Annotated in this window: 82 protein-coding genes and 2 tRNA genes; 54 read left to right on the forward strand and 30 right to left on the reverse strand. The window is 73.5% G+C overall.

The window, feature by feature from the left end; genetic code table 11:
• The first annotated feature begins 197 nt into the window (after positions 1-197).
• The 4 genes from QWJ41_RS02470 to QWJ41_RS02485 all read left to right on the forward strand — a co-directional run bounded on the left by QWJ41_RS02470 (position 198) and on the right by QWJ41_RS02485 (position 6,508).
• Positions 198-4,082 (forward strand): DNA-directed RNA polymerase subunit beta', encoded by a 3,885-nt coding sequence (locus QWJ41_RS02470; RefSeq protein ID WP_302705581.1) that lies wholly within the window; start codon positions 198-200, stop codon positions 4,080-4,082.
• A gap of 111 nt (positions 4,083-4,193) precedes the next feature.
• Positions 4,194-4,397: a hypothetical protein gene (locus QWJ41_RS02475; RefSeq protein ID WP_302705582.1), complete on the forward strand. Its 204-nt coding sequence runs from the start codon at positions 4,194-4,196 to the stop codon at positions 4,395-4,397.
• 48 nt (positions 4,398-4,445) lie between these two features.
• Positions 4,446-5,714, forward strand: coding sequence for a geranylgeranyl reductase family protein (locus QWJ41_RS02480; RefSeq protein ID WP_302705583.1), 1,269 nt, complete (start codon positions 4,446-4,448; stop codon positions 5,712-5,714).
• The gene (locus QWJ41_RS02485) at positions 5,657-6,508 is read left to right on the forward strand and encodes a lysophospholipid acyltransferase family protein (protein ID WP_302705584.1); all 852 of its coding nucleotides are present in this window, start codon (positions 5,657-5,659) and stop codon (positions 6,506-6,508) included. Before QWJ41_RS02480 ends, QWJ41_RS02485 begins: the two co-directional genes overlap by 58 nt.
• On the opposite strand, the gene QWJ41_RS02490 is transcribed toward QWJ41_RS02485, so the two are convergent.
• On the reverse strand, positions 6,505-6,708 hold the full coding sequence (locus QWJ41_RS02490) for a hypothetical protein (RefSeq protein WP_302705585.1): 204 nt from the start codon (positions 6,706-6,708) through the stop codon (positions 6,505-6,507). The genes QWJ41_RS02485 and QWJ41_RS02490 overlap by 4 nt on opposite strands.
• A 151-nt stretch (positions 6,709-6,859) precedes the next feature.
• On the opposite strand from QWJ41_RS02490, the gene QWJ41_RS02495 reads away from it, so the two are divergent.
• The 6 genes from QWJ41_RS02495 to QWJ41_RS02520 all read left to right on the forward strand — a co-directional run bounded on the left by QWJ41_RS02495 (position 6,860) and on the right by QWJ41_RS02520 (position 14,992).
• Positions 6,860-8,128 (forward strand): hydroxyacid-oxoacid transhydrogenase, encoded by a 1,269-nt coding sequence (locus QWJ41_RS02495; protein ID WP_302705586.1) that lies wholly within the window; start codon positions 6,860-6,862, stop codon positions 8,126-8,128.
• A gap of 65 nt (positions 8,129-8,193) precedes the next feature.
• Positions 8,194-11,052, forward strand: coding sequence for an FAD-binding and (Fe-S)-binding domain-containing protein (locus tag QWJ41_RS02500; RefSeq protein ID WP_302705587.1), 2,859 nt, complete (start codon positions 8,194-8,196; stop codon positions 11,050-11,052).
• Between the two features lie 99 nt (positions 11,053-11,151).
• Complete coding sequence (locus QWJ41_RS02505) at positions 11,152-12,414, forward strand: class I SAM-dependent methyltransferase (RefSeq protein ID WP_302705588.1); 1,263 nt, start codon at positions 11,152-11,154, stop codon at positions 12,412-12,414.
• Positions 12,407-13,426 (forward strand): NHL repeat-containing protein, encoded by a 1,020-nt coding sequence (locus QWJ41_RS02510; protein ID WP_302705589.1) that lies wholly within the window; start codon positions 12,407-12,409, stop codon positions 13,424-13,426. The genes QWJ41_RS02505 and QWJ41_RS02510 overlap by 8 nt, the downstream gene beginning before the upstream one ends.
• Positions 13,427-13,487: 61 nt before the next feature.
• On the forward strand, positions 13,488-14,492 hold the full coding sequence (locus QWJ41_RS02515; protein ID WP_302705590.1) for a DNA topoisomerase IB: 1,005 nt from the start codon (positions 13,488-13,490) through the stop codon (positions 14,490-14,492).
• Positions 14,493-14,500: 8 nt separating this feature from the next.
• Complete coding sequence (locus QWJ41_RS02520) at positions 14,501-14,992, forward strand: macro domain-containing protein (protein WP_302705591.1); 492 nt, start codon at positions 14,501-14,503, stop codon at positions 14,990-14,992.
• Here the strand turns inward: QWJ41_RS02520 and QWJ41_RS02525 are convergent.
• Positions 14,976-15,905, reverse strand: coding sequence for a formylglycine-generating enzyme family protein (locus tag QWJ41_RS02525; RefSeq protein ID WP_500684571.1), 930 nt, complete (start codon positions 15,903-15,905; stop codon positions 14,976-14,978). The genes QWJ41_RS02520 and QWJ41_RS02525 overlap by 17 nt on opposite strands.
• Positions 15,906-15,961: 56 nt before the next feature.
• Between QWJ41_RS02525 and QWJ41_RS02530 the strand changes: the two genes are divergently transcribed.
• Complete coding sequence (locus tag QWJ41_RS02530) at positions 15,962-16,321, forward strand: YidH family protein (protein ID WP_302705592.1); 360 nt, start codon at positions 15,962-15,964, stop codon at positions 16,319-16,321.
• The gene (locus QWJ41_RS02535) at positions 16,318-16,647 is read left to right on the forward strand and encodes a DUF202 domain-containing protein (RefSeq protein ID WP_302705593.1); all 330 of its coding nucleotides are present in this window, start codon (positions 16,318-16,320) and stop codon (positions 16,645-16,647) included. Before QWJ41_RS02530 ends, QWJ41_RS02535 begins: the two co-directional genes overlap by 4 nt.
• A gap of 28 nt (positions 16,648-16,675) precedes the next feature.
• On the opposite strand, the gene serC is transcribed toward QWJ41_RS02535, so the two are convergent.
• Complete coding sequence (serC, locus tag QWJ41_RS02540) at positions 16,676-17,815, reverse strand: phosphoserine transaminase (protein ID WP_439117299.1); 1,140 nt, start codon at positions 17,813-17,815, stop codon at positions 16,676-16,678.
• Between the two features lie 65 nt (positions 17,816-17,880).
• On the opposite strand from serC, the gene QWJ41_RS02545 reads away from it, so the two are divergent.
• From QWJ41_RS02545 to QWJ41_RS02555, 3 genes are all read left to right on the forward strand, one after another.
• Positions 17,881-18,318, forward strand: a complete 438-nt coding sequence (locus tag QWJ41_RS02545) for a zinc-ribbon domain-containing protein (protein WP_302705595.1) — start codon at positions 17,881-17,883, stop codon at positions 18,316-18,318.
• Complete coding sequence (locus QWJ41_RS02550) at positions 18,299-18,793, forward strand: GNAT family N-acetyltransferase (protein ID WP_302705596.1); 495 nt, start codon at positions 18,299-18,301, stop codon at positions 18,791-18,793. The genes QWJ41_RS02545 and QWJ41_RS02550 overlap by 20 nt, the downstream gene beginning before the upstream one ends.
• 64 nt (positions 18,794-18,857) lie before the next feature.
• The gene (locus QWJ41_RS02555) at positions 18,858-19,325 is read left to right on the forward strand and encodes a YybH family protein (RefSeq protein WP_302705597.1); all 468 of its coding nucleotides are present in this window, start codon (positions 18,858-18,860) and stop codon (positions 19,323-19,325) included.
• Here QWJ41_RS02555 and QWJ41_RS02560 read toward each other — a convergent pair.
• Positions 19,312-19,932 carry a class I SAM-dependent methyltransferase gene (locus QWJ41_RS02560; RefSeq protein ID WP_302705598.1) on the reverse strand — a complete coding sequence of 207 codons (621 nt, stop codon included), beginning with the start codon at positions 19,930-19,932 and terminating at the stop codon, positions 19,312-19,314. The two genes, QWJ41_RS02555 and QWJ41_RS02560, sit on opposite strands and share 14 nt — an antisense overlap.
• A gap of 87 nt (positions 19,933-20,019) precedes the next feature.
• Here QWJ41_RS02560 and QWJ41_RS02565 point away from each other — a divergent pair, with 87 nt between their 5' ends.
• Positions 20,020-21,498, forward strand: coding sequence for a DUF2252 domain-containing protein (locus tag QWJ41_RS02565; RefSeq protein ID WP_302705599.1), 1,479 nt, complete (start codon positions 20,020-20,022; stop codon positions 21,496-21,498).
• Positions 21,499-21,547: 49 nt separating this feature from the next.
• Here the strand turns inward: QWJ41_RS02565 and QWJ41_RS02570 are convergent, their stop codons facing one another.
• The gene (locus QWJ41_RS02570) at positions 21,548-22,651 is read right to left on the reverse strand and encodes a citrate synthase 2 (RefSeq protein ID WP_302705600.1); all 1,104 of its coding nucleotides are present in this window, start codon (positions 22,649-22,651) and stop codon (positions 21,548-21,550) included.
• 125 nt (positions 22,652-22,776) lie between these two features.
• Between QWJ41_RS02570 and pdxH the strand changes: the two genes are divergently transcribed.
• The 6 genes from pdxH (at position 22,777) to QWJ41_RS02600 (ending at position 27,344) form a co-directional block, all read left to right on the forward strand.
• On the forward strand, positions 22,777-23,451 hold the full coding sequence (gene pdxH, locus QWJ41_RS02575; protein WP_302705601.1) for a pyridoxamine 5'-phosphate oxidase: 675 nt from the start codon (positions 22,777-22,779) through the stop codon (positions 23,449-23,451).
• 44 nt (positions 23,452-23,495) lie between these two features.
• On the forward strand, positions 23,496-24,182 hold the full coding sequence (locus QWJ41_RS02580; protein WP_302705602.1) for a hypothetical protein: 687 nt from the start codon (positions 23,496-23,498) through the stop codon (positions 24,180-24,182).
• A 50-nt stretch (positions 24,183-24,232) separates the two neighbouring features.
• Positions 24,233-24,568: a hypothetical protein gene (locus QWJ41_RS02585; protein ID WP_302705603.1), complete on the forward strand. Its 336-nt coding sequence runs from the start codon at positions 24,233-24,235 to the stop codon at positions 24,566-24,568.
• A 4-nt stretch (positions 24,569-24,572) separates the two neighbouring features.
• Positions 24,573-25,169, forward strand: coding sequence for a GNAT family N-acetyltransferase (locus tag QWJ41_RS02590; RefSeq protein WP_302705604.1), 597 nt, complete (start codon positions 24,573-24,575; stop codon positions 25,167-25,169).
• An 85-nt stretch (positions 25,170-25,254) separates the two neighbouring features.
• The gene (locus tag QWJ41_RS02595) at positions 25,255-25,857 is read left to right on the forward strand and encodes a hypothetical protein (protein ID WP_302705605.1); all 603 of its coding nucleotides are present in this window, start codon (positions 25,255-25,257) and stop codon (positions 25,855-25,857) included.
• 77 nt (positions 25,858-25,934) lie between these two features.
• On the forward strand, positions 25,935-27,344 hold the full coding sequence (locus QWJ41_RS02600; protein ID WP_302705606.1) for an HNH endonuclease signature motif containing protein: 1,410 nt from the start codon (positions 25,935-25,937) through the stop codon (positions 27,342-27,344).
• On the opposite strand, the gene soxR is transcribed toward QWJ41_RS02600, so the two are convergent.
• The gene (soxR, locus tag QWJ41_RS02605) at positions 27,345-27,806 is read right to left on the reverse strand and encodes a redox-sensitive transcriptional activator SoxR (protein ID WP_302705607.1); all 462 of its coding nucleotides are present in this window, start codon (positions 27,804-27,806) and stop codon (positions 27,345-27,347) included.
• Between the two features lie 629 nt (positions 27,807-28,435).
• Between soxR and QWJ41_RS02610 the strand changes: the two genes are divergently transcribed.
• Together QWJ41_RS02610 and QWJ41_RS02615 are read left to right on the forward strand one after the other, a co-directional pair.
• Positions 28,436-30,040, forward strand: coding sequence for an MDR family MFS transporter (locus tag QWJ41_RS02610; RefSeq protein WP_302705608.1), 1,605 nt, complete (start codon positions 28,436-28,438; stop codon positions 30,038-30,040).
• A 23-nt stretch (positions 30,041-30,063) separates the two neighbouring features.
• Positions 30,064-30,483, forward strand: a complete 420-nt coding sequence (locus tag QWJ41_RS02615; RefSeq protein WP_302705609.1) for a MarR family winged helix-turn-helix transcriptional regulator — start codon at positions 30,064-30,066, stop codon at positions 30,481-30,483.
• Between the two features lie 18 nt (positions 30,484-30,501).
• Here the strand turns inward: QWJ41_RS02615 and QWJ41_RS02620 are convergent, their stop codons facing one another.
• The 3 genes from QWJ41_RS02620 to QWJ41_RS02630 are packed head-to-tail and all read right to left on the reverse strand — an operon-like array spanning position 30,502 to position 34,246.
• Positions 30,502-32,136, reverse strand: a complete 1,635-nt coding sequence (locus QWJ41_RS02620) for a glycoside hydrolase family 13 protein (protein ID WP_302705610.1) — start codon at positions 32,134-32,136, stop codon at positions 30,502-30,504.
• A gap of 38 nt (positions 32,137-32,174) precedes the next feature.
• Positions 32,175-32,897 (reverse strand): hypothetical protein, encoded by a 723-nt coding sequence (locus tag QWJ41_RS02625; protein ID WP_302705611.1) that lies wholly within the window; start codon positions 32,895-32,897, stop codon positions 32,175-32,177.
• On the reverse strand, positions 32,894-34,246 hold the full coding sequence (locus QWJ41_RS02630) for a cryptochrome/photolyase family protein (RefSeq protein ID WP_336623271.1): 1,353 nt from the start codon (positions 34,244-34,246) through the stop codon (positions 32,894-32,896). The genes QWJ41_RS02625 and QWJ41_RS02630 overlap by 4 nt, the downstream gene beginning before the upstream one ends.
• 108 nt (positions 34,247-34,354) lie before the next feature.
• Between QWJ41_RS02630 and QWJ41_RS02635 the strand changes: the two genes are divergently transcribed.
• A complete protein-coding gene (locus QWJ41_RS02635; protein WP_302705612.1) occupies positions 34,355-35,041 on the forward strand; it encodes an iron-dependent transcriptional repressor DtxR in 687 nt (228 codons plus the stop codon).
• On the opposite strand, the gene QWJ41_RS02640 is transcribed toward QWJ41_RS02635, so the two are convergent.
• Both QWJ41_RS02640 and QWJ41_RS02645 read right to left on the reverse strand, forming a co-directional pair.
• On the reverse strand, positions 35,038-35,925 hold the full coding sequence (locus tag QWJ41_RS02640; RefSeq protein WP_302705613.1) for a Sir2 family NAD-dependent protein deacetylase: 888 nt from the start codon (positions 35,923-35,925) through the stop codon (positions 35,038-35,040). The genes QWJ41_RS02635 and QWJ41_RS02640 overlap by 4 nt on opposite strands.
• On the reverse strand, positions 35,922-36,191 hold the full coding sequence (locus QWJ41_RS02645; RefSeq protein ID WP_193668607.1) for a DUF2277 domain-containing protein: 270 nt from the start codon (positions 36,189-36,191) through the stop codon (positions 35,922-35,924). Before QWJ41_RS02645 ends, QWJ41_RS02640 begins: the two co-directional genes overlap by 4 nt.
• 72 nt (positions 36,192-36,263) lie before the next feature.
• On the opposite strand from QWJ41_RS02645, the gene QWJ41_RS02650 reads away from it, so the two are divergent.
• The 3 genes from QWJ41_RS02650 to QWJ41_RS02660 all read left to right on the forward strand — a co-directional run bounded on the left by QWJ41_RS02650 (position 36,264) and on the right by QWJ41_RS02660 (position 39,560).
• Entirely contained in the window at positions 36,264-37,475 is a 1,212-nt protein-coding gene (locus QWJ41_RS02650; RefSeq protein WP_302705614.1) for a saccharopine dehydrogenase family protein, read from the forward strand.
• Between the two features lie 61 nt (positions 37,476-37,536).
• Entirely contained in the window at positions 37,537-38,622 is a 1,086-nt protein-coding gene (locus QWJ41_RS02655; RefSeq protein WP_302705615.1) for a DNA adenine methylase, read from the forward strand.
• A complete protein-coding gene (locus QWJ41_RS02660) occupies positions 38,619-39,560 on the forward strand; it encodes a hypothetical protein (protein ID WP_302705616.1) in 942 nt (313 codons plus the stop codon). Before QWJ41_RS02655 ends, QWJ41_RS02660 begins: the two co-directional genes overlap by 4 nt.
• A gap of 16 nt (positions 39,561-39,576) precedes the next feature.
• On the opposite strand, the gene QWJ41_RS02665 is transcribed toward QWJ41_RS02660, so the two are convergent.
• A complete protein-coding gene (locus QWJ41_RS02665) occupies positions 39,577-40,050 on the reverse strand; it encodes an MSMEG_6728 family protein (protein ID WP_302705617.1) in 474 nt (157 codons plus the stop codon).
• A gap of 75 nt (positions 40,051-40,125) precedes the next feature.
• Between QWJ41_RS02665 and QWJ41_RS02670 the strand changes: the two genes are divergently transcribed.
• The gene (locus QWJ41_RS02670) at positions 40,126-40,539 is read left to right on the forward strand and encodes a Fur family transcriptional regulator (protein ID WP_302705618.1); all 414 of its coding nucleotides are present in this window, start codon (positions 40,126-40,128) and stop codon (positions 40,537-40,539) included.
• Between the two features lie 93 nt (positions 40,540-40,632).
• Here QWJ41_RS02670 and QWJ41_RS02675 read toward each other — a convergent pair.
• A tRNA-Arg gene (locus QWJ41_RS02675) sits at positions 40,633-40,705 on the reverse strand.
• A 97-nt stretch (positions 40,706-40,802) separates the two neighbouring features.
• On the opposite strand from QWJ41_RS02675, the gene QWJ41_RS02680 reads away from it, so the two are divergent.
• From QWJ41_RS02680 to QWJ41_RS02690, 3 genes are all read left to right on the forward strand, one after another.
• The gene (locus QWJ41_RS02680; protein ID WP_302705619.1) at positions 40,803-41,774 is read left to right on the forward strand and encodes an exonuclease/endonuclease/phosphatase family protein; all 972 of its coding nucleotides are present in this window, start codon (positions 40,803-40,805) and stop codon (positions 41,772-41,774) included.
• 69 nt (positions 41,775-41,843) lie between these two features.
• Positions 41,844-43,064, forward strand: coding sequence for an LCP family protein (locus tag QWJ41_RS02685; RefSeq protein WP_302705620.1), 1,221 nt, complete (start codon positions 41,844-41,846; stop codon positions 43,062-43,064).
• Complete coding sequence (locus QWJ41_RS02690; protein WP_302705621.1) at positions 43,061-43,246, forward strand: hypothetical protein; 186 nt, start codon at positions 43,061-43,063, stop codon at positions 43,244-43,246. The genes QWJ41_RS02685 and QWJ41_RS02690 overlap by 4 nt, the downstream gene beginning before the upstream one ends.
• Positions 43,247-43,268: 22 nt before the next feature.
• Here QWJ41_RS02690 and QWJ41_RS02695 read toward each other — a convergent pair whose 3' ends face one another.
• From QWJ41_RS02695 to QWJ41_RS02705, 3 genes are all read right to left on the reverse strand, one after another.
• Entirely contained in the window at positions 43,269-43,628 is a 360-nt protein-coding gene (locus tag QWJ41_RS02695; protein ID WP_302705622.1) for a large conductance mechanosensitive channel protein MscL, read from the reverse strand.
• A 47-nt stretch (positions 43,629-43,675) separates the two neighbouring features.
• The gene (locus QWJ41_RS02700; protein WP_302705623.1) at positions 43,676-44,341 is read right to left on the reverse strand and encodes an SAF domain-containing protein; all 666 of its coding nucleotides are present in this window, start codon (positions 44,339-44,341) and stop codon (positions 43,676-43,678) included.
• A gap of 65 nt (positions 44,342-44,406) precedes the next feature.
• Positions 44,407-44,736, reverse strand: a complete 330-nt coding sequence (locus tag QWJ41_RS02705; RefSeq protein ID WP_302705624.1) for an FmdB family zinc ribbon protein — start codon at positions 44,734-44,736, stop codon at positions 44,407-44,409.
• A 120-nt stretch (positions 44,737-44,856) separates the two neighbouring features.
• Here QWJ41_RS02705 and QWJ41_RS02710 point away from each other — a divergent pair, with 120 nt between their 5' ends.
• Positions 44,857-47,580, forward strand: coding sequence for a penicillin acylase family protein (locus tag QWJ41_RS02710; RefSeq protein ID WP_302705625.1), 2,724 nt, complete (start codon positions 44,857-44,859; stop codon positions 47,578-47,580).
• Between the two features lie 498 nt (positions 47,581-48,078).
• On the opposite strand, the gene QWJ41_RS02715 is transcribed toward QWJ41_RS02710, so the two are convergent.
• From QWJ41_RS02715 to QWJ41_RS02725, 3 genes are all read right to left on the reverse strand, one after another.
• Entirely contained in the window at positions 48,079-49,989 is a 1,911-nt protein-coding gene (locus QWJ41_RS02715) for an MFS transporter (protein ID WP_302705626.1), read from the reverse strand.
• The gene (locus tag QWJ41_RS02720; protein WP_302705627.1) at positions 49,986-50,288 is read right to left on the reverse strand and encodes a hypothetical protein; all 303 of its coding nucleotides are present in this window, start codon (positions 50,286-50,288) and stop codon (positions 49,986-49,988) included. The genes QWJ41_RS02715 and QWJ41_RS02720 overlap by 4 nt, the downstream gene beginning before the upstream one ends.
• A 105-nt stretch (positions 50,289-50,393) precedes the next feature.
• Complete coding sequence (locus QWJ41_RS02725) at positions 50,394-51,008, reverse strand: 5-formyltetrahydrofolate cyclo-ligase (protein ID WP_302705628.1); 615 nt, start codon at positions 51,006-51,008, stop codon at positions 50,394-50,396.
• A gap of 23 nt (positions 51,009-51,031) precedes the next feature.
• On the opposite strand from QWJ41_RS02725, the gene QWJ41_RS02730 reads away from it, so the two are divergent.
• The 13 genes from QWJ41_RS02730 (at position 51,032) to QWJ41_RS02790 (ending at position 62,289) form a co-directional block, all read left to right on the forward strand.
• The gene (locus QWJ41_RS02730; RefSeq protein ID WP_302705629.1) at positions 51,032-52,420 is read left to right on the forward strand and encodes a UTP--glucose-1-phosphate uridylyltransferase; all 1,389 of its coding nucleotides are present in this window, start codon (positions 51,032-51,034) and stop codon (positions 52,418-52,420) included.
• The gene (gene glp / locus QWJ41_RS02735) at positions 52,413-53,657 is read left to right on the forward strand and encodes a molybdotransferase-like divisome protein Glp (RefSeq protein ID WP_302705630.1); all 1,245 of its coding nucleotides are present in this window, start codon (positions 52,413-52,415) and stop codon (positions 53,655-53,657) included. Before QWJ41_RS02730 ends, glp begins: the two co-directional genes overlap by 8 nt.
• Entirely contained in the window at positions 53,657-54,163 is a 507-nt protein-coding gene (gene moaC, locus QWJ41_RS02740; RefSeq protein ID WP_302705631.1) for a cyclic pyranopterin monophosphate synthase MoaC, read from the forward strand. The genes glp and moaC overlap by 1 nt, the downstream gene beginning before the upstream one ends.
• Positions 54,160-54,636 carry a MogA/MoaB family molybdenum cofactor biosynthesis protein gene (locus QWJ41_RS02745; protein ID WP_302705632.1) on the forward strand — a complete coding sequence of 159 codons (477 nt, stop codon included), beginning with the start codon at positions 54,160-54,162 and terminating at the stop codon, positions 54,634-54,636. The genes moaC and QWJ41_RS02745 overlap by 4 nt, the downstream gene beginning before the upstream one ends.
• Before the next feature lie 35 nt (positions 54,637-54,671).
• The gene (locus QWJ41_RS02750) at positions 54,672-55,247 is read left to right on the forward strand and encodes a GNAT family N-acetyltransferase (RefSeq protein ID WP_302705633.1); all 576 of its coding nucleotides are present in this window, start codon (positions 54,672-54,674) and stop codon (positions 55,245-55,247) included.
• An 82-nt stretch (positions 55,248-55,329) separates the two neighbouring features.
• The gene (sepX, locus tag QWJ41_RS02755; protein ID WP_302705634.1) at positions 55,330-56,259 is read left to right on the forward strand and encodes a divisome protein SepX/GlpR; all 930 of its coding nucleotides are present in this window, start codon (positions 55,330-55,332) and stop codon (positions 56,257-56,259) included.
• A 77-nt stretch (positions 56,260-56,336) separates the two neighbouring features.
• Positions 56,337-56,412 (forward strand) — tRNA-Ala (locus tag QWJ41_RS02760).
• Positions 56,413-56,588: 176 nt separating this feature from the next.
• On the forward strand, positions 56,589-59,471 hold the full coding sequence (locus QWJ41_RS02765) for a DUF4040 family protein (protein WP_302705635.1): 2,883 nt from the start codon (positions 56,589-56,591) through the stop codon (positions 59,469-59,471).
• On the forward strand, positions 59,468-59,803 hold the full coding sequence (locus QWJ41_RS02770; RefSeq protein ID WP_302705636.1) for a sodium:proton antiporter: 336 nt from the start codon (positions 59,468-59,470) through the stop codon (positions 59,801-59,803). The genes QWJ41_RS02765 and QWJ41_RS02770 overlap by 4 nt, the downstream gene beginning before the upstream one ends.
• On the forward strand, positions 59,800-61,308 hold the full coding sequence (locus QWJ41_RS02775) for a monovalent cation/H+ antiporter subunit D family protein (protein ID WP_302705637.1): 1,509 nt from the start codon (positions 59,800-59,802) through the stop codon (positions 61,306-61,308). Before QWJ41_RS02770 ends, QWJ41_RS02775 begins: the two co-directional genes overlap by 4 nt.
• Positions 61,305-61,655, forward strand: a complete 351-nt coding sequence (locus QWJ41_RS02780; RefSeq protein WP_302705638.1) for a Na+/H+ antiporter subunit E — start codon at positions 61,305-61,307, stop codon at positions 61,653-61,655. The genes QWJ41_RS02775 and QWJ41_RS02780 overlap by 4 nt, the downstream gene beginning before the upstream one ends.
• Positions 61,652-61,912, forward strand: coding sequence for an MrpF/PhaF family protein (locus QWJ41_RS02785; protein WP_302705639.1), 261 nt, complete (start codon positions 61,652-61,654; stop codon positions 61,910-61,912). Before QWJ41_RS02780 ends, QWJ41_RS02785 begins: the two co-directional genes overlap by 4 nt.
• Entirely contained in the window at positions 61,909-62,289 is a 381-nt protein-coding gene (locus QWJ41_RS02790) for a monovalent cation/H(+) antiporter subunit G (protein ID WP_302705640.1), read from the forward strand. The genes QWJ41_RS02785 and QWJ41_RS02790 overlap by 4 nt, the downstream gene beginning before the upstream one ends.
• A gap of 91 nt (positions 62,290-62,380) precedes the next feature.
• Here QWJ41_RS02790 and QWJ41_RS02795 read toward each other — a convergent pair whose 3' ends face one another.
• From QWJ41_RS02795 to QWJ41_RS02805, 3 genes are read right to left on the reverse strand one after another with little or no spacing between them, the layout of a single operon-like run.
• Positions 62,381-62,878, reverse strand: coding sequence for a hypothetical protein (locus QWJ41_RS02795; protein ID WP_302705641.1), 498 nt, complete (start codon positions 62,876-62,878; stop codon positions 62,381-62,383).
• 55 nt (positions 62,879-62,933) lie between these two features.
• Positions 62,934-63,725 carry a cytochrome c oxidase assembly protein gene (locus QWJ41_RS02800; protein ID WP_302705642.1) on the reverse strand — a complete coding sequence of 264 codons (792 nt, stop codon included), beginning with the start codon at positions 63,723-63,725 and terminating at the stop codon, positions 62,934-62,936.
• Positions 63,722-64,273 carry a DUF2243 domain-containing protein gene (locus QWJ41_RS02805; RefSeq protein ID WP_302705643.1) on the reverse strand — a complete coding sequence of 184 codons (552 nt, stop codon included), beginning with the start codon at positions 64,271-64,273 and terminating at the stop codon, positions 63,722-63,724. Before QWJ41_RS02805 ends, QWJ41_RS02800 begins: the two co-directional genes overlap by 4 nt.
• A 158-nt stretch (positions 64,274-64,431) precedes the next feature.
• On the opposite strand from QWJ41_RS02805, the gene hutH reads away from it, so the two are divergent.
• Together hutH and hutU are read left to right on the forward strand one after the other, a co-directional pair.
• On the forward strand, positions 64,432-66,030 hold the full coding sequence (hutH, locus tag QWJ41_RS02810; protein WP_302705644.1) for a histidine ammonia-lyase: 1,599 nt from the start codon (positions 64,432-64,434) through the stop codon (positions 66,028-66,030).
• Positions 66,027-67,703 (forward strand): urocanate hydratase, encoded by a 1,677-nt coding sequence (gene hutU, locus QWJ41_RS02815; protein WP_302705645.1) that lies wholly within the window; start codon positions 66,027-66,029, stop codon positions 67,701-67,703. The genes hutH and hutU overlap by 4 nt, the downstream gene beginning before the upstream one ends.
• A gap of 109 nt (positions 67,704-67,812) precedes the next feature.
• On the opposite strand, the gene QWJ41_RS02820 is transcribed toward hutU, so the two are convergent.
• The 4 genes from QWJ41_RS02820 to QWJ41_RS02835 are packed head-to-tail and all read right to left on the reverse strand — an operon-like array spanning position 67,813 to position 72,666.
• A complete protein-coding gene (locus QWJ41_RS02820) occupies positions 67,813-68,895 on the reverse strand; it encodes an acyl-CoA dehydrogenase family protein (protein ID WP_302705646.1) in 1,083 nt (360 codons plus the stop codon).
• Positions 68,895-69,899 (reverse strand): acyl-CoA dehydrogenase family protein, encoded by a 1,005-nt coding sequence (locus QWJ41_RS02825; RefSeq protein ID WP_302705647.1) that lies wholly within the window; start codon positions 69,897-69,899, stop codon positions 68,895-68,897. Before QWJ41_RS02825 ends, QWJ41_RS02820 begins: the two co-directional genes overlap by 1 nt.
• Positions 69,896-71,050: an acyl-CoA dehydrogenase family protein gene (locus tag QWJ41_RS02830; RefSeq protein WP_302705648.1), complete on the reverse strand. Its 1,155-nt coding sequence runs from the start codon at positions 71,048-71,050 to the stop codon at positions 69,896-69,898. Before QWJ41_RS02830 ends, QWJ41_RS02825 begins: the two co-directional genes overlap by 4 nt.
• On the reverse strand, positions 71,050-72,666 hold the full coding sequence (locus QWJ41_RS02835; RefSeq protein ID WP_302705649.1) for an AMP-binding protein: 1,617 nt from the start codon (positions 72,664-72,666) through the stop codon (positions 71,050-71,052). Before QWJ41_RS02835 ends, QWJ41_RS02830 begins: the two co-directional genes overlap by 1 nt.
• A 74-nt stretch (positions 72,667-72,740) precedes the next feature.
• Between QWJ41_RS02835 and QWJ41_RS02840 the strand changes: the two genes are divergently transcribed.
• The 4 genes from QWJ41_RS02840 to QWJ41_RS02855 are packed head-to-tail and all read left to right on the forward strand — an operon-like array spanning position 72,741 to position 76,553.
• On the forward strand, positions 72,741-73,952 hold the full coding sequence (locus QWJ41_RS02840) for an acyl-CoA dehydrogenase family protein (protein ID WP_302705650.1): 1,212 nt from the start codon (positions 72,741-72,743) through the stop codon (positions 73,950-73,952).
• Positions 73,949-74,752, forward strand: coding sequence for an SDR family oxidoreductase (locus tag QWJ41_RS02845; protein ID WP_302705651.1), 804 nt, complete (start codon positions 73,949-73,951; stop codon positions 74,750-74,752). The genes QWJ41_RS02840 and QWJ41_RS02845 overlap by 4 nt, the downstream gene beginning before the upstream one ends.
• Positions 74,753-74,764: 12 nt before the next feature.
• A complete protein-coding gene (locus QWJ41_RS02850; protein ID WP_302705652.1) occupies positions 74,765-75,388 on the forward strand; it encodes a TetR/AcrR family transcriptional regulator in 624 nt (207 codons plus the stop codon).
• A 1-nt stretch (position 75,389) separates the two neighbouring features.
• Complete coding sequence (locus QWJ41_RS02855; protein WP_302705653.1) at positions 75,390-76,553, forward strand: acetyl-CoA C-acetyltransferase; 1,164 nt, start codon at positions 75,390-75,392, stop codon at positions 76,551-76,553.
• Between the two features lie 60 nt (positions 76,554-76,613).
• Here QWJ41_RS02855 and QWJ41_RS02860 read toward each other — a convergent pair whose 3' ends face one another.
• From QWJ41_RS02860 to QWJ41_RS02875, 4 genes are read right to left on the reverse strand one after another with little or no spacing between them, the layout of a single operon-like run.
• Positions 76,614-77,681 (reverse strand): NAD(P)H-dependent flavin oxidoreductase, encoded by a 1,068-nt coding sequence (locus QWJ41_RS02860; RefSeq protein WP_302705654.1) that lies wholly within the window; start codon positions 77,679-77,681, stop codon positions 76,614-76,616.
• Positions 77,678-78,454, reverse strand: a complete 777-nt coding sequence (locus QWJ41_RS02865; RefSeq protein WP_302705655.1) for a CoA-transferase subunit beta — start codon at positions 78,452-78,454, stop codon at positions 77,678-77,680. Before QWJ41_RS02865 ends, QWJ41_RS02860 begins: the two co-directional genes overlap by 4 nt.
• On the reverse strand, positions 78,451-79,320 hold the full coding sequence (locus QWJ41_RS02870) for a CoA transferase subunit A (RefSeq protein WP_302705656.1): 870 nt from the start codon (positions 79,318-79,320) through the stop codon (positions 78,451-78,453). The genes QWJ41_RS02865 and QWJ41_RS02870 overlap by 4 nt, the downstream gene beginning before the upstream one ends.
• 32 nt (positions 79,321-79,352) lie before the next feature.
• A complete protein-coding gene (locus QWJ41_RS02875; RefSeq protein ID WP_302705657.1) occupies positions 79,353-80,117 on the reverse strand; it encodes an enoyl-CoA hydratase family protein in 765 nt (254 codons plus the stop codon).
• Between the two features lie 85 nt (positions 80,118-80,202).
• Here QWJ41_RS02875 and QWJ41_RS02880 point away from each other — a divergent pair, with 85 nt between their 5' ends.
• Positions 80,203-80,961, forward strand: a complete 759-nt coding sequence (locus tag QWJ41_RS02880; RefSeq protein ID WP_302705658.1) for an SDR family oxidoreductase — start codon at positions 80,203-80,205, stop codon at positions 80,959-80,961.
• 42 nt (positions 80,962-81,003) lie between these two features.
• The gene (locus tag QWJ41_RS02885) at positions 81,004-81,885 is read left to right on the forward strand and encodes an SDR family oxidoreductase (protein ID WP_302705659.1); all 882 of its coding nucleotides are present in this window, start codon (positions 81,004-81,006) and stop codon (positions 81,883-81,885) included.
• The last annotated feature ends 124 nt before the right edge of the window (positions 81,886-82,009 follow it).

Here is an 82,009-nt window from a genome sequence, read left to right on the forward strand (position 1 = left end):
AGCAGCGAGGGCCGAAGGCTCGAGCGTCGCCGAAACCCGGTGACCCCATGGCGTACGCCGCGTGGTCACCGTGGTGGGCAGCTCGCGGGGTCTCGGCGTGGGGGGGGGGGGGGGGGGGGGCCCCCGGCCGCCCCCCCCACCCCTCCCGCCCCCCACGTCTGACTTTTTTCAAGAACCAATGAAGGGTTGCAGCCAAGGTGCTCGACGTTAACTTCTTCGACCAGCTTCAGATCGGCCTGGCCACCGCGGACGACATCCGCACCTGGAGCCACGGCGAGGTCAAGAAGCCGGAAACCATCAACTACCGCACGCTCAAGCCCGAGCGCGACGGTCTCTTCTGCGAGAAGATCTTCGGTCCCACCCGGGACTGGGAGTGCTACTGCGGCAAGTACAAGCGCGTGCGCTTCAAGGGCATCATCTGCGAGCGCTGCGGCGTCGAGGTGACCCGTTCCAAGGTGCGCCGCGAGCGGATGGGCCACATCGAGCTCGCCGCGCCGGTCACGCACATCTGGTACTTCAAGGGCGTGCCCAGCCGGCTGGGCTACCTGCTCGACCTGGCCCCGAAGGACCTCGAGAAGGTCATCTACTTCGCGGCCTACATGATCACCTCGGTCGACGAGGACGCCCGCCACCGCGACCTGTCCTCGCTGGAGGGCAAGGTCGGTCTCGAGCGCGAGCGCCTCGAGAAGCGTCGCGACCAGTCGCTGGAGGACCGCACCCGCAAGCTGGAGGAGGACCTCGCAGCCCTCGAGGCCGAGGGCGCCAAGGCCGACGCGCGCCGCAAGGTGCGTGACGGTGCGGAGCGGGAGATGAAGCAGCTGCGCGACCGCGCGCAGCGCGAGATCGACCGCCTCGACGAGGTGTGGAACACCTTCAAGTCCCTCAAGGTCCAGGACCTGATGGGCGACGAGATGCTCTACCGCGAGATGAAGGCGTGGTTCGGCAAGTACTTCGAGGGCCACATGGGTGCTGCGGCGATCCAGAAGCGCCTGCAGGACTTCGACATCCCGGCCGAGGTGGAGTCGCTGCGCGACACCATCGCCAACGGCAAGGGCCAGAAGAAGGTCCGTGCCCTCAAGCGGCTCAAGGTCGTCGACGCCTTCCGTAAGACCGGCAACGAGCCGCGCGGCATGGTCCTCGACGCCGTCCCGGTCATCCCGCCGGACCTGCGTCCGATGGTGCAGCTCGACGGTGGTCGCTTCGCGACCTCCGACCTCAACGACCTGTACCGCCGCGTGATCAACCGGAACAACCGGCTCAAGCGCCTGCTCGACCTCGGCGCGCCCGAGATCATCGTCAACAACGAGAAGCGGATGCTCCAGGAGGCCGTCGACTCGCTGTTCGACAACGGCCGCCGTGGGCGTCCGGTGACCGGGCCGGGCAACCGTCCGCTGAAGTCGCTGTCCGACATGCTCAAGGGCAAGCAGGGTCGCTTCCGCCAGAACCTGCTGGGCAAGCGCGTGGACTACTCGGGTCGTTCGGTCATCGTGTCGGGTCCGCAGCTCAAGCTGCACCAGTGCGGTCTGCCCAAGCAGATGGCGCTCGAGCTCTTCAAGCCCTTCGTGATGAAGCGTCTGGTCGACCTCTCGCACGCGCAGAACATCAAGTCCGCCAAGCGGATGGTCGAGCGCGCGCGTCCGGTCGTGTGGGACGTGCTCGAGGAGGTCATCACCGAGCACCCGGTGCTGCTGAACCGTGCACCCACGCTGCACCGCCTGGGCATCCAGGCCTTCGAGCCGCAGCTGATCGAGGGCAAGGCCATCCAGATCCACCCGCTCGTCTGCGGCGCGTTCAACGCCGACTTCGACGGTGACCAGATGGCGGTGCACCTGCCGCTGTCGGCCGAGGCCCAGGCCGAGGCGCGGATCCTGATGCTGTCGACGAACAACATCCTCAAGCCCTCGGACGGCCGTCCGGTGACCATGCCCTCGCAGGACATGATCATCGGCCTGTTCTGGCTGACCACCGACCGCGTGGGCGAGCCCGGCGAGGGCCGGGCGTTCTCCAGCGTGTCCGAGGCGATCATGGCCTTCGACCGCCAGGAGATCACCCTGCAGTCGAAGGTGAAGATCCGCCTCGACGACGTGGTGCCGATGGTGGACCCCGACCTCGCGGAGCAGCCGGTCCCGGCCGCGACCACGACCACGGTCGAGACCACCCTGGGTCGCGCGCTCTTCAACGAGACGCTCCCGGCCGACTACCCGTTCGTGAACTACGAGGTCGGCAAGAAGCAGCTCGGCGCGATCGTCAACGACCTCGCGGAGCGCTACACCAAGGTCGAGGTCGCCGCCTCGCTCGACGCCCTCAAGGACGCCGGCTTCCGCTGGGCGACCTTCTCGGGCGTCACCGTCTCGATCGACGACGTCACGACCCCGGCCGACAAGCTGGAGATCCTGGCGCCGTACGAGAAGCAGGCCGCGAAGGTCCAGAAGGACTTCGAGCGCGGTCTGATGACCGACGACGAGCGCCGCCAGGAGCTCGTCGAGATCTGGACCGACGCCAGCCGCAAGGTCGGCGACGCGATGGAGGAGGCGTTCGACCACGCCAACCCCATCCACATGATGGTCGCCTCGGGTGCGTCCGGAAACATGAACCAGATCCGTCAGGTCGGCGCCATGCGTGGCCTGGTGGCCAACCCGAAGGGCGAGATCATCCCGCGCCCGATCAAGGCGAACTTCCGTGAGGGCCTCTCGGTCCTGGAGTACTTCATCTCCACCCACGGTGCTCGCAAGGGTCTGGCCGACACCGCGCTGCGTACCGCCGACTCGGGCTACCTGACCCGTCGTCTTGTCGACGTCTCGCAGGACGTGATCATCCGCGAGGACGACTGCGGCACCGAGCGCGGCCTGCCCAAGCGGATCGGTGACCGTCGCGAGGACGGCACCGTGGTCAAGGCGGAGAACGCCGAGACCGCGGCGTACGCCCGTGCGGCCGCCACCGAGGTCACCCACCCGGAGTCCGGCGAGACCCTCGCCGCCGCCGGCGAGGACCTCGGCGACGTCAAGATCGACGAGCTCGTGGCTGCCGGCATCGAGGAGGTCAAGGTCCGCTCCGTGCTGACCTGCGACGCCAAGACCGGTACCTGCGCCAAGTGCTACGGCCGCTCGCTGGCCACCGGCAAGCTCGTCGACATCGGTGAGGCGGTCGGCATCATCGCCGCCCAGTCGATCGGTGAGCCCGGCACGCAGCTGACGATGCGTACCTTCCACACCGGTGGTGTGGCCTCCGCGGACGACATCACGCAGGGTCTGCCCCGCGTGGTCGAGCTCTTCGAGGCCCGCTCGCCCAAGGGCCGCACGCCGATCGTCGAGGCGGCCGGCCGGATCGAGATCGAGGACACCGACAAGGCCCGCAAGGTCCTGGTCACCCCCGACGACGGTTCGGAGGTCCAGGAGTACCCGGTCTCGAAGCGCTCGCGACTCAACGTCGAGGACGGCCAGCACGTCGAGGTCGGCCACCACCTGACCTCGGGCACCCCCGACCCGCAGGACGTCCTGCGGATCCTGGGTGTGCGTCGGGCGCAGGAGCACCTCGTCGACGAGGTCCAGCAGGTCTACCGCTCGCAGGGCGTGTCGATCCACGACAAGCACATCGAGATCATCGTGCGCCAGATGCTGCGGCGCGTGACCGTGATCGAGTCGGGCGACACCAACCTGCTGCCCTCCGACCTCGTGGACCGCGTGATCTTCGAGACCGAGAACCGGCGCGTGGTCTCCGAGGGCGGCAAGCCGGCCTCGGGCCGTCCGGTGCTCATGGGCATCACCAAGGCCTCGCTGGCGACCGAGTCGTGGCTCTCGGCGGCCTCCTTCCAGGAGACCACCCGAGTGCTCACCGACGCGGCGATCCACGGGCGCAGCGACTCGCTGCGCGGCCTGAAGGAGAACGTGATCATCGGAAAGCTGATCCCGGCGGGTACCGGCCTCGAGCGGTACCGCAGCATCCGGGTGGAGCCGACCGAGGAGGCCCGCGCCGCGGCGTACTCCGTGACCGGTTACGACTCCTACGACTACGAGTTCGGCGGCAACGCCGGCGGCCAGGCCGTGGCCCTGGACGACTTCGACTTCGGGTCGTACCAGAGCTGACCGCTCGCCCAGCACGACGCAGCACGTAGCCAGGGCCCCTCCCCCGTCCGGGGGAGGGGCCCTGTGCCGTCCCGTGGTGCCGTGGAGGCCACTTACCGGGAGGGACACGTCATGGACCAGCAGCCCAGCGAGGCCGACGTCGAGCAGGTCGAGTGCGAGCGCGCCGAGCGCCTGGCCGAGGAGAACCGGCCCGAGGGGGCCGAGGTCGACAACACCGGGCGCGACTTCGACCCCGAGAAGGGCATGTTCACCGACCGGGAGGAGCACGCGTCGACCGGGCGGCTCTACCCGCCCCTGGAGGAGCAGGACTCCTAGCGCACGGCCGGACTTGGGGGGTGCGGGCCCACCTGGGAGGATCGGTGCGTGAGCCTCCCGACCCAGACCGACGTCCTCGTCGTCGGCGCCGGACCGGCCGGGTCGGCGGCCGCCGCCTGGGCCGCACGCGCCGGCCTCGACGTGCTGCTGCTCGACGCGGCCGTCTTCCCCCGCGACAAGACCTGCGGCGACGGGCTGACCCCGCGTGCGGTGCACGAGCTTTCGCGCCTGGGCCTGGAGGACTGGCTGCGCGCGCACACGGTCAACCAGGGCCTGCGGGCCCACGGCTTCGGCCAGACGCTGCTGCTGCCCTGGCCCGGTGGCACCCTGCCCTCATGGGGCAGCGCCGTGCCGCGCACCGAGCTCGACGACCACCTGCGCACCACCGCGATCAAGGAGGGCGCCCAGGCGCTCGACGGAGTGCGTGCCGTCGACGTCGTGCGCGAGGGCGACCGGGTGCGGGCCGTCGTCGTGGAGCGTCGCGGGCCGGGCGGGCGCGACGACGTGGAGCGCTTCGAGATCGGCTGCCGCCGCCTCGTGGTCGCCGACGGGGTGCGCTCGCCGCTGGGCAAGGTGCTGGGCCGCGAGTGGCACCGTGACACCGTCTACGGCGTCGCCGGGCGCTCCTACGTCGCCTCCACCGAGTCCGACGACCCGTGGATCAGCTCGCACCTCGAGCTGCGCGGCGAGGACGGGGAGATCCTCTCCGGCTACGGCTGGATCTTCCCTCTCGGTGACGGCGAGGTGAACCTGGGCGTGGGCACGCTGGCCACCGCCAAGCGACCCGCCAACATCGCGGTCAAGCCGCTGATGCAGTTCTACGCCGACCAGCGTCGCGAGGGGTTCGGGCTCTCGGGCGAGCTGCGGGCCCCGACCTCGGCGCTGCTGCCGATGGGTGGCGCGGTCTCCGGCGTGGCCGGCCCCAACTGGGCGCTGATCGGCGACGCCGCGGGCTGCGTGAACCCGCTCAACGGCGAGGGCATCGACTACGGCCTCGAGACCGGCCGGATGGTCGCGGAGCTGATGGCCGACCTGGCCCCCGACCGCGACCGGCTGGCGACCGAGTGGCCGGCGCTGCTCTCGGCGCACTACGGCGAGGCGTTCTCGGTGGCCCGGCGGCTCGCGGGGCTGGTCACGGTGCCCCGGCTGCTGCCCGCGCTCGGCCCGGCCGGGATGCGCTCGGACTGGCTGATGACGCTGGCGCTGCGCTGGATGGGCAACCTGGTCACCGACGAGGACCGCGACCGTGCCGCCCGCGTGTGGCGCTGGGCCGGCCGCCGTTCGCTGGCCCTCGACGCCCGTCCTCCGTTCTCCTGAGCGGCGAGCGCGCCTACGGCGCGACCGTCGGCCTGGGCCGGCTGGCGCTGCGCGCCCTGCAGGTGACCAGCCGGTGGTCGGGGGAGGAGCACCTCCCCGAGCGCGGACCGGTGCTGCTGGCCAGCAACCACGTCGCCTACCCCGACTTCCTCTTCGTCGGCCAGGCCGGCCTGGCGCGGGGGCGGCACGTGCGCTTCCTGGCCCGCCACGACGTCTGGGACCCGCCGGTGGTGGCACGCGCGATGACCGCGATGCGCCACGTCCCCGTCGACCGCCGCGCACCCGCGGCGGCCTACCTGGGCGCCCGGGCGCTGCTGCGCGAGGGCGAGGCGGTGTGCGCCTTCCCCGAGGCCGGCGTCTCGCACTCCTACACCGTGCGCGCGCTGATGCCCGGCGTGGCCGCGCTGGCCCGGGAGCTCGGCCTGCCGGTCGTGCCGGTGGCGGTGTGGGGCACCCAGCGGCTCTGGCCGCTGCGTCGTGAGGTCGGGGAGGTCTCGCCACGCCCCGCGCTGACCCGGGGCCGGACCATCGACGTCCGCTTCGGCCCGCCGCTGCCGGTCGCCCCCGACGCCGACCTGGCCGCGACCACGACCGAGCTGGGGGAGCGGCTGACCGGGCTGCTCGAGGAGCTGCAGCGCCTGCCCGAGCACCGGCCGCGGCCGGGCGAGCAGGCCCGCTGGTACCCCCGGCACCTGGGTGGGACCGCGCCGACGCGGGAGCAGGCCCGGGCCCTGGACGAGGTCCCGCGCTCGGCGGTGCGGCCGACCTGGGGCCCGGTCCGGCCGATCGCCTAGCGGCGCTCGTCCGACCCGTCGGTGTCGAGCCGGCCGCCGGGGCCCTGGTGGAACAACCAGCCCAGCGGCCGTCGTCCGTGCGAGCACGCCGGCTCGCCGGCGCCGTCCGGCGTCTGGTCCTCCACCAGGTGCAGCGCGACGGTCGTCGCGCGCTCGCGCGCCCGGACCGAGCGCGCACCGTGGGTCTGTTGCACCGACATGGTTCCCCCCTGCTGCGACGGCTCCCCCTGAGCCTCGGCGCCAGTCTGGGCGGGCGCCGTGAAAGGTTCGGCAACACCCGCACCACGGATCGCACGACGGGCGACGCAGGGCTGTGAGCCCCACCACGTGGTGTTGCCTAGGGTGTGGCTCATGACTGAGACCGTCTTCACCTACGCCGCCCCCGCGCTGAAGTTCGGCACCGGCGCCTCCGCCGAGATCGGCCACGACCTGCTGGGCCACGGAGCCCGCCGGGTGCTCCTGGTCACCGACCCGGGCGTGGCCGCGACCGGGGCGCCCGCACGCATCGCCGAGCAGGTCACCGCCCGCGGCCTCGAGGTGACGACGTACGACGGCGTGCACGTCGAGCCCACCGACGAGTCGATGGCGCACGCGATCGCCTTCGCGCGCGACGCCGGACCCTTCGACGCGATCCTGGCCGTCGGCGGCGGCTCGGCCATCGACACCGCGAAGGCGGTCAACCTGCTCACCACCAACCCCGGCGAGCTGATGGACTACATCAACGCGCCGGTCGGGAAGGCGCAGGCGCCGGTCAACCGGCTGCTGCCGCTGGTGGCGGTGCCGACCACCACCGGCACCGGCTCGGAGAGCACCACCATCTGCGTGCTCGACGTGCTGTCGCTGCACGTCAAGACCGGCATCAGCCACCCGGCGCTGCGTCCGACGATGGCGGTGGTCGACCCGGCCCTGACCATGGGCCAGCCGACGATGGTGACCGCAGCGGCGGGCATGGACATCCTGTGCCACGCCCTGGAGAGCTGGACCGCGAAGTGGTTCGCCGACTTCGACGCCAAGACCCCCGAGCAGCGGGTGCCCTACTGCGGCGCCAACCCGATCGCCGACCTGTGGTCGGAGAAGGCGATGTCGCTGCTGGCGACGTCGTTCCGCGCCGCGGTCGCCGACGGCAGCGACGTCGTGGCGCGCGAGCAGATGGCGCTGGCCGCCACCTTCGCAGGCCTGGGCTTCGGCAACGCCGGCGTGCACATCCCGCACGCCAACGCCTATCCCGTCGCCGGCCGGGTGCGCGACTACCGGCCCGAGGGCTACCCGCAGGACGAGGCGATGGTGCCGCACGGGATGGCGGTCACGCTGACCGCACCCGAGGCGTTCCGCTTCACCTACTCGGCCTCCCCGGAGCGGCACCTCGCCGCGGCCCGGCTGCTCGACCCGACGCTGGGCTCCTCGGCCACCGGCCCCGACGTGCTGCCCGACGTGCTGGCCACCCTGATGCGCGACATCGGCATCCCCAACGGGCTCGCCGAGGTCGGCTACGGCGAGGCCGACGTCGACGACCTGGTCGACGGGGCGCTCAAGCAGCAGCGGCTGCTGGCCACCGCCCCCCGCGAGGTGCACGCCGAGGACCTCGCCGCGATCTTCCGCAGCTCGATGCAGCACTGGTGAGCCACTGGTGAGCCACTGGTGAGACCGGGCGCCGGGGCTCACCGGTCCTCCGCGACAATGGGCGCGTGAGCCAGACGCTGAGCAGCACCGACGTCGTCGCCGAGCTTCGCCGCCGGGGCGTGGCCGACGTCGACGACTCGACGCTGGCGCGGGCGCTCTACTCCACCGACGCCTCGCTCTACCGGGTGCCGCCCCGCGTCGTCGTACGACCGCGGCACCGCGACGAGCTGCTCGCCACCCTCGACGCCTCGCGGGCCACCGGGGTGCCGCTGACGATGCGCGGCGCCGGCACCTCGATCGCCGGCAACGCCGTCGGGCCCGGCATCGTGGTCGACACCTCCCGCTACCTCAACCGGGTGCTGGCCATCGACGCCGAGGCCGGCACGGCCGTGGTCGAGCCGGGCACCGTGCACGCCACCCTGCAGCGCGCCGCCCTGGCCCAGGGGCTGCGCTTCGGGCCCGACCCCTCGACGCACCCGCGCTGCACCATCGGCGGGATGATCGGCAACAACGCCTGCGGCTCGCGCGCGCTCGGCTACGGCCGCACCGCCGACAACGTGGTGGGCCTCGACGTCGCCTTCGGCACCGGCGAGGTGTGGACCGGCGGCGGGCCGTCGGCGGCCGGCGACGCGCTGGCCGCGATCACCGACGCCTCGCTGGCCCACGTGCGCACCGAGTTCGGGCGCTTCACCCGGCAGGTCAGCGGCTACTCCTACGAGCACCTGCTGCCCGAGAACGGCCGGCGCCTCGAGCGCTTCCTCGCCGGCTCCGAGGGCACCCTCGGCGTCGTGCTGGGCGCGACCGTGCGCCTGGTGCCCGACGAGCCGGTGCGCCAGATGCTGGTGCTGGGCTACCCCTCGATGGTCGAGGCCGCCGACGCGGTGCCGGCCATCTTGACCGCGGCGCGCACACCCGGCGGACCCGACTCCCACGGCAGCCCGAGCGGGTCGCCACTGGTGGCCTGCGAGGGCCTCGACGCCCGCATCGTCGACCTGGTGCGGGGGCGCGGCAGCAGCGTGCCCGACCTGCCGCGCGGCGGCGGCTGGCTCTTCGTCGAGCTCACCGACCCCGGCCTGGTCGCGCCCGTGCTGGCGGCCGCCGAGCCGCTCGAGCACCGCCTGGTCACCGACGCCCGCGAGTCCGCCGCGCTGTGGCGGATCCGCGAGGACGGCGCCGGCCTGGCCGCCCGCTCGCTCGAGCGCCAGGCGCTCTCGGGCTGGGAGGACGCCGCGGTGCCGCCCGAGCGCCTCGGGGCCTGGCTGCGCGACTTCGACGAGCTGCTCGAGGGCCACCAGCTGCAGGGCGTGCCCTACGGGCACTTCGGTGACGGCTGCGTGCACGTGCGCATCGACTTCGACTTCACCGACCGCGACAGCGACCCCGACGCCGGGCGCCGTCGCTTCCGCGAGTTCCTGACCGCCTGCGCCCACAAGCTGCGCGAGCACGGCGGCTCGCTCTCGGGCGAGCACGGCGACGGCCGGGCCCGCTCCGAGCTGCTGTCGGTGATGTACGACGAGAAGTCGCTGCGGCTCTTCGGCGCGGCGAAGGCGGCGTGCGACCCCGACGACCTGCTCAACCCCGGGGTGCTGGTCGACCCGGACCCGTTCGACGCGCACCTGCGCCCGGCCCGCCCGCGCCACGAGCCGCGCACGGTGCTGCGGCTGCTGCACGACGAGGGCTCGCTGGGCACGGCCGTGCACCGCTGCACCGGCGTGGGCAAGTGCGTGGCCCCGCACACCGCGACCAGCGGCGTGATGTGCCCGTCGTGGCAGGCCACCCGCAACGAGAAGGACTCCACCCGTGGCCGCGCCCGGGTGCTGCAGGAGGCCCTCGACGGCGAGCTCGTGCAGGGCCTGGGCGACCCGGCGGTGGCCGAGGCGCTCGACCTGTGCCTGGCCTGCAAGGGCTGCGCCTCCGACTGCCCCACCGGCGTCGACATGGCCAGCTACAAGGCCGAGGCGCTGCACCAGCGCCACGACGGCGAGGGCGCCACCGAGCGCCGCCCGCGCAGCCACCTGACCCTGGGCCGGCTGCCGATGTGGGCGCGCCTGGCCGCCCCGCTCGCGCCGGTCGTCAACCGCAGCCTGCGGGTGCGGCCGCTGGCGCGCCTGGCCAAGGCCACCGGTGGCATCGACCAGCGCCGCTCCATCCCCGACTTCGCCCCGCGCACGCTGCGCCGCGGCGCCAGCACCGCCCGGCTGCGCGACACCCGGCCCGACGAGGCCCCCGACGTGTGGGTCTGGGCCGACTCCTTCACCGACCACTTCCTGCCGGGCTCGGGCCACGCCGCGATCGAGGTGCTCGAAGCCGCCGGGCTGCGGGTGCGCGTCATCGACGAGACCGCCTGCTGCGGGCTGACCTGGATCACCACCGGCCAGCTCACCAAGGCCCGGGCGATCGCGGCGCGCACCGCGGCGACCCTGGCGGCGTACGTCGCCACCGGCACCCCGGTCGTGGGCCTCGAGCCGTCGTGCCTGGCGACGCTGCGCAGCGACCTCGTCGAGCTCAGCGACGACCCGCGCGCCCAGCAGGTCGCCGAGGGCGTGCTGACCTTCGCCGAGCTCGCCACCCGCCTCGACCTGCCCCTGCCCGACCTGGCGGGGGTGCAGGTCGTGGCCCAGCCGCACTGCCACCAGCACGCCGTGCTCGGCTGGGATGCCGACCAGGCGCTGCTCGAGCGCGCCGGCGCCACCGTCACGCGGGTCGCCGGCTGCTGCGGGCTGGCCGGCAACTTCGGCATGGAGAAGGGCCACTACGACGTCTCGGTCGCGGTCGCCGAGACGCACCTGCTCCCGGCGGTGCGCTCGCAGCCCGACGCGGTGGTGCTCGCCGACGGCATGTCGTGCCGGGTGCAGCTCGACGACCTCGCGGGCGTGCCCACGATGCACCTGGCCGAGCTGTGGGCTTCTAGGCTGGGGCGGTGATGTGCCCGTGAACCCCCGCCAGCGACGCCTCGTCATCCCCGTGGCCCTCGGGGCGCTGCTGCTGATCGTCGTCATCGCCTCGCTGGTCTGAGGAGCACCATGAGCGAGCCCCTGCTCCGCGGCCTGGCCCGGATGCGCAGCCACCTGCTCGACCCCGACGCGCTCGTGCGCGCGGTCGCCTCCGGGCGACAGAGGAGCGGTGCGCCGCAGTGGCGCCGCGTCGAGCTGCGCTACGTAGACCTCAAGGCCGGTCGTCACCTGCAGGTCACGTCGTACGACGAGCAGCAGGCGCACACCGCCAACCACGCCGTCGGCGAACCGAGACAGCCCAGCCCCGCCCGGGACGCCGTCGACGCGCTGCTCGACGAGCCGTTCGGCAACTGGCACGTCGAGACCACCACGCAGAGCCACCAGCTGCGGGTGACCAAGAAGGGCGAGGCGCTGGTGCACACCAGCGACCGCAAGGAGGCGCTCGAGGCCAGCCGCGGGCACGACCGCGGCAAGGAGCGGCTGCTGCCCGAGGACGACCCGCTCTTCCGCGAGCTCGGCCTCACCGATGCCCAGGGCCGGCTCAAGCCGAGCCGCCAGGCGAAGTACCGCCAGGTCGAGGAGTTCCTGCGCCTGCTCGACACCACGGTCGTCGAGGCCGTCGAGAAGGGCCACCTGCGCCGGCCCACCGAGGCCGAGCCGCTGCGCGTGGTCGACCTGGGCTGCGGCAACGCCTACCTGACCTTCGCCGCGCACCGCTACCTCTCCCACGTGCGCTCGCTGCCGGTGGCGATCACTGGCGTCGACGTCAAGGAGCAGTCGCGCGAGCACAACAGCGCCGTGGCCGGCCGCCTCGGTGCCGATGCCAGCTTCGTGGTCGGCACCATCGCCGACGCGCAGGTCGACCCCGCCCCCGAGGTGGTGCTGGCGCTGCACGCCTGCGACACCGCCACCGACGAGGCGCTGGCCCGCGCCGTGGCCTGGGGCGCGCCCGTCGTGCTCGCGGCGCCCTGCTGCCACCACGACGTCGCCGCCCAGCTGCGCCGCGCGCCCACGCCGTCGCCGTACGCCGCGCTGACCCGCCACGGCATCCTGCGCGAGCGCTTCGCCGACACCCTCACCGACGCGCTGCGCGCCTCGCTGATGCGCCTGGCCGGCTACAAGGTCGACGTGGTGCAGTTCGTGGAGAGCCAGCACACCCCGCGCAACACGCTGCTGCGCGCCACCCGCACCGGCTCGCCGGTGCGCGGCGGCACGCTGCGCACGGAGTACGACGACCTGGTCGCCACCTGGGGCCTCACGCCGAGGCTCGCCGTGCTCCTCGACGAGCAGCAGCGGGACCAGCGGCGGGACCAGCAGGATGCGGGTGCCTGACCGGCTGCGGGGCCCCCTGGTGGCCCTCGCCCTGGCCGCCCCCTTCGCCGTGGGGCTGGCCGCGCACGCCGCCGGCGGCGACGACGCCGAGGTCGTGCTCACCTTCGCCGACCCCGAGATCCTGGAGTCGAGCGGGCTGGTGGCCGCCGACGGGCTGCTCCTGACCACCAACGACTCCGGCGACAGCGGCCGGGTCTTCGCCGTCGGTCCCGAGGGGCGCACCGTCGGGGTCACCACGTGGGCCGACGAGCCCACCGACGTCGAGGCCCTGGCCCCGGCCGGCCCCGGGCAGGTCTGGGTCGGCGACATCGGCGACAACCCGGGCTCGCGCGACTCGGTCAGCGTGGCCCGGGTGCCCGTGGGGCGCGGTGCGATCGACGCCCGCACCGACGCCGCGGGTGCGACGTACGAGCTGGTCTACCCGGGTGGCGCCCGCGACGCCGAGACGCTGCTGAGCCACCCGCGCACCGGGCGGCTCTACGTGGCCTCCAAGAGCTTCTTCGGCGGCGCCCTCTACGAGGCGCCGGCACGGCTCGACCCCGCCGCGCCTAACGAGCTGCGCGAGGTCGGCGGGGTGCTGCCGATCGCCACCGACGGCGCGTTCTGGCCCGACGGGCGCCACCTCGTGGTCCGTGGCTACGCCGACGCCGTGGTCTACGCGTGGCCCTCCCTGGCCGAGGTCGGCGACCTCGAGCTGCCCGACCAGCAGCAGGGCGAGGGCATCGCCGTGACCGACGACGGACGGGTGCTGGTGAGCACCGAGGGCCAGTTCACCGACGTGCTCGAGGTGGCGCTGCCCGACGACGTGGCACGGGCGGTGGCGCCCGAGCCCTCGCCCGAGCCGTCCGCCGCGGCAGCGCCGCCGGGGCAGCCGGAGCAGCCGGAGGCCGAGCCGGTCGACCGGGCCCAGGACGAGAGCCTGCGCACGGTCCCGCTGGCCTGGCTGCTGGGTGCGCTGACCGCCGTGGTGCTGGCCACGCTGCTGCTCGCCCGCGCCGTACGCCGCCGCTGACGCGGGCCGTCACACGTGCGGGTGGTACGGCGCGGCCCTCCCGCTGGCTACCTTCTGGCCCATGGTGCGGCTGCGCAGGACCTCTCCCGACCAGCCGGGCTGGACCCGGCGGCGTGCCGGGCGCGGGTTCGTCTACCTCGACGCGGGCGGTGAGCGCCTGCCCGACGAGGACGCGCAACGGGTCCGCGACCTCGTCATCCCGCCGGCGTGGAAGGACGTGTGGATCACCCCGCACGACAACGGACACCTGCAGGCCGTCGGCACCGACGACGCCGGTCGGCGCCAGTACCTCTACCACCCGGCGTGGCGCGAGAAGCGCGACGCCGAGAAGTTCGACCGGATGCTGGAGTTCGGCAAGGGGCTGACCCGGGCGCGCGAGCTGGTGCTCAAGGACCTGGGCACGCAGGGGATGCCGCTGGAGCGCGCCTGTGCGGCGGCCGTGCGGCTGCTCGACCTGGGCTACTTTCGCATCGGCAACGACGTCTACGCCGACGAGAACGGCTCCTTCGGCCTGACCACGCTCGAGCGCCGCCACGTGCGCCGGCGCCAGGACCGGCTGGTCTTCACCTTCACCGGCAAGTCGGGGGTCGACCACCGCATCGAGATCGACGACGCCACGGTCATCGAGGCGCTCGAGGTGATGCGCCGACGCCGCGGCGGCGACCTGCGGCTGCTGTCCTACAAGCAGGGCCAGTCGTGGCGCAGCGTCCTGCCCGACCTGGTCAACGAGTACGTGCGCGCCTCGACCGGGCTCGAGGCGACCGCCAAGGACTTCCGCACCTGGCACGCGACGGTGCTGGCCGCCGCGGCCCTCGCCGAGACCAGCGAGCACGGCGAGTCGGCGGCCTCGCGCAAGCGGGCGGTGGCCGGGGCGATGAAGGAGGTCTCCGGCTTCCTGGGCAACACCCCCACCCTGGCCCGCTCCTCCTACGTCGACCCGCGCGTCGTCGAGGCCTACGAGCAGGGCCGCACCATCGCAGGCACCACCCGCCGCCACCACGACACCCCCGACCAGCGGCAGGCCGCGCTCGAGCGCGCGACCCTGCGGCTGATCCGCGACTCCTGAGGAACAGCATGCAGATCACCGTCGTGCGCGACGACATCACCACCCAGGCCGTCGACGCGGTCGTCAACGCCGCCAACCGCCGGATGCGAGGCGGGGGAGGGGTCGACGGCGCGATCCACGCCGCTGGCGGTCCTGCGGTGCTCGAGGACTGCCGGCGCCGCTTCCCGCAGGGCCTGGCCACCGGCGACGCCGGCTGGACGACGGCGGGCGAGCTGCCCGCGCGCTGGGTGGTGCACGTGGTCGGGCCCGACCGCACCGCGGGCGAGACGGACCGCCGGCTGCTGGTCTCGTGCTACGCCCGGGCGCTGGAGGTGGCCGACGAGCTGGGCGCCCGCAGCCTGGCGCTGCCCCTGGTCGGTGCGGGCGTCTACGGATGGTCGGCCTCCGACTCGGTGACGGCCGCGCTCGAGGTGCTGCGCACCGCCGACTCCGGGCTCGAGGAGGCCCGCTTCGTGGCGTTCGGGCAGGCGGCCTACGACGTGGTCAGCGCGGCCCTCTAGGGCTCGCGGCGATCCGGAAGCCCTGGTTGCCGCTGGCGCTGTCGGGGGTGTTCGAGGTCCGCGCGCCCACCCGGTAGCGGTCGCAGTACGACGCGTGGCACAGGTAGGAGCCGCCGCGCATGACCCGCTGCCCCGGGGCGCCCGGGCGGTCCCAGACCTCGTCGACCCACTCCCACACGTTGCCGGCCATGTCGTGCAGCCCGTGGCCGTTGGGCGCGAACGCGGTCACCGGGGAGGTGCCGCGGTAGCCGTCGTCGGCGGTGTTGCGGGTCGGGAAGGTGCCCTGCCAGATGTTGCAGCGGTGCTCGCCGCCGGGTGTCAGCTCGTCACCCCAGGGGTAGCGCGCCCGCTCCAGCCCGCCGCGGGCGGCGTACTCCCACTCGGCCTCGGTGGGTAGGCGCGCGCCGGCCCACGCGGCGTACGCCGCCGCGTCGTGGAAGGACACGTGCACGACGGGGTGGTCACCGCGCCCGGCCAGGTCGCTGCCGGGCCCCTCGGGGGAGCGCCAGGTCGCGCCGTCGACGCCGCACCACCACGGGGTGCCCGGCACCCGCGGTGAGACCTTGCGCAGCGGACCGGGCAGGAACCCCGCGAAGACGAACGACCAGCCCAGCCGTTCTGACTCGGTGACCCAGCCGGTGGCGTCGACGAAGGCGGCGTACTCGTCGTTGGTGACGCTGGTGCGCCCGATCGCGAACGGCGCCACCTCGACGGGGCGCACCGGGCCCTCGAGGTCGAGGGGGTTGGCCTCGGGGTCCTCGCTGCCCATCGCGAAGGTGCCGCCGGGCAGGTCGACGAGCGCCATCAGCACGGACGAGGTCTCGGCGCCGGGTGGCGTGGGAGTCGCGGGCGGCGGGGGACCGGCGGTCCCGGTGGGACCTCCGGGCCGGCCGGGGCTGCAGCAGGACGACATGACGGGTCACAATCTACCGGGGCCGCAGTGGCCCGGGCCGTGGCGGAGGAGGACACGTGGGGCAGGCAGAGGACCGCTGGCCGCGGTGGGTCTACGACGAGGGCGACGAGCCCGACCCGCGGTTCAGCTTCGCCAACGAGCGCACCTTCCTGGCCTGGATCCGCACCGCGCTGGCGCTGGTGGCCGCCGGGGTGGCGGTCGACGTGATCGACCTCGATGCGTCGCCCGCGCTGCAGCGCGCGCTGGCGAGCGTGCTCGTCGTCGCCGGCCTCGCCTGCGCGGTGCTGGCGTGGGTGCGCTGGGCGCGCTCGGAGCGGGCGATGCGCCGCGGGATCCCGCTGCCGTCGGGCGGTGCCGCAGCGGCGCTGGCGGGCGCGGTCGTGGTGGCCGCCGGCGTGCTGGTCCTGGTGCTGTGAGCCCGGTCGCCGGGCGGCCGGAGCCACCCGGGCTGGCCAACGAGCGCACCGCCCTGGCCTGGCAGCGCACCGCCCTCTCCGTCGTGGTGGCGGCGCTGGTGGTGGCTCGTCTGACCATCGGCCGGGTCGGTCTGGGCGTGGTGCTGCTGGCCGCCGCCGGTGCCGTGCTGGGCGGGTGGGTGGCGCTGGAGGGGCTGGCGCGCTACCGCGCACGCCACGGCGAGCCGAGGCCCGGCCCCGGGCGCGGCGGCAGGGCGACGCTGCTGCTGACCGGCACCGTCGTGCTGCTGGCGCTCACCGAGCTCGCCGCGCTGCTGCTGGGCTGACCCGGGGCTGACCTGGGCTGACCGGGGCCTAGAGGCGCTCGACGACCCAGTCGACGCAGCGGGTGAGCGCGACGACGTCGTCGGGGTCGACCGCGGGGAACATGCCCACGCGCAGCTGGTTGCGGCCCAGGCTGCGGTAGGGCTCGACGTCGACGACGCCGTTGGCGCGCAGCACCGAGCGGACGGTGGCGCCGGGCACCGCGTCGTCGAGGTCGACGGTGCCGACCACCAGCGAGCGGTGGGCCGGGTCGGTGACGAACGGGCTGGCCCAGGCACGCTGCTCCGCCCAGGCGTAGAGGTGCCTCGACGATCGGGTGGTGCGCTCGACGGCCGCGGGGAGCCCGCCCAGGCCGTTGAGCCGGTCGAGCTGCTCGGCGAGCAGGAAGAGGGTGGCCACGGCCGGGGTGTTGTAGGTCTGCTGCTTGCGCGAGTTGTCGATCGCGGTCGGCAGGTCGAGGAAGGCCGGCACGTAGCGCCCGGAGGCCGCGATCCGCCAGGCCCGCTCGATCGCGGCCGGCGACATGACGGCGACCCACAGCCCGCCGTCGGAGGCCAGGCCCTTCTGGGGAGCGAAGTAGTAGACGTCGGTGGCTCGCAGGTCGACGGGCAGCCCGCCGGCCCCCGACGTCGCATCGACCAGCACCAGGGCGTCGGGGTCGGCCCCCTCGGGCCGCACGACCGGCGCCATCACGCCCGTGGAGGTCTCGTTGTGCGCCCACGCGTAGGCGTCGACGCCAGCCTCGGCGAGCGGCTCGGCAAGCGAGCCCGCGGGGGCGCTGCGCACCGACGGCGCCTCGAGCCAGGGGGCGCCGGCGACCGCGGTGGCGAACTTCGAGGTGAACTCGCCGTAGGTCAGGTGCTGGCTGCGCCGCTCGACGAGCCCGTGGGTGGCGACGTCCCAGAAGGCGGTCGAGCCGCCGTTGCCGAGCACCACCTCGTGGTCGTCGGGCACGTCGAGCAGGTCGCGCACGCCCTCGACGACCCGGCCCACCAGCGAGCGCACCGGCGCCTGCCGGTGCGAGGTGCCCATCAGCGTCGCGCCGGTCGCGGCGAGCGCGTCGAGGTGGGCTGCCGGCACCTTCGAGGGCCCGGAGCCGAAGCGGCCGTCGCGGGGCAGCAGGTCGTCGGGGATGCGCAGGTCCACCACGGGGTCGCTCACAGCACCTATTGTCGCCGGTGGCCGGGCTGGGCCCACAACGGGTGGTGGCAGCCGGGGCCCGACAGGGAGCAGCCATGACCAGCAACGAACTGCCCGAGACCGCGCGGACCCGGCTCGGGCTGCGCCTGGTCGGTCTGCTGCTGCTCGTGGGCGGTGGCGCGGTCTTCGCCTGGGGCATCACCACCGTCTTCGGCCACGACGGCTTCGACTCGCCACCGGGGCTGGCCATCGCGGCCTTCCTCGGCGGCATGCCCGTGGCCGTGGTCGGGCTCGGGATGCTGAACGCGAGCACCATCGGCGCGCAGTCGCGCTACGTCGCGGGCGAGACGATGCCCACGCTCAAGCAGTCGGCGGCCTACCTCTCCGACGGGGAGGGCATCATGGGAGTCGGTCGCACGGTCGACGACCAGCAGCGCGGCACGGCCGCGAACGGCCCGTACTGCCGCTCGTGCGGGGTGCGCAACGACGAGGACGCGAGGTTCTGTGACGGGTGTGGTTCGTCCCTCGCCTGAGGGCATCTTCGAGCTGGAGCGGGTCGGCTTCGCCCACCCCGACGTGATCCGGCTGGTCACGGAGGTCCAGGCGTTCTACACCGAGCGCTACGGCGGACCCGACGAGACGCCGCTCGACCCCGCGATGTTCGAGCCGCCCACCGGCAGCTTCTACGTCGGCCGGCTCGACGGCGAGCCGGTGGCGACCGGGGCGTGGCGGCGCAGCGACGTGGGCACCTACCCCGGCCTGGTCACCGTCGAGGTCAAGCGCATGTACGTCGCCCCGCCCGCGCAGCGGCGCGGGCTCGCGCGGCGGATCCTCGCCCACCTCGAGCGCAGCGCCGCCGAGAGCGGCGCCCGGGCCGTGGTGCTGGAGACCGGCACCATGCAGCCGGAGGCGATCGCGCTCTACACGTCCTCGGGCTACGAGCCGGTGCCCGGCTTCGGCTACTACAAGGACGCGCCGCTCTCACGGTGCTTCGGCAAGCGGCTCTGACGCGTCGGACCAGACCTCACCCCGCGGGGGCGTACCCCGGCGGCAGGCGTGTCGTTGAGGGTGCATGAGCAGCACCACCGACCTCCCCCAGCAGCCCGACCAGATCGTGGCGGGCGCCCTCGAGCGCCTCTCCGCGGCGTTCCGGGCCCGCGACGTCGAGGCGGCGGTCGACTGCTTCTCGCCGGACGGTGCGGTCTACGGCGACGACCTCGGCGAGCACGCGCACGGCGCCGAGGAGCTGCGGCCCTTCCTCGCGGAGCTCTTCGAGGAGGCCTTCACGATCACCTGGGAGACCGGGACGCCGGGGGAGAGCGGCGCGAGCGGGGAGACCTGGTCGCGGCGCCGCGGCGACGTGCTGTGGTTCGTCTCCGAGACCGAGGCCGTCCTCGACTACCCCGACGGGCTCTCCGAGCGGGTGCGCTTCCAGCTCTCCGGCATCCTCAGCGCCACGCGGGGCCGCTGGCGCTTCGAGCTGTTCAACGGTGCGCAGCCGGTCTCGCCGAGCCGCGAGCTGCTGGTCAGGGCCGGCTGATCGGGCCGGTGCTGACGACGGCGTACCGCTCGTCGTCGATGCGCTTGCCCCACAGCTGCGGGTCGGGCAGCGGGTACACGGTGCCGCTGCGCCCGATGGCGCCGAGCGCCGTCACGACCTCCTGCGCGGTCAGCCCGCCGCGGGTGCCGTCGCCCTGCGACCAGTAGCCCTCCACCAGCACCAGCCGGCCCTCGGGGGCCAGCAGCGCCGACCAGCGACGCAGCGCCTCGACCGGGTCGGGCATCGCCCACAGCACGTGGCGCGAGAGCACGACGTCGTAGTCGCCGGGGGTCAGGGGCGGGTCGTAGGCGTCGGCCTCGGTGACGGTGACGTCGGGCTCGTGGGCGGTCTTGGTCAGCGCGCGCTCCACCATCTCGGGGGAGAAGTCGATCCCGTCGACCGCGTGGCCGTGCTCGGCGAGCAGCAGCGCCAGGGTGCCGGTGCCGCAGCCGAGGTCGGCGACCCGGCTCGCCGGCGGGGGCAGCAGGTCGTGCATGAGGCGCGACCAGGCGGCGCGCACCGCAGGGTCGAGCAGGCCGTGGTCGGCGGCGAGGTCGAAGCCGGGGGCCTCGGCGTCCCATAGTCGGACAGCATCGCGGCTGGTCATGGCCGACGACCCTAGGCCATCACCACCCCTTCGGGCGAGTGGTGGCGATGAGTGGGCTTGAGGGGTGCGGACGGGTAGGAAGGGACGATGAGTGATGACGTCGATGCCCTGACGCGTGCCGAGCTGATGCAGCGGGCCCGTGATGCCGACGTGGCCGGCCGGTCCACGATGACCAAGGAGGAGCTGGCCCAGGCGGTGGGGGCCGGGACGCAGACGGGCTCGCGGGTCGAGGCCTTCCGCTCCCTGGCGCTGCAGCGGGCGCGCGGCGAGATGGTCTTCCTGCCGCGCCACCTCACCGGGCTGGAGCGGCGCCGCCACGTGCGCCAGACGATCCGTGAGGACCACGAGACCCGGATCTCGACCCGCAGCCAGGACGCGGAGGAGAAGTTCGAGAAGCTGCACGACTCGCTGTTCTCGTTCTTCCGCGGCACCTGCCTGCTGTTCTACCGCGACCTGGCGGGCGAGGACGCCTGGATGCCGACGGTGCTGACCCTCGGCGACGTGCACCCCGAGAACTTCGGGGTGATGCCCAGCGCCGACGACGTGCCGATCTTCGGCGTCAACGACTTCGACGAGGCCTACTACGCGCCGTTCACCTGGGACCTCAAGCGCGGCGCCACCGGCTTCGTCATCGCCGCGCAGGAGGAGGGCGGGCACGGGCGCAAGCAGCAGCGCAGGATCGCCGCCGCCTTCGTGCGCGGCTACGTCGAGGCGATGCGCGACTACGCCACCGACGCCACCGAGCAGCAGGGCCAGATGCGCGAGGACAACGCGCCCAAGATCATCCGCCGGCTCTTCGAGTCGGCCAAGGAGGACCGCGACCACTGGCTGGCGCGCAAGTACCACGACGAGTACCGGCGCGGCTTCCGCGCCGACGACGAGCACGTGCCGGTGTCCTCGCGGGTGCCGGAGTTCCAGGAGGCGCTCGAGCGCTTCGTGCGCGAGAACGACATCGAGGTGCCGGAGCGGGCCGGCTCGATGCGGGTCAAGGACGTGTGCCAGCGCCTCGGCCAGGGCACCGCCTCCCTGGGCCTGCCGCGCTACTACCTGATGGTCGAGGGCCCCCACGCCGACGGCAGCGACGACCTGCTGCTCGAGCTCAAGCAGGCGCGGCGCTCGGCGCTGGCCGGGCTGGTGCCGCCCTCGGAGTACGTCGTCGACGGCAACGCCGACCGGATCTCGCACGCGCAGGGCGTGCACCTGGTGCGCGGCGACCGGTTCTACGGCGCCGTCGAGATGGACGGGCTGAGCTTCATGGTGCGCGAGCGCTCGCCGTACCGCGACGACATCGACCTCGACGAGCTCTCCGACAAGCAGTGGCGCAGGTACGCCGCCATCTGCGGCGCCTCGCTGGCCCAGTCGCACGCGCTCTCGGACGAGGCGGGTCTGGTCGACCACGACATCGAGCCGGACGTCCTCGAGGCCATCGGCCCCGAGGAGCTCTTCGTGCAGGACATCGTCGAGTACGCCGCCGAGGCGGCCGACCGGGTCCGGGCCGACCACCGGCACTTCCGCTCCGACCAGGAGCTGGGCGCCTTCGCGATGGTCGACCGGGTCTTCCGCTGAGCGGTGCGCCGGGCCGGTCCGCGGTGGCGGAGCGGCCCGGCGCGGGGGCTCACTTGCCCCAGGCCTCCTGCCAGCCCTCGATCTCCGAGGCCGGGCGCGAGCCCGGGCCGGTGTAGACCGCGGAGGGGCGGATCAGGCGACCGGTGCGCTTCTGCTCCAGGATGTGCGCCGACCAGCCGCCGGTGCGGGCGCAGGTGAACATCGAGGTGAACATGTTGGCCGGCACCTCGGCGAAGTCGAGGACGATGGCGGCCCAGAACTCGACGTTGGTCTCGAGGACCCGGTCGGGGCGGCGCTCGCGCAGCTCCTTGAGGGCCGCCTGCTCGAGGGCCTCGGCGACCGCGTAGCGCGGCGCGTCGAGCTCCTTGGCGGTGCGGCGCAGCACCCGGGCGCGGGGGTCCTCGGCACGGTAGACGCGGTGGCCGAAGCCCATCAGCCGCTCGCCGCGGTCGAGCAGGCCCTTGACGTAGGCCTCGGCGTCGCCGGACTCCTCGACGTCGGAGATCATGCCGAGCACCCGGCTAGGCGCGCCGCCGTGCAGCGGGCCCGACATCGCGCCGATGGCGCCCGAGAAGGCGGCGGCCACGTCGGCGCCGGTGGAGGTGATGACGCGGGCGGTGAAGGTGGAGGCGTTCATGCCGTGCTCGGCCGCGCTGCTCCAGTAGGCGTCGATCGCCTTGACGTGCTTGGGGTCGGCCTCGCCCTTCCAGCGGATCAGGAACTTCTCGGCGAGGGTCGCACCCTCGTCGACCTCCTTCTGCGGGACGATGGCCTTGTTCAGCCCGCGCGCCGACTGGGCGGCGTACGAGAGCACCATGACGGCCAGGCGCCCGATGTCGTCGCGGGCCTGCTCGTCGGAGATGTCGTAGGTCTGGCCGAAGCCGAAGGCCGGCGCGAGCATCGCGACCGCCGCCTGCACGTCGACGCGGACGTCACCGGTGTGCACCGGCAGGTTGAAGGGCTCGGCCGGGGCCAGGCCGGGGGTGTAGGCACCGTCGATCAGCAGGCCCCAGACGTTCTCGAAGGGGACCCGGCCGACGATGTCCTCGATGTCGACGCCGCGGTAGCGGAGCGCGGACCCCTCCTTGTCGGGCTCGGCGATCTCCGTCTCGAAGGCGACGACGCCCTCCAGCCCGTGGTGTACCTCGGTCATCGCATGACTCCTGTGTCGTGTGCGGCTGCGTCCAAACCGTCGCATTGTGTCAGTGATGCTGCCCGTGCGGCACGCGGCGGTCCATGAGCCCTCGGGATGGTCGCGCGCTGGCTACCGTGAGGACCATGCCCGAGCCCACCGACGTGACGTCCCCGCAGCTGCGCGCCCTGCGCCAGGAGTACGCCGCCAACGGCCTCACCGAGGCCGAGCTCGCCCCCGACCCGTGGACGATGTTCGGGCGCTGGTTCGACGAGGCGCGGGCGGCCGGGCTGCACGAGCCCAACGCGGTCGTGGTGGCCACCGCCTCCGCCGACGGGGCGCCCTCGGCGCGCACGGTGCTGCTCAAGGGCCTCGACGACGGCGCCGGGCGCCGGGGCTTCGTCTTCTACACCAACCACGGCTCGCGCAAGGGCTCCGACCTCGAGGCCAACCCCCGCGCCGCGCTGCTCTTCCCCTGGCACCCGCTCGAGCGGCAGGTGCGCGTCGACGGTGTCGTCGAGCGGCTCTCGCGCGAGCTGGTCGCCGCCTACTTCGCCGAGCGCCCGCGCGGCTCGCAGCTCGGCGCCTGGGCCTCGGCCCAGTCCTCGCCGGTCGCCGGCCGCGAGGAGCTCGAGGCGGCGTACGCCGCGGCCGAGCAGCGCTTCGCCGGCGGGCCCGTGCCGGTGCCCGACGGGTGGGGCGGCTACGTCGTGCTGCCCGAGGCCGTGGAGTTCTGGCAGGGCCGGCCCAGCCGCCTGCACGACCGGCTGGTCTACCGCCGCTCGGGTGGCTCGTGGTCGGTGGAGCGGCTGGCGCCCTGATGGGTCGAGGGGAACCGGCCGGCCCGCTCGGCCGTCCATCCGGCATGAGCCTGCCGACGTCCCGCCTCGCTGCGACCGGTGCCGCTGTGGTGCTGGCCCTGCTGCTGGGCGGGTGCGGCGGGGGCGACGATGCGACTCCGGTCGCCGAGGAACCACCGCCGACCGGGTCGAGTCCCAGTGAGCCGAGCCCCGACGAGCCGACCGGGGCGCCGGGCCGGCCGTGCCCGCGGGTGCTGCCCACGGCGGGCGAGCGAGCCGGTGCCGACGAGGCTGCCGAGGAGCTGCCCGAGCTGCCGCCGGTACGCCGGGCCTGGGTGTGCCGCTACCACCCGGCTCAACTGGGCGAGGGCGAGGGCGAGGGCGATGGCGACGGCGATGGCGACGGCGAGGGCTCGCCGTCCGGGTGGGAGCGACAGGGGCGGGCCGCGCCGGTCGCCGACGCCGACCTCGCTCCGCTCGCCGACGCCCTCGACGGGCTCGCGCTCCTCGACCTCGACACCTCGCAGCGCGTCTGCACCGCCGACCTCGGCCCGCGCTTCATGGTCGTGCTCGCCGACGCCGGTGACCTGACCGGCGTGGTCGTCGACGACTTCGGCTGCCACGACACCCGGCTGACCGCCGACCCGCGCTCCCGGCCCGCCGGTGCCGACGGCCCCGGTGGGGCAGTGGACGGCGTCCTGCAGGGAGGGCCCCGGGTCCTCGAGGCGCTGGGCGTCGGCCGCGGCGCCTGACCCGGTCGCGGTGCTGGCCCGGGCCCCGACCCGGCTGGCACCCTGGGCCCATGGTCTCGGATCTGCGCCACTGCCGGAACGGTCACGAGGTGCCCGGCACCGCCTCCCTCTGCCCCACCTGCGGCGACGGAGGCTCCCTGCGCGACGCGGAGGGCTCCGGCGACAGGCCCATCAGGGGCTGGGTCTGGGTGGTGGTCGGGCTGCTCGTCACCGGCCTCGGCCGGTTGATGTGGTCCGGGGCCGGGCCGGAGGACGGCGGGGAGGCGCTCGTCGGTGGTCTGCTCTGGATCCTCGGGATCGTCGTGGCCGGTGTCGGCGTCGTCGCCGAGGGCGTGCTGGTGGGGATGCGCCGCTGGCAGCACGAGAGCGGTCGCCCGGTGCGGTGACGTGGTGACCTGGCAGACGCACCCGGTCACCCCCGACCGGTTCGAGGACTTCGCCGACGTCGTCAACCCGAACCGGCGCGCCTCGCACTGCTGGTGCCTGTCGCACCGGCTCCCCGCCTCCCAGGTCGAGGAGCTGGGTCGGGGCAGCCGTGAGCGGGCGATGCGGTCGCTGTGCGAGCGCGAGCACCCGCCGGGCGTGGTCACCTACCGCGACGGCGTGCCGGTGGGGTGGTGCAGCATCGGTCCCCGCGCCGACAACCCCAAGCTCGCCGCGTCGAGGCTGATCAGGCCCGTCGACGACCTGCCCGTGTGGAGCATCATCTGCGTCGTCGTACGAGGTGGCCACCGCAGGCAGGGGGTGACGACGCCGCTGCTCGAGGGGGCGGTGGCCTGGGCGGCGTCCGAGGGGGCGCCGGCCGTCGAGGCCTACCCGGTCGATCCGGCGGGGGAGCGGATGGACCTGACGATGGCCTTCGTCGGCACCCGGGCGATGTTCGAGAAGGTGGGCTTCGAGGTCGTCGGCACGACCGCCGCCGTGGCCAGCCGGATGCCGCGGCTGGTGATGCGTCGCGACCTGTCCGCATCATCGATCTGCGGGTAGCGCCGGGACTGCTGCAGCCCGGACCATCGAGGTGGCGGTGACTGTGACGAGCGCTGTCGTCGCCCCCCCCAGACCGGAGACCGCCATGCTTCGAGGACACCCCATCCGTGCCGTGGCCGGTGGGTTCATCACCGCCGCGCTGATCATCGGCCACCCCGTCGTCGCGCACGCCGAGAAGGCCGTGACTCCGAGGATCTCGTCCCCGAGCGCGGTTCCCGCTCCCAAGGACGAGCAGGGGGGCGTGATGAGCCCCTACGTCAGCTGCTCCAAGGCTCAGGTGGCACCACGTGTGAAGTGGGTGCTGACCAGTCGTGCGACCGGCGAGTCGCAGACCTACCGCTGGCGTGGCGCCTATCCGGGCATGCACTTCCCCCGGGTCGACGCCGGGCGGTACCGCTCACGGACCACGGCGTGGTGCCGCGGCAGCAGGACCAGCCGGGTCCACCGGATCCGGGTGGCCCAGAAGACCCACAAGAGGACCGTCTCGCGGCCCGAGTTCAACAGGGTGGAGCGCGGCATGACCCGGCTCGAGGTGCGCGAGGCGGTCGGCTTCGGCGGTAGGGACTGCTCGGCCTACGAAGGGCGTCGCACCTGCGTCTACGACATGATGCCGTTCTGGCGCTGGTCCTTCATCACGTTCAAGGACGGCGGGGTCGTCTCGAAGCTCTGGGACGTCGCCCACGACTGACCCACACACCCTGGCTGCCTCTCCACAGGTCGCGGGAGACCCATTTACTCGAACTCCAGTTCGAGTAAAATAGGGGCATGCAGACGCCGCTGGACGACCTGAGCGAGGCCGAGGTCCTCGACCGGGCCGGAGCCTGCGCGCGCTCCGCCCGCGAGGCCGAGGTCGAGCTGCTGGTCCTCGCCCACCACTGGGCGGTCATGCACTCCGCGGACCGGCTCGACCCCCACCAGCAGCGACTGCCCGGCCGTGAGCGGGCGCGCCGCTACGGCGGTGAGGGGGTCGCGGAGGTCACCGAGTTCGCCGCCGCCGAGCTCGGCGCCCGTATCGGGGTCACCACCTGGGCCGCGGCCCGCCTGATCGGCGACGCCCAGGACCTCCACCACCGCCACCCGGCGCTGTGGGCACGGGTGCAGGCCCTCGAGGTGCGCGCCTCCTACGCCCGCCACGTGGTCACCAAGACCCGCGAGCTCTCCCGCGCCGAGGCCGCACACGTCGACGCCGAGGTCGCCGAGTCGGCCGACGGTCGCATCCCCTGGAGCCGCTTCGAGGCACTCGTGGCCGGCAAGGTCGCCACCGCCGCCCCCGCGATCGCCCGCGAGAAGGAAGAGCGCGCCAGGAAGGCCTGCTTCGCCAAGATCATCGGCCGCCCCGAGCACGGCATGGCCTCCTTCCTCATCCGCGCCGACATCGCCACCATCACGCGCATCGACCACGCCATCACCCAGCGCGCCACGGCGCTCCAGGCGGCACTGCCCGACGAGCCCGGCGCCCTGCGCGAGGACAACGAGACCCGCACCGACGAACGCACCGTCACCATCGACGACCGCCGCGTCCTGGCCGCCCTCCAGCTCACCACCGGCACCGCCGAGCCCGGAGCTGCGGACGCGGGACCGCGGGTCGACCTCGTGGTCCACCTCGACGGCCGCGACCAGGTAGAGCTCGACGAGCACGGCCAGCCCCTCGAGCCCGTCGCCCGCCTCGAGGGCCACGGCCCGGTCACTCGCTCCTGGGTCCGTGAGACCCTCGGCCCCCACGCCCGCTTCACCATCCGCCCCGTCCTCGACCTGGCCCACCAGAGCCCCGTCGACGCCTACGAGATCCCCGCCCGCCACCGCCGAGCCGTGCGCCTGCTCTCCCCGGCCGACACCTTCCCCTACGGCTCCTGCACCAGCGACGCCATGCAGATCGACCACACCCGACCCCACGCCCGGGGCGGGCCCAGCAAGCTCGGCAACTACACCCCTCTCACCACCAGCCACCACCGCCTCAAGACCCACGGCACCTGGCAGGTGCGACAACCACTGCCCGGCATCGCGCTCTGGCAGGACCCCCACGGCGCCACCTACCTCGTCGACCACACCGGCACCCGCCCCCTCGGCCAGCAGCCAGGGGCTCCGCCGCCACCGCTGCCGTCACGAGGTCGGCCCGCCAGCACCTTCGAGATCTACCGACCCGACAGCCAGCTGGTCCTCGACTCCGCCGCCTGATCAGGGCTGCGGGTCGGAGTCGTCGGGGAAGAGGCGGCGTGAGCCGGCGCCCTCGTCGGCGAGCACGTCGTCGGGGTTGTAGAGCCGGCAGTGCTGCAGGGACAGGCATCCGCACCCGATGCACCCGTCCAGCTCGTCGCGGACCTTCTCCAGGTCGGCGATGCGCTGGTCGATGACCGGACGCCACCGCGCCGACATCCGGGCCCACTGGGCCCGGGTCGGGGCGGCCTCGACCGGTACGTCGGCGAAGGCCGCACCGATGTCGTCGAGGCTCAGGCCCACCCGCTGCGCGGCCCTGATCACGGCGACGCGACGCAGGACCGCCCGCTGGTAGCGCCGTCGGTCGCCGGCGGTACGTGTGCTCGTGATCAGAGCTCGGGCCTCGTAGTAGCGCAGGGCGGACGGAGTGAGGCCCGAGCGTCGAGCCACCTCGCCGATGGTGAGCAGGTCGCGCCGATCCACTCTTGACCTCAAGTCCACTTGACGTTGTCCGATCGACGGCATGGTAACCATCCAGAACAGCGACGACGACGCGTTCGAGCGCGTCCAGCAGTCCGGCCCCAGGCGGAGGAGATGGCCGTCCCGGCGCCGTCCGACGGTCCTCCAGGGTGTCCCGCACGGAACCGGTCGGGCCGACTCGCGCGCCTGGCGCGATCCGCTCGGCGAGCTGCGGTGAGCGCCCACCCCTCGTCGACAAAACCTCTTGTCCGGCCCGGAGGCCCGGCGTACGGTTTTCGCACACGGGAAAGGAGGTGGTCCGGAGAATGAGTTCTTCCAGGACGCGTGAGGTGGCTGCCCGCTAGCAGCCCCAGCAGGACGACGGGGCAGGAGTGCCCCTGACGCTGCTGGCGAATCCCAAGCAGCTGCCCGACCCGCAGGTGGCCCGGCTCCGTCCGCCGGGCACGGCCCTCGTCTCGAGGGTCACGCCTGCGGGTCGCTGCATGTCCGGGGTTGGTGCGGGTTGCTCGAGGAGGACCGCGGGAATAAGGTTGCGCAAGTCAACTGTTAGTCCCAGCGTGAATCGAGAGTCCGTGAGCCAGGCCGTCCCACCCGCCCCCGTCGCTACCGCGCCGGCAGGTGCGGAGGCGCAGATGACGCACCGCCAGGTGCTCGAGGCGCTGAGCGGGCTGCTGCTGGCGATGTTCGTGGCCATGCTCTCGAGCACCGTGGTCACCAACGCGCTGCCGCGCATCGTGGCCGACCTCGACGGCACCCAGACCGGCTACACCTGGGTCGTGGTGGCCACCCTGCTGGCGATGACCGCCACCACGCCGGTGTGGGGCAAGCTCGCCGACCTCTTCAGCAAGAAGATGCTCGTGCAGACGGCGCTGGTGGTCTTCGCGGTCGGCTCGCTCATCGCGGCCCTCGCGCCCAGCATGGAGGTGCTGATCGGCGCCCGCGTCGTGCAGGGCCTCGGCGTCGGCGGCCTGACCGCGCTGGTGCAGGTCGTGATCGCCAGCATGATCCCGCCGCGCGAGCGCGGTCGCTACTCCGGCTACATCGGCGCCACGTTCGCCCTCGCTACGGTCTCGGGTCCGCTCATCGGCGGCCTGATCGTCGACTCCCCGCTCGGCTGGCGGGGCACCTTCTTCGTCGGCCTGCCCTTCGCGGCGGTGGCCTTCGTGCTGCTGCAGAAGACGCTGCGCCTGCCGGTGGTCAAGCGCGACGTCCACATCGACTACACCGGCGCCACGCTCATCGTCGCCGGCGTCAGCCTGCTGCTCGTGTGGGTCAGCCTGGCCGGCAGCCAGTTCGACTGGGTCTCGCCCGTCTCGGCGCTCCTGGTCGTCGCCGGCCTCGTGGTCGTGGCCGCCGCGGTGTACGTCGAGGCGTGCGTGGCGGTCGAGCCGGTGGTGCCGCTGCGCCTCTTCCGCGACCGCACCATCGCCCTGGCCACGACGGCCTCGGTGCTGATCGGTGTCGCCATGTTCGGCTCCACGGTCTACCTGTCGCAGTACTTCCAGACCGCCCGCGGGATGAGCCCCACGGCCGCGGGCCTGATGTCGATCTGCATGGTCGGCGGGCTGCTGGTCTCGAGCATCGTCTCGGGTCGCCGGATCACCACGACCGGACGCTGGAAGCGGTGGCTGGTCTCGGGCATGGTGCTGACCGTCGTGGGCCTGGGCCTGCTCGGCACGATCGACGAGACCACCGACCTGCGGGTGATCGGCCTGTTCATGGCCGTGCTGGGCGTCGGTCTGGGCGCGACCATGCAGAACCTGGTGCTCGCGGTGCAGAACAACGTGCCCCTCAGCGAGCTCGGCGCGGCCAGCTCGGTCGTCGCGTTCTTCCGCTCGCTGGGCGGCTCGGTGGGCGTCTCGGCCCTCGGTGCGCTGCTCAGCACCCAGGTCGCGGCCGGCGTCAGGGACGGGCTGAGCGGCCTCGGCGGCGGGGCAGGGGCCTACGACAGCGGCGAGATCCCCGACCTGACCAGCCTGCCGGCACCGGTGCGGGCGGTCTTCGAGCAGGCCTACGGCGAGTCCTTCGGCCACCTGTTCCTGGTCGCCACCCCGCTGGCGGTGCTGGCCCTGGTCTGCGTCGTGGCCATCCGCGAGGTCCCGCTGCGCACCACCCACGACGTCGTCCCAGTGGCGCCGGCCGACTCCGCGCCCGAGGCCACCGCCGACCTGGTCGAGGACGCGGAGGCCCGGGAGGCCCGGGAGGCTGCCCCGGCCACTACGCTGCCCTCACGATGACCGCGTCACGAGCAGAGTCCCTCATGCGCCTGGAGCAGGAGGTGGGCGTGATGATCCGCCGCGTGAAGCGGGTGATCGGGGAGCGTGCCCACGCCGTGCACCCCGACCTGCAGCCGGCGTCGTACCTGATGCTGGCCTACCTGGGCCAGCACGGCCCGATGCGGGCCTCGGTGGCGGCTGAGATGTTCAACATCGACAAGGGCGCCATCAGCCGCCAGGTCGCGCACCTGGTCGACCTCGGCCTCGTCGAGCGCACCCAGGACCCCGACGACGGCCGGGCCTCGCTGATCTCGGCCACCGCGTCGGCGGTCGAGCGGCTGACCGCGGTCGCCGAGCACCGGCGGCGCTGGCTCGACGAGAGGCTCGGCGACTGGGACGCCGAGGAGCTCGAGGACTTCGCCCGGGTGCTGGGCCGCTACAACGAGGCCCTCAACCGAAGCTGAGGGCCTCGCCGGGCAGCGTCAGGAGCGCACCCAGACCGCGGTGTCGCCGGGCAGCAGGTCGGAGACCGGCCCGCTGCTGGCCACGACCTCGCCCTGGGGGCGGCTGACCGGGGTGGTGCCGCAGTTGAGCACCACGGTCACCGGCCCGCGCCGGAAGGCCAGCACGTCGCGGCCCAGGTCGAGCATCTCGACCTCGCCGGGGACGCCGGCCAGCGCCCGGCGCGCCGCGAGCGCGCGCTGGTAGAACGCCAGCGTCGAGTCGGGGTCGACCCGCTGGGCCTCGACGGTCACGTCGGTCCAGCTCTCGGGCTGCGGGATCCACGGCTGGCCCTCGCCGGGGCCGAAGCCGAACGGCGGCTTCTCGCCCGACCACGGCATCGGCACCCGGCAGCCGTCGCGGCCGACCTCGCCGGTGCGCAGGTAGGAGGGGTCCTGGCGGTGCTCGGGAGCCACGTCGACCTGCTCGAGCCCCAGCTCCTCGCCCTGGTAGACGTACGACGAGCCGGGCAGCGCCAGCATCGTCAGCGTGGCGGCGCGCGCCCGGGCCAGGCCCTGCTCGCCCCCGCCGTAGCGGGTCACGTGGCGCACGACGTCGTGGTTGCTCAGCACCCACGTCGGGCTGGCCTGCACGTCAGCCAGCGCGGCGAAGGTGCCGGTGATGACGCCCTCGAACGCCTCGGCCGACCACGGGGCCAGCAGCCAGGAGAAGTTGAAGGCCTGGCTCATCTCGTCGTGGCGCACGAACTGCGCCATCGACTCGGGGGTCTGGGTCCAGGCCTCGGCCACCAGCATCCGGTCGCCGTCGTACTCGGCGAGCACGTCGTGCCAGCGCCGGTAGACCTCGTGCACCTCGGGCTGGTCCCACATCGGCTCGTCGCGCAGAATGCGCTCGACCATCGAGCGCTCCTCGTTGATCGGCGCCGCGCTGTCGGGCTGCTCGCCGTCGGCGACCAGCTGGTCGCGCAGCGACTCCTCCTTGAGCAGGCCGTGCGCCACGTCGACGCGGAAGCCGTCGATGCCGCGGTCGAGCCAGAAGCGCAGCACGTCGACGAACATGTCGCCGACCTCGGGGTTGCGCCAGTCGAAGTCGGGCTGGGTGGAGTCGAAGAGGTGCAGGTACCACTGCGGGTCGTCGTCGCGCCCGTCCGGGTGCTCGGCCACGCGGGTCCAGGCGGCGCCGCCGAAGACCGAGTGCCAGTTGTTGGGCGGCTCCTGGCCCTGGGGGCCGCGGCCGTCGCGGAAGAGGTAGCGGGCGCGCTCGGGGCTGCCGGGCTCGGCGGCCAGCGCGGCCTGGAACCACACGTGCTGGTCGGAGGAGTGGTTGGGCACCAGGTCGGCGATGATCTTCAGGCCCAGCTCGTGGGCGGTCGCCACGAGGGTGTCGGCGTCCTCGAGCGTGCCGAAGAGCGGGTCGATGTCGCAGTAGTCGCTGACGTCGTACCCGTGGTCCTTCTGCGGGGAGCGGTAGAACGGCGAGATCCACACCGCGTCGACGCCCAGGTCGCGCAGGTAGGGCAGCCGGGCGGTGATGCCGGGCAGGTCGCCCACGCCGTCACCGTCGGCGTCGGCGAAGGAGCGCGGGTAGACCTGGTAGATGACGGCGTGGCGCCACCACTCGGCGCCGGCACCCTGGTTTGGATCGTTCAAAGCCATGGCGCCAAGTGTTCCACACGGTTCCCGACGAGGCACGCTCAGGCGAACGCCTCGGGGGAGACCTCGATCCAGACCTGCTCGGCGCGACCGAGCACCGCCCCGCGCGGGTCCACGACGGTGGTGGCCGTGCGGTGCTTGCGGCCCTCGCTGCCGCGGGCCAGGCCGACGACCACGTGCTCCTCGCCGGCGACGGGGGTGCCGAGCACCTCGGCGGTCATCCGGCCCAGCACCATCATCCGGTCCTCCATGTCGGCCGCCCAGGCGCCGGCGCAGTCGAGCGCCGCCCAGACCACGCGCAGGTCGGCCTCCCCGGTCACCCACGGGGCGGCCACCCGCGGGCGTCCATCGAGGTCGTCGACGCGCCCCGGGAAGATCCGCAGCCCGTCGCCCGGCTCGCGCTCGGTGCCGCAGGTGAAGCAGGTCGGGAAGGGGTGCTGCTCGAGCCCCGGGTAGCGGGTCGCCGCCTCGCGGGCCAGCGCCATCGACACCGCGGGAACACCCTCGGGCGCGAGCGCCGCCCGGCGGGCCACCAGCGCCGGGGCGCCCTCGTGCATCGCGGTCATGACGCCGTCGTCCTCCACGACCTCCATCGGGGTGTCCAGCGGCGGCGGCTGGCGCAGCGTCACCTCGACCGCCCCGCCGTCGGCGTCGACGTACGCCGCCAGGGCGCCGGCCGACCAGCCGCCGTTGCCGGAGCCGGCCGGGCCGTTGAAGCGGGCGGGGACGACGAGGGGGTCGAGGGCCGAGGAGAAGGTGCTCATCCCTTGATCCTCTCGTACCTGTCGAGGGCCTCCTGGCGCTCCTCCTTGTGGTCGAGCATCGGCGCCGGGTAGCCGACCAGGTCACGGGTGTCGGCGTCGGGCTCGTGCGGGTCGGGCACCTGGTCGGGGTCGGCGAGCTCGCTGACCCACCGGCGCACGTAGGCGCCGTCGGGGTCGAAGCGCCGGCCCTGCGTGGTGGGGTTGAAGACCCGGAAGAACGGCGAGGCGTCGGTGCCGCTGCCGGCCGTCCACTGCCAGCCGTGGTTGTTGCTGGCCAGGTCGCCGTCGACGAGCCAGTGCAGGAAGTGCCGGGCGCCGTGCTGCCACTCCACGTGCAGGTCCTTGACCAGGAAGCTGGCCACGATCATCCGCAGCCGGTTGTGCATCCAGCCGGTGGCGCGCAGCTGGCGCATCCCGGCATCGACGATCGGGAAGCCGGTGCGCCCCTCCTGCCAGGTGCTCAGCTGGTCGCCGGGCCGGTCGTAGTCGAGCCGGGCGTACTCGGGCTTGTAGTAGTCGCGGGCCGAGTCGGGACGCCGGTAGAGCACGTCGGCGTAGAACTCGCGCCACGCCAGCTCGGTGCGGTAGGTCTGCGCGCCCCTGCTGCGCCTCGCGCCCAGGTCGGCCAGCAGCGTGCGCGGGTGCACCTCGCCGTACTTCAGGTGCACCGACATCCGGCTGGTGCCGTCGCGGTCGGGCCGGTCGCGGTCGGTGTCGTAGTCGTCGACGCGGTCGAGGAACTCCTCCCACTGCCGCCGGGCCGAGGCCTCCCCGGGCTCGGGCAGCTCGAGGCCCTCGGGGACGCGCGGCTCGGGGATCTCGGTGGTGTCCTCGTCGAGCCGCAGCCACGAGACCCCGGTCGGGGCGTCGGCGGGCGCGTCCCAGCCCACGTCGTTCCAGGCCCGCGAGAACGGGGTGAAGACCTTGTAGGGCTCGCCCGAGCCGTTGCGCACCCGGCCCGGGTCGACGGCGTACGGCGAGCCCGTGCGCACCAGCTCGACGCCGGCGTCGGCGAGCGCCTGCTCGACCGCCTCGTCGCGTTCGCGGCCGTAGGGACCGAAGTCGGCGCTGACGTGCACCCGCTCGGCGCCGACCGCCCGCGCGGCCTGCACCACCCGGCGCACCGGGTCGCCGCGCACCACCGACAGCCCGCCCTGCCGCTCGCGCAGCGAGGCGTCGAGCGAGCGCAGCGAGCCGGCCAGGTAGGCCCGGCGGCTCGGGCCGGCCGGGCCCCACAGGCGTGGGTCGAGCACGAAGAGCGGCAGCACCTCCCCGTCGGCGCCTGCCTCGACGAGGGCCGGGTTGTCGGAGAGCCGCAGGTCGCGGCGGAACCACATCAGGCTGACCACCACCCGAGCGTGCCAGCGAGCCGGTGCCGCCAGCACACCCGCGCAGCACACCCGAGCGGCCGCGGCCCGCGGGACGGGGGTGTGCACCCCGTGGTGGACAATGGCCGGGTGAGCGACCTGATCGACACCACCGAGATGTACCTCCGCACGATCTACGAGCTCGTGGAGGAGGGGATCGTGCCCCTGCGTGCCCGGATCGCCGAGCGCCTGCACCAGAGCGGGCCGACGGTGTCGCAGACGGTGGCGCGCATGGAGCGCGACGGCCTGCTCACAGTCGAGGGCGACCGCCACCTCGAGCTGACCGAGGACGGGCTGCGCCTGGCGACCCGGGTGATGCGCAAGCACCGCCTGGCCGAGCGCCTGCTCATCGACGTCATCGGCCTGGAGTGGGAGCTGGTGCACGAGGAGGCGTGCCGTTGGGAGCACGTGATGTCCGAGACCGTCGAGCGCCGCCTGCTCGAGCTGCTCGACCACCCGACCGAGTCGCCGTACGGCAACCCGATCCCGGGTCTCGACGAGCTCGGCCAGACCAGCACCGTCGAGACCTTCATGAGCGGCGTCGAGTCGCTGACCAGCGCCGCGAGCCCCGAGGAGGGCCGGGTGCTGGTGCGCCGGATCTCGGAGGAGATGCAGAAGGACGAGCAGCTGATGAGCGCGCTGCGCCGCGTGGGTGCGCTGCCCGACAAGACCGTGACGATCGTGGCCACCGAGGCCGGGGTGCTGGTCGGCGCGGCCGGCGAGAGCGCCGAGATCGTGCCCGAGGCCGCCGACCACATCTTCGTGCGCAAGCTCTAGGCCGAGGCCGCCTCGGCGCGCAGGTCGGCCAGGGCGGTGAGGAACTCGCTGCACCCCGCGTGCACCGTGTGCGTGGCCAGGTCGTCGCCGCGGGTCGCGCCGCGGTTGAGCACCACGACTGGGGTGCCGGCCTTGGCGGCGCGCTTGACGAAGCGCAGCCCGCTCATCACCGTCAGGCTGGAGCCGGCCACCAGCAGCGCGCCGCCGCTCGGCTCGAGCGCCTCGACGGCCTCGTAGCAGCGCGCCACCCGCGCCGGCGGCACGTTCTCGCCGAAGAAGACCACGTCGGGCTTGAGCAGCCCACCGCACTCGCAGTCGGGCACGACGAAGCCGTCGGTCTCCTCGAGGGCCACGTCGCCGTCGGGGTTGCTGGTCACGTCGGCGTGCTGCTCGGCGAAGCCGGGGTTGAGCGCGGTCAGGCGCTGGTGCAGCTCGGCGCGTGAGCTGGTGGCGCGGCACGAGAGGCACACCACGTCGGCGATCCGGCCGTGCAGGGCGACCAGGCTGGGGGTGCCGACCCGCTCGTGGAGGCCGTCGACGTTCTGGGTGATCACCAGGTCGGCGCCCAGCCGGGCGACCGCGCCGTGGCCCGGGTTGGGCTCGGCGTGCCGCATCCGTCCCCAGCCGAGGTGGCTGCGGGCCCAGTAGCGACGCCGCGGGCCCGGCCCGGAGACGAACTCCTGGTAGGTCATCGGGGTGCGCCGCGGGGCGCCCGGTCCGCGGTAGTCGGGGATGCCCGAGTCGGTGGACAGCCCGGCCCCGGTGAGCACCACCAGCGGCCGGTCGACCAGCAGCGCCAGCGGCGCGTCGTACGCCGTCGCGGGCATGGTCGCGGGCATGGTCGCGGGCGTGGCCGTGGTCGTGGTGGCGGGGGCGAGGCTCACCGGGCGTACCGCTCCGCGGCCCGGGCCCGCGCCTTGGCGGCCTCGACCTCGCGGTCCTTGGGCGGCGCGGTGGTGACCAGCGCGTCGAGCAGGTGGCGGGTGGCCTCAGCGACCTCGGCGACGGCCCGGTCGAAGGCGGCCTGGTTGGCCTGCGACGGCTTGGTGGACCCGCTGACCTTGCGCACGTACTGCAGCGCCGCGGCCTCGACCTCGTCGGTGCTCGCCGGCGGCTCGAAGTTGTGGAGCTGGCGGATGTTGCGGCACATGCCCACGAGAGTACGTCGCCGTCACGTGGACCGGTGCTGACGCGAGGCGGGTGCTGCTGGTTCGATGGGCCCATGGCTGCCACCCCTGATCCCGCCTCCCGATCCGAGCGCGAGCACGACCTGGTGCTGCTCGGCGCCACCGGCTTCACCGGTCGGCTGACCGCGGAGTACCTGGCGCGCAACGCCCCCGCCGGCCTGCGCTGGGCCCTGGCCGGGCGCAACCCGGAGAAGCTGGCCGGCGTGCGCGACGACCTGGCCGCCATCGACCCGGCGCTGGCCGAGCTGCCGCTGGTGACCGCCGACTCGGGCGACGCCGCGTCGCTGGCCGCCCTGGCCGGCAGCACCCGCGTCGTGATCACCACCGTCGGGCCCTACCTCGAGCACGGCGAGCCGCTGGTGGCCGCCTGTGCCGCGGCGGGCACCGACTACGTCGACCTCACCGGCGAGCCCGAGTTCGTCGACCGGATGTTCCTGGCCCACCACGAGAGCGCCGAGCGCACCGGCGCTCGCATCGTGCACGCCTGCGGCTTCGACTCGATCCCCCACGACCTGGGGGCCTGGTACACCGTCCAGCAGCTCCAGGCCAGCGGCCCGGTCACGGTGCGCGGCGTGGTGCGCGCCTCGGGCACCTTCTCGGGCGGCACCTTCCACTCCGCGATGGGGGCGACCTCGCGGATGAAGCAGACCCGCGAGGCCGCCAAGCAGCGCCGCGAGGTCGAGGCGCGCCCCGAGGGCCGGCGCAGCCGCGCGGTCGCGGGCAAGCCGCACCGCGACGGCGAGCTGGGCTACTACCTGCTGCCACTGCCCACGCTCGACCCGATGGTGGTCGCGCGCAGCGGGGCCGCGATCGACTCCTACGGCCCCGACTTCCGCTACTCCCACTACATCGGCACCAAGACGCTGCGCTACGCGCTGGGCGGGATGGCCGGCCTGGTCGGGATCGGCGTGGCCGCGCAGGTCCCGCCCGTGCGCAACCTGCTCAAGAGCCGCATCAAGCAGGGCGAGGGGCCCTCGCCGGCGCGCCGGGAGAAGAGCTGGTTCACCGTCGACTTCATCGGCGAGGGCGACGGGCGCACCATCCACACCCGGGTCTCCGGCGGCGACCCCGGCTACGGCGAGACCTCCAAGATGCTCGCGGAGTCGGCGCGGTGCCTGCTCCACGACGACAACCCGACCACCGCCGGCTGCGTGACCACCGCGCAGGCGATGGGGGAGAACCTGACCGCCCGGCTGATGGCGGCCGGCATCCGCTTCGAGACGGTCGAGGCCCAGCGCGAGGGCTGAGCGGACCGCGCGGGGCGCGGCCTGGCCGGGACTGTCGGTGCGCTGCGGCAAGATGGTCCTCGTGCCTCCCCGCCTGTCCACCGCCCCGCTCACCACGCCGGCGGCCGCCGACGCGGCGGCCCGGGCGGCGGTGTTCCCGCGGGTGCGCTGGATGGGCTCGAAGCACAAGCTGCTGCCGCACCTGGCCCAGGCCTTCGCCGACATCGCGCCGGCCGCGGGCCCGGGGTCGGCCCTCGACGCCTTCAGCGGCTCGGGCGTGGTCTCCTACCTGCTCAAGCACCAGGGCTGGTCGGTGCACAGCAACGACTACCTCGGCTTCCCCGGCGTGGTGGCCAGCGCCGGTGTGGTCAACCACGACACCGTGCTCTCCGGCGACGACGTGGAGCGCATCCTGGGCCCGGCCGCCGACGAGCGCGACTTCGTGCGGCGCACCTTCACCGGCGTCTACTTCACCCCCGACGACCTGGCCTTCCTCGACTCGGCCTGGAGCCACATCGACACGATGAGCGGCGGGGGGCGCGCGGTCGCGATCGCCGCGCTGTGCCTGGCCGCCGCCCGCAAGCAGCCCCGCGGGGTCTTCACGCTCACCGGCGACCTGAGCCGCTACGACGACGGCCGGCGTGACCTGCGGCTGAGCCTGCGCGAGCACTTCGTCGAGCGGGTCGCCGACTACAACGCCGCCGTCTTCGCCGGGCCGCGCGAGTGCACTGTCTCCTCGCTCGAGGTCGGCGAGCTGCCGCAGCGTCGCCACGACCTGGTCTACCTCGACCCGCCGTACGCGCCGCCGGCCGACGACAACGACTACACCAAGCGCTTCCACTTCCTCGAGGGGCTCTCGCGCTACTGGGTCGGCGACACGATCATGTGGGACACCAAGAGCCGCAAGCTGCCCAAGCGGGTCACCAAGTACTCCTCGCGACGCACCATCGAGGAGGCCTTCCGCGAGGTCTTCAAGCAGTTCCACGACTCGCCGCTGGTGCTGTCCTACTCCTCCAACGCGCTGCCCGACCTCGAGACGCTGGTGCGGCTGCTGCGCGAGGTCAAGGACGAGGTGGAGGTGCGCCGGGTGCCGCACACCTACCACTACGGCACCCACCGCGCCGCCGTGCGCCGCTCGGTCGACGAGTACCTCTTCCTCGCCCGATGACGGGCCCCGACACGGGCGCGATGCAGGCCTACCTGGGTCGGCTGCGGCGCCTGACCACCCACGTCGCGGTCGACGAGTCCTCCGAGCAGGCCGACGCGATCGTGGCCGCCGGGGCCAGCCTCGGCGAGCTCGACGAGATCTCGGTCGAGTCGCTGACCCGGTGGGTGCGGGACCGCCCGGCCGACGTCTACGCGCTCGGGCTGAGCGTGGGCTTGTCGCAGGAGAAGCTGAAGAACCTGCTGCGCGTCGCCTTCGGCACCACGTCGTGGGTCAAGGCGGTCGCCGCCGACGCCCGAGGGGTCGTGGTCTGGCTCGACGAGGAGTTCGGGCTGCTGGAGACCCTCGAGGCCCAGCGGCACCGCACCTACACCTTCGGCGACGTGCTGGCCGCGCGCGGCACCAGCCGCCAGACCGCGAGCCGGGCCGGGGTGGCCGGCAAGCTGATCGAGGACGCCGTCGAGCAGATCGTGCGCGACCTGGGCCTGCCCTACGAGATGCGCGGGCGCTTCGTCGGGCGCAACGGCGACACCGGCCCGGCCGACCTCGCGGTGCCCGGCTTCGACGACGCGCTGATCGCGGTGGCCTGCAAGGGCTTCGACTCCACCGGCTCCAAGCTCACCGCGGCCGTCACCGAGGTGATGGACATGGCGAACGTGTCCTTCGCCCACCAGTACGTGCTGGCCGTCGTCGACGGCATCGGCTGGCTCAGCCGCCAGGGCGACTTCCGGCGGATGCACGCCCTGCTCGAGCAGCACCGCATCGACGGCCTCTACGCCCTGGCCGACCTCGACGCCTTCCGCGCCGACCTGCACGCGGCCGCTGTGCGCCACGGGCTGCTGGAGGGTCCGCTGCCCGACGGCCCGGGGGTCAGCGTGCCCGGGGAGGCGCTGGCGGCCCGGGTCGAGAAGCCCGACGCCCAGCTGCACCTCGACCTCTGAGACCTGGCGAGCGGGCTCATCCGGTGGTTGCGGCCCCCGGCGGCCCGGGCCACACGTAGGGCAGGTCGTCCGGCACGTCGGGGAACTGCGGGCGGTAGTGCTCCGGGTCCTTGCGCACCAGCGCCGAGCGGTGGCTGAGGTGGAAGTCGTCGTCGCCGAGCCACGGCGGCAGGGCCCCGGCCGCCGCCAGCGCGGCCTGGTCGCGGACCTCGTGCACCCCGGCCGCCGCGAGGTCGCTGACCAGCGAGGCGGCACAGGTGTCGGCGCGCCCCTCCTCGACCCACACCGCGCAGCACGTCAACGAGTAGCGTCCCAGCGCCTCGAGGTGGCCCCGCCACATGAGCACCGCCGGGTGCCGTCGCCACCCGTAGCCCTCCACGGTCAGGCCACGCACCACCTGGAGACACTCCACCCGCTGCTTGCCCAGGCGGCGGGCGTCGAGCGAGCGTGCCGAGCGCTCGAAGTCGGCGTACGGGAGGAACGTCTGCATGCCCACCACGCTGCCGCGACGGGGCGCTCGCCCGCTTCACCCGGGGCTGCCCGGGCACGTCCTAGACTCCACGCCATGGCCGAGCGCACCGGGACCGACGTACGCCGCTCGACCCGCCAGCGCACCCTCGTGCGTGACCTGGTCGGTGAGCTCGACTCGTTGCGCAGCGCCCAGGAGATCCATGCCCTGCTGCGCGAGCGGGGCGAGAGCGTGGGGCTCTCGACGGTCTACCGGGCCCTGCAGGCGCTCGCCGAGGACGACGAGGTCGACGTGGTGCGCAACGAGCAGGGCGAGGTGCTCTACCGCCAGTGCAGCGTCAAGCACCACCACCACCTCGTGTGCCGCTCGTGCGGGCGAGCGGTCGAGCTGGTCGGCCCGACCGTCGAGCGGTGGGCCGACCAGGCCGCGTCCGAGCACGGCTTCACCGACGTCACCCACACCGTCGAGCTCTTCGGGGTCTGCCCGCGCTGCGCGGCCGCCGCCCAGTAGCCCGCGCCCTCGACCGAGTACGCCTCGCCGGTTCGTCGATCGTTCGATCAACGGACCGGCGGATTGATCGACCGGTCGACGAACGGAGAAGGGTGCCCCAGGCAGGAGTCGAACCTGCGACCTTTCGCTTAGGAGGCGGCTGCTCTATCCGCTGAGCTACTGGGGCCGCGTCGCCATTTTGGCAGCACGGCGCGCTCCGCACGAAAGCAGGGCCCGCGCGGGGCGGCCGTGCTGCAGGTAAAGAGATCGGCGATGATGGGGCGGTGGGCGTGCGCGGAGGAGCGACAGCGACCTCGGCGCGGCCGGGGGCCGTGCTGATCGCCATGCTCGCTGCGGTGGTGCTCATCGGTGGGCTCGTCGCCGTCGCGGTGGCCGGACTGGTGCCGGCGGGCGAGGCGGAGCCGGAGCCCGAGGCGCGCCAGCGGGTCGCCCGGCTCGAGGGTCGCGAGCTGGCCGCGACCATCCGGGTCGTGTCGCAGAACGTCTTCCACGACCTCGACCGCGCCGACACCGAGCACGACATGAGCCGCATCCTCGGGCGCGGCGGCGTCGACGTCGTGGGCTGGCAGGAGGCGCACACCGAGCACTTCGTGGCCCTGCACCCGCGCTACCGCGCCCAGGGCTGGCGCACGGCGTACTTCGACCAGGCCAAGGGCAGCCAGGGCGACGCCATCTCGTGGCGCAGCGACCGGTTCGTGCTCGTCTCGCGCGACGCCTGGGCGATGCACCCGGGGGCGGGCCCGCGCGCCACCCAGCGGCCCTTCGCCGCTCGCTGGGTCACCACGGTGCTGCTGCGCCACCGCGAGAGCGGGCTCACCGTCCGGGTCGTCAACACCCACGTCAACCACTTCATCGAGACCGGCCAGCGCTTCCGCCGCAACATCAACGCCCGCTACGCCAAGGCGCACATCGCGTGGCTGGCCGAGCGCTGGGACACCTGGTCCGGCGACGTGGTGATCGGCACCGGCGACTACAACTTCGACCACGCCGACGACCGGGACGCCCGGCCCCGGGGCGGGATCTCGCGGCAGTTCGAGGACCGCGCGGTCTCGTCGTACGAGGCGCTCGGCCTCGACGGCGTGCAGCCGACCCTGGCCGGGCGGTGGGTCGACTACGTGCTGCTGGCCCGTCGCACCCTCGACGAGCAGCGCGCGCAGCTGTCCGCCCACCGCAGCCTCGGCGGGTTCCGCTCCGACCACCGGCCGCTGCAGGCGACGGTGCGGCTCTACCGCTGACCTGTGGCGCTCCTGAGAGAGCGCTGAGCGGAGTTGGAGCAGAAGCGGGCCTCGCCGCACAATCGAGACGTGACCGACCCCGACCCGACGCCGCACGCCGAGGTGGCGACCCCCGTCGCCGCCGGCGCACGCGCCGGTCGCCGGCGGGCCAAGCCGCGTCGCTCGCACACGGTGGGCCGGGTGCTGGTGGCCACCCTGGTCGTCCTCGGCATGGTCTCCGGGCTCTCGGTGACCTACCTCTACCGCCACTACAGCGACAACCTGACCGTCCTCGACATCGAGGACCAGCTGGTCGGCGAGCGTCCCGACAAGGTCGAGGTCGCCGGGCCGCAGGAGCCGCTCAACGTCCTCGTGATGGGCTCCGACAGCCGTGAGGGCGAGGGCAACAACATCGACGGCCTCACCGGCGGCGGTGAGCGCTCCGACACCACGCTGCTGCTGCACCTCTCCGCCGACCGCGAGCGCGCGTACGGCGTCAGCATCCCGCGCGACTCGATGGTCGACCGACCCGCCTGCCGCACCGAGGGCGGCACCGAGGTGCCGGCCGAGTCCTACACGATGTGGAACGAGGCCTTCCAGCTCGCCGGGCCCGCCTGCACGATCCAGCAGTTCGAGGAGCTCACCGGCATCCGCCTCGACCACTTCGTCGTCGTCGACTTCGAGGGCTTCCAGGGCATGGTCGACGCCGTCGGTGGGGTCGAGGTGTGCATCCCCGAGACCATCGACGACCGGGCGCACGGCATCTACCTCGAGGCCGGCACCCGCAAGCTCGAGGGCATCCAGGCGCTCAACTACGTGCGCGAGCGCTACGCCCTCTCGGGCGGCTCCGACATCGGCCGGATGAAGCGCCAGCAGGCGTTCATCGCCTCGATGGCCAGCACCGTGCTCTCCTCCGACACCCTCGCGCGCCCCGACCGTCTGCTGGCCTTCCTCGAGGCCGCCACCGAGTCGCTCACCCTCGACGAGGGCCTGGGCAACCTGGTCAGGATCGCCCAGCTCGGCTACGAGTTCCGCGGCATCGGGGCCGACAAGGTCCAGTTCATGACCATCCCCAACACTGTGGACCCCAGCGACCCCAACAAGCTGGTGTGGACCGAGGACGCCGCCGGGATCTGGAACGCGCTGGCCGAGGACGAGCCGTTGCCCAAGAAGCTGCGCAGCGACGTCATCAGCGCCGGCAAGGTGCCCGGCTCGTCGTCGGGCGACGACTCCGGCGACTCGAGCGGCTCCGGCGGCGGCAAGGGCCTGGCCAGCGACGAGGCGCTCGAGGCCGCGGGGCTGTGCACATGACGGCCGGGCACGAGAGCGCATCCGGTCGCGAGAGCGACTGGGAGCGTCGCAAGCGGCTGGCCGAGGTGTTCGGCGACGCGCTGCCCGAGACGACCAGCGACGAGCGCTCCGACGACGAGCGCGAGCGCCGCGACGGCGACGCCTGGCTGCGGGCGCAGGTGCCGCCGCACCACGGCGACTAGGTCGACCGGCTCGCGACCGGGTTCAGACGGTCGGGGTGCCGCGCCCGGTGACCAGCGCGTCGCGGATCTCGCGCAGCAGCACGGTGTCCTCGGGGGTGCCCGGGGCCGGGCTGGGGAAGTACTTCTCCTTGGCCTTGGTGTAGGGCAGCACGACGAGGAAGTAGACGATCGCGGCCAGCATCAGGAACGCGATCACCGCGTTCATGAAGGCGCCGAACGAGTTCTCCTCGTTGGTGAAGTAGTCGCTGGCGGCCGGCGGGAGCTGCGCGGTGAGCCAGTTGGTGAACGTGGTGACCACGAGACCGAACGATGTGGCGATGATGACCGCGACCGCGAGGTCGACCAGGTTGCCGCGCAGGACGAAGCTCTTGAAACCACCCATGAGGAAGCCTTTCTCTAGGCGAACAGCCCGTTCGGGCCGTCTCGACCCTAGTGCGACCACGCGTAGGACAGGAAGGACCGGGCCGCGGCCTCACTGATCGTGGGGACGCCCGCCGGGTCGACTCCCAGCACCACCACCCGCCCGCCCAGCCCGGTCGCGGCGCTGCCGGGCGCCGCCGACGGCTCCGGCAGCGCGAGCACCCGCACCCCGAGCGCGACAACTCCCGAGCCGCCCTCCGCCGGGTCGGTGGCGACCAGGTCGATGCGGTCGCCCACCGCCAGCAGCGCGGCGGCCTCGGGGTCGGGCAGGCGCACCGGCAGCGCGACCACGCCTGCGCCCGCGTGCTCGCCCAGCCCGGCCCCGACCAGCCGTGCGCGGCTCACCGGCTCGCCACGGGTCAGGGGCGAGGCGAGCACCTCGCCGACCGGCGCCGGCGCCAGGTCGTCGGGCACGGTGTCCGGCGCGAAGTCGACGGTCGCCAGGTCGCCGGCCGCGATCACCGCGCCGCCCGGCAGGTCGTGGGCGGCGACCTGCACCGCCACGCCGGGCGGGGGAGGCTGGGTGGCGGCCTGCAGCCCGGCCAGCACCGCGACCGCGCCGAGCAGGGCCGCGAGCGGGCGGCGCCGGGCCAGCAGCGAGCGGCGTACGCCGAGGGCGGCGCGACGCAGCCTGGTCAGCGGCGGGTCGGGGTGGCGGGGGTCGGCGGAGAGCACCCGGCGACGCTAGGCCGCGGGCGCCGAGGCTGCAGCGCTCCTCCACAGGCCCCCAGCGGGGAGGCTCAGGAGGAGGCGGCGGGGGTGCTGCTCGAGGTGCTGCTGCCCGACGTGCCCGACGTGCTGCTGGTCGACGAGGTCGACTCCTTGGCCGGCGACGCCGACGAGCCGCTCGAGCCGTTGCTGGAGGACGAGGTGCTGCTGCCCGCGCCCGACTCGCTGCGGCTGTCGGTGCGGTAGAAGCCGGAGCCCTTGAAGACGACGCCGACGGCGTTGAAGAGCTTGCGCAGCCGGCCCTCGCACTCGGGACACGTGGTCAGCGCGTCGTCCGAGAAGCTCTGGAACTGCTCGAAGGCGTGGCCGCACTCGGTGCAGGCGTACTGGTAGGTCGGCATCGTGTCTCCGCAGGGGTGGCGCTCGGGGGCGCGTGGAACTGTGACGGTCGATCGTGACGCGGCGCTGGCACTCGGCTGCGCCGACTGCTAATCCTACGTCAGGGCAGAATGTCCGCCACCATGACCGACACCACCTCGAGCAGCAGCGGGCAGCAGCCCGGCTCTTCCACCGACTCCTCCACCGGCACCGCCGCCGGCCCGACCCCGGCGGCGCCGGGCGGCCCGGCCGGGGCCGTGGCGGGGTTCGTGGTCGGCGGCTGGCGGCGGTTCCGCTCGCTGCCGCTGCCGATGCGCCTGACGGCGTACGTCGCCCTCGGGCTGGTGCTGCTGCTGGTGCTGGCCACCGCCACCGCCACCGTGCTGGTGCGCCGGCCGCTGCCGCAGACCAGCGGCGTCGTCGAGGTCGCCGGGCTCGACGGCGAGGTGGAGGTGCTGCGCGACGAGCACGGCATCGCCCAGATCTACGCCGACACGATGGGGGACCTGGCCCGTGGGCAGGGCTACGTGCACGCCCAGGACCGGTTCTTCGAGATGGACGTGCGCCGCCACGCGACGGCCGGCCGGCTGGCCGAGCTCTTCGGCGAGGAGGCGGTCGAGAGCGACGCCTACGTGCGCACGATGGGCTGGCGGCGGGTCGCGGAGAAGGAGGTCGCGCTGCTGACCCCCGACACCCGTGCCTTCCTCGAGGCCTACGCCGACGGGGTCAACGCCTACCTCGACGACCGCGGCACCTCCACCATCTCGGTGGAGTACACGGTGCTGGGCCTGGGCGGCCTGGACTACCAGCCCGAGGACTGGACGCCCGTGGACTCCCTGGCGTGGCTCAAGGCGATGGCGTGGGACCTGCGCGGCAACATGGGTGACGAGATCGACCGGGTGCTCAGCGCGGACGCGGTGGGCGCCGAGCGGGCCGCCCAGCTCTTCCCCGCCTACCCCTACGGCGAGGTGACCCCGATCGTCACCCAGGGCGCGGTGGTCGACCAGGTCTACGAGCAGGACGCCGAGCGGGGCCAGACCCGGCTGCCGCTGCGCCCGGGCTTCGAGGCCGACCAGCACGACGCCCTGCGCGACCTGCGCGACGGTCTCGAGCGGATGCCGGCCTGGCTGGGGCGCGGCGAGGGCATCGGCTCGAACTCCTGGGTCGTCTCCGGCGAGCTGACCGAGTCGGGCGACCCGCTGCTGGCCAACGACCCGCACCTGGGCACCAGCCTGCCGGGCGTGTGGACCCAGATGGGCCTGCACTGCCGCGACGTCGGGCCGCAGTGCCCGCTCGACGTCAGCGGCTTCACCTTCTCCGGCGTACCCGGCGTCATCATCGGCCACAACGCCGACGTGGCCTGGGGCTTCACCAACCTCGGGCCCGACGTGGCCGACCTCTTCGTCGAGCGGGTCAGCGGCGAGGACGTGCTGCGCGACGGCGAGCTGCGTCCGCTGCGGATCCGCGAGGAGGTGATCCGCGTGCAGGGCGGGGAGGACGTGCGCATCACGGTGCGCACCGGCAGCCACGGCCCGCTGGTCTCCGACGTCGCCGAGCAGATCGCCGAGGTCGCCGACGTCGCCTCCGGCAGGCTCGGCACGATCGTGCCCGAGGGCGACGAGGCCGCCGTGGCGCTGCAGTGGACCGCGCTGCAGCCGGGCACCACCGCCGACGCGATCCTGGCGCTCAACCTGGCCACCGACTGGGACTCCTTCCGGGCCGCGGCCGCCGACTTCGAGGCGCCCGCCCAGAACCTCGTCTACGCCGACACCGAGGGCCACATCGGCTACCAGGCGCCCGGACGGATCCCGATCCGCAAGTCCGGCAACGACGGCAAGCTGCCCTCGGCCGGCTGGCTGCCCGAGAACGACTGGACCGGCAGCACCGTGCCGTACGACGCCCTGCCCAGCGTGCTCGACCCCGACGAGGGGTTCGTGGTCACCGCCAACCAGGCCGTCGTGGGTCCGGACTACCCCTACTTCCTCACCGACGACTGGGACCGCGGAGCGCGCTCCGAGCGCATCCGCGACCTGCTCACCCAGCGCTTCGAGGCCGGGCCCGTCGACGCCGACGACATGCTCGAGGTGCAGCTCGACACCCGCAACCCGATGGCTCCGGTGCTGGTGCCGCACCTGCTCGACGTGCCCCTGGACCGCGGGTACGCCGACGACGGGCAGGAGCTGCTCGGCGACTGGGACTTCAGCCAGCCCGCCGAGGGCGAGCACTCCGCCGCGGCGGCGTACTACAACGTGGTGTGGGCCAACCTGCTGCGCCTCGTCTTCGACGACGAGCTGCCCGCCGACCTCGCCGCCGACGGCGGGCAGCGCTGGATGGCTGTGGTCACCGACCTGCTCGACGAGCCCGACGACCCCTGGTGGGACGACGTGGTGACCGAGGAGGTCGAGACCCGCGACGACACGCTCGCCCGGGCGATGCTCGAGGCCCGCGACGAGCTGGTGCGCCGGCAGGCCCGCGACGCCGAGAGCTGGACGTGGGGCCACCTGCACCGCCTCGACCTGCGCTCGGCCACGCTGGGGGAGTCGGGGATCGGCCCCGTCGAGGCGCTGCTCAACCGCGACGACTGGGGCGTGGGCGGCGGCTCCGCGATCGTCGACGCCACCTCGTGGGACGCCGCGGAGGGCTACGCCGTGACCGCCGCCCCCTCCATGCGCCTGGTCACCAGCCCCGGCGACTGGGACGCCTCGCGCTGGGTCAACCTCACCGGCGTCTCCGGGCACCCCGCCAGCGAGCACTACACCGACCAGACCGACCTCTGGGCCGACGGCGAGACCCTGCCCTGGCGCTTCGGCGACGAGGCCGTCGAGGACGCCACCGAGGACCGACTGGTGCTGCAGCCCCCCGACTGACCCCCGTCGGTGGAGTGGTCGCAGACGACACAGGCCCTTCGTTGGTCGAGCAGTGACGAGCGCCAGCGAGGAGCGTCGCCGAGACCCGGTGAGGTGCCCACGCGCCGTACGCCGTGGGGTCAGGGGGTCTCGGCGTCGCTCGAGCCTTCGGCCCTCGCTGCTCGACCAACGGCGGTGCCCTGTCGTTGGTCGAGCAGTGACGAGCGCCAGCGAGGAGCGTCGCCGAGACCCGGTGACTTTCGTGCTCGCCGTACGCCATGGGCTTACGGGGTCTCGGCGTCGCTCGAGCCTTCGGCCCTCGCTGCTCGACCAACGGCGGTGCGCACCGTTGGTCGAGCAGTGACGAGCGCCAGCGAGGAACGTCGCCGAGACCCGGTGAGTGGCGTGCTCGCCGTACGCCGAGACCCGGTGAGGTGCCAACGCGTTGTACGCCATGGGGTCAGGGGGTCTCGGCGTCGCTCGAGCCTTCGGCCCTCGCTGCTCGACCAACGATGGCCCTCAGTGGGCGGCCACCCGGTCCGGTGCCCGCACCCGGCCGCGGGAGACGCGCACGACGCGGCCCTCGTCGGCAGCCACCCGCAGCGCCCGGGGGAAGCGGCCCGGGCCCCAGAACTTCGCGTTGACGGCGTCGGCCAGGTCGGCGACCGCCATCTCGTCGTGCTCCTGCATGGCGGCTGTGATCAGCTCGATCTCCGAGTCCAGCGCCCGCTCGGACGGCTCGCTGGGGGCGGGCGGGATCCAGGGCGAGCCGACTCCTCGACCCGGCCCCGGGCGGTAGCGGCGGCTGCCGGTGCTGCCCGCGACCTGCCGGGCGCGACGCTCACGGATGCGGGCGTCGCGCTGGCGGCGCTCGACGGCCCTCGGGTCCTCGCGGTCCTCGTCGCCCGCGGACTCCTCGCCCTCGGACTCCTTGCTCTCGGACTTCTCGCTCTCGGACTTCTCGGCCTCCTCGTCGGAGTCCGTGTCCTCGTCGCTGGTCAGCGGTGCGGCAAGGCTCTCCAGGTCGCTCTTCTCGGCCTTGACGCCGAAGACGAGCTCGATGAGCCCGCCGATCGCCATCACGCCGGCGCCGATGTAGAAGGCCAGCGCCACCAGCCCGCGGTCACCGGACTCGATCAGGCGACCGAAGAGCAGCGGGCCGGTGATGCCGCCCACCGCGGTACCGACCGCGTAGAAGAACGCGATCGCCAGCGCCCGGGTCTCCATCGGGAAGATCTCGCTGACCGTCAGGTACGCCGCGCTCGCACCCGAGGAGGCCAGGAAGAACGCCGCGGCCAGGATGGCCAGGAAGATCCACCGGTTCCCCTCGGTGCCGGTCAGGTAGAACCCGAGAACCGTGACCACGACGGCCGAGCCCAGGTAGGTGCCCGCGATCATCGGCTTGCGGCCGACGGTGTCGAAGAGGCGGCCCAGGGTGACGGGGCCGGCGAAGTTCGCCAGCGCCCAGACGATGACGAACAACGGCACCATGCCCGACGAGACGTCGTAGAAGCCGTTGAGCAGGGTGCCGAGGTTGAACGTGACGCCGTTGTAGATGAACGCCTGGCCGATGAAGAGCGCCAGGCCCAGCACGGCCCGCTTCGGGTACTTGGTGAAGGCCACCTTGGCGATCTCGCGGAACGGGATCGTCTTGCGCTGGCGGATCACCAGCGTGTCCTCGGGGTCCTCGAGCTCCTGGCCGGTCTCCTCGCGCACGTCGTCCTCGATGTCGCCGACGATGCGCTCGGCCTCGTCCTCCTGCCCGTGGATGAACAGCCAGCGCGGGCTCTCGGGGACGTGGCGGCGCACCACGAGGATCGTCAGCCCCAGCACGGCCCCCAGCCCGAAGGCCAGGCGCCACCCGAGGTCGGCGGCGAAGATGGAGCTGTTGAGCAGCACCAGCGCCAGCGCCGAGCCGGCCGCGGAGCCGAGCCAGTAGGAGCCGTTGATGGTCAGGTCGACGCGTCCGCGCACCCGGGCCGGGATCAGCTCGTCGATCGCGGAGTTGATGGCGGCGTACTCGCCACCGATGCCGGCACCGGTGAAGAACCGGGTGACGTAGAAGAACAGGGGCGTGGTCGCGAACGCCGTCGCGACCGTCGCGACGATGTAGACCGCCAGCGTGATCAGGAAGAGCTTCTTGCGGCCCCACCGGTCGGTGAGCTGGCCGAAGAACAACGCGCCCAGGGTGGCGCCCACGATGTAGATCGCGGCCGCCAGGCCGATCTGGCCCGCGCTGATGTCGATGCCCGAGCCGTCCTCGGTGAGCCGGGCGGCGACGTTGCCGACCATGGTCACCTCGAGCCCGTCGAGGATCCACACCAGGCCCAGGCCGAAGACGACGCGCCAGTGGAACCTCGACCAGGGCAGCCGGTCCATCCGGGCCGGCACCTGGGTCTCGATGCGGTTGAGCTCGGCCGTGCTGCTCATCGGGCCACCCCCGTCGCGACGACGCCCTCACGGCGCTGGCGCAACCAGCGCCACACCCGCAGCGGGAACATCCCCAGCAGCGGGGCCTTGCGGCCCAGGTCGCCGGAGGCCGGGCGGTCGAAGGCGGCGGCGTAGTGGGCGGCCGCGCGGGCCGAGGCGTACTCCTTGGAGCCGCCGGCACCGCAGCCGCGCTCGCAGGCCCAGGCCATCACCGCCCCCTCGCTGCGGAACCGGTGGCGGTGGTCCAGCAGCCGACAGCTCAACGGCGGGGCCGGGGGCCGGGACGCGTGCGTGGTCATGGGGGGCTCCTCTCGTCGCGGCCCCCGCGCCCTCGGGTCGACGAGGGGACCACCCCGACGACTACCCGGGCGCCCGGAGGGCCCGGTTCACCCTCCTGGGCAAGGTCACCCGCCGGGATGAAGGTGCTGCAGGCCGGCGGGGGAGACCACCGCGGTGACCGGGCGGTCGTGCTGCTCGCGGGGCACGTCGAGGCCCACCTCGTCGTCGTGCAGCAGCACGCAGGTGAAGGTGCCGACCGGCACCCGCGCCAGCGCCCGGTCGTAGGAGCCGCCGCCCCGGCCCAGCCGCATCCCGTCGGGGGCGACCGCGAGGCCCGGCACCAGCACCACGTCGGCGCCGGCCACCGCGCCGGGGCCCAGGCGCTCGCCGTCGGGCTCGAGGAGGCCACGCGTGGCCGGGCGCAGGTGCTGGTCGCCCTCGTGCCGTGCCCAGTCCAGGTCGCCGTCGGGCAGCAGCACCGGCAGCAGCACCCGGCGGCCCGAGGCGGCGAGCGCCTCGAGGAGCAGGGCGGTGCCGGGCTCGCTGCCCACCGAGACGTACGCCGCCACCGTGGCCGCGCGGCGTACCTCGGGGCTGGCCAGCAGGTGCTCGGCCATCGCTCGGGCGACCTCCTGGCGCTCCAGGAGCGGGCGCCGGCGCCGGGTGGTCAGCACCCGGTCGCGCAGCGCGGTCTTGGCCGCGCCGGCACCGTCTGTGGAGGGGGTTTGCTCGCACCGCACGGGTCGAGCCTACGATCGGGTTCATGGGTTCCCCTGGCTTGCGCGCTGCCCGCGAGAAGATGAAGGCCGCCGGCGTCGACGAGGTCGCCATCGAGACGTTCGCGCACTACTACCGCCTGCTCGAGCACGGCGAGACCGGGATGATCCCCGAGTCGAGCATCGAGCCGGTCGACATGGAGTCGCTGGCCGACGTCGAGGTCGACGACCAGGTCGCGTCCGAGGCGATCACCAGGACGGTGGTGGTCAAGCTCAACGGCGGCTTGGGCACCTCGATGGGCATGGACCGCGCCAAGTCGCTGCTGTGCGTGCGCCGGGGCCTGTCCTTCCTCGACATCATCGCCCGCCAGGTCCTGCACCTGCGCAAGCAGCACCGCGCGACGCTGCCGCTGGTCTTCATGAACTCCTTCCGCACCTCCGGCGACACGATGGCCGCGCTGGCCCGCTACGAGGACCTGCCGGTCGAGGACCTGCCGCTGGAGTTCCTGCAGAACAAGGAGCCCAAGCTCCTGGTCAAGGACCTCTCGCCGGCCAGCTGGCCCAAGGACCCCGACCTCGAGTGGTGCCCGCCGGGGCACGGCGACCTCTACACCGCGCTGCGCGGCACCGGGCTGCTCGAGCAGATGATCGAGGCCGGCTACCGCTACGTCTTCGTCTCCAACTCCGACAACCTCGGCGCGGTGCCCGACCCGCGGGTGGCCGGCTGGTTCGCCTCCTCCGGCGCGCCGTTCGCGATCGAGGCCGTGCGCCGCACCGCCTCGGACCGCAAGGGCGGGCACTTCGCCCGCCGCAAGAGCGACGGGCGCATCGTGCTGCGCGAGACCGCGCAGACCCTCGACGAGGACAAGGCGGCGCTCGGCGACCTCGACCGGCACCGCTTCACCTCCACCAACAACCTGTGGTTCGACCTGCAGGCGATGAAGGACGCCCTCGACCAGCGCGAGGGAATCCTGGGCCTGCCGCTGATCAAGAACGTCAAGAACGTCGACCCCGGCGACGCCTCCTCGCCGAAGGTGGTGCAGGTCGAGACCGCCATGGGTGCCGCGATCGAGGTCTTCGAGGGAGCCCGGCTCATCGAGGTCGGCCGCGACCGGTTCGTGCCGGTCAAGACCACCAACGACCTGCTCGTGCTGCGCTCCGACGTCTACGCGATCGGCTCCGACTTCGTGCTCGACCAGGAGTCCGAGCAGGTGCCCTACGTCGAGCTCGACGAGACCTACTACAAGCTCGTCGGCGAGTTCGACAAGCGCTTCCCCGAGGGCGCCCCGTCGCTGAAGCAGGCGCAGAGCCTGACGATCCAGGGCGACGTCACCTTCGGCCACGGGGTCTCGGTGGTCGGCGACGTCCGGGTCGGTGGACGCTCGGCCCAGCGCGTCGACCCGGGTGCCGTGCTGAGCGGCGACCCGAATGCCTGACGCGCCCGCGCCGATCACCGTCGAGGAGCACCTCGAGCGCATCCTGGCCGCGGTCCGCCCGCTGCCGGCCTACCAGCAGCCGCTGATGGAGTCGCTGGGCCTCGCGGCGGCGGAGTCGGTGGTCTCGCCGATCGCGCTGCCGCCCTTCGACAACTCCGCGATGGACGGCTACGCCGTGCACCGCGCCGACGTGGTGGGGGCCGGGCCCGACGACCCGGTCGAGCTGCCCGTGGTCGGCGAGATCGGGGCCGGCAACGCGCGGCTGCTGGCGCTCTCGCCCGGCACGGCGGCCAAGATCATGACCGGCGCGCCGATGCCGGCCGGCGCCGACGCAGTCGTGCCCTACGAGTGGACCGACCGCGGCGTCGCGCGGGTGCGCATCGACAAGGCGCCCGGCGAGGGCCAGCACGTGCGCTGCTCGGGCGAGGACGTCTCGGTCGGCGACCTGCTCATCGACGAGGGCACCGTGCTCGGCCCGCGCCACCTGGGCCTGCTGGCCTCGGTGGGGCGCGCGACCATCGCCGTGCGCCCGCGCCCGAGGGTGGTGATCCTCTCCACCGGCACCGAGCTGCGCGAGCCGGGCACCCAGCTGGGCCACGACTCGATCTACGACGGCAACTCCTACCTGCTCGCGGCCGCGGCGCGCCGGGCCGGCGCGCTGGCCTACCGGGTCGGGATCGTGCCCGACCAGCCGCGCGCCTTCCTCGACGCCCTCGAGGACCAGCTGGTGCGCGCCGACGTCGTGGTCACCTCCGGAGGCATCTCGATGGGCGACTACGACGTGGTCAAGGAGGCGCTCGCGCCGCTGGGCACCGTCTGGTTCGGTCCGGTCGCGATGCAGCCGGGCAAGCCCCAGGGCTTCGGCACGGTCGGTGAGGACGACACCCTGATCTTCACGCTGCCCGGCAACCCGGTCTCGTCGTACCTGTCCTTCGAGCTGTTCGTGCTGCCGGCGCTGCGGGCGATGATGGGGCTCAGCCCGCTCTCGCGCCCGACGGTGCCGATGCGGCTGACCCACGCGATCACCTCGCCGCCGGGGCGGCGCCAGTTCCTGCGGGCCACGACCGAGCCCGGGCACGGCCGGATCAGCCCGGTCGGCGGGCCGGGCTCGCACCTGGTCGGCGACCTGGCCGAGGCCGACGCGCTGGTCGTGGTGCCCGAGGACGTCACCCGGCTGCCGGCCGGGGCCGAGGTGGGCGTCATCCACCTCGACTCGGGGCTGGAGGGCGGTCACTGATGCCCGGGAAGCCTGCTGAGCCCGCCGAGCCCGGCCAGGACCGGCTGACCCACGTCGACGAGCACGGCGCGGCGCGCATGGTCGACGTCTCCGACAAGGCCGTCACCGCGCGCACCGCGCGGGCGTCGGGCCGGGTGCTGGTCTCGGAGAAGGTCGTGGCGCTGCTGCGCGGTGAGGGCGTGCCCAAGGGCGACGCGCTCGCGGTGGCCCGGCTGGCCGGGATCATGGGCGCCAAGCAGACGCCGTCGCTGGTGCCGTTGTGCCACCCGCTGGCGCTCTCGGGGGTCGAGGTCGACCTCGCGGTGGCCGACGACGCCGTCGAGATCGCCGCGACCGTGCGCACCACCGACCGCACCGGCGTCGAGATGGAGGCCCTCACCGCCGTCTCGGTGGCCGCCCTGACCGTCGTCGACATGGTCAAGGCAGTCGACAAGGCCGCGGTCATCACCGACGTGCGTGTCGAGACCAAGAGCGGCGGCCGCTCGGGCGACTGGGCCCGGCCGTGAGCCTGCCCGCCGGCGTCGTCGTCGCCTCCAACCGTGCCGCGGCCGGCGTGTACGACGACACCACCGGCCCGCTGATCGTCACCGCCCTGCGTGACCTGGGCTTCGTCGTCGACGAGCCGGTCGTGGTGCCCGACGGCGACCCGGTGCGCGAGGCGATCTCCGCCGCGGTCTCGGCCGGGGCCCGGCTGGTCCTCACCACCGGCGGCACCGGGCTGACCCCCACCGACCGCACCCCCGAGGCCACCCGCGCGCTGCTGGAGCGGGAGGTGCCCGGCATCGCCGAGGCCATCCGCGCCCACGGCCTGGCCAAGGGCGTGCCGACCGCCATGCTCTCGCGAGGCCTCGCCGGGGTCGTCGGCTCCTGCCTGGTGGTGAACCTGCCGGGGTCGCGGGGCGGGGTCAAGGACGGCCTCGAGGTGCTCGCACCGGTGCTGGTGCACGCCGTGGAGCAGGTCGTCGGGAGCGACCATTGAGCCGTCCCCGGCCGGCCGTCCGAGGCGGGTGGCCGGTGCGGCTGCGCCACGGTGAGGTGCTGCTGCGCCCGATGCGGGTCTCCGACGCCGAGGCCTGGCGCCGCGCACGCCAGCAGAACGCCGCGTGGCTGCTGCCGTGGGACGCCACCGTGCCGCCCGGGGGAGACCCGCGGCCCACGACCTTCCGGGCGCTGGTGTGGCGGATGCGCCGCCAGGCCCGCCAGGGCACGACGTACCCGTTCGTCGTCGAGGTGGACGGCGAGTTCGCGGGGCAGGTGACGCTCAACAACGTTGTCGGCGGCTCCGCCCAGTTCGGCTCGGTCGGCTACTGGATCGACCGGCGCTTCGCCGGGCGCGGGATCATCCCGCTGGCGGTCGCGATGGTCGTCGACCACGCCTTCTCCGGGCTCGGCCTGCACCGCGTCGAGATCGCCATCCGCCCCGAGAACTCCAACTCGTTGCGGGTCGTCGAGAAGCTCGGCGCCCACGAGGTGGGCTACGCCCCCCGCTACCTGCACATCGACGGCGACTGGCGCGACCACCGCCTCTACGCGATCACCGTCGAGGACGTGCCTCCCGGCGGGCTGGTCGGGCTGGTCACGGGCAGCTGAACCCCACGAGTCACACCAGCAATTTGCGACACACTGGTGGACATCCACCCCATCCTGCGCTAGCGAACCTAGGGTCGAGCCCGTGGACCTGAGCGCACTGATCTTCGTCGCCCTCGCCGTGGCGTGGGCCGTCTACCTGGTCCCGAAGGCGCTCAAGCACCACGACGACGTGGTGCGCAGCCGTTCGGTCGACCGCTTCTCCCAGACCATGCGGGTGCTGGCCCGTCGCGAGCCGGTCACCCGCCGCTCGGCGCGCCTGGTGGTCACCCCGGGACGTGCCTCCGCGCCGCCGGTGGTGGTCACCAAGGCCAGCAGCGCCTCAGTCGGCAGCGAGCCCGCCCCGGGCCTGGACGCAGCACCTCCCGCGGCCAGCCTCGACGCCTCAGCCCTGCCGCCCGTGCGCACCCCGGCCCAGCGTCGCGCCGCGGCCAACCGGGCCGCGCGCCGGCGCCGTCGCGTGCTCGTCGCCCTGCTGGGCGCCCTGGCCGCGGTCGGCGTGCTGAGCATCGCCGGCCTGGTGAGCCCTGCCTACCTGGGTGTCCCGGGTGCCCTGCTGGTGGCCTGGCTGGTGACCTGCCGGTTGATGGTGCGCCGCGAGACCGGTCTCTCCGGCCCACTGGCGCGGATCCCTGCCGTGCCGGTCGAGGACGACGGAGCCGAGGCCGAGGCCGACGAGGACGACGCAGACGAGGCAGACGATGCGCCCGACGCAGCCGAGGACGTCGCCGACGACGAGCCGCAGACCGAGGAGGTGCCGGTCGTGCAGCCGCAGGTGGCCGTCGAGGCCCCCGCGGGCGGCTGGGACCCGGTGCCGATGACCCTGCCGACGTACGTCACGAAGCCGGCGGCCACGCGCCGCACGGTGCGCACGATCGACCTCGACTCCACCGGGGTCTGGACCTCGGGTCGCACCGAGATCGACGCCGCGCTCGCCCGCGAGGGCGACCAGGCCGACCGGGAGCGCCGGGCCCGCCGTGACCAGGGCGACGACGGACGCGCCGTCGGCACCTGAGCCCCTGGCTCCGGGGGTCCGGATTCGGCGCCGGCCGGGCCGGGTGCTAGCGTTCCTCGAGCGTCTTCGGGCGCGATGGGGCTGTGGCGCAGTTGGTAGCGCGTCTCGTTCGCAATGAGAAGGTCAGGGGTTCGAATCCCCTCAGCTCCACCACACGTCGTCCCCGCCACGCCGGCGGGGACCGACATCCTCCCAGGGCCCGATCCCCTCCCCGCCACGCCTCACCGGCGATTGCTAGGCTCGGCCGTCCCACGGGCATCGCCCCTGCTCAGTGCCGGGCTGGCTCGACTCGTGCGGAGATGCTCAGCCCGGCCGAGGAAGGGTCCGCGATGACACTGGTGTGGCTGCTGGTCGCTCTTGCGGCGGTTCCCGTCCTCGCGGTCCCGCTGACCGGGGCGCTGCAACGCCGAGCGGGATGGCCGCTGGCCCTGGCCTTCCTCGCCCTCGCGGCCGCGATGGTCCCGTCCGCGCGCGAGGTCCTCGACGGTGGCGAGGTCACCTGGACGGCCGCCTGGCTGCCCGCCCTCGACGTCGAGCTGGCGCTGCGCATGGACGGGCTCGGCCTGGTCTTCGTGATGATCGCCCTGCTCATCGGCGCAGCGGTCCTCGTCTACTCCGTGGAGTACCTCGGGGAGGGACGCCAGCTCGGCTTCTACCTGTGGATGACCGTCTTCGCCCTCGGCATGGTCGGGCTCGTCCTGGCCGACGACCTCGTCCTGCTGTTCGCGTGCTGGGAGATCACCTCCCTGGCCTCCTTCCTGCTGATCGCCCGGTCCGGTTCGGGGGCCGAGTCGGCGTCGGCTCGCACGCTGTTCATGACCTTCTTCGGTGGGCTCACCCTGCTGCTGGCCGTCGTGCTGATGGTGGTGGCCACCGGTACGACGTCGCTCTCGCAGGCGCTGGCCTCCGACGTGTGGACCGAGCGTCCCGGGTTCACCGCGGTGGTCGCGGTCCTGGTCGCCGTGGCCGGCTTCACCAAGGCCGCGCAGTTCCCCTTCCACCCCTGGCTGCCCGACGCGATGGCCGCCGCCACCCCGGTGAGCGCCTACCTGCACGCGGCCGCGGTGGTCAAGGCGGGCATCTACCTGATGCTGCGCTTCTCCGAGGCGTTCTCCGAGGTGCCGGTCTGGAACGCGCTGCTGATCAGCGTGGGCCTCTTCACCGCCGCGATGGCGGCGCTCTTCGCCTTCCAGCAGCACGACCTCAAGCGGCTGATGGCCTACTCGACGGTGAGCCAGCTGGGGCTGATCACCGCGGCCATCGGTGTCGGCACCGAGAAGGCGCTGACCGCCGCCGTGATCCACACGATCGCCCACGCGTTGTTCAAGTCCGGGCTCTTCATGATGGTCGGCGTCATCGATCACGCCGCCGGCACCCGCGACATCCGACGTCTGCCCGAGCTGCGACGGGTGATGCCGTGGAGCTTCGCGACCGTCGTCCTCGGCACCGCGAGCATGGCCGGGATCCCGCCGATGCTCGGCTTCGTGAGCAAGGAGACGATCCTCGGCTCGATGCTGGAGGCCCCCGGCCCCGCCTGGGTGGGGGTCCTCGCGCTGGCTGCCGCCGGGCTCGGGTCGGTCCTGACCGTCGCCTACAGCGCCAAGATCGTGCTGGGGGGATTCGTCGACGGGGAGCGGGCCAAGACCTGCCACGGTCCCAGCGCCGGGCTGTTCCTGCCCGCCGCGGCCCCGATCTGGGCCGGGCTGCCGCTCGGGCTCGCCGTGTGGGTCCTCGACGTCCCGGTCGAGCGCGCCGTCCAGGCGATGGGCGCGGAGTCGGCGTACGAGCTGAAGCTGTGGCACGGACTGGCTCCCGAGCTCTTCGTCAGCGCCGCCGTGATCGCGGTCGGCGCCGCGCTGATGACGCGGCGCCGGGCGCTCTACCGCAGGCTCGAGGTCGACCTGCTGCCCGGCACCGGCGCCGACGCGCTCGAGCGCATCTTCGCTGCCGCAGGCCACGTGGGCCGCAGGATCGCCTGGACGGTCGCCGCCGACCACCCGCGTCGCCACGTGGTCCCGCCGCTCGTCGTGCTGACCCTCGTCCTCGGGGTCGGCAGCCTCGCGGTCCTCGGCGTCGGCGACGTGCCCGCGACCCAGCCCGACCTGTGGCGGCCCATCGACGTCGGGCTGCTCGTCCTCATCGCGCTCGGTGTCGTCGCGACGTGCCTGGCCGACTCCCGGGTCGCCGCCACCGTCGCCCTCGGGGGCGTGGGGATCGCCGTCACCGTCCAGCTGTTCGCGCTGGGCGCGCCCGACGTGGGCCTGACCCAGCTGATGGTCGAGGTGCTGACCGTGGTGGTGATCATGCTGGTGCTGCGCCAGCTCCCGCGCCGCTTCGGGCGCTCGAACATCCGCCGTCGCGGCGGTGCTCTCGTCCTGGCCGGCGGCCTCGGCGTCGCCGCGGGCCTGGGCACCTGGCTGCTGACCGGTCGCCGGGAGCGCTCCGGGCCGGCCGAGTACTACCTCTCCGAGGGCACCGAGGTGACCGGCGGCGACAACCTGGTCAACGTCATCCTCGTCGAGTTCCGGGCCCTGGACACCCTGGGCGAGCTCGCCGTGCTGGGCCTGGCCGGCGTCGCCATCGTCGCCGTCCTGACCACCATCCCCCGGGCGGCTCTCGACCCGCCCGGCTGGACCGACCGGGCCGAGCGGATCCCGCTGCGACCCGTCGCAGCCCTGCGGGACCCGCAGGCCCGAGCCGCGCTGCTCGACGCGCAGAGCAACCTGCGCGCGCTGCAGCTGCTGCTCCGGGTGGTCGGACCCGTCCTGCTCGTGCTGTCGGCCGTCATCTTCTGGCGCGGCCACAACGCCCCCGGCGGTGGCTTCATCGCGGCCCTCGTCGCCTCCGTGGTCGTGGCCCAGGTCTACCTGGCGCGTCCCGAGGACCGGGCCGTCGGCCCCGCGCGGCTGCACCTCGCACTGATCGGCGGTGGCGTGCTGACCGCCCTGGCCAGCGGACTGCTGGGCTACGCCGACTCCTCGTTCCTGCAGCCGCTCTACGGCACGGTCGCCGGCACCAAGCTCAGCACCTCCCTGGTCTTCGACATCGGGGTCTACGCCGCGGTGCTCGGCCTGGTGATGGTGGCCTTCGACCGGCTCGGCGCCACGCCACCGGACGGTTCCGCCACCGAGCACACGACCGGTGGTCCCGGCATCCTGGAGGGTGCCGCCTCATCGCCGGCCACCACGGAGACCAAGGAGGAGATCGGGTGACCGTCCTGCCGATCACCATCGGGGTCCTGGTCGCCGGTGGCGTCTACCTGCTCTGCCAGCCGGGCCTGGTCCGCATCGTCTTCGGGATCACCCTGCTCTCGCACGGGGCCAACCTGGTGCTGCTCGCCTCCGGTGTCTCCGCCTGGCGCGGCGAGCCCCTGACCGGGGTGGGGGACCCGGCCGAGGCCGGCGACCCGCTGCCGATGGCCTTCGTGCTCACCGCCATCGTGATCACCCTCGCCGTCACCGTCTTCATGCTCGCGCTCGCCCGCATCGGCCACGACGACGACACCCGGCACGTGCCCGACACCGGAGAGGACCACCACGCATGACCGGCTCCCTCCTCCCGCTGCTCGTCGTCGTGCCGCTGCTCGGCGCCGCCCTGGGTGCGCTCGTCCCCGGGGCAGTCGCGCGGGCCCTGCTCGTGCTCGCCCCGGTGGTGACCACCGCCGGTGGCGCCGCCCTGCTCGTCGAGCACGCGCAGACCCCCGTGCTGGCCCACAACGTCGGCGGGTTCGTCCCCGGGATCGCCATCCCCCTGGTCTCCGACACCTTCACCGCCGTGATGATCACCGTCACCGGCTTCACGACCACCGCGTGCATCGGGTTCGCGCTCGTCACGGGGGAGGCCCGGCTCCGCTTCTTCCCGACCCTGGTGATGATGCTGTCCGCCGGGGTCAACGGTGCGCTGCTGACCGGCGACGTGTTCAACCTGTTCGTCTTCATCGAGGTGATGCTGCTCCCGTCGTACGCGCTGATCGCGATGACCGGGACGTGGCGGCGCCTCGGCATCGGGCGGCTCTTCGTGGTGGTCAACCTGGTCACGTCGACGATCCTGCTGATCGGCGTCGGCCTGGTGTACGGCGTCGCCGGCTCGGTGAACATGGCGGTCCTCTCGGGCGTGGACGCCGACGACCCGCGGTTCCAGCTGGCGGTGGGGGTGGTCCTCCTCGCGCTGGCGGTCAAGGCCGGCGTCGTTCCCCTGCACGGCTGGCTGCCCCGTGCCTACCCGGCCACCTCGGCCACCGTGATGGCGCTCTTCTCCGCCCTGCACACCAAGGTCGCGATCTACGCGATCTTCCGGATCCACCAGACCGTCCTCGACGGTGCCACCTCGTGGATGGTGCCGCTCCTGGTGGTCTTCGGCGTCACCATGCTCGTCGGTGCCTACGGTTCCCTCGGCGAGCGGATGGTGCGACGCAGCCTGGCCTGGCAGATGATCGCCGGCGTCGGCTACATCCTCATCGGGCTGGGGGTCGGGACCCAGCTCGGGCTCGCCGCCGGGCTGTTCTACATGGTCCACCACATCCTGGTGATGGGCTCGCTGCTGCTCAGCTCGGGAGCCATCGAGCGTGCCTACCTGACCCACCAGTTCCTCGGGCTCTCCGGGCTGATGCGCCGCGAGCCGCTGCTCGCGGTGGTCGTGGCGCTCGCGATGATGTCGCTGGTCGGCTTCCCGCCCTCGTCCGGGTTCTTCGGCAAGGTCGGCATCGCCCGCGCCGCCGCCGACCTCGAGGGTGCCTGGATCTGGCTGGTGCTCGGCGTCCTGGTCGTGGCCAGCATCGGCACCCTGCTGTCGATGACGAAGCTGTGGGGCGACGTCTTCTGGGGCCCGCCGCTGGAGGAGTCCCCGTCCCGGGGCAAGGGCCACACCGACCTGCCCCCCGTCGACGCCGAGACCCGGATGCAGAAGCGGAGCCTGGCCCCGGCCGGCGCGCTGCTGCTGGTCTCGCTCGCGATCTTCGTGGTGCCGGGGCCGTTGTGGGAGCTGTGCCTGCAGGCGGCCGAGGGCCTGCTCGACGTGACGGCGTACGTCGAGGCGGTGACCGCGCCATGACCCTCCTGCGCCTGGTCCTCCTCTACGCCCCCTGGCTGGTCTGGCAGCTGACCGTCTCCGTGCTGCGCCTGGCCGCCGACGTGGGCACCCCCGGCTCCACCCAGCGACCCAGGATCGTCAAGCTCGCGCTCGACGACCTCACCGACCTGGAGGTCACCTTGCTGACCAGCTCGATCACCATCACCCCCGGGACGCTCGTGCTCGGCGTGTCCCCGGCGGACGGCGATCAGCCGCCCGCGGCGTTCGTGCAGGCGCTCTTCGGCGAGGACGAGGAGGCCGTGCACGCCGACCTCGTCGGGATGCGCGCCCACGTGCTGGCCGCCACCCGCGGACGGGGCGCGCGATGAGCGTGCTCGTCGTGGCCGCCATCGTCGTGGTCGTCATCGCCTCGGCCCTCGGCACGGTGCAGATCCTGCGGGGTCCCGACGACGCGAGCCGCGCGGTCGCGGGCGACCTGCTCTTCTTCTGCGCGACGGCGGTGTTCGTCCTGGTCGGCGTGCTCGGCTCGATCCCGGTCCTGTACGACGTGGCCCTGCTCGCGGCGCTGTGCGGGATCCTCGCCACGGCGGCGTTCGCCCGGATGCTCACCCGGGGCGAGCGATGAGCGCCGGGGACGTCGGGGCGGTGGTGGCGGGACTGCTGATGCTGCTCGGCGCGCTGTTCTTCCTCGTCACGGCCCTGGGCATGCTGCGCTCGCGCGACGCCATCAGCCGGGTCAACAACCTCAGCCCCGCCACCGGCGCCGGCCTGCCGCTGGTCATCATCGGCGCGGCGGTGCACGACCTGTCCGCCGGCGACCTCACCGTCCTCGACGGCGTCAAGGCGGCCCTGGCGGTCGGCGCCGCACTGGTCGTGTCGTCGGTGGCGAGCAACATGCTGGGGCGGGCGGCGTACCGCAGCCAGACCGAGCTCGACCCCCGCACCGTGGGCAACGCCCTCGAGCCGTTCGAGGAGCTCGAAGGACACGAGCACGAGGACTAGCGCCTCCGCTCCGCCCGCCCGTGCAGCAAGCCCGCCCCGGCAGTGCCGGGGCGGGCTTCGTGGTGCTGTGGCGCGGCGAGCCGGGCGCCGGTCAGAGGCTGGTGGCGCTGTCCTCCGCCCAGCCACCGGGGCCACCGGGGCCACCGGGGCCGCCGTGCCCGCCGTGGCCGCCGCGTCGGCCGGGGCCCCGCAGCTCGCCGGACTCGGCGCGCCCGAGCACCTCGTCGGCCTCCTCCTGGGTCAGCTCGCCCGCCTCGACGGCCTCGGCGAGGCGCTCCTCCAGGCGCTCGAGGTGCTCGGTCTGCATCTCGGCGCGCAGGTCGGTCTGCACCTTCTCCAGTGCGGCCGCGACCTCGTCGGCGTCGAGGCCGAGCTCGGCGGCCAGGGCGTCGGCCAGGGCGGCCTGCATCTCGGCACGCCGGTCCTCGGCGTCCTCGGTGTCGTTGTCGTCGTCGGCTCCCTGTCCTGCGACCTGGGAGCCCTGGCTCTCGGTGTCCTGGGCCAGGGCCGGCACGGCCCAGGCGGCGAGCCCGGTGCCGGCGGTGGCGGCCAGGACGACCCCGGCGGTGAACGTTGCTGTGCGACGCATGTCGCTCCTCCTCGGTGCTGTGGGTGGGTCGGGACCAGCGTGCGGACCCGACCTGTCACCCGGCTCCGGCCGGCCTGTGAGGAACCTGGGTGTCCGCCCGTCGAGGGGCCGGGCGCCACGTGGCCAGGAGCGCGAGGGCCAGCAGCAGCTCGATGAGGTCGCCACCGAAGTACATCAACGAGCCGGCCGCCCGCATCTCCTGCGCCGGCTCGTCGACCCGCACCAGCACGCCGGCGTGCAGCAGCTGCGAGAGCGTGGCGTGCACGGCCACCGCGACGCCGAGCGCGACCAGCCGGGCCCGCACCGAGGCCCGCCCCGCCGCGGGGTCCGGCCCGGCGATCGCCCAGGTGAACAGCAGCCCGGCCGCGAGCAGGTGCACGTGCACCAGGGCGTGCACCAGGTCGTGGCGGGTGCTCAGCTCGTAGAGCGGGGTCAGGTAGAGCACCACCAGCCCGCCGCTGCTGAGCACCAGCGCGGGCACGGGGTGTGCCAGCACCCGCCCGACCGGTCCGTGCAGCAGCGGGCCCAGGCGTCGCGCGGCGCGGTGCGGCAGCCGGCGCAGCAGCAGCGTCGTGGGCGCCCCGAGCACGAGGAGCAGCGGGGCCAGCATCGCCAGCAGGAGGTGCTGGGCGGCGTGGCCGGCGAAGTCGCGGTCGGCCCAGGCGTCGACGTCCGGCGACAGGGCCAGGACGACCAGGGTGGTGCCGGCGAGGAACGACGCCGTACGCCGTGCCGGCCAGCCGCGCCGCTCCCGCTCGAGGGCCGCGCCCCAGGCGTAGGCCGTGCCCGCCAGGCCGGCCAGCAGCAGCGGCGCCCAGCCCAGCAGCTGCGCGACCAGGTCGATCACGGGTCGTCGTGGACCCGGGCGCCCCGCTGCAGCAGCCAGCCGCCGACGAGCAGCAGGGCGCCGAGCGCCAGGAAGCCCAGGTCCCACCAGGTCTGGTGCGGCCCGCTGCGCACGTGGTGGATGCCGAGCAGGTGGTGGTCGACGACGCCCTCGACGAGGTTGAAGAGGCCCCACCCGGCCAGCACCCAGCCCCACAGGGCCCGCGAGGTCCACACCCGCCCGCGCGAGTGCTGGATCCTGGAGTACAGCAGGGCCAGCCCGCCCAGGACGAGCAGCCAGGTGGCAGTGTGGAAGAAGCCGTCCCACAGCGTGTTGATCTCGAGGCCGTGGACGGTGGTGTCGGGGTAGTAGGGCACCCCGATGTTGTCGGTGTCGGTCGAGGTCAGCATGTGGTGCCACTGCAGGACCTGGTGGATCAGGATGCCGTCGACGAAGCCGCCGAGGCCGGCGCCGAGGAGCAGCCCGGGAGCGGTGAGGCTGGGCGCCCCGGCCCGGTCCTGCCCGCCTGCCCGGCCGACGGCGGGGGTGGGGGAGGTGCTGGAGGACATGGGGTCTCCTCTCGGGTCGGGTGCGCGCACAGGTACCCCCGGGGCCGGGACCCGAAACGGCAACCACCCGGACGGTCAGTCCCAGCCAGTCTCAGATCCGAGACGACGGGCCGGTCGTGGCTCTGGCGAGCGGCGGGTGCCGGTCGGAGCATGGAGGCATGCACCAGCACCAGAGCCACGAGCGCACCCCGCCGGCCACCAGCGTCCTCGGGGTCGGCCCGGTCACCCCCGAGCAGCTGCTGGCGGTGGCCCGCCACGGTGGCGGGGTCCGGCTCGGCGACGACGCCGTCGCCGCGATCGAGCGTGGCCGCGCGGTCGTCGAGGAGCTCGCCGCGGCCCCCACGCCGGCGTACGGCATCTCGACCGGCTTCGGGGCGCTGGCCACCCGGCACATCCCCACCGAGCTGCGCGCCCAGCTGCAGCGCTCGCTGGTGCGCTCGCACGCCGCCGGCTCCGGGCCCGAGGTCGAGACCGAGGTGACCCGCGGGCTGATGCTGCTGCGCCTCTCGACGCTGGCCACCGGCCACACCGGCATCCGGCTCGAGACGGCCCAGCTGCTCGCCGACCTGCTCACCCACCGGATCACCCCGGTCGTGCACGAGCACGGCTCGCTCGGCTGCTCCGGCGACCTGGCGCCGCTCTCGCACTGCGCCCTGGCGCTGATGGGGGAGGGGACGGTGCGCGACGCCGCCGGTGCGCTGGTGCCGGCCGCCGACGCGCTGGCCGCCGTGGGCCTGCGGCCGGTCGAGCTGGCCGCCAAGGAGGGGCTGGCGCTGATCAACGGCACCGACGGGATGCTGGCGATGCTGCTGATGGCCATCGCCGACCTGCGGGTGCTGCTGCGCACCGCCGACGTGGCCGCGGCGATGTCGGTCGAGGGCCAGCTCGGCACCGACCGGGTCTTCGCCGCCGACCTGCAGGCGCTGCGCCCGCACCCCGGGCAGGCCGCCTCGGCCGCCAACCTGGTGCGACTGCTGGAGGGCTCGGCGGTCGTCGCCTCGCACCGCGGGCCGGAGTGCCACCGCGTGCAGGACGCCTACTCGCTGCGCTGCTCGCCGCAGGTGCACGGCGCGGCCCGCGACACCCTCGAGCACTGCGACCTGGTCGCCTCGCGCGAGCTGGCCAGCGCCGTCGACAACCCCGTGGTGCTGGCCGCCGACGACGGGCAGGACGGGCAGGGCGGTCGGGTGGAGTCCAACGGCAACTTCCACGGGGCGCCGGTCGCCTACGCCCTCGACTTCCTGGCCATCGTCGCCGCCGACGTCGCCTCCATCAGCGAGCGACGCACCGACCGCTTCCTCGACAAGGCCCGCAACCACGGGCTGCCGCCGTTCCTGGCCCACGACCCCGGCGTCGACTCCGGGCTGATGATCGCGCAGTACACCCAGGCGGCCATCGTCTCGGAGATGAAGCGGCTGGCCGCGCCGGCCTCCGTCGACTCCATCCCCAGCAGCGCCATGCAGGAGGACCACGTCTCGATGGGCTGGTCGGCGGCGCGCAAGCTGCGCCGCGCCGTCGACGGGCTCACCCGGGTAGTGGCCATCGAGGTCCTCACCGCCGCCCGCGCCCTCGACCTGCGCGCCCCGCTGGCCCCCGCCCCGGCCACCGCCGCCGTCGTGGCGCTGCTGCGCGAGGCAGGGGTCGAGGGCCCCGGCCCCGACCGCCACCTGTCCCCGGAGATCGAGACCACCGTCGGCCTGGTCGCCTCCGGAGCCGTCCTGTCCGCCGTCGAGCACCAGATCGGAGCCCTCGCATGAGCGCCACCAACCCCCGCCTGCCGATCCACGCCGCCACCGGCACCGAGCTCTCGGCCCGTTCCTGGCAGACCGAGGCGCCGCTGCGGATGCTGATGAACAACCTCGACCCGGCCAACGCCGAGCGGCCCGAGGACCTCGTCGTCTACGGCGGCACCGGCAAGGCGGCGCGCAGCTGGGCGGCGTACGACGCCCTCGTGCGCAGCCTGCGCGACCTCGGCGACGACGAGACCCTGCTGGTGCAGTCGGGCAAGCCCGTCGGCGTGATGCGCACCCACGAGTGGGCGCCGCGCGTGCTGATCGCCAACTCCAACCTGGTCGGCGACTGGGCGAACTGGGAGGAGTTCCGCCGCCTGGAGGACCTCGGGCTGACCATGTACGGGCAGATGACCGCCGGCTCGTGGATCTACATCGGCACCCAGGGCATCCTGCAGGGCACCTTCGAGACCTTCGCCGCCGTCGCCGACAAGCGGTTCTCGGGGACCCTGGCCGGCACCATCACCCTCACCGCCGGGCTCGGCGGGATGGGCGGCGCGCAGCCGCTCGCGGTCACGATGAACGACGGGGTCGCGATCTGCGTCGAGTGCGACCCGGCCCGCATCGAGCGGCGCATCGAGCACCGCTACCTCGACGTGCGCGCCGAGTCCCTCGACCACGCCCTCGAGCTCGCGGTCGCCGCGCGCGACGAGCGCCGCCCGCTCTCGATCGGGGTGCTCGGCAACGCCGCGGAGGTGCTGCCCGAGCTGCTCGAGCGGGGCGCCCCGATCGACGTCGTCACCGACCAGACCTCCGCGCACGACCCGCTCTACTACCTGCCGGCCGGGGTGGCCTTCGAGGACTGGGAGCGTGAGCGCACCACCGACCCGGCCGGCTTCACGAAGGCCGCGCAGGCCTCGATGGCTGCGCACGTGCGGGCGATGGTCGGCTTCCAGGACGCCGGCGCCGAGGTCTTCGACTACGGCAACTCGATCCGCGACGAGGCCCGCAAGGGCGGCTACGACCGGGCCTTCGAGTTCCCCGGCTTCGTGCCCGCCTACATCCGCCCGCTCTTCTGCGAGGGCAAGGGCCCGTTCCGCTGGGCCGCGCTGTCGGGCGACCCCGCCGACATCGCCGCCACCGACCGCGCCATCCTCGAGCTCTTCCCGGCCCACGAGAAGCCGGAGTACGAGCGGCTGCACAAGTGGATCACGATGGCCGGCGAGCGGGTCTCCTTCCAGGGCCTGCCGGCGCGGATCTGCTGGCTGGGCTACGGCGAGCGGCACCGCGCCGGGCTGAAGTTCAACGAGATGGTCGCCTCGGGCGAGCTGAAGGCTCCGGTCGTCATCGGGCGCGACCACCTCGACTGCGGCTCGGTCGCCTCGCCCTACCGCGAGACCGAGGCGATGCTCGACGGCTCCGACGCGATCGCCGACTGGGCGCTGCTCAACGCGCTCGTCAACACCGCCTCCGGCGCCACCTGGGTCTCCATCCACCACGGCGGCGGCGTCGGGATGGGCCGCTCCATCCACGCCGGGCAGGTCTGCGTGGCCGACGGCACCGACCTGGCCGCCCAGAAGATCGAGCGGGTGCTGACCAACGACCCCGCCATGGGCGTGATCCGCCACGTCGACGCCGGCTACGAGCGCGCCGCCGAGGTGGCCGATGAGCGGGGGGTGGCTGTCCCGATGCGGGGCTGAGCCGGCCGTGCGGTTTCCCCGGGTACCCGGGGAAGCCGATCGAGTGACCCCCCAGGCTCGCCAGCGGGGGGCCAGGAGGTGCCTGGAGGGTCACTCGACCCTCTGTGTCTCAGGCCAGGATGGCGCGCCGGTGCTCGTGGGCCTGGCCGAAGAGCTGGCCCAGGGCGTGGGCGCGCTTGAAGACCAGCTGCGCGTCGTGCTCCCAGGTGATCGCGATGCCACCGTGCATCTGCACGGTCTCGGCCGCCACCTGCTCCAGCGCGTCGGAGCACCACGAGCCCGCGCTCGCCGCCAGCCGTGCGGCGTCGTCGCTGCCGACGGAGACGGCGTACGCCGCCGCCCAGGCGATCGACCGGGCGGTCTCGACGAGCACCAGCATGTCGGCCATCCGGTGCTTGAGCGCCTGGAAGGAGCCGATCGGGCGCCCGAACTGCACGCGTTCCTTGGCGTAGGCCACCGTCATGTCGAGCCCGCGCTGGGCGCCGCCGACCTGCAGCGCCGCGACGGCGGCGGTGCCGACCAGGTGGGCCCGGGCGAGCGCGGCGCCGGCGTCGGCGGCCACCGGCGTGGCCTCGACGCCGTCGAGCTCGAGGGTGGCCAGGCGCAGGGTGGTGTCCATGGCGGGCGTGCGGGTGCGGGTCAGGCCGGGCGCGGCGGGGTCGACCTCGAAGAGCCCGACCGAGTCCGGCCCGTCGGCGGTGCGGGCCGCGACCAGGAGCACCTCGGCGACGTCGCCGAGCAGCACCGGCCCGACCGTGCCGCTGAGCCGGGATCCGTCGGCGCGCACCGGCTCGGGGCGGCCGGGCCCGGTCAGACCGGCCCACGCCAGGGTGGCGACCTCGCCCGCGGCCACGCGCGGCAGCAGCCGGGCGCAGGCGTCGGCGGACCCGCCGGCCAGCAGCGTCTCGGAGACCACCAGCGTGGCCAGCAGCGGCGACGGCGCCAGCGAGCGGCCCAGCTCCTCGAGCACCACGCACGTCTCGAACGCCGAGAAGCCCGCGCCGTCGTGCTCCTCGGGCACCGCCAGTGCGGCGACCCCGACCTGCTCGCACAGCAGCTCCCACAGCGCCCGGTCGAAGCCCTCGTCGGAGTCGGCGGCGGCGCGCACGGCCGCGCTGTCGGCCCGCTTGGCCAGCAGCGCGCGCAGGGTCGAGGCCAGCTCGACCTGCTCCTCGCTCAGCGCCAGCTCCATCAGCCCGCCACCTCCGTGCGCTGCTCGCGCTCGGCCACCAGGGCGGCCAGCACCCGGTCGCGGTGGTAGGCCGTGGTGCCCCACGCGGCGACCAGTGCACGGACCTTGGTGATCCACAGGCTCAGGTCGAGCTCGAGGGTGTAGCCGACGGCGCCGTGCACCTGCAGCGCCACCCGCGCGGCGAGGTACGCCGCGTCGGCGGCGGCGAGCTTGGCCGCTGAGGCGTCGCGGCCGAAGGTCGCCGGGTCGGCCAGGGCCGCCCCGTGGACGAGCGGGCGGGCGAAGTCGAGCGCGATCCGCACGTCGGCCAGCTGGTGCTTGATCGCCTGGTATGACCCGATCTCCCGGCCGAACTGACGACGCTGCTTGACGTAGGCCACGGCGTCGTCGAGCAGCCGCTCGCCGGCGCCGAGCAGCTGCGCGGCGCATGCGAGCACGGCGGTGTCGAAGGCCCGGTCCAGGTCGCCGGTGCCCAGCCCGGTGTCCTGCCCGGTGTCCTGCCCGGTGCCGGTGGGCGTGACCGAGAAGAGTCGGCGGGTCCCGTCGACCGAGGTGTGCTGCTCGCCGACCTCCGCGCCGTGCAGCGCGCCGTCGACCACGACGTACCGGTGCTCGGCGAGGTCGGCGTCGAGGGCGTAGGGGACGTGGGGGGCGAGGGCGACGGTGCCGAGGCCACCCTCGGCGAGCGCCTCGACGACGGGGCCGGAGCCCAGTGCCACGGGCAGGTAGGCGACCGACTCGACCCAGGGGCCGGGGACGGCGTGCCGGCCGACCAGCTCGAGGGCCAGCACCAGCTCGACGGGGGTCGCGCCCATGCCGCCGTGCTCCTCGGGGACCAGCAGCGCGTGCACGCCCTGCTCGGCCAGGCGGCGCCACAGGTCCAGCCCGGCGGCGTGGTCGCCCTGGGCCCAGGAGCGGGCGGCGCCGACGCTGTCGGCGCCGGCCAGCAGTCGGCCCAGGGACGCGGTGAAGTCCTCCTGCTCGGAGGTGGGGACGAACCTCATCGACCTGCTCCCTTCGGCTCGCGCGGCAGGCCGAGGATGCGCTCGGCGACGATGTTGCGCTGGATCTCGTTGGTGCCGGCGTAGATCGGTCCGGACAGCGAGAAGAGGTAGCCGTCCAGCCACCGGGAGCCGACCTCGGATCCGGGGCCGAGCAGGTCGAGCGCCGTCTCGTGCAGCGCGATGTCGAGCTCGGACCAGAAGACCTTGTTCACCGACCCGGCGGCGCCCATCTCGCCGCCGCCGGCGAGGCGGGTGACGGTGCCCCAGGTGTAGAGCCGGTAGGCCTGGGCCCGGACCCAGGCGTCGACCACGCCGTGACCGGCCGAGGGCACCGCGTCACCGTGCTCGCGCCACAGGTCGACGAGCCGGTCGGCGGCGGCGCAGAAGCGGCCGGGGGAGCGCAGCGAGAGGCCGCGCTCGTTGCCGGCGGTGCTCATCGCGACCCGCCAGCCGTCCCCGGGCGCGCCCAGCACGTCGGCGTCGGGGACGAAGACGTCGGAGAGGAAGATCTCGGCGAAGCCGGGCTCGCCGTCGAGCTGGGCGATCGGTCGCACCGTGACGCCCTCGGCGTCGAGCGGGAAGAGGAAGTAGGTCAGTCCCGAGTGCCGCTGCGCCTGCGGGTCGGAGCGGAAGAGCCCGAAGCCCCAGTCGGCGTACGCCGCGCGCGAGGACCAGGTCTTCTGGCCGTTGAGGACCCACCCGCCCCGGGCCTCGTCGCGGCGCGCGGTCGAGGTCAGCGACGCCAGGTCGGAGCCGGCCTCGGGCTCGGACCACGCCTGCGCCCAGATCTTCTCGCCGCTGGCCATCGAGGGCAGGAAGCGCTGCTGCTGCTCGGGGGTGCCGTGGTCGAAGATGATCGGGGCGAGCAGGAAGATCCCGTTCTGGGAGACCCGGCCGGGCGCGCCGGCGCGGTAGTACTCCTCCTCGAAGACCACCCACTCGACCAGCGAGGCGCCTCGGCCACCGAGCTCCTCGGGCCACGAGACGACCGACCAGCGGGCCTCGGCGAGGCGGGCCTCCCACTCCTGGTGGGCGCGGAAGCCGGCCTCGGTGTCCATCGAGGGCAGCGGGGTGGTGGGCACGTTGGCGCTCAACCACGCCCGCGCCTCGGCCTGGAAGGCCAGCTCGTCGGGGCGCAGCGTCAGGTCCATCAGTCGTCCTTCGTGGTCGCGCGGGCCCGCAGCTCGGGCTTGAGCACCTTGTGGGAGGCGTTGCGGGGCAGGTCGGGGACCAGCTCGACGTGGCGCGGCACCTTGAAGTTGGCGATCCGGTCGCGCAGGAACGCGACCACCTGCTCTTGGGTCAGGTCGGCGCCCTCGCGCTGGATGACGAACGCCTTGCCGACCTCGCCCATCCGCTCGTCGGGCACGCCGACGACCGCGGACTCGACCACGCCGTCGAGGCGGGCCAGGGCGGCCTCGACCTCGGCTGGGTAGACGTTGAAGCCGCCGGAGACGTACATGTCCTTGAGCCGGTCGGTGATGCGCATGTTGCCCTCGGCGTCGACGGTGCCGACGTCACCGGTGTGCAGCCAGCCGTCGGGGTCGATCGCCTCGGCGGTGGCCACCGGGTCGTCGAGGTAGCCCTGCATCACCATCGCCCCGCGCAGCTGGATCTCGCCGGCGGAACCCGCCTCGCAGACCTCGCCGGTGGCCGGGTCGACCACCCGCATCTCGAGGCCCTCGACGGCGCGGCCGTTGGTGGTGGCGATCACCTCGTCGGGGTCGCCGGGGCGGCACATCGTGGCGACCACGCACTCGGTCATGCCGAAGGCGGGGATCACCAGCTCGAAGGTGAGCTCGCCGAGCATCCGCTCGATGAGGCGCGGCGGGATGCTGGCCGAGCCCATGTTGGCCAGGCGCAGCGACGAGGTGTCGGTGGTCGCGAAGGCGGGCGACTCCAGCAGCGAGTGGAAGATCGTGGGGGCGCCGGGCACGATCGTGAGCCGCTCGCGCTGGATCGTCGCGAGAGCCTCCTCGGCGTCGAAGGTCGCCATCGGGTGGAGCGCGCAGCCGCTGACCAGGCTCGCCACGATGCCGACCTTGTAGCCGTAGGAGTGGAAGAACGGGCTGATCACCAGGTAGCGGTCCTGCTCGGTGACCCGGCAGGTCCGCGTCCACACCCGGGCCGCGGCCAGCGTCTGCCCGTGGGTGCTCAGCACGCCCTTGGAGCGCCCGGTGGTGCCGGAGGTGAAGAGGATGTCGGCGATGTCGTCGGGCCGCACGGCGTCGGCGACCGCGTCGATGTCCTCGACCGCCGCGCCGAGGTCGCCCAGCGACGAGAACGCGGTCGTGCCGTCCGCCGTGGTGTCGCCGATGCCCACGACGGCGGCGACGCGGTCCAGCCCGGGCAGGGCGTGGCCCCCGGCGTCGCCCCTGGTGCCGCGCTCGGCCGCGGCCGCGCGCAGCTCGGCGACCTGGCTGCGGCCCAGGAACCCGTCGGCCACCACGCACAGCCGGGCCCCGGAGCGCTCGACGACGTCGGCGACCTCCTCGCCCCTGTAGCGGGTGTTGACCGGCACCAGCACGCCGCCGGCGTACGAGACCGCGAGCCCGGCCACGACCCACTCCCAGGAGTTGGGTGCCCACAGGCACACGGTGTCACCGGGCACGAGGCCCAGGGCGACGTAGCCGCGTGCGGTGTCGCGCACGGCGGCGTGCAGGTCGCGGAAGGAGAGCGTGGTGTCGCCGTCGACCACCGCAGGCAGGTCGGCGTGCGCTGTCGCGGCCGCCCGCAGGGCTGCGGGCAGGGTCTCTGGCTGGGGCACCGGTGCACCTTTCGTGGTCAACCAAACAAGTGCTTGGTAGGCTAGCGTAGCGCCTGACCGTCGAGAGGAACACCATGGACCTGACCTACTCCGCCGCGGAGGAGTCCTTCCGCGCCGAGGTGCGCTCCTGGTTGCAGGACCACCTCGCCGGCGACTTCGCCGGGCTCAAGGGGCTCGGCGGTCCGGGTCGCGACCACGAGGCGCACGACGAGCGGCTGGCCTGGAACCGGCACCTCGCCGCCCACGGCTGGACAGCGCTGGGCTGGCCGGAGGAGCACGGCGGGCGGGGCCTGAGCCTGATGCAGCAGGTGATCTTCCACGAGGAGTACGCCCGCGCCGACGCCCCCGCCCGCGTCAACCACCTCGGCGAGGAGCTGCTCGGGCCCACCCTGATCGCCTTCGGCACCGAGGAGCAGAAGAAGCGCTTCCTGCCGCCGATCGTCGCGGTCGAGGAGCTGTGGTGCCAGGGCTACTCCGAGCCCGGCGCCGGCTCCGACCTCGCGGCCGTGCAGACCAGGGCCCGCCTCGAGGGCGACCAGTGGGTCGTCGACGGCCAGAAGGTCTGGACGTCGCTGGCGCACCTGTCGCAGTGGTGCTTCGTCATCGCCCGCACCGAGCCGGGCTCGCAGCGCCACCAGGGGCTCTCCTTCCTGATGGTGCCGCTCGACCAGGAGGGCGTCGAGGTGCGCCCGATCGAGCAGATCACCGGCGGCTCGGAGTTCAACGAGGTCTTCTTCACCGGTGCCCGCACCGACGCGAGCATGGTGGTCGGCGAGCCCGGCCAGGGCTGGGGCGTGGCGATGGGCCTGCTCGGCTTCGAGCGCGGCGTCTCGACGCTCGGCCAGCAGGTCGGCTTCGCCCGCGAGCTCGAGACCGTCGTCGAGCGGGCCCGCGCCAACGGCTCCTACGACGACCCGGTGCTGCGCGACCGGATCGCCCGCGCCACCGTCGAGCTCGAGGTGATGCGGGTCAACGCGCTGCGCGGGCTCTCCGCGGTCACCGCCGGCTCCGACTCCGCCGCCGGCGGCGGCGCGGCCTCGATCGCCAAGCTCGTCTGGGCCGGCTGGCACCGCCGGCTCGGCGAGCTGGCCATGCAGGTCGCCGGCGCCGACGGGCTGACCGCGCGCGGAGCGGCGTACGACCTCGACCCGCACCAACGGCTCTTCCTCTTCAGTCGCGCCGACACGATCTACGGCGGCAGCGACGAGGTGCAGCGCACCATCCTCGCCGAGCGCGTGCTCGGCCTGCCCCGCGAACCCCGACCCACGAACCAGGGAGCCCGATGACCGCCGAACGCCCCGAGCAGCCCGTCCCCGACTACGTGCCCGGCCACGACCTGCTGGCCGGCAAGGTCGTGGTGGTCACCGCTGCGGCCGGCGCCGGCATCGGCGCCGCGGTCGTGCGCCGCGTCCTCGAGGAGGGCGCCCGGGCCGTCGTCTTCAGCGACACCCACGCGCGGCGGCTGGCCGAGGCCGAGGAGGCGCTGGCCGCCGAGTTCGGCGCCGACCGGGTGCGCCAGCAGGTCTGCGACGTCACTGACGAGGCCCAGGTCGCCGCGCTGCTCGACGTCGCCGACGAGCTCGGCGGCGTCGACGTGATGATCAACAACGCCGGGCTGGGCGGCACCGCGTCGGTGCTCGAGATGACCGACGAGCAGTGGAGCCGGGTCCTCGACATCACCCTGACCGGCACCTTCCGCTGCGTGCGGGCCGCGGGCCAGCGGATGGCCGCCGCCGGCACGAAGGGCGTCATCGTCAACAACGCCTCGGTGATCGGCTGGCGCGCCCAGGAGGGCCAGGCCCACTACGCCGCCGCCAAGGCCGGGGTGATGGCGCTGACCCGCTGCTCGGCGATCGACCTGGCCCCGCACGGCATCCGCGTCAACGCCGTCTCGCCGAGCCTGGCGATGCACCCGTTCCTGGCCAAGGTCACCTCCGACGAGCTGCTCCACGAGCTCAAGCAGCGTGAGGCCTTCGGTCGCGCCGCCGAGCCGTGGGAGGTCGCCAACGTGATGGTCTTCCTGGCCAGCGACTACGCCTCCTACATGACCGGCGAGGTCGTCGCCGTCAGCAGCCAGCAGGCCTAGGAGACTGGGTCCATGAGCACCGAGCCGACCGCGCCCACCCGTCGTACCGAGCTGCTGGGCATCGCGGCGGGCCTCTTCGCCGAGAAGGGCTTCAAGAACACCACGGTCCGCGACATCGCCGAGGCCTCCGGCATCCTCTCGGGCAGCCTCTACCACCACTTCGACTCCAAGGAGTCGATGGTCGACGAGATCCTCTCCACCTTCCAGGAGGAGCTCTTCGCGGCGTACGACGCGGTGCTGGCCAGCGACGTCGACGCGCGCACCAAGATCGACCGGGCCGTGCGCCTGTCCTTCCAGGCCATCGACCAGCACCCGCACGAGGTCGCGATCTTCCAGAACGACGCCGGCTACCTCGGTGGCTTCGAGCGCTTCGGCTACCTCGCCGAGCGCAACGCGCAGTCGCGCGAGGTGTGGGTCAGCCTGCTCACCGAGGGCGTGCGGAGCGGAGCGCTGCGCCACGACCTCGACATCGAGCTGACCTACCGGTTCATCCGCGACACGGTCTGGGTCGCGGTCAAGTGGTACCGCCCCGGTGGCCGGCACAGCCACGTCGAGATCGCCGACCAGTACCTCACCATCCTGCTCGACGGGATCTCCACCGACCCGCAGTCACCGTCCCCCCGCGAAAGGCCCTGACATGCCCGAGTCCTACATCATCGACGCCGTCCGCACCCCGGTCGGCAAGCGTGGCGGAGCCCTGGCCGGCGTGCACTCCGCCGACCTGGCCGCGCACTCGCTCGCCGCGCTGGTGCGGCGTACGGGCATCGACGCGGGCGCCGTCGACGACGTGGTCCTCGGCTGCTGCGACACCATCGGCTCGCAGGCCGGCGACGTGGCCCGCACGGCCTGGCTGGTGGCGGGCCTGCCCGACCACGTGCCGGGCGTGACCATCGACCGCCAGTGCGGCTCCTCGCAGCAGGCCGTGCACTTCGCCGCGCAGGGCGTCATGTCGGGCACCCAGGACCTGGTGGTCGCCGGCGGCGTGCAGAACATGTCGGCGATCCCGATCTCGGCGGCGATGCTGGCCGGGCAGCACTACGGCTTCTCCACCCCCTTCGCCGAGAGCCCCGGCTGGCAGGCGCGGTACGGCGACCAGGAGGTCAGCCAGTTCCGCTCGGCCGAGATGATCGCGGAGAAATGGGACATCAGCCGCGAGGAGATGGAGCGCTTCGCGCTGGCCTCCCACGAGCGGGCGCGCACCGCCATCGCCGAGGGCCGGTTCAAGGACGAGATCGAGCCCGTGACGCTGCCCGACGGCACCGTCGTCGACACCGACCAGTGCCCCCGCGAGACCTCGCTGGAGAAGATGGCCGGCCTCGAGCCGCTGGCTCCCGGCGGACGGATCACCGCGGCGGTGGCCTCGCAGATCTGCGACGGCTCGGCGGCGCTGCTGCTGGCCTCCGAGGCCGCCGTGGCCGAGCACTCCCTGACGCCCCGCGCCCGGGTGCACCACCTCTCGGTGCGCGGCGACGATCCGGTGTGGATGCTCACCGGTCCGATCCGCGCCACCGAGCACGCGCTCGCGCGCACGGGTCTCTCGATCGACGACATCGACCTCTTCGAGTGCAACGAGGCCTTCGCCTCGGTGGTGCTGGCCTGGATGAAGGAGACCGGCGCCCCGCACGACAAGGTCAACGTCAACGGCGGTGGCATCGCCCTGGGCCACCCCATCGGCGCCACCGGCGCCCGGCTGATGACCACGATGCTGGGCGAGCTCGAGCGCACCGGCGGTCGCTACGCCCTGCAGACCATGTGCGAAGGCGGCGGCCAGGCCAACGTCACCATCATCGAGCGCCTCTGACCCCAGACGGCAACGCCGACCCGGCCGGTTCGAACCGGCCGGGTCGGCGCTGTCGTGGTCTCAGGTGAGGTGGGTGGCGGTGCGGCGCAGGCAGGCGGCCGCCTCGGTGACGACGCGGTCGACGAGCTCCTCGCAGGTCGGCAGGTCGTCGAGGACGCCGACGACCTGGCCGGAGGCGAGCACGCCCGCGGTCGTGTCGCCGTCGACGAGGCCGGCCTTGAGCATGGTGGGGGTGTTGGCGGCCAGGGTCATCTGGGCCAGCGTGCGGCCCTGCGTCCTCTTCATCGCGCGCCCGTCCCTGGCCAGGTCTAGCCACGACATGCCGCTGGTGCGCTTGAACTCCAGCGTGCGGCGCACCGTGGGGGCCAGGCGCTTGACGGCGCTGGTCTCCTCGATCTCCTCCACCAGTGGGGTGCGCAGCATCCGGTGCGGCATCCCGTCGACCTTGGCGGTCACCACGGTGCCGTTGACGTCGTGGGAGAGGTAGAGCTCCTTGACCGCCTGCGGCACCGCGCTGTCGGCGGTGAGCAGGAAGCGGGTGCCCATCCCGATGCCGGCCGCGCCGTAGCCCAGCGCGGCCGCGAGACCGCGTCCGTCGAAGAAGCCACCGGCCGCGACGACGGGGATGTCGACCGCGTCGAGGACGCTGGGCAGCAGGAGGGTGGTGGGCACCGAGCCGGTGTGCCCGCCGCCCTCGCCGCCCTGGATCATCACCGCGTCGGCGCCCCAGGAGGCCACCTTCTCGGCGTGCCGGGGCAGCCCGACCGACGGCATCACCACGATGCCGTGGTCCTTGAGCTTCTTGATCAGGTCCTGCTTGGGCGCCAGCGCGAAGGAGGCCACCTTGACGCCGTGCTGGATGAGGAGGTCGCAGCGGTCGGCGGCGTCGCCCGCGTCGGCGCGCAGGTTGACGCCGTAGGGCTGGTCGGTGCGGCCCTTGACCTCGACGATCGCCCGGTCGAGCTCCTCGTAGGTCATCGTCGCGCTGGCCAGGATGCCCAGACCCCCGGCGTTGGCGGTGCCGCTGACCAGCCGCGGGCCCGCGACCCAGCCCATGCCGGTCTGCACGACGGGGTGGCGTACGCCGACCAGCTCGGTCAGCGCGGTGCGCAGCTGCTGCTCGATCACGACGTCGCCTCCGGGGAGACCGGCTTGACCTCGCGGTCGCGCAGGGTCCTGGGGTCGATCACCTCGCGGATCAAGGTGAGCTCCTCGGTCGTGGGGGAGCGGGTCTCGGGCACGTCGGCGTCGACCTCGAGCGCGAAGCCGGTGGCCTCGCGCACCTCGGCGACGGTGACGCCCGGGTGCACCGAGAGCAGCCGCACGGTGTCACCGGCCCCCTTGACGTCGAGGACCGCCAGGTTGGTGACGATGCGGTGGATGTCGTTGTACTTCGACGCCCCGGCACCTGCCGCCTTCGCGTTCCTGGGCCCCACCCCGGAGACGATGTCGACCTGCTCGACGAAGACCCGCGGCGAGTGCTTGGGCACCCAGTACGACGTCCGGTTGTTCACCGTGTTGCCCGGCGCGCCGCGCACGCCGAGGAGCTGGCGCGTCGGCTGTGCGAAGTCGCCGATGGCCGAGATGTTCTGGTTGCCGTGCCGGTCGACCTGGGTGGCGCCCATCATCACGTGCCGCTTGCCGTGGGCGACCACGTCGAAGACCTTCGGGAAGGGGATCCAGCCCTCGACCACGTCGCCCTTGGCGAACAGCGGGGGCACCCCGGCCAGGAACAGAGACTCGGAGTCGGAGATGACCAGGTCGGGGTTCGAGGTCAGCTTGGCCAGCCGGACCCCGAGCATCGGCAGCATGCCCATGGGGCTTGCGAAGATCTCGCCGTCGTCGCGGAACGCGTCGGCGATGGCTGCGGCGCAGACCTCGGCGCGGGAAAAAGCGCTCACTTCTCCTCCTCCTGGGCGAAGGCCTGCACGGCGGCCTGGTAGGCGTCCTCGTCACCGGCGAGGAAGCGCTGCTCGAAGGCGTCCCACTCCTCGTCGGAGCCGGACGCCGCGGCGACGTAGGCCTTCTGGAATTTCTCGTCCCGCTCGTAGTCGGGGGTGCACGTGGTGAAGTGGGCGCCGTTCGGCGTCTCGACGACGCCGCTGACCATCATCCGGCTCAGCAGCAGCCGCTGGACCGGGGTGTCGACGGTCAGGCCGGCGGTGTCGATGACCTGCTCGACCGACACGTACGCCTGGTCGGCGGCCATGCAGAACAGGTCGTCGAAGTACGGGTCGGGCCCCAGGTACGTCGCGTTGCCGTGCCTGTCGGCCCGGTTCAGGTGGACCAGGGCGACGTCGAGGTGCAGCGCGGGGACGGCCACCAGTTCCTCGTGCACGCCGTCGGCGTCGGCGTACGGGCTGGTGACGGTGCGGATGTCGGGGTTGTTGACCAGCACGTCGGAGCCGAGGCCGGCGCGCATCGGCAGGAACGGCAGCCGTTGCGCAGCGGCGCGCAGGCCGGTCTGGAACATGCCCTCGTCGAGCTCGACGACCTCCGCGATCTCCTTGCCCTGGCGGGCGCGCTGGAAGTTGGGCTCGAGCGGCACGGTGTCGAGGGAGACGAACGCATAGACCAGCTTGCGCACCTTGCCGGCGCGCACCAGCAGGCCGACGTCGGCGCCGCCGTAGCTGACGATCGTGAGGTCCGTGAGGTCCGAGCGCAGGATCGCGCGGACCATGGCCATCGGCTTGCGCCGCGGCCCCCATCCGCCGATCCCGATGGTCATGCCGTCGCGCAGCTGGGCGACCACCTCGTCGATGGTCATGCGCTTGTCGCGGGGTCCTCTGCTGGTGGAGGTCACTGGTGTCCCTTCCCTGCCTTGTCGGTGCCTGCGAACCCGTCGCGGAGCTCGTCGGCCACCCCGGCGAGGTTGAGCTCCATCGTGAAGCCCTGCTCGAACCGGTAGCTCTTGTTGACGTCGACGGGGTCGATCCCGTTGAGGGCCTCCTTGGCCGCCCGGATGACCCGGGTGTCCTTCGCCGCGATCTCACCGGCCACCTGCAGTGCGGCCGCGTCGAGCTCGTCGCGCGGCACGACCTCGAGGACCGAGCCGAACTGCACGAGGTCGGCGGCCTTGATGGTGCGGGCGGTGAAGTAGAGGGTGCGCATCATGTGCTGCGGCACCAGCCGCGCCATGTGGGTCGCGGCGCCGAGCGCGCCCTGGTTCACCTCGGGGACCCCGAAGTAGGCGTCCTCGCTGGCCACGATGCAGTCGGCGTTGCCGACCAGGCCGACCCCACCACCGAGGCAGTGGCCGTGCACGGCTGCCACGACGGGCACCGCGCACTCGTAGACGGCCTTGAAGGCCGCGTAGCAGCCCTTGTTGGCGCCGATGAGTGCGTCGAAGCCGGTGGTGTGCTGCATCTCCTTGATGTCGACGCCGGCGTTGAAGCCGCGCCCCTCGGCGCGCAGCACCACCACGTGCGTGTCCATGTCGCGGCTCGCCTCGTCGAGGGCCGCGGCGACGTCGTACCAGCCCTGCACCGTCAGTGCGTTGACCGGTGGGTGCTCCATGGTGACGACGCGGACGCCGTCGTCACGGAGCTCGGAGGTGATGCTCATGGAGTGCCTCTCCTGCAGACGACCTAGCATTTGCTTGGTACCCTAACACTTGCTTGGTCCGCCCGCCCCCGACCGAAGGACCCCCATGAGCGTCACCATCGACCTGACCGACCGGGTCGTCCTGGTCACCGGCGGCAGCAAGGGCATCGGCCGCGCCATCGCCGAGGCGTACGTCGCCGCCGGCGCCCGGGTGGTCACCTGCGCCCGCTCCGAGGCCGAGGCGCTGCCCGGCACCCGCCACGTGACCTGCGACGTGCGCGACCCCGACGCGGTCGTCGCGATGGTCGAGGACGTCGCGGGCACCGAGGGCCGCCTCGACGTGGCCGTCAACAACGCCGGCGGGGCGCCGTACGCCCTGGCCGCCGACGCCTCGCCGCGCTTCCACGCCAAGGTGCTGGACCTCAACTTCTCGGGGCCGCTGGTCGTCGCCCAGGCCGCCAACCGGGTCATGCAGGGCCAGGACGGCGGCGGCGCGATCGTCAACATCTCCTCCATCAGCGCGCTGCGACCCTCGCCCGGCACGGCCGTGTACGGCGCCGCCAAGGCCGGCCTCGACTCGCTGACCACCTCGTTGGCGATGGAGTGGGCGCCCCGGGTCCGCCTCAACAGCATCAACGTCGGGCTGTGCCGCACCGAGCTGACCGGTGACCACTACGGCGGCGACGCCCAGGTGGCGGCCATCGAGGCCACCATCCCGCTGGGCAGGATGGCCCGGCCCGACGAGGTCGCCTCGGTCGCGCTCTTCCTCGGCTCCGACCTCGCGTCCTACGTCAGCGGCGCCAGCGTGGCCTGCCACGGCGGCGGCGAGCCGCCGGTCTTCCTCAGCGCCGTCCAGCACGCCTGAGCCTCCCCGAACAGTCCGATCCCCAGACCCCAGGAGCACCCCGTGACAAAGATCCTCGACGGACGCGTCGCCATCGTGACCGGAGCCGGCCGCGGCATCGGCCGCGCCCACGCCCTCGAGCTCGCCGCCCAGGGCGCCGCGGTCGTCGTCAACGACTTCGGCGTCTCCCTGTCCGGGGAGGGCGACGGCGACACCCCGGCCGACCAGGTCGTCGCCGAGATCGAGGCGGCCGGTGGACGGGCGGTCGCCAACGGCGCCGACGTCGCCGACTTCGCGCAGGCCGAGGCGATGGTCCGCCAGGCCATCGACACCTTCGGAGGCCTCGACATCCTGGTGAACAACGCCGGCTTCGTGCGCGACCGGATGCTGGTCAACACCTCCGAGGAGGAGTGGGACGCGGTGGTGCGGGTGCACCTCAAGGGCCACTTCGCGCCGCTGCGCCACGCGGGGGCCTACTGGCGGGCCGAGGCCAAGGAGGGCCGCCAGCGAGCCGCGCGGGTCATCAACACCTCGTCGGGCGCCGGCCTGCAGGGCTCGATCGGTCAGACCACGTACTCCGCAGCCAAGGCCGGCATCGCCGGGATGACCCTGGTCGCGGCCGCCGAGATGGGCCGGTACGGCGTCACCGTCAACGCCATCGCCCCGGTCGCCCGGACCCGGATGACCGAGGGCGCCTTCGACACCTCCGCGATGCCCGAGCCGGGCGACAACTCGCCGGTGGTCGCGTGGCTGGCCTCCGAGGAGGCCGGCGACGTCACCGGTCGGGTCATCGAGATCGAGGGCGGCAAGGTCACCGTCGAGAACGGCTGGACCCACGGCCCTGCCGAGGACCTGGGCCGGCGCTGGGAGAGCGCCGAGGTGGGGGAGCGGCTGCGCGCGCTGCTCGCCCAGGCGCCCGCGCCCGAGAAGGTCTACGGCGCATGAGCGGCGACGCGTACGACGTGCCCGCGGGCCGGGTCGAGCGCCCGCGCTCGCAGGTCGACGCGGCGACCGTGGCCGCGGCGGGCGAGCGGCTCGTGCGGGCGCTGGCCACCACCACCCCCTGCGC

The sequence above is a fragment of the Nocardioides cremeus genome (assembly GCF_030518195.1).
Taxonomy (GTDB): Bacteria; Actinomycetota; Actinomycetes; order Propionibacteriales; family Nocardioidaceae; genus Nocardioides; species Nocardioides cremeus.

Bases quoted from the DNA above. Each gene is read 5' to 3' on its own strand.
- QWJ41_RS02695 (WP_302705622.1), bottom strand. From the start codon at position 43,628: ATGGGTGGTTTCAAGAGCTTCGTCCTGCGCGGCAACCTGGTCGACCTC.
- QWJ41_RS02560 (WP_302705598.1), bottom strand. From the start codon at position 19,932: ATGACCAGCCGCGATGCTGTCCGACTATGGGACGCCGAGGCCCCCGGC.
- QWJ41_RS02620 (WP_302705610.1), bottom strand. From the start codon at position 32,136: ATGGCTTTGAACGATCCAAACCAGGGTGCCGGCGCCGAGTGGTGGCGC.
- QWJ41_RS02765 (WP_302705635.1), top strand. From the start codon at position 56,589: ATGACACTGGTGTGGCTGCTGGTCGCTCTTGCGGCGGTTCCCGTCCTC.
- QWJ41_RS02720 (WP_302705627.1), bottom strand. From the start codon at position 50,288: ATGACCACGCACGCGTCCCGGCCCCCGGCCCCGCCGTTGAGCTGTCGG.
- QWJ41_RS02525 (WP_500684571.1), bottom strand. From the start codon at position 15,905: ATGTCGTCCTGCTGCAGCCCCGGCCGGCCCGGAGGTCCCACCGGGACC.
- QWJ41_RS02805 (WP_302705643.1), bottom strand. From the start codon at position 64,273: ATGTCCTCCAGCACCTCCCCCACCCCCGCCGTCGGCCGGGCAGGCGGG.
- QWJ41_RS02870 (WP_302705656.1), bottom strand. From the start codon at position 79,320: ATGACCATCGACGAGGTGGTCGCCCAGCTGCGCGACGGCATGACCATC.
- QWJ41_RS02490 (WP_302705585.1), bottom strand. From the start codon at position 6,708: ATGTCGGTGCAACAGACCCACGGTGCGCGCTCGGTCCGGGCGCGCGAG.
- glp (WP_302705630.1), top strand. From the start codon at position 52,413: ATGCCTGACGCGCCCGCGCCGATCACCGTCGAGGAGCACCTCGAGCGC.
- QWJ41_RS02570 (WP_302705600.1), bottom strand. From the start codon at position 22,651: ATGACCGAGGTACACCACGGGCTGGAGGGCGTCGTCGCCTTCGAGACG.
- QWJ41_RS02545 (WP_302705595.1), top strand. From the start codon at position 17,881: ATGACCAGCAACGAACTGCCCGAGACCGCGCGGACCCGGCTCGGGCTG.
- QWJ41_RS02820 (WP_302705646.1), bottom strand. From the start codon at position 68,895: ATGGAGCTGGCGCTGAGCGAGGAGCAGGTCGAGCTGGCCTCGACCCTG.
- QWJ41_RS02505 (WP_302705588.1), top strand. From the start codon at position 11,152: ATGAGCGAGCCCCTGCTCCGCGGCCTGGCCCGGATGCGCAGCCACCTG.
- QWJ41_RS02520 (WP_302705591.1), top strand. From the start codon at position 14,501: ATGCAGATCACCGTCGTGCGCGACGACATCACCACCCAGGCCGTCGAC.
- QWJ41_RS02790 (WP_302705640.1), top strand. From the start codon at position 61,909: ATGAGCGCCGGGGACGTCGGGGCGGTGGTGGCGGGACTGCTGATGCTG.
- QWJ41_RS02615 (WP_302705609.1), top strand. From the start codon at position 30,064: ATGCGCCTGGAGCAGGAGGTGGGCGTGATGATCCGCCGCGTGAAGCGG.
- hutH (WP_302705644.1), top strand. From the start codon at position 64,432: ATGCACCAGCACCAGAGCCACGAGCGCACCCCGCCGGCCACCAGCGTC.
- QWJ41_RS02600 (WP_302705606.1), top strand. From the start codon at position 25,935: ATGCAGACGCCGCTGGACGACCTGAGCGAGGCCGAGGTCCTCGACCGG.
- QWJ41_RS02610 (WP_302705608.1), top strand. From the start codon at position 28,436: ATGACGCACCGCCAGGTGCTCGAGGCGCTGAGCGGGCTGCTGCTGGCG.
- QWJ41_RS02715 (WP_302705626.1), bottom strand. From the start codon at position 49,989: ATGAGCAGCACGGCCGAGCTCAACCGCATCGAGACCCAGGTGCCGGCC.
- QWJ41_RS02830 (WP_302705648.1), bottom strand. From the start codon at position 71,050: ATGGACCTGACGCTGCGCCCCGACGAGCTGGCCTTCCAGGCCGAGGCG.
- moaC (WP_302705631.1), top strand. From the start codon at position 53,657: ATGCCCGGGAAGCCTGCTGAGCCCGCCGAGCCCGGCCAGGACCGGCTG.
- pdxH (WP_302705601.1), top strand. From the start codon at position 22,777: ATGCCCGAGCCCACCGACGTGACGTCCCCGCAGCTGCGCGCCCTGCGC.
- QWJ41_RS02850 (WP_302705652.1), top strand. From the start codon at position 74,765: ATGAGCACCGAGCCGACCGCGCCCACCCGTCGTACCGAGCTGCTGGGC.
- QWJ41_RS02595 (WP_302705605.1), top strand. From the start codon at position 25,255: ATGCTTCGAGGACACCCCATCCGTGCCGTGGCCGGTGGGTTCATCACC.
- QWJ41_RS02705 (WP_302705624.1), bottom strand. From the start codon at position 44,736: ATGCCGACCTACCAGTACGCCTGCACCGAGTGCGGCCACGCCTTCGAG.
- QWJ41_RS02645 (WP_193668607.1), bottom strand. From the start codon at position 36,191: ATGTGCCGCAACATCCGCCAGCTCCACAACTTCGAGCCGCCGGCGAGC.
- QWJ41_RS02625 (WP_302705611.1), bottom strand. From the start codon at position 32,897: ATGAGCACCTTCTCCTCGGCCCTCGACCCCCTCGTCGTCCCCGCCCGC.
- QWJ41_RS02580 (WP_302705602.1), top strand. From the start codon at position 23,496: ATGAGCCTGCCGACGTCCCGCCTCGCTGCGACCGGTGCCGCTGTGGTG.
- QWJ41_RS02690 (WP_302705621.1), top strand. From the start codon at position 43,061: ATGACGGCCGGGCACGAGAGCGCATCCGGTCGCGAGAGCGACTGGGAG.
- QWJ41_RS02475 (WP_302705582.1), top strand. From the start codon at position 4,194: ATGGACCAGCAGCCCAGCGAGGCCGACGTCGAGCAGGTCGAGTGCGAG.
- QWJ41_RS02795 (WP_302705641.1), bottom strand. From the start codon at position 62,878: ATGCGTCGCACAGCAACGTTCACCGCCGGGGTCGTCCTGGCCGCCACC.
- QWJ41_RS02710 (WP_302705625.1), top strand. From the start codon at position 44,857: ATGACCGACACCACCTCGAGCAGCAGCGGGCAGCAGCCCGGCTCTTCC.
- QWJ41_RS02855 (WP_302705653.1), top strand. From the start codon at position 75,390: ATGCCCGAGTCCTACATCATCGACGCCGTCCGCACCCCGGTCGGCAAG.
- QWJ41_RS02825 (WP_302705647.1), bottom strand. From the start codon at position 69,899: ATGAGGTTCGTCCCCACCTCCGAGCAGGAGGACTTCACCGCGTCCCTG.
- QWJ41_RS02730 (WP_302705629.1), top strand. From the start codon at position 51,032: ATGGGTTCCCCTGGCTTGCGCGCTGCCCGCGAGAAGATGAAGGCCGCC.
- hutU (WP_302705645.1), top strand. From the start codon at position 66,027: ATGAGCGCCACCAACCCCCGCCTGCCGATCCACGCCGCCACCGGCACC.
- QWJ41_RS02775 (WP_302705637.1), top strand. From the start codon at position 59,800: ATGACCGGCTCCCTCCTCCCGCTGCTCGTCGTCGTGCCGCTGCTCGGC.
- QWJ41_RS02780 (WP_302705638.1), top strand. From the start codon at position 61,305: ATGACCCTCCTGCGCCTGGTCCTCCTCTACGCCCCCTGGCTGGTCTGG.
- QWJ41_RS02840 (WP_302705650.1), top strand. From the start codon at position 72,741: ATGGACCTGACCTACTCCGCCGCGGAGGAGTCCTTCCGCGCCGAGGTG.
- QWJ41_RS02495 (WP_302705586.1), top strand. From the start codon at position 6,860: ATGACTGAGACCGTCTTCACCTACGCCGCCCCCGCGCTGAAGTTCGGC.
- QWJ41_RS02650 (WP_302705614.1), top strand. From the start codon at position 36,264: ATGGCTGCCACCCCTGATCCCGCCTCCCGATCCGAGCGCGAGCACGAC.
- QWJ41_RS02875 (WP_302705657.1), bottom strand. From the start codon at position 80,117: ATGAGCATCACCTCCGAGCTCCGTGACGACGGCGTCCGCGTCGTCACC.
- QWJ41_RS02670 (WP_302705618.1), top strand. From the start codon at position 40,126: ATGGCCGAGCGCACCGGGACCGACGTACGCCGCTCGACCCGCCAGCGC.
- QWJ41_RS02515 (WP_302705590.1), top strand. From the start codon at position 13,488: ATGGTGCGGCTGCGCAGGACCTCTCCCGACCAGCCGGGCTGGACCCGG.
- QWJ41_RS02785 (WP_302705639.1), top strand. From the start codon at position 61,652: ATGAGCGTGCTCGTCGTGGCCGCCATCGTCGTGGTCGTCATCGCCTCG.
- QWJ41_RS02845 (WP_302705651.1), top strand. From the start codon at position 73,949: ATGACCGCCGAACGCCCCGAGCAGCCCGTCCCCGACTACGTGCCCGGC.
- QWJ41_RS02555 (WP_302705597.1), top strand. From the start codon at position 18,858: ATGAGCAGCACCACCGACCTCCCCCAGCAGCCCGACCAGATCGTGGCG.
- QWJ41_RS02880 (WP_302705658.1), top strand. From the start codon at position 80,203: ATGAGCGTCACCATCGACCTGACCGACCGGGTCGTCCTGGTCACCGGC.
- QWJ41_RS02660 (WP_302705616.1), top strand. From the start codon at position 38,619: ATGACGGGCCCCGACACGGGCGCGATGCAGGCCTACCTGGGTCGGCTG.
- QWJ41_RS02565 (WP_302705599.1), top strand. From the start codon at position 20,020: ATGAGTGATGACGTCGATGCCCTGACGCGTGCCGAGCTGATGCAGCGG.
- QWJ41_RS02665 (WP_302705617.1), bottom strand. From the start codon at position 40,050: ATGCAGACGTTCCTCCCGTACGCCGACTTCGAGCGCTCGGCACGCTCG.
- QWJ41_RS02585 (WP_302705603.1), top strand. From the start codon at position 24,233: ATGGTCTCGGATCTGCGCCACTGCCGGAACGGTCACGAGGTGCCCGGC.